This is a genomic window from Pseudomonas sp. SIMBA_068, assembly GCF_046534705.1.
GTDB lineage: Bacteria > Pseudomonadota > Gammaproteobacteria > Pseudomonadales > Pseudomonadaceae > Aquipseudomonas > Aquipseudomonas putida.
Genome location: NZ_JAWRYI010000002.1, coordinates 454090 through 569432, shown reverse-complemented (window position 1 = coordinate 569432; position 115343 = coordinate 454090). Strand labels below are relative to the sequence as shown.

General features: G+C 61.2%; 99 protein-coding genes, 8 pseudogenes and 1 riboswitch (2 of these 108 only partly in view). Of the genes and pseudogenes, 65 read left to right on the top strand and 42 right to left on the bottom strand.

Annotated elements, in window-relative coordinates:
* The 14 genes from SB756_RS08835 to SB756_RS08770 all read left to right on the top strand — a co-directional run.
* Positions 1 to 13, top strand: partial view of an ABC transporter permease gene (locus tag SB756_RS08835; protein ID WP_410910676.1) — the final stretch only. The gene continues 938 nt to the left of window position 1, outside the view; only the last 13 of its 951 coding nucleotides appear in the window; its start codon lies off the left edge, out of view; its stop codon occupies positions 11 to 13.
* A gap of 2 nt (positions 14 to 15) precedes the next feature.
* Positions 16 to 906: an ABC transporter permease gene (locus SB756_RS08830; RefSeq protein ID WP_341795665.1), complete on the top strand. Its 891-nt coding sequence runs from the start codon at positions 16 to 18 to the stop codon at positions 904 to 906.
* Positions 903 to 2525, top strand: coding sequence for a dipeptide ABC transporter ATP-binding protein (locus SB756_RS08825; protein ID WP_410910675.1), 1623 nt, complete (start codon positions 903 to 905; stop codon positions 2523 to 2525). The genes SB756_RS08830 and SB756_RS08825 overlap by 4 nt, the downstream gene beginning before the upstream one ends.
* An 88-nt stretch (positions 2526 to 2613) precedes the next feature.
* Positions 2614 to 3546, top strand: coding sequence for an RHS repeat-associated core domain-containing protein (locus SB756_RS08820; RefSeq protein ID WP_410910674.1), 933 nt, complete (start codon positions 2614 to 2616; stop codon positions 3544 to 3546).
* 332 nt (positions 3547 to 3878) lie between these two features.
* Positions 3879 to 5213: an LLM class flavin-dependent oxidoreductase gene (locus SB756_RS08815; protein WP_410910673.1), complete on the top strand. Its 1335-nt coding sequence runs from the start codon at positions 3879 to 3881 to the stop codon at positions 5211 to 5213.
* Positions 5214 to 5240: 27 nt separating this feature from the next.
* Positions 5241 to 6341 carry an LLM class flavin-dependent oxidoreductase gene (locus SB756_RS08810; protein WP_410910672.1) on the top strand — a complete coding sequence of 367 codons (1101 nt, stop codon included), beginning with the start codon at positions 5241 to 5243 and terminating at the stop codon, positions 6339 to 6341.
* Positions 6342 to 6488: 147 nt separating this feature from the next.
* The gene (locus SB756_RS08805; protein WP_410910671.1) at positions 6489 to 8963 is read left to right on the top strand and encodes a TonB-dependent receptor plug domain-containing protein; all 2475 of its coding nucleotides are present in this window, start codon (positions 6489 to 6491) and stop codon (positions 8961 to 8963) included.
* A gap of 167 nt (positions 8964 to 9130) precedes the next feature.
* A riboswitch (cobalamin riboswitch) is annotated at positions 9131 to 9355 on the top strand.
* 93 nt (positions 9356 to 9448) lie between these two features.
* Positions 9449 to 9637 carry a CbtB domain-containing protein gene (locus SB756_RS08800; RefSeq protein ID WP_016499882.1) on the top strand — a complete coding sequence of 63 codons (189 nt, stop codon included), beginning with the start codon at positions 9449 to 9451 and terminating at the stop codon, positions 9635 to 9637.
* A gap of 9 nt (positions 9638 to 9646) precedes the next feature.
* A complete protein-coding gene (locus SB756_RS08795; protein ID WP_410910670.1) occupies positions 9647 to 10333 on the top strand; it encodes a CbtA family protein in 687 nt (228 codons plus the stop codon).
* The gene (locus SB756_RS08790) at positions 10333 to 10722 is read left to right on the top strand and encodes a cobalamin biosynthesis protein (protein WP_341795672.1); all 390 of its coding nucleotides are present in this window, start codon (positions 10333 to 10335) and stop codon (positions 10720 to 10722) included. Before SB756_RS08795 ends, SB756_RS08790 begins: the two co-directional genes overlap by 1 nt.
* 33 nt (positions 10723 to 10755) lie before the next feature.
* Positions 10756 to 11508, top strand: coding sequence for a precorrin-4 C(11)-methyltransferase (gene cobM / locus SB756_RS08785; RefSeq protein ID WP_341795673.1), 753 nt, complete (start codon positions 10756 to 10758; stop codon positions 11506 to 11508).
* Positions 11509 to 11574: 66 nt separating this feature from the next.
* The gene (locus tag SB756_RS08780; RefSeq protein WP_341795674.1) at positions 11575 to 11817 is read left to right on the top strand and encodes a DUF1272 domain-containing protein; all 243 of its coding nucleotides are present in this window, start codon (positions 11575 to 11577) and stop codon (positions 11815 to 11817) included.
* Positions 11818 to 12039: 222 nt separating this feature from the next.
* Complete coding sequence (locus SB756_RS08775; RefSeq protein WP_016499887.1) at positions 12040 to 12654, top strand: response regulator transcription factor; 615 nt, start codon at positions 12040 to 12042, stop codon at positions 12652 to 12654.
* A gap of 13 nt (positions 12655 to 12667) precedes the next feature.
* Positions 12668 to 15937, top strand: coding sequence for a transporter substrate-binding domain-containing protein (locus SB756_RS08770; RefSeq protein WP_341795675.1), 3270 nt, complete (start codon positions 12668 to 12670; stop codon positions 15935 to 15937).
* Here SB756_RS08770 and SB756_RS08765 read toward each other — a convergent pair.
* From SB756_RS08765 to SB756_RS08755, 3 genes and pseudogenes are all read right to left on the bottom strand, one after another.
* Positions 15912 to 16343 (bottom strand): annotated as a pseudogene (locus SB756_RS08765) (methyl-accepting chemotaxis protein); the annotation flags it as partial. The gene SB756_RS08770 and the pseudogene SB756_RS08765 overlap by 26 nt on opposite strands.
* Positions 16344 to 16448: 105 nt before the next feature.
* Positions 16449 to 17231, bottom strand: a pseudogene (locus tag SB756_RS08760) (PAS domain-containing protein); the annotation flags it as partial.
* 129 nt (positions 17232 to 17360) lie between these two features.
* Entirely contained in the window at positions 17361 to 18380 is a 1020-nt protein-coding gene (locus SB756_RS08755) for a LacI family DNA-binding transcriptional regulator (protein ID WP_049274495.1), read from the bottom strand.
* Between the two features lie 207 nt (positions 18381 to 18587).
* On the opposite strand from SB756_RS08755, the gene SB756_RS08750 reads away from it, so the two are divergent.
* The 3 genes from SB756_RS08750 (at position 18588) to SB756_RS08740 (ending at position 20978) form a co-directional block, all read left to right on the top strand.
* Positions 18588 to 19127: a gluconokinase gene (locus SB756_RS08750; protein ID WP_016499891.1), complete on the top strand. Its 540-nt coding sequence runs from the start codon at positions 18588 to 18590 to the stop codon at positions 19125 to 19127.
* Positions 19128 to 19238: 111 nt separating this feature from the next.
* The gene (locus SB756_RS08745; protein ID WP_016499892.1) at positions 19239 to 20591 is read left to right on the top strand and encodes a GntP family permease; all 1353 of its coding nucleotides are present in this window, start codon (positions 19239 to 19241) and stop codon (positions 20589 to 20591) included.
* Positions 20592 to 20675: 84 nt separating this feature from the next.
* Entirely contained in the window at positions 20676 to 20978 is a 303-nt protein-coding gene (locus SB756_RS08740; protein ID WP_341795677.1) for a hypothetical protein, read from the top strand.
* A gap of 94 nt (positions 20979 to 21072) precedes the next feature.
* Here the strand turns inward: SB756_RS08740 and SB756_RS08735 are convergent, their stop codons facing one another.
* The 4 genes from SB756_RS08735 to SB756_RS08720 form a co-directional block, all read right to left on the bottom strand.
* Positions 21073 to 22500 (bottom strand): sigma-54-dependent transcriptional regulator, encoded by a 1428-nt coding sequence (locus tag SB756_RS08735; RefSeq protein ID WP_016499894.1) that lies wholly within the window; start codon positions 22498 to 22500, stop codon positions 21073 to 21075.
* Entirely contained in the window at positions 22469 to 23962 is a 1494-nt protein-coding gene (locus SB756_RS08730) for a sensor histidine kinase (RefSeq protein WP_410910669.1), read from the bottom strand. Before SB756_RS08730 ends, SB756_RS08735 begins: the two co-directional genes overlap by 32 nt.
* A gap of 298 nt (positions 23963 to 24260) precedes the next feature.
* Positions 24261 to 25721, bottom strand: coding sequence for a HAMP domain-containing sensor histidine kinase (locus SB756_RS08725; protein ID WP_341795680.1), 1461 nt, complete (start codon positions 25719 to 25721; stop codon positions 24261 to 24263).
* 119 nt (positions 25722 to 25840) lie between these two features.
* A complete protein-coding gene (locus tag SB756_RS08720; RefSeq protein WP_341795681.1) occupies positions 25841 to 26434 on the bottom strand; it encodes a lytic transglycosylase domain-containing protein in 594 nt (197 codons plus the stop codon).
* A gap of 185 nt (positions 26435 to 26619) precedes the next feature.
* On the opposite strand from SB756_RS08720, the gene gspG reads away from it, so the two are divergent.
* Positions 26620 to 27045, top strand: coding sequence for a type II secretion system major pseudopilin GspG (gene gspG, locus SB756_RS08715; RefSeq protein ID WP_410910711.1), 426 nt, complete (start codon positions 26620 to 26622; stop codon positions 27043 to 27045).
* 11 nt (positions 27046 to 27056) lie between these two features.
* Positions 27057 to 28247, top strand: coding sequence for a type II secretion system F family protein (locus SB756_RS08710; RefSeq protein ID WP_016499899.1), 1191 nt, complete (start codon positions 27057 to 27059; stop codon positions 28245 to 28247).
* Here the strand turns inward: SB756_RS08710 and SB756_RS08705 are convergent.
* Together SB756_RS08705 and SB756_RS08700 are read right to left on the bottom strand one after the other, a co-directional pair.
* On the bottom strand, positions 28241 to 29548 hold the full coding sequence (locus SB756_RS08705) for an LLM class flavin-dependent oxidoreductase (RefSeq protein ID WP_410910668.1): 1308 nt from the start codon (positions 29546 to 29548) through the stop codon (positions 28241 to 28243). The two genes, SB756_RS08710 and SB756_RS08705, sit on opposite strands and share 7 nt — an antisense overlap.
* 137 nt (positions 29549 to 29685) lie before the next feature.
* Positions 29686 to 30621, bottom strand: coding sequence for an ABC transporter substrate-binding protein (locus SB756_RS08700; RefSeq protein WP_341795684.1), 936 nt, complete (start codon positions 30619 to 30621; stop codon positions 29686 to 29688).
* 301 nt (positions 30622 to 30922) lie between these two features.
* On the opposite strand from SB756_RS08700, the gene SB756_RS08695 reads away from it, so the two are divergent.
* From SB756_RS08695 to SB756_RS08670, 6 genes and pseudogenes are all read left to right on the top strand, one after another.
* A complete protein-coding gene (locus SB756_RS08695; protein WP_410910667.1) occupies positions 30923 to 31531 on the top strand; it encodes a cysteine dioxygenase in 609 nt (202 codons plus the stop codon).
* Positions 31528 to 33114, top strand: a complete 1587-nt coding sequence (locus tag SB756_RS08690; protein ID WP_410910666.1) for a rhodanese-related sulfurtransferase — start codon at positions 31528 to 31530, stop codon at positions 33112 to 33114. The genes SB756_RS08695 and SB756_RS08690 overlap by 4 nt, the downstream gene beginning before the upstream one ends.
* A 158-nt stretch (positions 33115 to 33272) precedes the next feature.
* Positions 33273 to 34514: a multidrug efflux RND transporter periplasmic adaptor subunit MexE gene (gene mexE, locus SB756_RS08685; RefSeq protein WP_016499907.1), complete on the top strand. Its 1242-nt coding sequence runs from the start codon at positions 33273 to 33275 to the stop codon at positions 34512 to 34514.
* 12 nt (positions 34515 to 34526) lie between these two features.
* Positions 34527 to 37706, top strand: a complete 3180-nt coding sequence (locus SB756_RS08680; protein ID WP_410910665.1) for an efflux RND transporter permease subunit — start codon at positions 34527 to 34529, stop codon at positions 37704 to 37706.
* Positions 37703 to 39118, top strand: coding sequence for an efflux transporter outer membrane subunit (locus tag SB756_RS08675; RefSeq protein ID WP_410910664.1), 1416 nt, complete (start codon positions 37703 to 37705; stop codon positions 39116 to 39118). Before SB756_RS08680 ends, SB756_RS08675 begins: the two co-directional genes overlap by 4 nt.
* 257 nt (positions 39119 to 39375) lie before the next feature.
* A pseudogene (locus SB756_RS08670) lies at positions 39376 to 39800 on the top strand (hypothetical protein); the annotation flags it as partial.
* A 102-nt stretch (positions 39801 to 39902) separates the two neighbouring features.
* Here SB756_RS08670 and SB756_RS08665 read toward each other — a convergent pair.
* Positions 39903 to 41075 (bottom strand): multidrug effflux MFS transporter, encoded by a 1173-nt coding sequence (locus SB756_RS08665; RefSeq protein WP_410910663.1) that lies wholly within the window; start codon positions 41073 to 41075, stop codon positions 39903 to 39905.
* 145 nt (positions 41076 to 41220) lie between these two features.
* Between SB756_RS08665 and SB756_RS08660 the strand changes: the two genes are divergently transcribed.
* The 3 genes from SB756_RS08660 (at position 41221) to SB756_RS08650 (ending at position 45157) form a co-directional block, all read left to right on the top strand.
* Positions 41221 to 42090, top strand: coding sequence for a LysR family transcriptional regulator (locus tag SB756_RS08660; protein WP_341795690.1), 870 nt, complete (start codon positions 41221 to 41223; stop codon positions 42088 to 42090).
* A gap of 318 nt (positions 42091 to 42408) precedes the next feature.
* Complete coding sequence (locus tag SB756_RS08655) at positions 42409 to 43464, top strand: tetratricopeptide repeat protein (protein ID WP_049276408.1); 1056 nt, start codon at positions 42409 to 42411, stop codon at positions 43462 to 43464.
* A gap of 79 nt (positions 43465 to 43543) precedes the next feature.
* Positions 43544 to 45157: a response regulator gene (locus tag SB756_RS08650; protein WP_410910662.1), complete on the top strand. Its 1614-nt coding sequence runs from the start codon at positions 43544 to 43546 to the stop codon at positions 45155 to 45157.
* 3 nt (positions 45158 to 45160) lie between these two features.
* Here the strand turns inward: SB756_RS08650 and SB756_RS08645 are convergent, their stop codons facing one another.
* Positions 45161 to 47008, bottom strand: coding sequence for an ATP-binding protein (locus SB756_RS08645; RefSeq protein ID WP_410910661.1), 1848 nt, complete (start codon positions 47006 to 47008; stop codon positions 45161 to 45163).
* A 405-nt stretch (positions 47009 to 47413) separates the two neighbouring features.
* Between SB756_RS08645 and SB756_RS08640 the strand changes: the two genes are divergently transcribed.
* Together SB756_RS08640 and SB756_RS08635 are read left to right on the top strand one after the other, a co-directional pair.
* On the top strand, positions 47414 to 48100 hold the full coding sequence (locus SB756_RS08640) for a type 1 glutamine amidotransferase domain-containing protein (protein WP_410910660.1): 687 nt from the start codon (positions 47414 to 47416) through the stop codon (positions 48098 to 48100).
* A gap of 132 nt (positions 48101 to 48232) precedes the next feature.
* Positions 48233 to 49039 carry a CSS-motif domain-containing protein gene (locus SB756_RS08635; protein ID WP_341795694.1) on the top strand — a complete coding sequence of 269 codons (807 nt, stop codon included), beginning with the start codon at positions 48233 to 48235 and terminating at the stop codon, positions 49037 to 49039.
* Between the two features lie 22 nt (positions 49040 to 49061).
* Here SB756_RS08635 and hppD read toward each other — a convergent pair whose 3' ends face one another.
* Complete coding sequence (hppD, locus tag SB756_RS08630; protein ID WP_063423504.1) at positions 49062 to 50138, bottom strand: 4-hydroxyphenylpyruvate dioxygenase; 1077 nt, start codon at positions 50136 to 50138, stop codon at positions 49062 to 49064.
* A gap of 299 nt (positions 50139 to 50437) precedes the next feature.
* On the opposite strand from hppD, the gene SB756_RS08625 reads away from it, so the two are divergent.
* Both SB756_RS08625 and rarD read left to right on the top strand, forming a co-directional pair.
* On the top strand, positions 50438 to 52024 hold the full coding sequence (locus SB756_RS08625) for an EAL domain-containing protein (RefSeq protein ID WP_341795695.1): 1587 nt from the start codon (positions 50438 to 50440) through the stop codon (positions 52022 to 52024).
* A 32-nt stretch (positions 52025 to 52056) separates the two neighbouring features.
* Positions 52057 to 52944, top strand: coding sequence for an EamA family transporter RarD (gene rarD, locus SB756_RS08620; protein WP_024717647.1), 888 nt, complete (start codon positions 52057 to 52059; stop codon positions 52942 to 52944).
* Here rarD and SB756_RS08615 read toward each other — a convergent pair.
* Positions 52907 to 54478, bottom strand: coding sequence for a TerC family protein (locus SB756_RS08615; protein ID WP_341795696.1), 1572 nt, complete (start codon positions 54476 to 54478; stop codon positions 52907 to 52909). The genes rarD and SB756_RS08615 overlap by 38 nt on opposite strands.
* A gap of 269 nt (positions 54479 to 54747) precedes the next feature.
* Between SB756_RS08615 and SB756_RS08610 the strand changes: the two genes are divergently transcribed.
* Positions 54748 to 55329, top strand: a complete 582-nt coding sequence (locus SB756_RS08610; protein WP_063423508.1) for a LysE family translocator — start codon at positions 54748 to 54750, stop codon at positions 55327 to 55329.
* Here SB756_RS08610 and SB756_RS08605 read toward each other — a convergent pair.
* The 3 genes from SB756_RS08605 to SB756_RS08595 all read right to left on the bottom strand — a co-directional run bounded on the left by SB756_RS08605 (position 55322) and on the right by SB756_RS08595 (position 58500).
* Positions 55322 to 56110: an AraC family transcriptional regulator gene (locus tag SB756_RS08605; protein WP_410910659.1), complete on the bottom strand. Its 789-nt coding sequence runs from the start codon at positions 56108 to 56110 to the stop codon at positions 55322 to 55324. The genes SB756_RS08610 and SB756_RS08605 overlap by 8 nt on opposite strands.
* A 34-nt stretch (positions 56111 to 56144) precedes the next feature.
* The gene (locus tag SB756_RS08600) at positions 56145 to 57272 is read right to left on the bottom strand and encodes a glycosyltransferase 61 family protein (RefSeq protein WP_341795699.1); all 1128 of its coding nucleotides are present in this window, start codon (positions 57270 to 57272) and stop codon (positions 56145 to 56147) included.
* A 73-nt stretch (positions 57273 to 57345) separates the two neighbouring features.
* Positions 57346 to 58500, bottom strand: coding sequence for a hypothetical protein (locus SB756_RS08595; RefSeq protein WP_341795700.1), 1155 nt, complete (start codon positions 58498 to 58500; stop codon positions 57346 to 57348).
* Between the two features lie 482 nt (positions 58501 to 58982).
* Here SB756_RS08595 and SB756_RS08590 point away from each other — a divergent pair, with 482 nt between their 5' ends.
* From SB756_RS08590 to SB756_RS08580, 3 genes are all read left to right on the top strand, one after another.
* Positions 58983 to 60602 carry an NADP-dependent glyceraldehyde-3-phosphate dehydrogenase gene (locus SB756_RS08590; RefSeq protein ID WP_049276423.1) on the top strand — a complete coding sequence of 540 codons (1620 nt, stop codon included), beginning with the start codon at positions 58983 to 58985 and terminating at the stop codon, positions 60600 to 60602.
* Between the two features lie 110 nt (positions 60603 to 60712).
* On the top strand, positions 60713 to 61192 hold the full coding sequence (locus SB756_RS08585) for a VOC family protein (RefSeq protein ID WP_016499924.1): 480 nt from the start codon (positions 60713 to 60715) through the stop codon (positions 61190 to 61192).
* A 51-nt stretch (positions 61193 to 61243) separates the two neighbouring features.
* Entirely contained in the window at positions 61244 to 62443 is a 1200-nt protein-coding gene (locus SB756_RS08580; RefSeq protein WP_410910658.1) for a hypothetical protein, read from the top strand.
* 84 nt (positions 62444 to 62527) lie between these two features.
* Here the strand turns inward: SB756_RS08580 and SB756_RS08575 are convergent, their stop codons facing one another.
* Entirely contained in the window at positions 62528 to 62887 is a 360-nt protein-coding gene (locus tag SB756_RS08575; protein ID WP_410910657.1) for a hypothetical protein, read from the bottom strand.
* A 226-nt stretch (positions 62888 to 63113) separates the two neighbouring features.
* On the opposite strand from SB756_RS08575, the gene SB756_RS08570 reads away from it, so the two are divergent.
* The 3 genes from SB756_RS08570 (at position 63114) to SB756_RS08560 (ending at position 64105) form a co-directional block, all read left to right on the top strand.
* The gene (locus SB756_RS08570; protein ID WP_341795705.1) at positions 63114 to 63428 is read left to right on the top strand and encodes a hypothetical protein; all 315 of its coding nucleotides are present in this window, start codon (positions 63114 to 63116) and stop codon (positions 63426 to 63428) included.
* A gap of 115 nt (positions 63429 to 63543) precedes the next feature.
* Complete coding sequence (locus SB756_RS08565; RefSeq protein ID WP_341795706.1) at positions 63544 to 63744, top strand: hypothetical protein; 201 nt, start codon at positions 63544 to 63546, stop codon at positions 63742 to 63744.
* Between the two features lie 145 nt (positions 63745 to 63889).
* Positions 63890 to 64105 carry a hypothetical protein gene (locus SB756_RS08560; protein WP_258657163.1) on the top strand — a complete coding sequence of 72 codons (216 nt, stop codon included), beginning with the start codon at positions 63890 to 63892 and terminating at the stop codon, positions 64103 to 64105.
* Positions 64106 to 64154: 49 nt separating this feature from the next.
* Here the strand turns inward: SB756_RS08560 and SB756_RS08555 are convergent, their stop codons facing one another.
* From SB756_RS08555 to SB756_RS08545, 3 genes are all read right to left on the bottom strand, one after another.
* Positions 64155 to 64463, bottom strand: a complete 309-nt coding sequence (locus tag SB756_RS08555; protein ID WP_341798890.1) for a hypothetical protein — start codon at positions 64461 to 64463, stop codon at positions 64155 to 64157.
* A 219-nt stretch (positions 64464 to 64682) separates the two neighbouring features.
* Complete coding sequence (locus SB756_RS08550) at positions 64683 to 65051, bottom strand: hypothetical protein (RefSeq protein ID WP_410910656.1); 369 nt, start codon at positions 65049 to 65051, stop codon at positions 64683 to 64685.
* 611 nt (positions 65052 to 65662) lie between these two features.
* Positions 65663 to 66727 (bottom strand): SDR family oxidoreductase, encoded by a 1065-nt coding sequence (locus tag SB756_RS08545; RefSeq protein WP_410910655.1) that lies wholly within the window; start codon positions 66725 to 66727, stop codon positions 65663 to 65665.
* Between the two features lie 73 nt (positions 66728 to 66800).
* Between SB756_RS08545 and SB756_RS08540 the strand changes: the two genes are divergently transcribed.
* Positions 66801 to 67205: a MerR family transcriptional regulator gene (locus SB756_RS08540; protein ID WP_410910654.1), complete on the top strand. Its 405-nt coding sequence runs from the start codon at positions 66801 to 66803 to the stop codon at positions 67203 to 67205.
* Between the two features lie 50 nt (positions 67206 to 67255).
* Here SB756_RS08540 and SB756_RS08535 read toward each other — a convergent pair whose 3' ends face one another.
* From SB756_RS08535 to SB756_RS08525, 3 genes are all read right to left on the bottom strand, one after another.
* Positions 67256 to 68530 carry a Y-family DNA polymerase gene (locus SB756_RS08535; protein WP_410910653.1) on the bottom strand — a complete coding sequence of 425 codons (1275 nt, stop codon included), beginning with the start codon at positions 68528 to 68530 and terminating at the stop codon, positions 67256 to 67258.
* The gene (locus tag SB756_RS08530) at positions 68520 to 68948 is read right to left on the bottom strand and encodes a LexA family protein (protein WP_059396000.1); all 429 of its coding nucleotides are present in this window, start codon (positions 68946 to 68948) and stop codon (positions 68520 to 68522) included. Before SB756_RS08530 ends, SB756_RS08535 begins: the two co-directional genes overlap by 11 nt.
* A gap of 332 nt (positions 68949 to 69280) precedes the next feature.
* Positions 69281 to 69403 (bottom strand): hypothetical protein, encoded by a 123-nt coding sequence (locus SB756_RS08525; RefSeq protein ID WP_341795711.1) that lies wholly within the window; start codon positions 69401 to 69403, stop codon positions 69281 to 69283.
* Between the two features lie 515 nt (positions 69404 to 69918).
* On the opposite strand from SB756_RS08525, the gene SB756_RS08520 reads away from it, so the two are divergent.
* Positions 69919 to 70902: an LLM class oxidoreductase gene (locus tag SB756_RS08520; protein WP_043862986.1), complete on the top strand. Its 984-nt coding sequence runs from the start codon at positions 69919 to 69921 to the stop codon at positions 70900 to 70902.
* Between the two features lie 415 nt (positions 70903 to 71317).
* On the opposite strand, the gene SB756_RS08515 is transcribed toward SB756_RS08520, so the two are convergent.
* The 4 genes from SB756_RS08515 to SB756_RS08500 form a co-directional block, all read right to left on the bottom strand.
* Positions 71318 to 71620 carry a putative quinol monooxygenase gene (locus SB756_RS08515; RefSeq protein WP_023047152.1) on the bottom strand — a complete coding sequence of 101 codons (303 nt, stop codon included), beginning with the start codon at positions 71618 to 71620 and terminating at the stop codon, positions 71318 to 71320.
* A 228-nt stretch (positions 71621 to 71848) separates the two neighbouring features.
* A complete protein-coding gene (locus SB756_RS08510; RefSeq protein ID WP_064493025.1) occupies positions 71849 to 72949 on the bottom strand; it encodes a low temperature requirement protein A in 1101 nt (366 codons plus the stop codon).
* Positions 72950 to 73047: 98 nt separating this feature from the next.
* Positions 73048 to 73587: a DsbA family protein gene (locus tag SB756_RS08505; RefSeq protein WP_070086726.1), complete on the bottom strand. Its 540-nt coding sequence runs from the start codon at positions 73585 to 73587 to the stop codon at positions 73048 to 73050.
* Between the two features lie 11 nt (positions 73588 to 73598).
* On the bottom strand, positions 73599 to 74141 hold the full coding sequence (locus tag SB756_RS08500; protein ID WP_410910652.1) for a redoxin domain-containing protein: 543 nt from the start codon (positions 74139 to 74141) through the stop codon (positions 73599 to 73601).
* Between the two features lie 510 nt (positions 74142 to 74651).
* On the opposite strand from SB756_RS08500, the pseudogene SB756_RS08495 reads away from it, so the two are divergent.
* A pseudogene (locus SB756_RS08495) lies at positions 74652 to 74822 on the top strand (FAD-binding oxidoreductase); the annotation flags it as partial.
* 336 nt (positions 74823 to 75158) lie between these two features.
* On the opposite strand, the gene SB756_RS08490 reads toward SB756_RS08495, so the two are convergent.
* The 3 genes from SB756_RS08490 to SB756_RS08480 are packed head-to-tail and all read right to left on the bottom strand — an operon-like array spanning position 75159 to position 79368.
* Complete coding sequence (locus SB756_RS08490) at positions 75159 to 76562, bottom strand: ATP-binding protein (RefSeq protein ID WP_410910651.1); 1404 nt, start codon at positions 76560 to 76562, stop codon at positions 75159 to 75161.
* The gene (locus SB756_RS08485; protein WP_341795715.1) at positions 76559 to 78373 is read right to left on the bottom strand and encodes a DAHL domain-containing protein; all 1815 of its coding nucleotides are present in this window, start codon (positions 78371 to 78373) and stop codon (positions 76559 to 76561) included. Before SB756_RS08485 ends, SB756_RS08490 begins: the two co-directional genes overlap by 4 nt.
* Positions 78370 to 79368 carry a cytochrome-c peroxidase gene (locus SB756_RS08480; protein WP_410910650.1) on the bottom strand — a complete coding sequence of 333 codons (999 nt, stop codon included), beginning with the start codon at positions 79366 to 79368 and terminating at the stop codon, positions 78370 to 78372. Before SB756_RS08480 ends, SB756_RS08485 begins: the two co-directional genes overlap by 4 nt.
* Before the next feature lie 198 nt (positions 79369 to 79566).
* Between SB756_RS08480 and SB756_RS08475 the strand changes: the two genes are divergently transcribed.
* From SB756_RS08475 to SB756_RS08440, 8 genes and pseudogenes are all read left to right on the top strand, one after another.
* Positions 79567 to 80937: an HD domain-containing phosphohydrolase gene (locus SB756_RS08475; protein WP_341795717.1), complete on the top strand. Its 1371-nt coding sequence runs from the start codon at positions 79567 to 79569 to the stop codon at positions 80935 to 80937.
* A gap of 224 nt (positions 80938 to 81161) precedes the next feature.
* Positions 81162 to 81497, top strand: a pseudogene (locus SB756_RS08470) (hypothetical protein); the annotation flags it as partial.
* Positions 81421 to 81672 (top strand): annotated as a pseudogene (locus SB756_RS08465) (hypothetical protein); the annotation flags it as partial. The pseudogenes SB756_RS08470 and SB756_RS08465, both read left to right, overlap by 77 nt.
* Positions 81673 to 81704: 32 nt before the next feature.
* Positions 81705 to 81929, top strand: coding sequence for a hypothetical protein (locus tag SB756_RS08460; protein ID WP_341795718.1), 225 nt, complete (start codon positions 81705 to 81707; stop codon positions 81927 to 81929).
* Positions 81929 to 82465 (top strand): phage integrase central domain-containing protein, encoded by a 537-nt coding sequence (locus tag SB756_RS08455; protein ID WP_410910649.1) that lies wholly within the window; start codon positions 81929 to 81931, stop codon positions 82463 to 82465. The genes SB756_RS08460 and SB756_RS08455 overlap by 1 nt, the downstream gene beginning before the upstream one ends.
* Positions 82456 to 82983 carry a tyrosine-type recombinase/integrase gene (locus SB756_RS08450; protein WP_410910648.1) on the top strand — a complete coding sequence of 176 codons (528 nt, stop codon included), beginning with the start codon at positions 82456 to 82458 and terminating at the stop codon, positions 82981 to 82983. Before SB756_RS08455 ends, SB756_RS08450 begins: the two co-directional genes overlap by 10 nt.
* A 32-nt stretch (positions 82984 to 83015) precedes the next feature.
* On the top strand, positions 83016 to 84602 hold the full coding sequence (locus SB756_RS08445; RefSeq protein ID WP_012272468.1) for an ABC-F family ATPase: 1587 nt from the start codon (positions 83016 to 83018) through the stop codon (positions 84600 to 84602).
* Positions 84603 to 84714: 112 nt separating this feature from the next.
* Complete coding sequence (locus tag SB756_RS08440) at positions 84715 to 85977, top strand: MFS transporter (protein WP_410910710.1); 1263 nt, start codon at positions 84715 to 84717, stop codon at positions 85975 to 85977.
* On the opposite strand, the gene SB756_RS08435 is transcribed toward SB756_RS08440, so the two are convergent.
* Complete coding sequence (locus SB756_RS08435) at positions 85939 to 86985, bottom strand: alpha/beta hydrolase family protein (protein ID WP_410910647.1); 1047 nt, start codon at positions 86983 to 86985, stop codon at positions 85939 to 85941. The two genes, SB756_RS08440 and SB756_RS08435, sit on opposite strands and share 39 nt — an antisense overlap.
* Positions 86986 to 87185: 200 nt before the next feature.
* Between SB756_RS08435 and yghU the strand changes: the two genes are divergently transcribed.
* The 6 genes from yghU to SB756_RS08405 all read left to right on the top strand — a co-directional run bounded on the left by yghU (position 87186) and on the right by SB756_RS08405 (position 94129).
* Positions 87186 to 88025 (top strand): glutathione-dependent disulfide-bond oxidoreductase, encoded by an 840-nt coding sequence (gene yghU, locus SB756_RS08430; protein ID WP_174370745.1) that lies wholly within the window; start codon positions 87186 to 87188, stop codon positions 88023 to 88025.
* Positions 88026 to 88166: 141 nt separating this feature from the next.
* Complete coding sequence (locus SB756_RS08425) at positions 88167 to 89870, top strand: amidase (protein ID WP_341795723.1); 1704 nt, start codon at positions 88167 to 88169, stop codon at positions 89868 to 89870.
* Between the two features lie 107 nt (positions 89871 to 89977).
* Complete coding sequence (locus SB756_RS08420) at positions 89978 to 90652, top strand: transcriptional regulator (RefSeq protein ID WP_410910646.1); 675 nt, start codon at positions 89978 to 89980, stop codon at positions 90650 to 90652.
* The gene (locus SB756_RS08415) at positions 90649 to 91566 is read left to right on the top strand and encodes a pyridoxal-phosphate dependent enzyme (RefSeq protein ID WP_341795725.1); all 918 of its coding nucleotides are present in this window, start codon (positions 90649 to 90651) and stop codon (positions 91564 to 91566) included. Before SB756_RS08420 ends, SB756_RS08415 begins: the two co-directional genes overlap by 4 nt.
* A gap of 187 nt (positions 91567 to 91753) precedes the next feature.
* Entirely contained in the window at positions 91754 to 92851 is a 1098-nt protein-coding gene (gene nspC, locus SB756_RS08410) for a carboxynorspermidine decarboxylase (RefSeq protein ID WP_003248125.1), read from the top strand.
* Between the two features lie 33 nt (positions 92852 to 92884).
* The gene (locus SB756_RS08405) at positions 92885 to 94129 is read left to right on the top strand and encodes a saccharopine dehydrogenase family protein (RefSeq protein WP_003248123.1); all 1245 of its coding nucleotides are present in this window, start codon (positions 92885 to 92887) and stop codon (positions 94127 to 94129) included.
* 99 nt (positions 94130 to 94228) lie between these two features.
* Here SB756_RS08405 and SB756_RS08400 read toward each other — a convergent pair whose 3' ends face one another.
* Positions 94229 to 95275, bottom strand: coding sequence for a class I SAM-dependent methyltransferase (locus SB756_RS08400; RefSeq protein WP_341795727.1), 1047 nt, complete (start codon positions 95273 to 95275; stop codon positions 94229 to 94231).
* A 244-nt stretch (positions 95276 to 95519) separates the two neighbouring features.
* Here SB756_RS08400 and SB756_RS08395 point away from each other — a divergent pair, with 244 nt between their 5' ends.
* The 5 genes and pseudogenes from SB756_RS08395 (at position 95520) to SB756_RS08375 (ending at position 98548) form a co-directional block, all read left to right on the top strand.
* A complete protein-coding gene (locus tag SB756_RS08395; protein ID WP_341795728.1) occupies positions 95520 to 96857 on the top strand; it encodes a UDP-glucose dehydrogenase family protein in 1338 nt (445 codons plus the stop codon).
* Positions 96845 to 97819: an NAD-dependent epimerase/dehydratase family protein gene (locus SB756_RS08390; RefSeq protein WP_410910645.1), complete on the top strand. Its 975-nt coding sequence runs from the start codon at positions 96845 to 96847 to the stop codon at positions 97817 to 97819. The genes SB756_RS08395 and SB756_RS08390 overlap by 13 nt, the downstream gene beginning before the upstream one ends.
* A 33-nt stretch (positions 97820 to 97852) precedes the next feature.
* Positions 97853 to 97975, top strand: a pseudogene (locus tag SB756_RS08385) (dolichol-phosphate mannosyltransferase); the annotation flags it as partial.
* A gap of 63 nt (positions 97976 to 98038) precedes the next feature.
* Positions 98039 to 98347 (top strand): annotated as a pseudogene (locus SB756_RS08380) (ArnT family glycosyltransferase); the annotation flags it as partial.
* Between the two features lie 21 nt (positions 98348 to 98368).
* A complete protein-coding gene (locus tag SB756_RS08375; RefSeq protein ID WP_410910644.1) occupies positions 98369 to 98548 on the top strand; it encodes a hypothetical protein in 180 nt (59 codons plus the stop codon).
* Positions 98549 to 98567: 19 nt separating this feature from the next.
* Here SB756_RS08375 and mqo read toward each other — a convergent pair whose 3' ends face one another.
* Positions 98568 to 100145 (bottom strand): malate dehydrogenase (quinone), encoded by a 1578-nt coding sequence (gene mqo / locus SB756_RS08370; RefSeq protein WP_410910643.1) that lies wholly within the window; start codon positions 100143 to 100145, stop codon positions 98568 to 98570.
* 145 nt (positions 100146 to 100290) lie between these two features.
* Here mqo and SB756_RS08365 point away from each other — a divergent pair, with 145 nt between their 5' ends.
* Both SB756_RS08365 and SB756_RS08360 read left to right on the top strand, forming a co-directional pair.
* On the top strand, positions 100291 to 101511 hold the full coding sequence (locus SB756_RS08365) for a putative DNA modification/repair radical SAM protein (RefSeq protein ID WP_410910642.1): 1221 nt from the start codon (positions 100291 to 100293) through the stop codon (positions 101509 to 101511).
* Complete coding sequence (locus SB756_RS08360; protein ID WP_410910641.1) at positions 101502 to 102347, top strand: TIGR03915 family putative DNA repair protein; 846 nt, start codon at positions 101502 to 101504, stop codon at positions 102345 to 102347. Before SB756_RS08365 ends, SB756_RS08360 begins: the two co-directional genes overlap by 10 nt.
* Before the next feature lie 237 nt (positions 102348 to 102584).
* Here the strand turns inward: SB756_RS08360 and SB756_RS08355 are convergent, their stop codons facing one another.
* The 9 genes from SB756_RS08355 to SB756_RS08315 all read right to left on the bottom strand — a co-directional run bounded on the left by SB756_RS08355 (position 102585) and on the right by SB756_RS08315 (position 113673).
* A complete protein-coding gene (locus SB756_RS08355) occupies positions 102585 to 102839 on the bottom strand; it encodes a PAAR domain-containing protein (protein WP_341795734.1) in 255 nt (84 codons plus the stop codon).
* Complete coding sequence (locus SB756_RS08350; protein ID WP_410910640.1) at positions 102836 to 103654, bottom strand: DUF6708 domain-containing protein; 819 nt, start codon at positions 103652 to 103654, stop codon at positions 102836 to 102838. Before SB756_RS08350 ends, SB756_RS08355 begins: the two co-directional genes overlap by 4 nt.
* A gap of 156 nt (positions 103655 to 103810) precedes the next feature.
* Positions 103811 to 106864, bottom strand: coding sequence for a T6SS effector BTH_I2691 family protein (locus tag SB756_RS08345; RefSeq protein WP_410910639.1), 3054 nt, complete (start codon positions 106862 to 106864; stop codon positions 103811 to 103813).
* Entirely contained in the window at positions 106861 to 107784 is a 924-nt protein-coding gene (locus SB756_RS08340; protein WP_410910638.1) for a hypothetical protein, read from the bottom strand. The genes SB756_RS08345 and SB756_RS08340 overlap by 4 nt, the downstream gene beginning before the upstream one ends.
* Positions 107781 to 109856, bottom strand: coding sequence for a type VI secretion system Vgr family protein (locus SB756_RS08335; protein WP_341795738.1), 2076 nt, complete (start codon positions 109854 to 109856; stop codon positions 107781 to 107783). Before SB756_RS08335 ends, SB756_RS08340 begins: the two co-directional genes overlap by 4 nt.
* 13 nt (positions 109857 to 109869) lie before the next feature.
* A complete protein-coding gene (gene icmH, locus SB756_RS08330) occupies positions 109870 to 110751 on the bottom strand; it encodes a type IVB secretion system protein IcmH/DotU (RefSeq protein WP_410910637.1) in 882 nt (293 codons plus the stop codon).
* A 217-nt stretch (positions 110752 to 110968) separates the two neighbouring features.
* Positions 110969 to 111940, bottom strand: coding sequence for a biotin-dependent carboxyltransferase family protein (locus tag SB756_RS08325; RefSeq protein ID WP_410910636.1), 972 nt, complete (start codon positions 111938 to 111940; stop codon positions 110969 to 110971).
* Positions 111937 to 112824, bottom strand: a complete 888-nt coding sequence (locus tag SB756_RS08320; protein ID WP_410910635.1) for a 5-oxoprolinase subunit B family protein — start codon at positions 112822 to 112824, stop codon at positions 111937 to 111939. The genes SB756_RS08325 and SB756_RS08320 overlap by 4 nt, the downstream gene beginning before the upstream one ends.
* Positions 112825 to 112914: 90 nt before the next feature.
* The gene (locus tag SB756_RS08315) at positions 112915 to 113673 is read right to left on the bottom strand and encodes a 5-oxoprolinase subunit PxpA (protein WP_086979726.1); all 759 of its coding nucleotides are present in this window, start codon (positions 113671 to 113673) and stop codon (positions 112915 to 112917) included.
* A gap of 120 nt (positions 113674 to 113793) precedes the next feature.
* On the opposite strand from SB756_RS08315, the gene SB756_RS08310 reads away from it, so the two are divergent.
* Together SB756_RS08310 and treS are read left to right on the top strand one after the other, a co-directional pair.
* Positions 113794 to 114711, top strand: a complete 918-nt coding sequence (locus SB756_RS08310) for a LysR family transcriptional regulator (RefSeq protein WP_063423564.1) — start codon at positions 113794 to 113796, stop codon at positions 114709 to 114711.
* Between the two features lie 128 nt (positions 114712 to 114839).
* On the top strand, positions 114840 to 115343 hold the start of the coding sequence (gene treS / locus SB756_RS08305; RefSeq protein ID WP_410910634.1) for a maltose alpha-D-glucosyltransferase. Its footprint extends 1563 nt past the window's final position; 504 of the gene's 2067 nt are visible here — the first part of the coding sequence; the start codon lies at positions 114840 to 114842; its stop codon lies off the right edge, out of view.

The following is a 115343-nucleotide window of genomic DNA, read 5'->3' as shown; positions in this document are numbered from 1 at the left end:
GAAGGTGACCTGACCATGACCGCCGATACTCACCCCCTGCGTGCCGCCGCCCCGCCAGCCACCTGGAAGCGCCGCACACGCCTGCAGCGCCTGGGCCAGGCACTCGTCCCTTTGCTGGCCCGCCCGGGCTTCAGCCTGGCGCTGCTGGTGGTGCTGTTCGCCCTGCTGGCGGCACTGGCGCCGCACTGGCTGACCAGCTTCGACCCTTACTCCACGTCGCCTGCCGACAAGCTGCGGGCCCCTGGCGCCGCCCACTGGTTCGGCACCGACGAGCTGGGCCGCGACCTGTATACCCGCGTGGTTTATGGCGCCAGCCTGTCGGTGCAGGCCGCATTGCTGGCGGTTGGCATTGCCCTGGCCGGCGGGTTGAGCCTGGGCGTACTCGCCGGGTTTGCCGGCGGGCGCCTGGATGCCGCCCTCATGCGCCTGGTCGATGTGCTGCTGGCCCTGCCCGGCCTGCTGCTGGCCCTGGCCATTGTCACCGCCATCGGTTTTGGCACGGTGCCGGTGGCAATCGCCGTCGGCGTCGGCATCATCCCCGGCTTTGCCCGCACCACCCGCGGCGAAGTGCTGCGGGTCAAGACCCTGCCCTATGTCGAGGCCGCACGCCTGGGTGGCGCCAGCTGGCGCCGCACCTTGCTGCGGCATGTGCTGCCCAATGCCTGGGGGCCGGTGGCCGTGCTGGCCACGCTGGACTTCGGCGCCGCCATCCTGGCCACGGCCGGCCTGAGTTTCCTCGGTTTTGGCGCAGCACCACCAGCAGCCGAATGGGGCACCCTGATTGCCAACGGCCGGCATTTCCTGATTACCGCACCCTGGGTGTCGCTGCTGCCCGGCCTGTTCGTGGTCGCCGTGGTGTTCAGCCTCAACCACCTTGCCCGCACCTTCGAGGAGCACCCACGATGAACGACCAGCCATTGCTTGTGGTACGCGACCTCAGCATCAGCTATCACGCCTCCGGCCAGGCTACGCAGGCCGTCAAGCACCTTGCCTTCAGCCTGGCCCAGGGCGAGACCGTGGCCATTGTCGGCGAGTCAGGCTCGGGGAAGTCGACCTTGGCCAACGCCCTGCTCGGCCTGCTACCGGGCACGGCGCGCATCGACAGTGGCCAGCTGTGGGTCGACGGGCTGGATGTAGTGCGCGCCAGCGAACGGCAGAAACGCCAGCTGCGTGGGCGTACCGTCGGCCTGGTGCCACAAGACCCGATGGTCAGCCTCAACCCCACCCTGCGCATTGGCCAGCAGATCGGCGAGGCGCTAGTGCTGGCCCAAGGCGGCCGCTCGCGCAGCGTCGATGCCGATGTGCTGGAGTTACTAGCCCAGGTTGGCCTCGACAACCCGGCGGTGCGCGCCCGCCAGTACCCGCACGAGCTGTCTGGCGGCATGCGCCAGCGGGTGCTGATTGCCATCGCCCTGGCCGGCAACCCACGGCTGATCATCGCCGACGAACCCACCAGCGCGCTGGACGTGACCGTGCAACGCAAGATCCTCGATCACTTGCAGCGGCTGGTGGCCGAGCGTGGCATCTCGTTGCTGATCATCACCCACGACCTGGGCATGGCCACCGACCGCGCCGACCGCCTGCTGGTGATGAAGCAGGGCGAACTGGTGGAGCAAGGCCCACCCGCGCAGATCGTGCAGGCACCGCACCACCCGTACACCCGTGCCCTGCTCAATGCCGCACCGGCATTCAGCGCTCGTCGCCAGCCCCGCCAACTGGCGCCGGGCTCAAAGCCGATCCTCAGCCTGCAGGGGGTTGGCAAAACGTTCGAATTGCCCAAGGTAAAAGGCCAGGACAACCGCTTTGTCGCGTTGCAAGGCCTGGACTTGCAGGTTCACCCGGGGCAAACGCTGGCCATCGTCGGTGAATCCGGTTCGGGCAAGAGCACCGCCCTGCGCATTGCCCTGGGCCTGGAAACGCCCAGCCAAGGCCACGTGCTGTTCGACCAGCAGGATGTCACGGGCCACGGCTGGCGCCAGTTCCGCCCCTTGCGCCGACGCATGCAACTGGTGCAGCAAAACCCCTTCGCCGCCCTCGACCCGCGTTTCACGGTGTTCGACAGCATCGTCGAGCCGCTGGTGTCGTTTGGCCTGCTCAAAGGTGCGGCCCTGGAGCAACGCGCGCGCCAACTGATCGAACGCGTGCACCTGCCTCTGCATTACCTGGACCGCCTGCCCCGCGAACTGTCCGGCGGCCAGCGCCAGCGCGTGGCGATTGCCCGGGCGCTGGCGCTACAGCCAGAACTGTTGCTGCTCGACGAGCCGGTGAGTGCGCTGGATGTATCGGTACAGGCACAGATTCTGGCACTGCTGGATGAGCTGCAACGAGAGTTGGGCATGGCTTATGTGCTGGTATCGCATGACCTGGCGGTAGTGGCGAGCATGGCCGACCAGGTGCTGGTATTGCGCAAGGGTCAAGTGGTGGAACACGGGGCGGTCGAGCAGGTTTTCGAGCGGCCGGCGAGCGAGTATACGCGGGAGTTGATTGCTGCCATTCCTGGGCGCCCAGCCTCTGCTGCGGCTTGAGTTCTAGCGCCCCACAGCCTGATATTTTTGCCAGTTGCAAGGCTGTGGGCATCCCATCAAGCTAGATTGAAATCAGGAGGTTCTATTCATGTTTATATTTTATCAGTCTGGCAAACCCACTGCCTTGGTTCAACCTTCCAGAACTACTCGAATATTCAATCAAAACCGACAGACGCTCGCCATTCAATACATATCACAACCCTCTATTAGTATAATTGCCTCAGACAAAATGCAATCCTCCGTCACGGAGGCTCGCGGCCACGTCCTGCACTCACTGTCTTACACCCCTTTTGGCTTCAACCAAGCGACCGGGGAACTGCCTGTAGGCTTTAACGGCGAGCACTGCGACGCTGTGACAGGCATGTACGGTTTGGGCGCAGGATACCGTTGGCTTTCAACAAAATGTATGCGTTTTTCGAGCCCTGACAACCTCAGTCCTTTTGCTAAAGGGGGCATCAATGCGTACACCTATGTTCGCAACGACCCGGTTAATCTGCTCGATCTAGACGGTCACGCGCCGTCGGCTCCGATACTCCATGGAACCAAGATGCGTCGGTTCCAATACGGTTTAAGAAAAATTCATGCATTCGATAAAAATTATGGGGTCTATGAATCCAAACCTGGTCTTTTTAAAAAGCCCAAGCTATTGATATACACTCATGGCAGAGAGAATAAAATACTAATAGACGACGTCGCCATGGGCCCATTTAAATTCGCCACATGGCTAACGAGCAAAAATATAAATCCTCAGAAATACAGGAAAGTCATTTTTGCCACTTGCCTAGGAGGCTACGGCGAATCGTTTGGGCAAAAATTCTCAAATCAGAACAATGTCAAGGTGAGCGCTATTCCCGGCATCAGCGACGGAGCGATGGTAAACGGCGTAGAACCTGGCACCTTCAGTTTCGGGCTTTTATCCGAACCTTATGAAGGCATGGCGCAGACAACACCAGAACGCCCATGGGCTTACTCATTCGTAGATTTCACACCACAAGACGCTAAAAAATTTCGAAGCGCATGATTGAAGAGAGCATTAAGAACGCCCCCAATGAACGGGTTTATTCCATAGCATTTGACGCAACCTAAAATGCAGATTATGCATCATCACATGGATTTTAATACCATTAAATAATATTAGCATAGAACCACAAAGCCTTTCACAACCCCACCCCACACCCGCTAAGGTCACTCCAGACCGACCCCATTCCTGGCGGAGGCCGTCCACTTCGCCCCCGCCAGGAGCCTTGCGCGCATGCACCTCTCTTACCCACAACCCTGCTTCATCTTCGCCTATGGGCCAGGTGACGCATGGCTGTCCCCATTCCATTTGCAGCACAACCCACAGGTATTCCGATGAGCAAACGACAAATCCGCCTGGGCGCCATGATCCATGGCGTCGGCCACGGCTGGGGCGAATGGCGCCACCCTGATGCGCTGGCCGATGCCAGTGTCAATTTCGGCTTCTACAAACAGCAGGCAAAGCTGGCCGAGGCGGCAAAGTTCGACTTCGCCTTCATCGCCGACAGCCTGCACATTCACGCCCGCTCCAGCCCGCACTACCTCAACCGTTTCGAGCCGTTGACCATCCTTTCGGCGCTGGCGGCGGTGACCGAGCACATCGGCCTGGTAGCCACGGTCACGGTCAGCTACACCGAGCCGTTCCAGGTAGCACGCCAATTCGCTTCGCTGGACCTGATCAGCGGCGGGCGCGCAGGCTGGAACGTGGTGACCTCCTGGCTTTCCGGCACCGCTGACAACTTCGGCAAGGCTGAACACCCGCCACATGCCGTGCGTTACCGGATTGCCCGTGAGCACGTGGATGTGGTCAAGGGGCTGTGGGACTCGTGGGAAGACGACGCCTTTACCCGCGACAAGCAAAGCGGGCAGTTCTTCGACCCGGCCAAACTGCACACCCTCGGCCACCAGGGCGAGTACTTCAAGGTCAAGGGCCCGCTGAACATCCAGCGCTCACCCCAGGGCCAGCCGCTGATTTTCCAGGCTGGCGTGTCGGAAGACGGCCGCAACTTTGCGGCGCAGAACGCCGACGCCATCTTTGTCAGCCCGGAATCGTTCGAGGACGCTCACGCCTATTACCAGGACCTCAAGCAGCGTGCCACGCGCCATGGCCGCGACCCCGACGCACTATTTATCCTGCCCGGCATCCGCCCCATCATCGGTCGCAACGCCCAGGAGGTCGAGCAGCGCTACCAGCAGGCCGTCAACCTGGTGAGCATTGAGGATGCCCTGGTAGCCCTCGGTCGCCCCTTCAACGACTACGACTTCAGCCAGCATGACCTGGACGCGCCCTTCCCGGACCTGGGCACCTTGGGTAACGACAGCCACAAGGGCACCTCGGACCAGCTCAAGCAACTGGCCCGTGATGAAGGCCTGAGCCTGCGCGAACTGGCACTGCGCTTCTCGCGCCCACGCAGAGACTTCGTCGGCACCCCAGAGCAGGTTGCCGATGCCTTGCAGCACTGGTTCGAAAACGACGCTGCCGACGGTTTCATCATCAACTCATTGCTACCCGACGGCCTGCAGTACTTCACCGAACACGTGATACCGCTGTTGCAAGCACGTGGCCTGGTGCGCAGTGAGTACACCGGTAAAACCCTGCGCGGCAATTTCGGCCTCAGCGTGCCAGAAAACCGCAACACCCTGCGCCGCAGCCAGGCAGCGGTTGCCTGAGCCCACCCAGACAAGGAGTTTTGTTTCATGAGCCTCGAATTCATCGGCCTCATCGGCCCGCAGGAAAGCAGCGAATCCCAGGCGCCACGCGGCCCGCTGGTTGATCTGGAGTTCATCAAGGCCTTCTCCCAGGCCCAGGAATATGGCGGCTTCGACAAGGCATTGTTAGCAGTCAACACCAGTGCACCGGACTCGATGATCCTGGCCAGTTACGTGGCAGCGCTTACCGAGCGTATCGGCCTGCTGGTCGCCCACCGCCCGGGCTTCCAGGCGCCAACTTTCGCTGCCCGCCAGTTCGCCACCCTTGACCAGCTGAGCCGGGGGCGGGCCTCGATCAACGTCATCACCGGCGGCGACAGCGGCGACCTGCAGCGCGATGGCGACTTCCTCGAAAAGGATGCCCGTTATGCCCGCACCGATGAGTACCTGCAGGTACTGCGCAACACCTGGACCCGCCAGGAGCCGTTCGACCACCAGGGCACTCACTACCGCGTTGAAGACAACCTGACCTTGGTCAAACCGGTACAGCATCTGCCAATCTACTTCTCTGGCGCGTCAGACGCCGCAGTCGAGGTGGCCGCCAAGCACGCCGACGTCTACATGATGTGGGGCGAACCGCTGGATCAGGTACGCGAGCGCATCGCCAAGGTCCGCAAGGCCGCCGCCCGCTATGGGCGCGAGAAACACATCCGCTTCAGCCTGTCGTTGCGACCGATCCTGGGCGGCACCGAGGCCGAAGCCTGGGCCCGCGCCGAGCGTATTCTCGCCGATGCCCAGGAACGCATCGGCATCCGTCAGGGCAACCGCCGCGAGAAAAACTTCGGCAAGAGCAACACCGGCTCCGAACGCCTGGTGCAACTGGCCAGCCAGCGCAAAGTGCATGACACCCGGCTGTGGACCGAGATTGCGGCGCTGGGTGGCGGTGCAGGTAACTCCACCTCGCTGGTAGGCACTGCAGACCAGGTGGCCGAGGCCGCATTGGCCTACTACGAACTGGGGGTGACCACCTTCCTGTTCCGCGGCTTTGACCAGCTGCGCGATGCGGTGGAATACGGGCAGGACCTGATCCCGCGGATTCGTGCGCTGGTTGAACAGCGTGAGGCTGGGCGCAGCGCTCGCACGGCCTAGATCCCTACTCGCTGTACCGGCCTCGTCGAGGCGTCGAACCGCCGCAAAGAGGCCGGTGCAGGCAAACACTTCCCAAACACCCTACGCCAGCCCTGTCAGGGCCTGGCGCCTATTCGCCTGCGTGCTCCACCGTACTCCGAGGACATGATGTCTAGAACACCGCTTTTCGCCCTGCCCCTGGCCTGCCTGCTCACCCCGTTAGCCGATGCTGCTTCAACTACCGAAGACCAACGCCTGGAGACCGTCACGGTGATCTCCACCGGCCTGCGAGGCAACCAGCGCACCGTGGCCGACAGCCCGGCACCCATCGACGTGATCAGCAGCGAACAGCTGTTGCGCACCGGCCGCGCCGAGCTGTCCGAGGCGATTTCCAAACTGCTGCCCTCGTTCAACTTCGGCACCAACATCGCCGGCTTTCAGTCTGGCGTGCGGCCGCTGAGCAACCGCAGCTTGGGCCCGGCCTACACCCTGGTGCTGGTCAATGGCAAACGCCGCCACAACAGCGCCGTGCCGGGCAGCGGCTCGACCGACAACAGCGGTGCCAACGCCGTTGATATCGACATGATCCCGGTCAGCGCGGTGTCACACATCGAAGTCCTGAAAGACAGCGCCGCCGCCCAATACGGCTCGGATGCGGTGGCCGGGGTGATCAACATCATCCTCAAGAGCGCCAGCAGCGGCGGCCATTACGAAAGCAGCTACGGCCAGCTGTACAGTGGCCAGGGCGAAACCATCAAGCTGGCTGGCGACCAAGGCTTCAGCCTGGGTGACGGCGGTTTCCTGCACCTGTCGGGCGAGGCACGCAAGCGCGGCACCGCCAACTGGATCGACAAGGCCGCCCCCGATTACCGCGCCTACTTCGAAGACGACCGCCAGGCCGCCTGGGACCACCGGGCGGTGAAGAACGGCGACCCTGACCTGCGCGCCTTCAACCTCGGTTACAACGCCGAGCTGCCCATCAGCGACGATTTGAAGCTGTATTCGTTCGCCACTTATGCCGAGCGCAAGCTGGAGGCTTTCAACAACTACCGCCTGCCCAACAGCAACGCCTCGATCCCGGAGTTGTTCCCCGACGGGTATTTCCCGCTCAACAACATCAAGGACACCGACTACCAGTGGCTGCTCGGCGCCCGAGGCGCCGCCGGGGCCTGGGACTGGGACCTGTCCACCACCTATGGGCGCAACAAGAACCAGCAGGCCAGCGACCTGACCATCAACCCCACCTATGGCCCGGCCTCGCCAACCTCGTTCGATGACCTGGCGACCTTGCAGTTCGACCAGTGGGTGAACAACCTGGACATCACCCGCGCCTTCGATGGCCTGTTCGGCCTGGCGGTACCGACCCGCGTCTCGGCGGGCCTTGAGCACCGCTGGGAGCGCTTCCGGACCTTTGCCGGCGACCCCATCGCCTACAGCGTCGGGCCCTACACCTACCCGGTTACCCTGGCGGACGGGCGCCCCAACCCGCTCTATGCGCTGGCCAACGGCCAGACCGCAGTGGGCGCCCAGGCTGCGCTGACCATTCGCCCGGAAGACGAGGCCGATGTGAAGCGCAACAACTATGCCGCCTACATCGACCTCGGCCTGGACTTGAGCCCGCGCTGGTACCTTGGCGCCGCCGCGCGCGTCGAGCACTACGACGACGACTCGGGCAACACCGCCAGCTTCAAGCTCAATTCACGCTATGAACTGAGCGAAACCGTGGCGGTACGAGGCACCCTGGGCAGCGGTTTCCGCGCACCGTCGCTGACCCAGAGCGGCTATACCGTCAGCGACAACCGCACCGCGCTGGACGCCGACGGCAATGTGGTGCCGGCCTTGCGCCGCACCGTGGCGCCCGGCAGTGCCGCCGCGCTGGCATTCGGCGGCGGCAAGCTCGACCCGGAGAAATCGCGCAACGCCGGCCTTGGCCTGACCTGGCAACCGGCGCGCCGCACCAGCGTTACCCTGGACACCTACCTGATCGACATTGACGACCGCATCCTGCTCACCGAAAACCTCTACGACCGGCAGAACGGTGCCGGTGCCATTGGCGACATCCTCGAATCGCTGGGCCTGGCACGCACTACCTGGATCAACTACTACACCAACGCCTTCGACACCCGCACCCGCGGCCTCGACCTGGTGGGTGACCACACCAGCGAGTTCGGTGCCTGGGGCGATGTACGCTGGACCTTGGGCTTCAACTGGAACAAGACCACCGTACGCGGCACCCGCGGTACGCCCGCAGCGCTGGCCGCTGCCGGTATCGACGTGGTCGGCCATGGCCGCGAAGGCGACCTGGTGGCAGCCTCGCCGAGAACCAAATGGGTGCTGGGCAGCCAGTGGTTGCTGGGCAACTTCACCGGCACCTTGCAGACCACCCGCTACGGCAAGGTCGAAACCTGGCAGCAGAACCAGGCCCAGGACCGCACCTTCGGCGCCAAGTGGATCACCGACCTGGACCTGTCCTACCTGCTGTTCGACAGCCTGACCGTCAGTGTGGGTGGCACCAACATCTTCAATGTGCGGCCCGACAAGAACGGCGTGTACAACGCCAACGGCAACCAGGCGGCGTACGGCAACCCGCCGTTCCACCCAGGTGGCGGCTATTGGTACACCAAACTGGCCTATGACTTCTGACGCATCTGCACATTTGCTCCTGGCCTGTGGGAGCGGGTTCACCCGCGAAGAGTCCAACCCGGTGCATGGCACCGGCAAAGTCGGTGTTCGCGGGTAAACCCGCTCCCACAGGTGTGCGTTGCACCTTCGGTACTTGGCAATTGACGCAAACCCCGCCCCCATGCTCTCCTTGTGCCTCACGTTCAGGTGCCCCCACAGGGGGTGAAACGGGAAACCGGTGCGTCGCAGGCCCTCCAGCAGGGCCGGACAAGGCCGGTGCTGCCCCCGCAACGGTAAGCGAGTGAAGTGTCTGTACCACTGTGCCTTCTAGTCCGGCATGGGAAGGTGACGCTTTCCAGGAGCCCTGCTCCTCCTCGCAAGCCCGGAGACCGGCCTGACGTTCATGAACACCCCGCGGTGGGCGGGCGCTGTTGCATTCCCCTGGGCGGCCACGCATCGGGGATGCCGCGCTTGCCCGTTGCCCACAAAAAGCAGAGGAACGCGTCATGCCCGTCACCAGCACCAAACAACACAGCCTTGCCACACCCGTCACCCTCAGCCAGCGCGTCGTCATCGCCGTCGGCGCCAGCCTGCTGGGCCTGTGCCTGGTGTACTTCGCCGGTTTCTCGCACATCGAGGCCGTGCACAACGCCGCCCACGACACCCGCCACAGCGCCGCCTTCCCCTGCCACTGAGTACGCCTGATGATCACGCGCATTGCCCGTACCGCGGGCTTCAGCGGGCTGCTTGCGGCCCTGCTGCTGACCCTGCTGCAAAGCTTCTGGGTCGCCCCCCTGATTCTTGAGGCGGAAACCTACGAATCCTCGGCCCCGGCCGCACAGCACGAACATGGTGGCGAAGTGGCTGCCCATGAGCACAGCGCCGAAGCCTGGTCGCCGGAAGACGGTTGGCAGCGGGTGCTGTCCACCACCGGGGGCAACCTGGTGGTCGCAATCGGCTTCGCCCTTATTCTCGCCGCCCTGTACAGCCTGCGCGAACCGCAGCGTGCCGGCACCGGTGCGCTGTGGGGCCTGGCCGGTTTTGCCGTGTTCTGCCTGGCCCCGACGTTGGGGCTGCCACCGGAGCTACCCGGCACTGCCGCCGCCGACCTGGGACAACGCCAGGCCTGGTGGATTGGCACAGCCAGCGCCACCGCCGTTGGCCTGGCCTTGCTGGTGTTCGCCCGCCACTGGCTGCTGAAGGCGCTGGGCGCCGTGCTGCTGGTAATCCCCCATGTGATCGGCGCTCCACAGCCTGAAGTACATGAAAGCCTGGCCCCCGAAGCACTGGAAACACAGTTCAAGATGGCCTCCTGGCTGACCAACGCTGCCTTCTGGCTAGCCTTGGGCCTGCTCAGTGCGTGGCTGTTCCGCCGCTCCAGTAAGGCCTGATGCCGGCGTTCTACGCCGGCTTCGGCTGCCGCCGGGGCTGCCCGGCGGATACCCTGCATACCCTGCTGCTCCACGCCCTGGCTAGCCAGGGCCTTGCGCTTGCCGACCTGCACGGCATTGCCAGTATCAGCCTCAAGGCCGACGAAACCGGCTTGCAGCAACTGGCCGAACGCCTTGGCTTGCCGTTGGTGCTGTACCATAGCGCGCAACTGCAGGCCTTCGAGCCGCTGCTCAGCCACCGCTCTGCCACGGCCCATGCCCACAGCGGCTGCTGGGGGGTGGCCGAAAGCACGGCGCTGGCCCTGGCCAGCCAGCAGCCCGGGAGCACAGCCCGGTTGCTGCTGACCCGCCAGGTACTGGGCCCGGCGACCCTCGCCCTGGCCTGCTGACCATTTCGCTTCTCTTTCCTGCAAGGACTTTCCATGACGGTGTACTTCATCGGTGCCGGCCCCGGCGACCCGGAACTGATCACGGTCAAGGGCCAACGGCTGATTCGCCAGTGCCCGGTGATCATCTATGCCGGCTCGCTGGTACCCGCTGCCGTGCTCGAAGGCCACCAGGCCGAGACCGTGATCAACAGCGCCGAGTTGCACCTGGAGCAGATCATCGCCGCCATGCGCAGCGCGCACGAACAAGGCCAGGACGTGGCCCGGGTGCACAGCGGCGACCCCAGCCTGTACGGCGCCATCGGTGAGCAGATCCGCCACCTGCAGGCGCTGGGCATCGATTACCAGATCATACCCGGCGTCACGGCCACGGCGGCCAGCGCTGCTCTGCTTGGCTGCGAGCTGACCCTGCCACAGGTCGCGCAGACGGTGATCCTCACCCGCTATGGCGACAGTTCGCCAATGCCACCCGGCGAACAACTGAGCGACCTGGCGCACCATGGCAGCACCCTGGCGATTCACCTGGGGGTCAAGCACCTGTCGCGAATCGTCGAAGAACTGCTACCGCACTATGGCGCGCACTGCCCGGTGGCGGTGGTACATCGTGCCACATGGCCAGACCAGGACTGGGTGCGCGGCACCCTTGGCGATATCGTCGAACGGGTGGCAGCCAAGGACTTTCGCCGCACGGCGCTGATCCTGGTAGGCCACGTGCTCGGGGATACGCCATTCGCCGAGTCGGCCTTGTACCGTGCCGGGCACGCGCACCTGTACCGCCCTGGCGACTGAGCATTGCCAGCATTGCCACGGGCGTAGCAGACTCCGGGTTCCCGCCTGCGAACAGGAGTCACACCCATGCTGGAATTACGCCCCAACTGCGAGTGCTGCGATACCGACCTGCCGGGCGACAGCCCCGATGTGCTGATCTGCTCCTTCGAATGCACCTTCTGCCGCGCCTGCGCTGATATCCGCTTCAAGGGCCGCTGCCCCAACTGTGCCGGCCAGCTGGTGGCCCGCCCGACGCGGGTCGGCCAGGCGCTGGTCAATAACCCCGCTGCCACCCAACGCGTGAACAAAGCACACGCTGCTTGCGCCTGACTCCACACCTCAAACCAGGCATTGCCGCTTTGATAGGGTGATGCCTTTCCCATGACTTGTAGGATTTTTCAACAACAAGCGAACGGATTATCAACACTTCTATACTCGGCATTACCAAACCTCGGGATTGGTCGTATCTTGCAGCGCTTCCGATTAACCACCTTGCAGACGTATTCCTGAGTGTTCCAGGAAGCGGACCACATCTTGACAGGAGTTTTCCACATGACAACCGTGCTGATCGTCGACGACCACCCCATTGTCCGACTGTCTTTGCGCCTACTACTGGAGCGTGAACGTTTTCATGTCGTTGGTGAGGTGGGTAACGGCAGCGAAGTGGCGCAGGTAGCCCGCGACCTGCGCCCGGACGTGGTAGTGCTCGACATCGGCCTGCCCGGCCTGGACGGCATGGAAGTGATCAAACGCCTGCAGTGCCTGGAGCCAGTGCCCAAGATCATGGTGCTGACCGGCCAGGCCACCGATCTGTACGTGCGGCGCTGCCTGGATGCCGGCATCGGCGCTTTCGTCACCAAGGAAGAAGACCACGAAGCTCTGCTGTTTGCCCTCAAGGCCCTGGTCAAGGGCTATTCGACCTTCCCGCAAATGTCGGTCAACAGCAACTCGCTGGAGAGCGAACCGGTACGCCTGGCCAGCCTGTCGAACCGTGAAATGGAAGTGCTGCGGCGCCTTGCGCGCGGCGAAAACAACAAAAATATCGGCACCTGCATGAACCTGAGTGCCAAGACCATCAGCACCTACCGGGGCCGTATCATGGAAAAGCTCAAGACCGAATCGCTGGTTGAAATGGTCGACCTGGCCAAACGCAACAGCGTCTACTGAGCGCTCGGCCGCCATGAAGCGCCTGCTGGCGTGCATGCTCCTGGCCATCGGCCTGTCCGGCCCCGCCGCGCTGCTGGCCGACAGCGAACCTCGCCAACTGCTGGCGCGCTCGGTCAGCGCCGCTGCCCCGTTGCAACTGTCCAGGGAAGACCGGGATTGGCTGCAGCAACGCCAATACCTGGTGCTGGGCAGTTCGCGACCCGACTATCCGCCCTTCGAACTCAACGCCAGCCAGCAGGACTACGAAGGCATTAGCGCAGACTACGCCGGCATCATCGCCGAGCAGCTGGGCATAAACGTCGAAGTACGGCGGTTCGACAACCGCCACGAGGCCATCGCTGCGTTACGTGAGGGCAGTATCGACCTGCTGGGCAGCTCCAATGCCTTCGAGGCGGCAGATGCCCAGCTTGACCTGAGTACCCCGTATGCCGACGACATGCCCGTCATCGTCACCCGCGAAGGAACCAGCCTGAAGAACACACCCGACCTCGCCGGCCTGCGCCTGGCGATGGTCGATCACTACCTGCCGGCCAGCACCGTACGCAATCTGTACCCCAAGGCGCAGTTAAGCCTGTACCGCTCGACCCTGGCCGGGCTGGCCGCTGTCGATCTGGGCGAGGCCGACGCCTACCTGGGCGATGCCATCAGTACCGATTTCACGATTGGCAAGAGTTACCAGGGCGCGCTGAGAATCGACCACTTCTGCCCGGTCCCTGCTGGGGCATTTGCCTTTGCCCTGGCCAGCGACAACCCTCGCTTGCGTCGGTTGGTCGACATGGCGCTATCCCGCATCAAAGACAGCGAGCGGCTGAATATCCTGCGCCGCTGGAGCAGTGGCCACACCAGCCTGCTGCTGCAGCGCCACATCACCGCCTTGAGCAAGGAAGAGGAAGCCTGGATCGCGGCCCACCCCAACATCAATGTTTTGGTCAACACCTCGTTGGCGCCACTGACGTTCAACGACGCCGAACACCGCCCAACCGGCATCACCCTTGACCTGCTGAAACAGATTTCGCTGCGCACAGGGCTGCACTTCAGCGCGGTCGAAAGCGATTCGGCGCAGGCGATGGTCGAGCGCCTGGCCCGTGGCGATGCACAAATGATTGGCGCCTTGGGCTATGGTGCGGATCGCGCGAAACAACTGCGCTATACCCGTCCCTACCTGGTCAGCCCACGCGTTCTGGTTGCCCGTAGCGACAGTACTTTCCCGGTACAGGCCAAGGCGCTGGATGGCCAGCGCATCGCCGTGGTACGCGGCTCGCCGCAGCGGGCGCTGCTGCAACAACGCTACCCGCAGGCCCGGCTGGTGGAAGTGGACAACCCGCTCGGTCTCATGGAGGCCGTGGCCGGTGGGGCTGCCGACGTTGCCCTTAGCAGCCATATCAATGCCGCCTACTACATCAGCCATGTCTTCAAGGGCCGCTTGCGCATCGCCAGCGTGCTGGACGACGACCCGGCCATTGCCGCTTTCGCCGTGGCTGCCGACCAGCCGCAGCTACAGGCCATCCTCGACAAGGCACTGCTGAGCATTCCACCCGAAGAGCTCGACCAGCTGGCCAACCGCTGGCGCACCAGCACCTTGGTCAGCGACAGCCCCTGGCGCGACTACCGCACCCTGGCCTTGCAGGTACTGGTTCTGTCGGCCCTGCTGCTGGCGGGCGTGGTGTTCTGGAACAGCTACCTGCGCAAGCTGATCAACCAGCGCACCGAGGCCCAGCACGCGCTGCAGGCGCAGCTGGCCTTGAGCCGCGGCCTGCTCGAACAGCTGCGCCAGGCCAAGGACGACGCCGAACAGGCCAGCCAGACCAAAAGCACCTTCCTGGCCACCATGAGCCATGAAATCCGTACCCCGATGAATGCCGTGATCGGCCTGCTGGAGCTGGCCCTGGAAGACAGCCGCAAGGGTCGTTGCGACGCCCAGACCCTTCAGACTGCCCATGACTCGGCCATCGGCCTGCTTGAGCTGATTGGCGATATTCTCGACATTTCCCGCATCGAATCTGGGCACATTACCCTGCAACCGGTACCCACAAACCTGGTCGAGCTGGTACGCGCTACAGTACGGGTGTTCGAAGGCAACGCTCGGGCCAAAGGCTTGTATCTGCACGCAGCACTTCCTGCAGAGCCGGTCTGGGTGCTGGCAGACCCGCTGCGGCTCAAGCAGATCCTGTCCAACCTGATCAGCAACGCCATCAAGTTCACCGACCGCGGCGAGGTACAGGCCAGTTTGCTGATACCTCCAACTGGTGGGGACAGTAGCCAGTCAATCGACCTGTCTGTGCGTGACACCGGCATCGGCATCAGCACCGTTGATCAGGCCAGGCTGTTCAACACCTTCGTGCAGGCTGAGGGACCGCGGGCACGCCAAGGGGCAGGCTTGGGGCTGGTGATCAGCCGCACCTTTGCCGAACTCATGGGCGGTAACTTGAGCCTGCAAAGCGTCGAAGGTGTTGGGACAAAGGTGCAAGTCAGCCTGCAACTACCAGCCTGCCCGGCACCGCAACCTGTTCAGCAGCACAGCCCGGCAGCCGAAAGCAGCAGTGGCCCGCTGAATATCCTGGTGATCGACGACTACCCTGCCAACCTGCTGCTGCTGGAGCGACAACTGCACACCCTGGGCCATCACGTGACCCTGGCAGAAAATGGCCAGGTCGCGCTGGAGCGCTGGCAGGCAGCGCGTTTCGACCTGGTGATCACCGACTGCAGCATGCCGGTGATGGACGGCCACGAACTCACCCGCCGCATTCGCAGCCTTGAAGCCGAACGCGGCCTGCCGGCGTGCCAGATCCTCGGCGTGACTGCCAATGCCCAGGCCGAAGAGCGTGACCGATGCCTGGCCAGCGGCATGAACGAATGCCTGTTCAAACCGATCGGCCTGCGCACCCTCAAGGCTCACCTGCCCCAAGCCCGCAGCGCCCAAGAGCCGCCACTGCGCAGTAGCGGCTTCAACCTGGCTGAACTGCGCCACCTGACCCAGGACGACAGGCAACTGACGCGGCATCTGCTGGAACAGCTTTCAATAAGTGTCGGCGAAGATCTCGCCTCTTTGCGCGCGTTGGCACCCGAGGCCTCCGATGAGGCCGTCCGCACCCTGGCTCACCGCATCAAGGGCGGCGCGAAGATGATAAGGGTGCGCGGCGTGGTCAAGGATTGCGAGGCCATCGAAAACGCTCATGCGCGGGGCCTGCCAACGGTTGATCAACGTAAACAACTGCAAATCAGCCTGCAAGCCCTGCTGAACGAGCTGAGCGACGCACTCAATGCAGTTGAAGCGTCGAGCTGATCTGGCTGATGGCATCCACCACGTGCCGCGAACCCTGCTGGATTTCCATGATCACCGTACCGGCCTCATTGGCCAGTGCAACCCCATGACCGGTGCGGGTCAAACTCGACTGCATGCTGGCCACGGCCAGCAGTGACAGGTCGTGGTTCTGCCGCACGACATCGACGATTTCCAGGGTGGCCTTGCTGGTCCGCGCCGCCAGGTTGCGCACCTCGTCGGCCACCACGGCAAAACCGCGCCCGTGATCCCCGGCGCGGGCCGCCTCGATGGCCGCGTTAAGGGCCAGCAGGTTGGTCTGGTCGGCAATGCCCCGTATGGTCAGCACGATCTGGCCGATCACATCTGACTGCTTGCTCACGGCATCGATGCTGCGTGCAGCCTCGTTCAGCTCATGGGAAATCTGCTCGATCACCTGCACCGTCTGCTGCACCACCTCGGTGCCCTTGCGCGCACAGGCATCGGTCTGCATGGAACTGGCATGGGCGGCGTCGGCGGCGGTTTGCTGGGTGCTGACCTGACGGGTGATGTCACTGGCGAACTTCACCACTTTGTACAAGCGGCCCTTGCTGTCGAATATCGGGTTGTACGAGGCCTCCAGATAGACCATCTGGCCCTGCTTGTTGATGCGTTCGAAGCGGTGCGAATGGTACTCGCCGCGGTTGAGCGATGCCCAGAACTCACGGTACTCGGCCGATTCGCGCTCCTGCGGCAGGCAAAACAACCCGTGATGGCGGCCAACTACCTCGTCCAGGCGATAGCCCATGGTGTCGAGGAAGTTCTGGTTGGCCTTGATCACACGGCCTTGCGGGGTGAACTCGATCACTGCCATGGAGCGACCGATGGCCTTGAGCAGGCTCTCGCTCTCGTGCTCCTGCACTACCCGTTGACTGATGTCGGCTGCCACCTTGATCACGCTGGTTACCTGGCGCTGTTCGTCCAGCACCGGCATGTAGCTGGCCTCCAGCCAAACCTCGCGGCCGGCTTTGTCGAGGCGTTCGAACGTACCGCTGATGGCCTTGCCCTGGCCCAGTTCACGCCACAGCTGCTGGTACTCGGCAGTTTGCGCATAGCCCGGTTCGCAGAATAGCCGATGGTGTTTGCCCCGCAGTTCGTCTGCGCTGTAGCCCATGGCCTGGCAAAAACGCTCGTTGGCATCGAGGATGGTGCCATCAGGGGCGAACTCGATCATCGCCATCGAACGGCTGATCGCCGCCAATTTGGCTTGCGTGCCGCTCAAGGCCTGGCGAGTGCGCTGGATCTCAACCAAATCGGATTTGCGATGGAAATCGAACATGACGCCGGGCTCCTTTATGCGCGGTGTCCTGAGCATAGATCGCCGTTGGCGCCGTGCAAGCACAGTGCCATCACTTTAGGATTACTACATTGATATGAAAGAACGCGCCTGCACAGCCACGAGCTCTCGCTACGAACTCTCGCGCACCATCAGCTCAAAGCCCAGATCCTGTTGCGTATCCGCCACCCGCTTGCCATCGAGCAACGCCAGCAGCGCCTGCGCCGCGCCACGCCCAACGGCGGCCCGGGGCGTGCGAATCGAGGTCAGGCGCGGCACCATGTGTGCCGAAGCGGGCAAGTCGTTGAACCCCACCATGGCCACCTGACGTGGCACTTCCACCCCTTGGCGCAGTGCCTGCAGCACCGCCCCTTGGGCCAGGTCGTCGTTGCAGAAGAAGATACCGTCGACATCCGGCGACTGTTGCAGCAACTGGCTGAACAGCACACTGCCCAAGGCAATCGACGAAGGCTCCGGCGCCAGTACCTCCAGCTCGGCCGCCTGCAAACCGGCCTCGGCCAACGCCTGGCGGAAACCTTCGGCCCGCTGCATTACCCGTGGATCGAGCTGCGCGGCAATGAACGCCAGGCGTTTGCGACCACGCTCGATCAAGTGCCTGGCCGCAGCGCGCCCGGCCTGCTGCTGCGAAAAACCTACCGACAATGCCCCTGGCTCGCCATTGAGCTCCATCATGTGCACACACGGCACACCGCTGGCGGCCAGCATCTGCCGCGCCGCGTCGCTGCGCTCGAAACCGGTCAACAGCATGCCGCAGGGCTGGTAGGCCAAGTAATTGCGGATCAGGTTCTCTTCTTCGGCAAGGTCGTAGTGATAGTTGCCAATCAGCACTTCGAGGCCACGCGGGCGCATGACCTCGTGAATGGCTTCCAACGTGTCGATGAACAATTGGTTGGACAACGACGGGATCAACACCACCACCGACTGGCTGCGGGCCGAGGCCAGGGCGCGGGCCGCCGGGTTGGCCACGTAGCCCAGGCTCGCAGCTGCAGCGACGACCTTTTCGACCAGTTCAGGCGCAACCGTGCTGACCCCGCGCAGGGCGCGCGAGGCGGTAATCGGGGAAACCCCGGAAAGCCTGGCAACTTCGGCCAGGGTGGGACGACCTGTAGTACGGGAGCCGGTGCGGGACATGGATGTTGTAATTTTACTACTTGCAAGGATAGGGAACGGCCACTAAGGTAGCGCTGTCTCAGGACGCAGGCAATGTAATCTTTGGCAGCAGCCCGCACGCGCTCGCTACCAGGCGTCCATACTGCGTAAGGACAAGACCAATAACACCGGGGAGGTGGCTGTTCGTCGGCGACGAGACAGCGCTATCTCACCCCGCAGGAGGTACTGATGAATTCTCCCCTGTCCGCCATCGTGGTGATGGGCGTGGCCGGTTGCGGCAAAAGCTGCATCGGCGCTGCCATTGCTGCCAGAAGCGGCGGCCGCCTGATCGAAGGCGACGCTTTCCACCCTGCAGAAAACATCCGCAAGATGAGCGATGGCATCCCGCTGGACGACAGTGACCGCGCCGGCTGGCTGGTGCGCCTTGGCCAGGAGTTGCAGGCCACCACCCAGGCTGGGGAGCGCCCGATCCTGACCTGCTCGGCACTCAAGCGACGCTACCGCGACACCCTGCGCGATGCCATGCCAGGGCTGGTGTTCGTGTTCCTCGAACTGTCGCCCGCCGAGGCGGAAAAACGCGTACTGGCCCGGCCCGGGCACTTCATGCCGGCTAGCCTGATCGACAGCCAGTTTGCTGCCCTGGAATCGCCACGCGGCGAGCCACTGACGCTGGCGCTGGACGCTACCCAGCCCATAGAAGCACTCGCCGAAGCGGTGGACCGCTGGCTAAAGCGCTGTGGTGAGCAGGGGCTGGCGCAAACCGCCTGACTCCGGCGGCTTTCCCGGCTCACCAAAGACAGCGCTACCTTGACCCGTGAGTGCGGGCAAAGTTCCAAAACGCTACGCCAAAAACAACGATAAGATCGAGGCCTTCAAACCATGTTCGGACTGGCTACTGACACCTTCCTGCTGCTCGATGCGCTGGTTACCATCGTCGGGCTGATCCTGCTGATCACCCACTTCAAAGTGCACCCCTTCGTCGCCCTCACCCTTGCGGCCGGCTTCCTTGGCCTTACCTCCGGCATGCCGGTGGCCAAGGTAATGAAGTCGTTCCAGGATGGTTTTGGCGGTGTGCTCGGCTTCGTCGGCATCGTGCTCGCCCTGGGCACCATGCTGGGCAAGCTGATGGCCGACTCTGGGGGTGCCGACCAGATTGCACAAACCCTCATCCGCGCCTTCGGCAAAAAGAACGTGCATTGGGCGATGATGTTCGCCGCCTTCCTGGTGGGCATTCCGCTGTTCTTCGAAATCGGCTTCGTGCTGCTGATTCCGCTGGTGTTCATCGTGGCGCGGCGCTCCGGCGTATCGCTGGTCAAGATCGGCATTCCGCTGCTGGCCGGCCTGTCTGTGGTGCACGGCCTGGTGCCGCCACACCCGGGCCCATTGCTGGCGATCGGTATTTTCCACGCTGATATCGGCAAGACCATCTTCTACGGCCTGATCGTCGCACTGCCCACCGCGATCATCGCCGGGCCGCTGTTCGGCAACTTCATTTCCCGCTACATCCCGGGCAACCCGTCCCAGGAGCTGATGGACCAGATCGCCAAGGAGTCCGACCAGGGCAACCTGCCAAGCTTCAGCATCACCCTGATTACCGTGCTGCTACCCGTAGCGTTGATGTTGCTGAAAACCTTCGCCGACGTGGTACTGCCGGCCGAGCACATCGTGCGCCAGTGGATGGACCTGATCGGCCACCCCATTACCGCTCTGCTCGCGGCCCTGCTGCTGGCCTTCTACACCTTTGGTTCGGCCCGCGGCTTCAACCGTCAGCAGATCATGAAGATGCTTGACCAGAGCCTGGCCCCCACGGCCGCCATCGTGCTGATCGTGGGTGCTGGCGGTGGCTTCAAGCAGATGCTGGTGGACACCGGCGTGGGCAACGTGATCGGGCAGATGGCCGTGCAGGCAGAGATTTCGCCGATCATGCTGGCCTGGCTGGTGGCAGCGGTAATCCGCATCGCGACCGGCTCTGCCACGGTCGCTACCATTACCGGTGCAGGTATTGTGGCACCGGTAATCGAACTGGTACCGGGTGTGAACCGTGAGTTGCTGGTGCTCGCCACCGGTGCTGGCTCGTTGATCCTGTCGCACGTGAACGATGCCGGCTTCTGGCTGGTGAAGCAGTATTTCAACATGACGGTAGCGGAAACCTTCAAGACCTGGAGCATGATGGAAACCATCCTCTCGGTGGTTGGCATCATCTTCATCATGTTGTTGGCGCAGGTGGTGTAACCGTTTATCGGGGTAATGGCACCTTGATGCTTTGGGTAGGGCCAAAGGGAATTATGAGACCTACCCGAAGCAAAGGAGCCTGCCATGCCCCGCTCAAGCATTCTGCTGATTGCCCTGCTCGCCTCGCCACTGGCCCTGGCCGCCGGCACTGGCCCCACCTACCCTGACGACCCACACAACCCGGCACCACGGCCGGGCGTGGACAGCACCCTCAACCCCATCGAAAAGCCCATGCCGCGGAACACTGACCCGCGCATTCAAGGTAACGACCCAGAAAGCCCTCCGGCCAAGCAGAATGACAACCGCGATCTGCCGGGGCTGGGTGACAGTGGTTCGGAGGGTAGCGGACATCAAGGAAACAGCGGTACCAATACAGGCAACCCCTGAGTACGCTTCTCAGTGGTCCACCTTAAAAAATCGCAGGGGTTGGTTTATGCCCATGCCCGCGAAAAGGCCGGCATGGGCAGTAAAGATTGATGAATTACCACTGGCGCTTGTCTGGGCGTGTCAACCCCAGCTTCTCGATCCTGTAACGCAACATGTCCCGCGACAACCCGAGCATCCGCGCCGATTTGGTCACATTCCAGTCCGTACGGTCCAGGGTCTTGCACACCAGGTCGCGTTCCATGTCCGGCAGGCTGGTGCCTGGCTCCGGGTCGTGCCGTGGCATTTCGAACATCGCTGGGGCCGGTTGCTGCACCAATGGCTCGTCAATCAAGGTCATGCACAGGTTCAACTGGTGCGCCTGCACCACCTCGTTCGGCGCCAGCAGCACGGTCTGCTCCAGCATGTTGCGCAGTTCGCGCACGTTTCCAGGCCAGCTATAGCCCAGCATCAGGCTCTCGGCCTCGGCGGAAAACCGCAGGTTTGGCTTGCCATAACGCCGGCCATGGTGGGCCAGGAAATGCCTTGCCAGTAACAGGATGTCCTGGCCACGGGCATACAGGCGCGGCACCTTTATGGCGATTATGCGCAGGCGGAAGAACAGGTCGCGGCGGAACTTGCCCTGCTGCACCATCTGCTCCAGGTTGCAGTTGGTGGCACTGATCACTCGCAGGTCTACCTTGCGCTCCTTCACCGCACCAATCCGGCGGATACTGCGATCCTCCAGCAGCTTGAGCAGTTTGGCCTGCAGCACAAGGTCCATTTCGCCGATCTCGTCGAGGAACAAGGTACCGCCGTCGGCGGCCTCTACCAGGCCCAGCCGTCGCTCCTTGGCATCGGTGAATGCCCCCTTCTCGTGGCCAAACAGTTCGGCTTCCAGCAGGTTGGCAGGGATTGAGGCGCAGTTGAACTCGATGAACGGGCCTTTGGCGCGAGATCCATCAAAATGCAGGGCGCGCGCCACCAGCTCCTTACCAGTCCCGGTCTCACCTTCGACCAGCACCGGTGGCAAATCGTCGCTGGCCATACGCCGCTCGGCATCCAGCACCTGGCGCAGGGTGTGCTTGAGGGTGAGCATCACCGACGACTCGCCGATCAACGCCTGCAACCCGGACTTCTGCGCCTCGCGCTCCTGGTAGAACGACAGCGTGCGCTCCATGCGCTCGGCAGCCAGGGCCTTGTCCAGGGTCAATTTGAGCTCGGCAAGCACTACCGGCTTGGTCAGATAATGGAAGGCGCCCTCCTTCATCGCCTGCACGGCATCTTCGACATTACCGTAGCCGGTCATCATGATCACTTTCAGGCCCGGCACCTGCACCACCAGGCTGCGCAGCAGGTCGTGCCCGCTCATGCCTGGCAATGAGTTGTCGGTCAGCACCGCGTCGGGCTGGGCCCGCTTGACCTGCTCCAGCGCAAGCTCGGCGCTGTGGCACACGGTGACCTCGAAGCCCTTGAGGCTGAGGTAGGTGCGAATGTTGTCAGCGAGGATTTCATCATCCTCGACTACCAGGATGCTGTGCTCCATGGTCCCCTCCCGCTGCGATATTGAATGTAAGGCTGACGCGGGTTCCTTCCTCTTCGCGGCTGCGAAGGCTGACCGAGCCGCCAAAACGTTCCATGATGCGCTTGACCAGGGCCAGGCCTACACCGAGGCCGCCCTGCTTGGTCGTGAAGAACGGCTTGAACACCATCCGCTCCTGCTGTTGGCTCATGCCTTTACCGGTGTCGGTGAGCACAAACTCGGCACGCTGGCCGTCCTTAACATTGACCTGGGCGGTCAGCATGCCGCCTGCCGGCATGGCCTCCAGGGCATTGGAGAACAAGCTGTTGAGAATCTGCGTGAGCTGCAGCGGCTGGCTGGCCACCCACTGCTCATCAGGCCCTTCGAAATGAAAGCGCACCCCGTTGCGCTCGATCTGCTGGACGAACGCCAGGTGGGTGTCCTCGATGGCCGCCACCAGGTCCACCGCCTCGGCCTCGTCGCTGAGCGGGCGCAAGGACACCAGCAGGTCGCGTACCCAACGCGACATGCGGTCCACCTGGCTGATGATGTCGGTAATGCTCTTCTGCGCTGCGGGGTTGGCGATTTCCTGGGCCAGTTCGGCGCTGGAACGGATATTGGCCAGCGGGTTGCGCAGGCTGTGCGCCACTGCAGACGACATCTCGCCCAGTGCCACGTAGGTTTCACTGGCCACCAGCCGGTCCTGTTGCAGGTTCAGCATCTGCGCCGCCCGACGTACGATCCAGAACAGCCCGAAGTAGATCAACGCCCCGCCTACCAGGGTCGAAGCCCAGATCAGCACGTAGCCGCGCTGGATGCGCCGTATCAGGTCTTGCGGCTCCTTGTAGATCTCCACCATGGCCATTACCTGTTCGCCCTGGCTGTCGAAAAGCGGAATGTAGTTCTCGATGAACAGGTAGCGCGGTTGACGCAGAAACTTCTGCTCTTCGCGGTCATCCTCGGCCTTGTGGTAGCTGGCCGACACCGCCTTGCGCGAGCGGAAGGCGCGATCCAGATCGCCATCGGCTTCTATCCGCTTGCCGATCAGCTCGACGTTGGTGGACCACACGATGGTGCGGTCGCGGGCGTAGACATTGGCCAGCAAGGTATCAGGCAGGTGCTCGACATGGTCGAGAAATTCGACCCGGGTCGATTCGGCCAGCGCCGGGGTGAACTGCAAGTGCTGCTGGTCCAGGCGCGGGTCGAGCAGTTCACCCATGGTGGTGCCCGGTGGCAACTGCGAATGCCGTACCTCGGCCTGGGCCATGGCCTGAATGAACTGCGCGGTCAGCATCGCATCACGCTGCACGCTATCGCGGACCACAAAGCGCGTGGACACATAACCCAGCCCCCCCGCCACCGCCGTGATGATCAACAGGCTGATGACCGAAAACCAGCGCAACAGGTTGAATTCACGCAATGGCACAGCCAGACCGCTGGCAGTCGCACTGGCCTTGTCGCGAACGTCGTTTTCCAGCATCTGCATCGGGTGGTTCCCGCACAAGGCGTCCGTTCAGAAATGCATCAAGGCCAACCAACAGCAGCCAGCTGATAGCACCCCGCCTGGGCAGCCATAAGCTGCCATGTGTCACGTGTCGCGCTTCGCCTATCACGCTGCAAGAACTCGGCCAGCGCACGGTACAAAGTAAAAATGCATATCTTTCAGTACCTTAGTAGTCCCTTTTAAAAACTATCTAAAGATCAGGTCCCACATTTGGGTACTAATAACCCAAAAACAATTAATCGCTTTAAATCAATAGGTTGCGTTGGATTTTCAAAGCGCTTTAACAAGTCCTCGCCAAGCGGAAATTCAACGACACTCGCGTACCATGGCCTTCACTGCTGCTGAGCCTGACCGTGCCGCCGAAGCGTTCCATGATGCGTTTCACCAGCACCAGCCCCACCCCCAACCCACCCTGTTTGGTGGTAAAGAACGGCCGGAAGGCCATGCGCTGCTGCTGTTCGTTCATACCCTTGCCGTTGTCGGACAGGCGCAGGGTCAGGCTGCGCCGGTCATGGCGCACCACCTCGATACGCAGCCGTCCGCCCTGCTCCATCGATTCCAGCGCATTGGCGATCAGGCTGCTGAAAATCTGCCGCAGTAACGCCGGATGCCCCAATACCTGTACCGCCGGTAACGGTTGCAGGTCCAGGCTCACCCCGCCACGCGCCAACTGCACGGCGTAGCTCTGCAGGCTCTCCTGCAAGGCCAGCGGCAAGTCCACCGCCACCGCCTCATCGTTCAGTGGGCGCAGCGACTGCAGCATCTGGCGGATCCACTGCGACATGCGGTCAACCTGGCTGATGATGTCGTTGATATTGCGCTGTGCCGGCCCTTCGTCGAACGCCTGGGCCAGCTCGGCACTGGAGCGGATACTGGCCAGCGGGTTGCGCAGGCTGTGGGCCACCGCTGAGGACACCTCGCCCAGTGCCACATAGGTTTCGTTGTTGATCAGCCGCTTCTGCTGCACTGCCAGCAACCGCGCAGCGCGGTGCATGATGCCGTACAGGCCAACGTAGACCAGTGCGGCGCCCACGGTGATCGCCAGCCAGATCAGTATCAGGCCATGCTCGATGCGCACGATCAGGTCATGGGGCTCTTTATAGATCTCGACCATCGCCGTGACGTGCTCGCCATCAGCAGCGAACAGCGGAATGTAGTTTTCGATGAACAGCTGCTCGGGCGGGGTGACAAACTTCTGCTCGGCGCGAGCCTTTTCGAAGTTGTGGTAGCTGGCCGAGACTCGCATCTTGTACTCGAAAGCCCGCTCCAGGTCGTCGTCGCTGTCAATCAGCTTGCCAATCAGCGCCGGGTTGGTGGACCAGATCACCATACGGTCGGGGGCATAGATATTGGCCAGCAGCATGTCTGGCAGGTGGGCGATATGGTCAAGAAACTCGCCGCGGGCCTTGCGCCGGGCATCCGGGTCGACGTCCGGCAGGTTGCTGCGGTCGGTGCGCGGGTCCAGCAGCTCGCCCATTGTACGCACGTTGGGGATCGACACATGGCGCACTTCGGCGTCGGCGATGGAGGTGATGAATTGTGCCGTGAGCAAGGCATCGCGCTCAACGCTCTCATCGATGATGAATCGGCTGGAAATCAGCCCCAGGCCGACAGCCACCGAAAGGATGATGGCCAGGCTGACCCAGGCATACCAGCGCAACAGGTTGAACGGCTTGCGTGGGGCTGTCAGCTCGTTACCGGCAGGCACTTCGATGGCGTCGGAACGGGGGGCGATGTCCATGGCGGGCTCCACAGCTGGGCACCTTCAGAAGGTTATAGCCCAGACCTGGGGAAACCGTAGTGCTAAATTGATGGCAACCGCCGAAGGGTACAGGGACCGCGTAACCTCTGACAGGCAAATTACAGTGGCGAATCATTCGCCAACCCCTGCAGCTTGCGGTATTCGCGCAGCACCGTGGGCACATAGCGCCGGGTCTCGGCAAACGGCGGCACGGCGCCGCGCCGCATCACGGCGTCCGGCCCAGCGTTATAAGCTGCCACGGCCAGCGTTATGTCGTTGTCGAAGAGGGTAAGCATCTGCTTGAGGTATCGTGCCCCGCCCTTCACGTTGTCCTCAGGGTCCAGGCGGTCTTCCACGCCCATTTCGCGGGCGGTATCCGGCATCAGTTGCATCAACCCTACTGCCCCCGCCCGCGAACGGGCCTTCGGGTTGTAGCCGGACTCGGCCTTGATCAGCGCATGCAGCAGGGCCGGTGGCACGTTGTGGATGCGCGCTGCCGTGGCGACCACCTCGGCATAAGGGCGGCCGGTGATCATCTGCGCATTGGCCGGGCCAGCCTGGGCCACCTGTTCGCTGATCACCTTTTCATAGTGGCGCCCGGGTCGATGGACGTTGGTCAGTACGTAGCCGCCCTTGGCATCGATGGAGATGTACACATCGGCCTGGGCGGCACCTGCCGCCAGCCAGATCAAACCGAGGATGAGTCCACGCATGACGGTTGCCTCTTCGTCGTGGCCCCCGAAGTGGGGGAAATGCCCCGGAAAACCCGAGGTCGATGACCACGACGCAAGCACTGTGCCGCTTCCTGTACCGCATGGCGCAAGGCCCCGAGGCAGACGTGCACGGCTGTTGCATGGTGCCTGGCAACCCGTGTCCCCATGCAGTGGAGGGCTTCACCATGCAGTGCAGAACCAAACCGCAACGTGGCTTCACCCTGCTCGAACTCCTGGTGGTGCTGGTGGTGCTCGGCCTGTTGGCCGGCATCGTCGCGCCCAAGTACTTCAGCCAGCTCGGTCGCTCCGAAGCCAAGGTGGCGCGGGCGCAGATAGAAGGGCTGAGCAAGGCGCTGGATTTGTATCGCCTGGAGGTCGGCCACTACCCCAACAGCGAGCAAGGCCTGCAGGCCCTGGTAACCGCCCCCAGTGGCGAAGCACGCTGGACCGGCCCGTATCTGCAGAAGGCCGTGCCGCAGGACCCATGGGGCCGCCCTTACATCTACCGGCAACCTGGCGAAAACGGTGGTGAATACGACCTGCTGTCGATGGGCAAGGACGGCCAGCCCGGCGGTGATGGGGAAAACGCCGAAATTACCAGCTGGCAGTAAGGAGAGTGGCCATGCGCTACAGCCTCAAGGCCCTGGGCAGACAGGGCGTGGTGCAGTTGCAGATCGACGCCGAGGACGCCGACCAGGCCCGCCGCCAGGCCGAGGACCAAGGCTTGCGCGTGCTCAGCCTGCGCAGCAACGGCGGCGCCTTGCGCGGTATGGCCTGGCGACGCGAAGCAGCATTCGACCTGGTGCTGTTCAGCCAGGAACTGTCGACCCTGCTCAATGCCGGCCTGCCGCTGATCGACGCACTGGAGAGCCTGGCAGAAAAGGCCCCTGCATCCGCCACACGCAAGGTGCTGGCCGAGTTGGTACGCCAGCTGTACGAAGGCCGTTCGCTGTCCCAGGCCCTGGGCCAGCAACCGCGGATATTTCCGCCGCTGTACGTGGCGCTGGTGCAGTCCAGCGAACGCACCGGTGCGCTGGGCGACGCCCTCACGCGCTACATCAGTTATCGCCAGCGCCTGGACCTGGTACGGCAGAAGCTGGTGGGGGCCTCGGTCTACCCGTTGCTGCTGTTGCTGGTGGGTGGCGGCGTGGTGCTGTTCCTGCTCGGCTATGTGGTACCGCGTTTCAGCCAGGTGTTCGAGGGCATGGGTACCGAATTGCCCTGGCTGTCACGGGTGTTGATGCAGATCGGGCTATTTTTGCATGCCCAGCAACTGCCGCTGGCGCTGGGCACGGTCGTTGGGGGCACGGCGTTGTGGCTGCTACGCCGCCACCCACGGGTACGGCGCTGGGCATCCTGCCAGTTGCGCCGCCTGCCGGCGCTGCATCAACGCTTGATGATGTACGAGCTGGCGCGCTTCTATCGCTCGTTGGGCATCCTGCTGCAAGGCGGTATTCCCATCCTCACCGCCATGGGCATGGCCCGCGGCCTGCTCGGCAGCGCAGCAGCCCAGGGCTTGGGCCAGGCCAGCCAACGGGTGGGCGAAGGGCTGCCATTGTCCGATGCGCTGGAGGCCGGGCACCTGGTTACACCCGTGTCGCTGCGCCTGCTGCGGGCCGGAGAGCAATCCGGCAACCTGGGCGAGATGCTGGAACGCTGCGCCGACTTCCATGACCAGGAAATCGGCCGCTGGGTGGAATGGTTCGTGAAACTCTTCGAACCGCTGCTGATGACGTTCATTGGCCTGCTGATCGGCCTGATCGTGATCCTGATGTACATGCCGATCTTCGAACTGGCCTCAAGCATTCACTGAATGGCCAGGCCCAGGCTCTCGCGCAGAGTGCTGCCTTCGTAGGCCGTACGGTACACCCCGCGCTCTTGCAGCAACGGCACCACCTGCTGGGTAAACCGGCGGAACTGCCCGGGGTGGCCGATGTAAATGTTGAAGCCATCCAGCGCCCGCGCCTCGAACCACTCGGTCATTTTTGCCGCTACCGTTTCAGCCGAGCCAACGAAGGCCCCTGGGCGCAGCTTGCGCCCGAATTCCACCGCCTGGCGCAGGCTGAACCCCTGCTCCCGGGCTTGGTCGGCGATGCGCTTGGCGTTGGTGAAGAAACTGCTGCGTGCGTGCTCCAGGCTTTCCTGGGGGAACGGAGCATCAAGGTCATACTGGCTGAAGTCATGCCAGCCGAAATTGCGTCCGAACTCCTTGAGGGCCAGCTCGAAGCTATGGTCCTGCTGGTGGTAATGGCGTTCGATCTCGCGGGCGTGTTCGTCGGTGTCGCCCACATAGATCTCGGCACCAGGCAACACCAGCAGCTGCTCGGGGTCGCGCCCCAGCCGCATCGCGCGGCCTTTCACATCGCGGTAGAACGCCTGGCCCTGCTCGATGCTGGCGGCATGGGTAAAGATGACATCTGCCGTGGCTGCCCCAAGCTCGCGCCCTTGCTGCGAGTCCCCGGCCTGGAAAATCACCGGCTGGCCCTGGGGGGAACGCTGGATATTCAATGGTCCTACGACCGAGAAGTGCTCGCCCTTGTGGTGCAGCGCATGCATCCGGCTCGGATCGAGGAACTGCCCGGTGGCGCGGTTGCGTGGGAACGCGCCGTCTTCATAGGATTGCCAGAGGCCCTGCACCACCGCCACGTGCTCCTGGGCGCGGGCGTAACGGGTGTGGTAGTCGTAGTGCTCGTCACGGCCATAGTTGCCGGCAGTGCCAGCGTCGCCGCTGGTGACCACGTTCCAGCCAGCGCGGCCCTTGCTGATCAGGTCCAGCGAGGCCAGGCGGCGGGCGACGTTGAAGGGTTCGTTGTAGGAGGTGGTCAGGGTACCGACCAGACCGATGTTGCGGGTAGTCACTGCCAGTGCCGAGAGCAGGGTCAGCGGCTCCAGACGGTTGAGATAGTGCGACGGTGAGCCGGGGGTGATGTACTGGCTGTCGACGATGAACATGAGGTCGAACAACGCCGCTTCGGCCTGGCGGGCGATGTCGATGTACCAGTCGATGTTCACGCTGGCATCGGCGGGCAGCTCCGGGTCGAGCCACAGGTTATGCCGGCCAGGGCCGCCGCAGCCCATGGTCAGGGCGCCAAGCTTGATTTTGCGAGTAGTCATGGTCATTCCTCAAAAAGGTTCTGCCTGTAACGGCCCTATCGCCGGCAAGCCAGCTCCCACCGGAGCCCCTAAGGCCGAAGCCCAACGGTGTACCTTTGGGAGCTGGCTTGCCGGCGATAGGGCCATTACAGAAGTGCTTAGTGGTCGAGCGCTGCCGCGAACGAGGTATCGAACAGGCTCGACGCCGGGTAGTTCTTGATCAGCCCCAGCCCGGCAAAGAAGTCCACGGTCTTCTGCGCATCCACGATCACCTGCGGGTTCAGCGGCGCGACATCGGTACGGGCGCGGGCAAACCAGATGCGGGCAATGTCGCGGTCGGCACGGGTGCGTTTGGCCCAGGCATCGGCATAAGCCTCGGTATGGGCCGGGTCGCTCAGAGTCCAGTCACGGGCCTTTTTCAGGCGCTGCAGAAAATCACTGATCTGCGCCCGCTTGGCCTCCACCGCCTTGGCATTGGCCACCACGAAACTCTGCGCCGGTATCAATCCTTCGGCCGTGGCCAGTACCCGCGCCCCTTGGCGCTCCTGCTGGGTGACATAGGGCTCCCAGGTCGCGATCACATCCACCGAACCGCCATCCAGGGCATGCGAGGCATCCAGGGCGCTGAGGTAGCGCAGCTCCAGGGCATCACGCGGCACGGCGGCCTTGTCCAGCGCGCTGAACAGCAACTGCTGGCTCCAGGAGCCCTTCCAGATCGCCGCACGTTTGCCGCGCAGGTCTTCGAGGCTGTGAATGTTCGAGTCCTTGCGCGCCAGGATCGCCACGCCATCCAGGTTCTGCCGGCTGACCGCAATCACCTTGATCGGCGCGCCCAGGGCGCCCAGGAACAACGGCGGCGCATCGCCCAGCAGGCCGATGTCCAGGCTGCCCACGTTCAACGCCTCGGCTACCGGCGAGCCGGCCGTGAACTGCTTCCATTCCAGGGTATACGGCAGGTCGTCGAGCACGCCGGCCGCTTCCATCACCGCTCGAGCATTGAAGCTCTGGTCACCGACCACCAGGGTTTGCGCGGCAGCGGCCAGGCTGAGGGAGCTGGCCAGCACACCAGCGGCCAATTGTTTGAGGTATCGCACGTTCGTCTCCAGGTACCGTCGGGTACATCAGGCCGATCCGCGCGTGCGGTCTCGTGGGGGCATGGGGCTCGCATATTCAATTTAAATATAACCAGCGCATTGCTTATACATTATCGATTAAGCGCAGCGCCGTGAAATTCGTTTTGGGCATAACCTAATGCTTTGCTCACGTCCCCATTTCAAAACAGATCCGACAATCTGTAAATGCGTTATTTGCATATTAGCTTATTCATATTTTTACTTTTGAGAATATTCAGTGTGTTTGCTAGGGTTTACCCAAACCGTCAGCCGAGCCTGAACCATGAGCCAACCCCTGCGCCTTGAGCGCCTGCGCAATTTCATCGACGCGCTTGCGCAACTGGTGGACCAAGAAACCGACGAAGCCACCCTCCTCGACCACGGCCAGGGCCTGCTGCGCAGCCTGGTTGCCCATGACGACTGGTTGCCCGAGGCACTGGCGCAGCCAGACCCGGGCCGCTACCAGCAATATTTGCTGCATTGCGATTCGCGCCAGCGCTTTTCCATCGTCAGCTTCGTCTGGGGGCCAGGCCAGCAGACACCGATCCACGACCATCGGGTCTGGGGCTTGATCGGCATGCTACGCGGCGCCGAATACTCGCAAGGCTTTGCCCGTAGCGAAGATGGCGCCTTGCTGCCATCGGGCGAGCCTGTGCGCCTTGACCCCGGCCATGTAGAGGCCGTTTCGCCGCGCATCGGCGATGTCCATCAGGTCAGCAACGCGTTCGACGACCGGGTGTCGATCAGCATCCACGTGTATGGCGCCAACATCGGCGCCGTCAGCCGCGCGGTGTACCTGCCCGACGGCAGCGAAAAACCGTTCATTTCCGGCTATTCCAACAGCCTTCTGCCCAACATCTGGGACTTGTCCAAAGAGAACCCTGCCCCATGAGTACCGTTGCTACCCGGTCCTATCAAGACATTCGCCGGGCCTTGCTGGCCCATGAAGAACTGGCGCTGATCGATGTGCGCGAGGAAGACCCGTTCGCCCAGGCACACCCCCTGTTCACTGCCAACATCCCCTTGTCCAAACTGGAACTGGAGATTTTCGCCCGCGTGCCACGGCGCGACACCGCCATTACGGTGTATGACGACGGCGAAGGCCTGGCCCGTCAGGCCGCCGAACGCCTGCTGGCCTTGGGGTACAGCGATGTCGCATTGCTCGAAGGCGGGCTGGCCGGCTGGCGCGCTGCCGGTGGCGAGCTGTTCCGCGACGTAAACGTGCCGAGCAAGGCGTTTGGCGAGCTGGTTGAAAGCGTGCGCCACACTCCTTCGTTGGCGGCTGAACAGGTGCAAGCGCTACTGGAGGCCAAGGCCGATGTGGTGGTACTCGATGCTCGCCGTTTCGACGAATACCAGACCATGAGTATCCCGGGGGGTATCAGTGTGCCGGGTGCCGAGCTGGTACTGCGGGTTGCCGAGCTGGCGCCCAGCCCCGCCACCCAGGTCATTGTCAACTGCGCAGGGCGCACCCGCAGCATCATCGGCACCCAGTCGCTGGTCAACGCCGGCATCCCCAACCCCGTGGCCGCCCTGCGCAACGGCACCATCGGCTGGACCCTGGCCGGCCAAACGCTGGCGCACGGCCAAGAGCGCCGCTTCGCCGATGTCAGCGACAACACCCGCGCCGACGCCGCCCAACGCGCGCGCAATGTAGCCGACCGTGCCGGTGTGCTGCGCCTGGAGCAGCAAGCCCTGGCCGCCTGGCGGGCCGATACGCGCCGCACCACCTACCTGTTCGACGTACGTACGCCCGAGGAATATGCCCACGGCCACCTGCCGGGCAGCCGCAGTGTCCCGGGCGGGCAACTGGTGCAGGAAACCGACCACGTCGCCAGCGTGCGCGGGGCGCGCATCGTGCTGGTGGATGACGACGGCGTGCGGGCCAACATGAGTGCTTCATGGCTGGCGCAAATGGGCTGGGAGGTAGCCGTACTCGATGGGCTGTCGGCGCAAGATTTCAGCGAGACCGGCGATTGGCAGGCCCCCCAGCCTGCACTGCCTGCAGTCACCGAGATCGGCGTCGAGCAGCTGGACGACTGGCTGCAAACGCCAGGCACCGTGCTGCTGGACTTCACCAGCAGTGCCAACTACGTGAAACGCCACATTCCAGGTGCCCACTGGGCAATCCGCGCGCAGTTGCCGCAGGTACTGGAACAACTGCCGGTAGCCGAGCGCTATGTACTGACCTGCGGCAGCAGCCTGCTGGCGCGCTTTGCGGCGGTAGACTTGCAGGCGCTTACGCAAACCCCGGTGTACGTGCTGGACGGCGGTACAGCCCGCTGGATTGCGGCGGGCAAGCCGCTGGAAAGTGGCGAAACGCAGCTGGCGGTGGCGCGCACCGACCGTTACCGCCGGCCTTATGAAGGGACGGATAACCCACGTGAAGCCATGCAGGGGTATCTGGACTGGGAGTTCGGGCTGATTGCCCAGCTGGAGCGGGATGGGACCCATGGGTTCAACGTGTTGAGCTGAGGTTGCCGGGGCTGCCAGGCAGCCCCATCATGCCCGCCATCGATGAGTGATCCACACATATCATTCAGCGTGATATTAACCTTCGTCCCGTTCGATTCGTGCCTCACGCGCAACACACTCACACTCCGCCCACTACTAATACATTGGCGGAGTTCTCCATGGAACAATCTCTCAAACCCTTGCGCTTCCCCCTCGCTGCCTTGGCAGTGGTGGTGATCAGCGCTTGCGGTCGAACCCCAGACGCCGTGCAGGCTCCCGCCGCGCCGAAGGTCACTGTGGCCAAGGTGATCGAGCAACCGATCAACGAATGGGACGAATTCACCGGCCGCCTTGAAGCCCCGGAAACCGTTGAAGTTCGCCCGCGGGTAGCCGGCCAGATCGACCAGGTCGCCTTCACCGAAGGCGCCCAGGTGAAAAAAGGCGACCTGCTGTTCCAGATCGACCCACGCCCGTTCCAGGCTGAAGTCCGCCGCCTTGAAGCCCAACTGCAACAGGCCAAGGCCACCGCCATTCGCAGCGCCAACGAAGCGCGCCGTGGCGAACGCCTGCGCGACAGCAACGCCATCTCCGCCGAACTTGCAGAATCGCGTAGCAGCGCTGCCGCCGAAGCCCGCGCCGGGGTCGACGCGATCCAGGCACAGCTCGACCTGGCGCGCCTGAACCTCAGCTTCACCCGCGTCACCGCGCCCATCAGTGGCCGCGTCAGCCGTGCCCAGTTCACTGCCGGCAACATCGTCACGGCCGATGTCACCCCGCTGACCAGCGTGGTGTCCACCGACAAGGTCTACGCCTACTTCGACGCCGACGAGCGCGTGTACCTCAAGTACACCCAGCTGGCGCGCGAAGGCCAGCGTGGCCAGAGCACCCCGGTGTACCTGGGCCTCACCAATGAAACCGGCAACCCGCACCAGGGCCAGATGAACTTCGTCGACAACCAGGTCAACCCGCGCACGGGCACCATCCGTGGTCGTGCGGTGTTCGACAACCGCGACGGCCAGTTCACCCCGGGCCTGTACGCACGCCTGAAGCTGGTCGGGAGCGCCCAGTACGACGCCATGCTGATCAACGACGAGGCCGTCGGCACCGACCTTGGCAAGAAGTTCGTGCTGGTCATGGACAAGGACAACAAGGCCACTTACCGCGCCGTGGAACTGGGGCCGAAGCTGGAAGGCCTGCGCATCGTGCGTAGCGGCCTGGCCAAGGATGACCGCATCGTGGTCAAGGGCCTGCAGCGCGTGCGCCCAGGCTCGCCGGTCACCCCGGAAGAAACGCCGATGGCCAGCGAACAGACGCTCGCCGCCCTGGCCCAGCAGCGCCAAGCACTGGAGGCCAGCAACCCGGCGCCGAAGGTGGCGGGCAACAACGTGAAAGTCGCCAGCGCCCAGGCGCCACGCGGTTAAGGGAACATACCGATGAACTTCTCGAAATTCTTCATTACCCGGCCGATTTTCGCCGCGGTGCTGTCGCTGGTGCTGCTGATTGCGGGTTCGATCTCGCTGTTCCAGCTGCCGATCAGCGAATATCCCGAAGTGGTGCCGCCCACCGTGGTGGTGCGTGCCAACTTCCCCGGCGCCAACCCCAAGGTCATCGGCGAAACCGTCGCCGCGCCGCTGGAGCAGGCCATCACTGGTGTGGAGAACATGCTGTACATGTCTTCCCAGTCCACCGCTGACGGCAAGCTGACGCTGACCATCACGTTCGCCTTGGGCACCGACCTGGACAACGCCCAGGTGCAGGTGCAGAACCGCGTCACCCGTACCCAGCCCAAGCTGCCCGAGGAAGTGACGCGTATCGGTATCACCGTCGACAAGGCCTCGCCCGACCTGACCATGGTCGTGCACCTGACGTCGCCGGACAACCGCTACGACATGCTCTACCTGTCCAACTACGCCATCCTCAATATCAAGGACGAGCTGGCGCGTCTGGGCGGCGTAGGCGACGTGCAGCTGTTCGGGATGGGCGACTACTCGCTGCGCGTGTGGCTGGACCCGAACAAGACCGCTTCGCGCAACCTCACCGCCAGCGATGTGGTCGCGGCCATCCGCGAGCAGAACCGCCAGGTGGCCGCCGGCCAGCTGGGCGCACCGCCTGCCCCCGGTTCCACCAGCTTCCAGCTGTCGATCAACACCCAAGGCCGTCTGGTCAACGAGGAAGAGTTCGAGAACATCATCATCCGTGCCGGTGCCGATGGCGAAATCACGCGCCTGAAGGACATCGCCCGGGTCGAACTCGGCTCCAGCCAGTACGCCTTGCGCTCGCTGCTGAACAACCAGCCAGCAGTGGCACTCCCGATCTTCCAGCGCCCAGGCTCCAACGCCATCGAGATCTCCGACGAAGTGCGGGCGAAAATGGCCGAGCTGAAGAAAGACTTCCCTGAAGGGATGGACTACAGCATCGTCTATGACCCGACCATCTTCGTGCGCGGGTCCATCGAAGCAGTCGTGCACACCCTGTTCGAAGCACTGGTGCTGGTGGTACTGGTCGTCATCCTGTTCCTGCAGACCTGGCGCGCCTCGATCATCCCGCTGCTGGCCGTGCCGGTATCGTTGATCGGTACCTTTGCAGTGATGCACCTGTTCGGCTTCTCGCTCAACGCCTTGTCGCTGTTCGGCTTGGTGCTGGCCATCGGCATCGTGGTGGACGACGCCATCGTCGTGGTGGAAAACGTCGAGCGCAATATCGGGCTGGGGCTGAAACCGCTAGAAGCCACGCAAAAGGCCATGAGCGAAGTGACGGGGCCAATCATCGCCACCGCCCTGGTGCTGTGCGCCGTGTTCGTACCTGCGGCGTTCATTTCCGGCCTTACCGGGCAGTTCTACAAGCAGTTCGCCCTGACCATCGCCATTTCCACCGTGATCTCGGCGTTCAACTCGCTGACCCTGTCGCCGGCCCTGGCTGCCGTGCTGCTGAAGGAACACCATGCGCCCAAGGACCGTTTCTCGCGGTACCTCGACAAGCTGCTGGGCAGCTGGCTGTTCTCGCCGTTCAACCGTTTCTTTGACCGCGCCAGCCACCGCTACGTGGGTGGCGTGCGCCGTGTCATTCGCTCCAGCGGCATCGCCCTGTTCGTCTATGCCGGCTTGATGGGCCTGACCTACCTCGGCTTCTCCTCCACGCCGACCGGCTTCGTGCCGGCCCAGGACAAGCAGTACCTGGTGGCCTTCGCCCAACTGCCGGACGCGGCCAGCCTCGACCGTACCGAGGCGGTGATCAAAAGAATGAGCGAGGCGGCCCTCAAGCAACCCGGTGTTGCCGACTCCATCGCCTTCCCTGGCCTGTCGATCAACGGTTTCACCAACAGCCCGAACAGCGGCATTGTGTTCGTCTCGCTCAAGTCGTTCGATGAGCGCAAGGACCCTAGCCAGTCGGCGGCCGCTATTGCCGCCACGCTGAATGCCCAGTTCGCTGACATCCAGGAAGCCTACATCGCAATCTTCCCACCGCCGCCAGTACAGGGGCTGGGCACAATCGGCGGCTTCCGCCTGCAAATCGAAGACCGGGGCAATCTGGGTTACGAAGCGCTGTACAAAGAAACCCAGAACATCATCGCCAAGAGCCACAACGTGCCAGCGCTGGCAGGCCTGTTTACCAGCTACCAGGTCAATGTGCCGCAGGTCGATGCCGCCATCGACCGGGAAAAGGCCAAGACCCACGGCGTGGCGATCAACGATATCTTCGACACCTTGCAGGTTTACCTGGGCTCGCTGTACACCAACGACTTCAACCGCTTTGGCCGCACCTACCAGGTCAACGTCCAGGCTGAGCAGCAGTTCCGTCTCGATGCCGAGCAGATCGGCCAGTTGAAGGTGCGCAACAACCTGGGCGAGATGATCCCGCTGGCGACCTTTCTCAAGGTAAGCGACACCTCCGGGCCGGACCGCGTGATGCACTACAACGGCTTCATCACCGCAGAAATCAACGGTGCAGCAGCCCCGGGCTACAGCTCTGGCCAGGCCGAAGCGGCTATCGAGAAGCTGCTGAAAGAGGAACTGCCCAACGGCATGACCTTCGAGTGGACCGACCTGACCTACCAGCAGATCCTCTCGGGTAACACCGCGCTGCTGGTGTTCCCGCTGTGCGTGCTGCTGGCGTTCCTGGTGCTGGCCGCCCAGTACGAAAGCTGGAGCCTGCCGCTGGCGGTGATCCTGATCGTACCGATGACCCTGCTGTCGGCCATCACCGGTGTGATCGTGTCGGGTGGCGACAACAACATCTTCACCCAGATCGGCCTGATCGTACTGGTGGGCCTGGCGTGCAAGAACGCGATCCTGATCGTCGAGTTCGCCAAGGATGAACAGGCCAAAGGCCTGGATCCGCTGGCTGCGGTGCTGGAAGCCTGCCGCCTGCGCCTGCGGCCGATCCTGATGACTTCGATTGCCTTCATCATGGGTGTGGTTCCGCTGGTGTTCAGCTCTGGTGCAGGTTCGGAAATGCGCCATGCCATGGGTGTGGCGGTGTTCTCGGGCATGATCGGCGTAACGGTGTTCGGCCTGTTCCTCACCCCCGTGTTCTTCTTCCTGATCCGCCGTTTCGTCGAGCGTCGCCAAGCCCGCAAGGCCGAACACGCTCAAGTGCTGGAGAACCATGCATGAACCTGCTTAAACCCCTGACCCCAAGCCTGCTGGCACTGGCCCTGGCGGCCTGTGCGGTAGGCCCGGACTACCAGGCCCCGGCCACCGAACCTGCGCAGTTGAGCAGCGATGTGCAGGCCAAGGCCTACGACCGTAGCCGCTTCGAAAGCCTGTGGTGGAAGCAGTTCGACGACCCGGTGCTTAATCAGCTGGTGCTGGCTTCGCTGGACGGCAACCGTGATTTGCGCGTGGCCTTTGCCCGTCTGAAGTCCGCCCGTTCCATCCGCGAAGACGCCGAGAACGACCCGTTCCCGGTGGTCACCAGCCGCGCCAGCAGCGAGATCGGCAAGGGCCAGATCCCTGGCCAGACCACGCAGCGGGTGAACAGCGAGCGCTATGACCTGGGCCTGGACATGGCCTGGGAGCTTGACCTGTTCGGGCGCATCCAGCGCCAGATCGAGGCCAGCGAAGCCCAGGAAGCGGTAGCCGCCGCCGACCTGCAACAGTTGCAGGTCAGCCTGATCGCCGAACTGGTCGATGCCTATGGGCAACTGCGCGGTGCGCAACTGCGCGAGAAGATCGCCTTGGCCAACCTCAAGACCCAGCAGGAATCGCGGACCATTACCGAAACCCTGCGCGATGCCGGCGTGGGCAACGACCTCGACGTGGTACGTGCCGATGCACGCCTGGCCGGGGTTGAAGCCACCGTGCCGCAACTGCAGGCCGAACAGGCGCGGGCACGGCACCGCATCGGCACCCTGCTCGGCCAGCGCCCGGACGCGCTCAGCGTAGACCTGTCACCCAAGGACCTGCCGGCCATCGCCAAGGCGTTGCCGGTGGGTGACCCGGGTGAACTGCTGCGCCGTCGCCCGGACATCCGCAGTGCCGAGCGCCAGCTGGCTGCCGCCACCGCCAACGTCGGCGTGGCCACCGCAGACCTGTTCCCCCGTGTCAGCCTCAGCGGCTTCCTTGGCTTTACCGCCGCACGCGGCTCGCAGATCGGCTCCTCGGCAGCCAATGCGTGGGCGCTGGGCCCAAGCATTACCTGGGCAGCCTTCGACCTGGGCAGCGTGCGGGCCCGCCTGCGCGGCGCCAAGGCCGATGCCGAAGGGGCGCTGGCCAACTACGAGCAGCAGGTATTGCTGGCCCTGGAAGAATCGGCCAACGCCTTCAGCGATTACGACAAGACCCAGCAGCGGCTGCTGTCGCTGATGCGCCAGAGCGACGCCAGCCGCAAGGCAGCGGAGCTGGCCTCGATTCGATATCGCGAAGGTACGGTGGACTACCTGGTACTGCTCGACGCCGAGCGCGAGCGGCTGAGCGCTGAGGATGCGCAGGCCCAGGGTGAGGTCGATCTGTACCGCGGTATCGTCTCCATCTACAAGGCCCTGGGCGGCGGCTGGCAACCGGAGACCGTGGCCAGCGCACGCTGACACCCCCGTTTCAACGACTCCTTTGGTTGGCTCCTCCCCCAACCGTTTGCCCCGCTGGCCTTGGTCCGCGGGGCTTTTTTATTTCAGGATGACTCCAGCACCGCGCTTTGCTGGACTACGCCACAGCCGTATACAGCAGGTTTATCAACGACTTAGGCGAGTTCAACATATGCCGGTGCTTTCTGAAACTTGACCCGGCTTCCCTTCTGCTGACTCCTACGAGGCTCCTGGGAGTCGGGTCTTTCCGAGGAGTCATCATGGCAAAGATCAAGCTCACCAAGTCCGCAGTCGATGCGGCACAACCCCAAGCGCAAGCCATCGAGCTACGCGACACCCTCGTTCCCGGCTTCCTCTGCAAGATTACGCCGGCCGGTCGCAAGGTGTTCATGCTGCATCATCCCGCTGCTGGGTCGCAAGAAGGTTCACGATGTGAAGCTGGGGCTATCGGCCAGACGGCACCAATCCTTGCCGCCACGTCCCGAAGTTCCCTGCCGGCAAGTCCACCCACCTCATCAGCGACGAGGACGTGGGCAAGCTGTTCCGGCAGCTCGACAAGATCGAAGCCGCAGGGCTTGAGAACTACGTCATCCCGCTTGCGATTCGCCTGCAATTCGAGTTCGCTGCCCGCCGCTCCGAAACCGTCACGCTCGAATGGGAATGGGTCGATCTAGAGCATCGGCGTTGTGGCCGTACCAGCCGCTTTTCTTCAACAGGGGAACTTCACGATGACGATGCGCAAGCTGCGGCTGGGGACCGGGGATTCACGAGGCGTACCTGAAGGTACTCAGACCTCACTCGTTCGGCGGTTAGGACGCGGGAGACAGGTGGATAGCGCGATCAGGCCGAGCACCAGTACTGCGCCCCCAAGCACGCCCAGGCCGGTGCCGAACGCCGCACTAACACCCATTGCCACCAGCGCGGCGCTGCCAATCTGACAGAACCCTACCAGTCCCGACGCGGTGGCCGCATGCCCGTGCTCGCTGGCAATGGCTCCGGAGACGGCCAACGACAGTGATGAACCATTGGCGAGACTGACCAGGCACATCGGCAGCACCACTGTGACTGCGCCATGCAGCCCCAATGCCATCACGGCCAGAAACCCTACGCCACCAAGCACGAAGCACATGATGCCGACGGCGAGGATGCGATCGTAGGGCCAGCGATCCAGCAAGCGCTTGGCCAGCAGATTGGCACCGATGATGCCGGCCGTCAGCGGCAGATACAGCCAACCGCTTTGTTCCTCACTCAAGCCCAGGCGCGCGAACAGAAACGGCGATTGCGTCAAGTAGACAAACCAGGCGCAATAGATCGTGCAGACCACCAAGGTGTAGCGGCGAAAAGTTCGGTCGCGCAAGACCTGGCTGAAGCCGGCAAAGGGAGAGGTACGGGTGCGGGCAGCGATGGGGAGCGTTTCCGGTAGTAGCGTCACCACCATCAGCAGTGCCACGACACCGAATGCGGCGACGAACAGGAAGTCAGACCGCCAGCCGAAAGTCGCAGCCAAGTGCCCGCCTATGGCCGGCGCCAGGGCTGGCGACAGCGACACCAACGGGTAGATCACCGCATAGACTTTGGCAGAAGTGCGCTTGTCGCAGGTGTCGGCAATCAGTGCACGGCCAACGACAAGGCCCGCAGCCGCGCCAACGGCTTCCAGCATGCGCCACGCCAGGAACCCATTGTAGCTGGCGGAGATAGCGCAGCCCACCGAGCCGACGATGTAGAGGGCGATGCCAGCCAGCAGTACGGGCTTGCGGCCATTGCGATCCGATAGTGGCCCGTAGGCCAACTGGGCAATTGCCAGTGCCAGCAGGTAAAACGAGATCGTCTGCGGCATCTGCCAGTCGGCAACGCCGAACTCCGTGGCCATGTTTGGCATGGCGGGCAGATACACGTCCGAAGCAATCAGGCCGAAGGCACTCAGCATGGCGACGGTGAGAATGAAGGACAAGCGAGGCATGGCAGTTCCCGGCAGCCAGGCGTGCGGGCTGCGCGTTATAGGTTCAGAAGGGATGAGCCACATGCTACGGATATGCGTTCTATGTGAAAATGCACAAAACAGCTACATAGGGCTGCAAATTTGCAGCATGAACACTGAGGCAGTGATGAATTGGGACGACGTACGCATATTTCTGGCAGTCCAGCGCGCCGGTACCTTGCGCGGAGCGGCGCAGCAACTAGTCATTGACCAGACCACGGTGAGCCGGCGTCTGACCGGGTTAGAGCGGGCGCTGGGCAGTCGGCTGTTCCTGCGCACCACGGGCGGCTTGATGTTGACCGACACCGGCCTGGAAGTGCTACGCATGGCCGAGGATATGGAGCGCATGGCCGTCTCCTTCGAGCGCCGTGGCGAAGGTGCCGATGCGCGCGCGGCCGGTGAGGTTCGCGTGACCACCACCGACGCACTGGCGGTGGACTTCGTGGTTCCTGCCATTGAACAACTGCGCGCCATCCATCCTGAGGTGCGGGTGATCCTGAGCACTACGACGCGGCTGCTCGATCTTGCGCGGAGGGAGGCTGACATTGCTGTACGTACCTTGCGGCCAGAGCAGCCGGATTTGATCGTTCGCCAACTCGGCTGCTGGGAAGTCGGCCTGTATGCTACCCAAGGCTATCTGGCAAAACATGGCGAACCGCAGCCCGGACAAGGCCTTGCGAATCACGATATTGCGCTTTACCAGCAGGGTGTGACCGGGCGGCAGGACGACACGCTGGCGGGCGAATCCAGGGCACAGGGTCGCGTGGTTGCCGAACTGGATTCGAGCCTGATGCTCGCGACCTTCGTACGCGCCGGCCTGGCCATAGGCGAGTTACCCGAGTACCTGACCCGGCGCGATCCCGCGCTGGTGCGGCTATGGCCGGAGCGCCGTCGGGCCAAGCCCTACGAGGCGTGGTTGGTGCTGCATCAAGACTTGGCGCGCACGGCCAGAGTGCGTGTCGTCGTGGAGGCGATCACATCGGCTTTCGCCGATTGAATGTCGGGCTTGCCATGCCACGTAGTTGCTATGAGGAGCGACGGCCAAGAGACTACGATACTGAGACAAGTGTGCCATTTGCAGGCATTAGTCCCCGATGCAGTGCGACTAGGCCATTTTTTATGTCGTTGAATCTTCAGCGCCTGCGAGATCGAGCGCCGCCCGCGCGGCGCATCGCGAGCTGCGCTCGCTCCTACGTTTGTGTCGGGCCAATCGAACCTGCGAGATACGCGCGCGACCGCCTTGGTGCCTGCACTCGGTTGCATTTACCCCCCGGCTGGCCCAAGCTCTGCCCTTCCCGCCGCCACGGACCGTCCGATGCACAGACGCAACCGCTACCTGATCGCCCTGCTGCTGTTGATCCTGGTATCGGCCCTGTTCGGTTACCTGTGGCGCGATGAGCAGCCAGCCCCGCCCACCTTGCCTGCACACAGCTATGCCAAGGCGCTGCGCCAGGCCCATGACGGCCAACCCGGCGCTGCGCGCGTGCTGTACCAGCAATTGCAACGCGACGACCTGCCCCCTATCCGCCGAGCTGCACTTTATGCCGAGTTACCCAACTACCCCTCCCCCCAGGCATTGAAACTCGCCCGCCAGGACCTGGAGCATGCCGACCCGCTGGTGCGCCGTGCGGCCATTGCCGGTATCCGCCGCCTGCTGCCGGCGGCGCAGCGCAGCCTGGTGCTCGGCCCATTGCTGGACGACGACGAACAAAGCGTGCGCTTTGCTGCCGTGGATGCCCTACTGGGCCTCGATCCCGATGCCATCGGCCTGTATTTCGGCCCGTTGCAGGCAGCCCTGGAACAATACCAGCAGGCGCTCGAGCAACAACCCGAGGATGCCGACGCCCAGGTACACCTGGCGCGCCTGTACCTGCACGAAAACGACTACACCCAGGCAGCCACGGCCTTACAGCGAGCGCTGGAGGTTGCACCCGGCAACCTCGACGCCCTGGCCACCCAGGTGCGCCTGCTGGAGCGTCAGGGCCACCACGATGCCTCGCGCCAGGTCTTGGGCAAAGCCTTGGCGCTAAGCCCCGACTCAGCCTTCCTGCAGTACGAGCTGGGGCTCTGGCTGAACCGCCACGAGCAGCGCGAGTACGCCTTGCTGGCTTTGTCCCGCGCCGTCGAACTGGACCCGGACAACGCCGACTACCGCTATACGCTGGCAGTCACGCTGCACGAACTGGAACAACTCGACGCCGCGCAAAAGCAGCTGGAAACCGTGCTCAGCAGGCAACCGGCCAACCGCCGGGCGCGGGTGCTACTGATCCAGTACTCGAAAGAGACCGGGCAATTGCAGAACGTACAAGTGCTGCTGGCCGAGCTGGAGCGTCAGAACCCGGACGACCCCGTATTACAACAGGGCCTGTAGGCAACACCTGAATATTGTTGAACCCTGAGCGTGTGCCCAGGGTCCAGTGGGTATCAGGCTGCCCTACAGGAGAGTCGTTTTGGCCCATTCACTGGCGCTGGATGAACGTGCCTTGATTCTGGCACCTCCGCCATTAGCGGCGGATACCTCGCGCCTGCTCGCCTCCGCCGGCATCGATAGCCTGTGCGCCGTCGACCTGGCCAACCTGCACAGCTGCCTGGCTGAAGGCGCAGGCCTGGCAATCATTGCCGAGCAAGTGTTCAGCCAGGGCCCAAGCGCGTTGCTCCAAGCATTCCTCGACCAGCAACAAAGCTGGTCGGACCTGCCCATCGTGCTGCTGATCCAGGGTGCCTGGTCGGCCACGGGCGCGAGTAACCACCCGGTGGGCAATCTTCTGCTGATGGTCGCCCCGTTCGACAATGCCCAACTGCTGCACATGACCCAATCTGCCCTGCGTAACCGGCGCCGACAATACCTGACACGCGACCAGTTGCAGGACCTGCAGCAGCGTCTGAACACCCCGGTCGCATCGTCAGACCCGGAGCAGGAACGCAACGATTTCGCCCACTACCAGGCACGCAAGATGGAAGCCATTGGCCAACTGGCCGGAGGAGTTGCTCATGACTTCAACAACCTGCTCACCAGCATTGGCGGCAGCTTCGAGCTGATTGAACGGCGACTGCATCAAGGCCGCTGCGATGGCTTGGACAGCGTGCTGCGCATGGGCCGTGAGGCAGTTGCACGGGCTGCCCGCCTGACCCACCGGTTGCTGGCGTTCTCCTCCCGCCAATCGCTGCACAGCCAGCGCGTCGACCTGCACAGCCTGCTTGAGGTGAAACGCCTGAAGGCCTGCCTGAACCCTGCCGTAACCTTGCACGTGCACATCGCCAAAGGGCTGTGGCCCGTAGAAGCCGATAACAAGCAGTTGCAGGATGCCCTGGACAACCTGCTGCTCAATGCCAGCGAAGCCATGCCCAATGGCGGCCAGTTACGAATTGAGGCGAGCAACCAGCACATCGAGAACACACAATTCACCAGCGGAGCGCTGTGCGCCGGTGACTATCTGCGCCTGAGCATCATAGATGACGGCCAGGGCATGGCGCGAAGTACGATGGAGCACGCTTTCGAGCCTTTTTTCAGTACCAAGGCGATCGGCCAGGGCATCGGCCTGGGCCTGTCGATGGTGTATGGCTTCAGCAAGCAGTCCCGCGGGCATGTCACGCTGCACAGCCAGATCGGCCAAGGCACCCAGGTAGACCTGTACCTGCCGCGCCATATCGGCCAAGCCCGGGAACCGAGCAAGCCGATACCTGTGCAAGGTCCCCGAGGCCGTCATGTGCTAGTCGTCGAGGACGACCCCCATGTCCGTCAATTGTTGTGTCAGGCGCTGCGCGAGAGCGGCTTCCCCTGCCACAGCGCGTCCAACGCCACCCAAGGCCTTAAAGTGCTGCGCTCGGCACAACCCGTGGATCTACTGGTCAGCGACATCGGCTTGCCCGGCATGAATGGTCGGCAACTGGCCGAAATTGCACGCAGCCTGCATCCGCATTTGCCGGTGCTGTTCATCACCGGCTACGCGGAAACGGCCATGGCCCGCGAGGGGTTTCTTGACGCGGGCATGCACCTGATCTGCAAACCGTTCGAATTGAAAGAAATAAAGGCGCAGGTAGCGCGGATTCTCACGAAGTCCTGAACCCTATTGTTGGTCGAGCATGGTTAGCGCCTGATCGGCAAGGTCCGCCAGCAAAAACGGCTTGTTCATCAATGCCGTTCCCGGCTGATCGAGCAACTGCGCTTCAACAGAATGGTCAGCATAGCCGGTGATGAACAGTATCTTCTGAGCAGGGACCTGCATGCGCATGGCCTTGGCCACTTGGCGGCCACTGAAGCCGCCCGGTAAACCGATGTCGGTAATCACCAGGTCAAAGGGATCATCGAGGCGGAAGCGCTCCAGCGCAGTATTGGCGTCACTCGCATCAGTGACCACAAAACCGCGTTCGGTCAGGTATTCGCGCATCACGGTACGCAAGTTGAGCTCGTCATCCACCAGCAGTAAACGCTCGCCCTGGGCAATACGTTGGGAGCGCAGCCGGGGTTTGGGCTCTTCGGGTACTGGCTCATGGCATCTTGGGAAAAGCATTGAAACCTTGGTGCCTTGGGTCGGAGCCGATTCGATCCACGCATACCCCCCCGATTGACCGACAAAGCCATACACCATCGATAGCCCTAGCCCGGAACCACGTCCGATCGCCTTGGTGGTGAAAAATGGCTCAAAGGCCCTGGACATTTCCTCCGCCGACATGCCTCGGCCGTCATCCTCGACATGCAGGGCCACATAGTCGCCTGGCGGCAGGCCACCCTCATCGGGAAAACTGGCCGTTAACCGCTCGTTGACGCTCCGAACAGTGACATTGCCACGCTCCAGGCAAGCCTCCCGGGCATTGGCGCATAAGTTGACCAAGGCATTTTCAAGGTGGGGAATGTCCAGGCATACCGCCCACGGCGCGACATCCAGTTGCCAGTGCAAGCGCATCTCTGCGCCCAGCGCCTTGAGCAGCAGCGGCTCGCTTTGCCGTAACTGCCGATTGAAGTCCAGGGTCTTGGGTGCAAGTGGGTGATGCCGAGAGAATGCCAGCAGGCGATGAGTCAGCTCCATGGCGCGCAGCACGGAGTCGCGAGCGACCTCCACATAGGTTTCAATCCGCTCCATGCGCCCCTCCTGCAAGCGCCGCTGCAACAGTTCGAGGCTACCACCGATACCAGACAGCAGGTTGTTCATCTCGTGGCCCATGCCCCCGGCCAACTGCCCCACAACCTCCATGCGTTCACTGTTGCGCATCAGGGCTTCAGACTGACGCGCGGCCTCCTCGCGGTCTTCGGTGATATCCCGACCGACTGCCGTCAGCAGGCTGCCGTCGAACCGTGCACTCCAGCTAAACCAGTGATAATGGCCATCGCGGTGGCGCAAGCGAGTCTGCACCTGCTCGGCATCGATGTATTGCAGGAGCCCGGAGACCGCCACCTGGACCTCGGTGCGATCCGCCGGATGCACCAGCTCCAGTAACGGCACATCGTGAACCTGCTCCTGGGTCCAGCCCAGGATGCGGTACCAGGCCGGGTTGGCGGCATGCACCCTCAGCTCAGGGGTTATCGTCATCATTGCATCACGCGACAACTGCCAGATCTGCTCGCGCTCGGCCACATGCCTCTCTATCTGCCGTTCAAAGCCTTGGGCCTGCTCACGCCAATGATGATGCGCCTCAACGCTGGCCGTGGTCTCGATCACCGTGTGCAAAAAACCCGCCACGTTGCCAAGTTCATCGTGCAGTGGTGCATAACCGAACGCGCACCACAGCGGCTCGCTGCCTTCGCCGCAGACGATACGCTGGGGCGGGTCCTCGACAAAGTTTGAACGCCCTTCAAGCGCCTTGAACACCCAGGGCCCCATTGCCGGCCAGAGATCACGCCACAGCGCATCGAACCCGTTGCCTAGTGCATCCGGTCGGGCGACCCGCAGCGCCCGATAGCCATCGTTGTGCACCACGCAGAGGTCCGTCCCCCAGACCACTGCGCAGGGAAACGGTGACAAAACCATCATGTCAACGGCAATGCGCAACGATGCCGGCCATCGCGGCAACGGCCCAAGGGTTGTACGCCCCCAGTCAAATTGCGCAATTCTATCGCTCATCAGGTCGAGCGATGGCGATACGGGCGTTTTCAGGGGGAGCTGCCGCGCAGGTTTGCGCGGCGTACCGTGTACGGCCAATAGCGTTACTCCAGCAATGCAAAGATTCACCCCGAGTGCCGAGGCTACCCCCGAGGGTTTCGTTCAAATTAGCACAGCATAAGCTGCGCACTATGGCGTACGTGCGCCTGGCAGCTATGCTGATTAGGTTTTCTCCGGGCCAGGGAGCAACGGCCCATTCAGGTTGCCGACGGGAGCGTGGTCATGAGCAAGAAAATGCTGGTAGTGCTGACCAATACAGCCAAGTATCCGACCCTGAAACGGGCCACGGGGCTATGGCTGGGTGAAGCAGTGCACTTTGTCGAGAAAGTCGAAAAGGCCGGCTACACGGTCGATTATGTCAGCCCACAAGGTGGCTATGTCCCTATCGACCCACACAGCCTGCAGATGGCTCCCGATCTGGACTGGCAATGGTATGACGACAAATCCTTCATGACGCGACTGGGCACCAGCTTGAGCCCTGGCCAGGTAAAGGCCGACGAATACAGCGTCATCTATTACACCGGTGGGCATGGGGTGATGTACGACTTTGCCGATAACCACCCGCTGCAAGAGCTCGCACGCAAGATCTACGAAAAAGGCGGCATTGTTGCAGCGGTCTGCCACGGCGTAGTCGGCCTGCTCAACATCAAGCTCAGCGACAACAGCCTGCTGCTGAAAGGGCGGAAGGTGACCGGCTTTTCCAATATCGAGGAAAAGCTGGTTGAGCTGGATAACGTGGTTCCTTTCTTGACCGAAAACGAGCTAGGCGGCCGCGGCGGCGAGTACAGCAAACATGATGAGCCGTGGAAGCCATACGTCATAGAGGATGGTCGGTTGATCACCGGGCAGAACCCGGACTCCACTGCACTGCTCGCAGAGAAAGTACTGGCAAGACTCGAGGTTAGGTAAAGCCTTACATCAATCTTTTGGTTTTCCTCTCGCGCAGACTGCTCGCGGCCTACAGCCGGCCGGTCAATGAACGCTTAGGCTCGGGGCTCAGCTGTACCCCACGAACAGCTTAGGCCGGAGAGCGATTGCCCTATGTTGAAAATCATGCACGCCGGGCGCCGCCTGCGGGAGCTCCTGCTGCTCGCCACTGTAGGCTTGGTGCCTGTGATTTCCGGTTTGTTGGTGATGATTGTTCAACTGGAAATGAAGCTTGAGGAAAACGCGGCCATTTCCGTTCAGGAAGCGGTTTTCAGCATTGACCAGGCATTGAATCGACTGCAAGAGGCTGCCCAGCGCACCCTGCCACTGGCAGGCAAGCCCTGCGAAAGCGTTAACAGCGCTTTACAGGAGCAGGTCGTGAGCCGTTCCATGCTCAGGTCGTTGACCCTGGTAAAGGGCAATGAAGCCTACTGCAGCAGCACTTCAGACTCACTGGACTACTTATCTGCCTTCGCCTCATCGGGCCAACAGGTCGAACTGTCCTATGGGCAACCTGACAGGCGCCGCAAACTGCTGGTCAACTTTTACCTGCAAGGCAACGAAAGCGGCGTAATCGTGACCGCTTATGCCTCACAGCTGCGCAATGAACTGGATGGTTTTCAGGATGGCCTGACGCTGCTGGTGGAGTTTGGCGACCGCTGGATCTGGAGCGAAGGCGATAGCCGTGACGCACAGCGCCCTTCCCAGTCCGAGTTTCTCGCAACCGCGTTATCGGCCAAATATGGGTACAGGGTAAAAGGCGGCTACGCGCAAGGTTCCACCGCCCAGGAAATCCGCCAGTCCATGCTGCAGATCCTGCCCTCGTTGATGCTGGTGGGGACCGTGACCGGCCTGATCGTCTATCTGGGCCTGTTCAGGGGACGCTCCAGCAGCAGAGATAGAGCCGCCAATGCTACATGAAGGCGGCGCTACCCAGAGGGCATCAGTCGGTGCTCAGCACGCCGCGGCGTACCTGGTCACGTTCGATGGATTCGAACAGCGCCTTGAAGTTGCCTTCACCAAAGCCATCGTCACCTTTGCGCTGGATGAACTCGAAGAACACCGGGCCGAGCAGGGTTTCCGAGAAAATCTGCAACAACAGGCGTTTGTCTTCGGGCTGCGAGGCACCATCGAGGAGGATGCCGCGTGCTTGCAACTGGTCGACCGGCTCGCCGTGACCAGGCAGCCGCTCTTCAAGCATTTCGTAGTAGGTTTGCGGCGGCGCAGTCATGAAGCGCATGCCAAAGCCCTTCAGGGCATCCCAGGTCTTGAGCAGGTCGTCGGTCAGGAAGGCCACGTGCTGGATACCTTCGCCGTTGAACTGCATCAGGAACTCTTCGATCTGGCCTGCACCCTTGGACGACTCTTCGTTGAGCGGAATGCGGATCATGCCATCGGGAGCGGTCATGGCCTTGGACGTCAGGCCGGTGTACTCACCCTTGATATCGAAGTAGCGGATTTCGCGAAAGTTGAACAGCTTCTCGTAGAAGCCAGCCCAGTAGGCCATGCGCCCGCGATAAACGTTGTGGGTGAGGTGGTCGATGATTTTCAGGCCGGCACCCACCGGGTTGCGGTCAACACCTTCGATGAAGTTGAAGTCGATGTCGTAGATCGAGCTGCCTTCGTCGAAGCGGTCGATCAGGTACAGCGGCGCACCCCCGATGCCTTTGATTGCCGGCAGGCGCAGCTCCATCGGCCCGGTTTCGATTTCAACCGGCTGGGCGCCCAGTTCCAAGGCACGGGCATAGGCCTCATGAGCATTGCGCACACGGAACGCCATGCCGCACACCGACGGGCCGTGTTCGGCCGCGAAGTACGAGGCGATGCTCTTGGGTTCGTTGTTCAGGATCAGGTTGATGCCACCCTGGCGGTACAGGTGCACATCCTTGGAACGGTGGCTGGCCACCTTGGTGAAGCCCAGAATCTGGAAGACCGGCTCAAGTACGCCTGGGGTCGGCGAAGCCAGTTCGATGAATTCGAAGCCCATCAGGCCCATTGGATTGTCGAAGATATCAGCCATGTTCGTGTCCTCATCTGCAGCGAAATATTATTGATTGCGTAGGATGTGGGACAGGAACGGCGGGGCGCAGGGGATGCCTCGCACGCTGCGGGCGAGGAAGTCACCTATGATCAGCTTGAACCCATGGTATGTCATATGGACCCATTCTCGGCGGGCTTGATCCTTCGGTATTGAAGGACCTTATTGTTGTATTCGTAAATGGATTCTACATTGCGTAAAAACGTTTGTCGCGTTTTAGTTGGCCGCGTGTCCCGACAAGCGGCTATCCTCTCGTTACCCTTCACACAGATCATTCCCGCATGCCTCTTACCGCCAAACGCCGCGCCCACCTGAGCTGGCGCAACCTGCTGCCCTGGGTCGTCGGCGTGCTGCCGGTATTGTGCGGCCTTGCCGTGATGAACTGGCAAGTAGAGCGCGAGATGCAGGCCAGCAGCCAGGCCACCACCCGCCAGGCGGTGGAGCACGTCGAACGCATCCTCGACAACCTGTCCCGTGCTGCCAATGCGCTACTCCCCCTGACTGCCAGCCCTTGCGACCAGGTCCAGCTTACGCTGCGTGCCCAGGTGACCCGCAATGCCTTCGTGCGCTCGACCAACCTGTTCAGGCACAACAACCTTTATTGCACCTCGCTGTTCGGCGAATTCGACGAGCCGGTCAACGCCAGCGATTACACCGATGGCAAGCTGTGGCTGATGGACGGCAACTCGGTCACCCCGGGGCATCCGCTGTTGGTGTACCGCGCCAGCGACGGCGACAACGGCGCGATCACCACGGTGGATGGCGACCATTTGTTGACCGCATTGCGCCTGATCGGCCCGGATGAAGAGCTGCAAATACGCGTGGGCAACGCCTGGATGGGCAAGGACGGCGTTGTACACATAGGCGCACCACCTGTCGCAGCCAGTGCCAACGTGTTGCTGGGCTCGACGCGTTACCCGTTCAGCGTGCAGGGCGGCTACAGCGCCGACAAGCAAGGCCAGTTGCTGCGCAGCCACTACCCTGCCCTGCTCAGCCTGCTGCTGGTACTGGGGGCCGTGGCCGCGCTGGTCTGCCGCTGGCAGATTCGCCGCGCCACCTCGCCCCGCGCCGAGCTGGATCGGGCCCTGCAGGCTGACGAATTCCTGCCGTACTTCCAGCCGGTGGTGCGCAAGGGCGATTACCGCTGGGCCGGTGCTGAGGTGCTGATGCGCTGGAACCACCCGCGAGAAGGCCTGGTTCGCCCTGACCTGTTCATCCCCTATGCCGAGCACAGCGGGCAGATCGTCGCCATGACCCGGGCGCTGATGATGCACACTGCCCAGAGCCTCGCGCCCTACATTGGGCTGCTGGAGGATGGCTTTCACATCGGGGTCAACATCACCGCCGACCACTGCCGCGACTTGCGCCTGCTGGACGACTGCCGCACCTTCCTGCAGCACTTCCCGCCTGGCCGGGTGGTACTGACCCTGGAGCTGACCGAGCGCAAGCTGATCGAGCCCACCCCGGTGACCCTGGAACTGTTCGAGAAACTGCATGCCATGGGGGTGATGATTGCACTCGACGACTTCGGCACCGGGCAATCCAGCCTCAATTACCTGCGCCAGTTCAAGGTCGACTACCTGAAAATCGACCAGAGCTTCGTTGCCATGATCGGCGGCGATGCGCTGTCCGTGCACATCCTCGAAACCATCATCGAGCTATCTGCCAAATTGGGCCTTGGCATCGTTGCCGAGGGTGTCGAAACCGACACCCAGCGCGACTACCTGGCCCGCCATGGCGTGGACTTCCAGCAAGGCTACCTGTTCGCCAGGCCCATGCCCGCGGCGCAGTTCCTTGAGGCACTGGCCTCACATCCGGGCGCGTCACGGTTGCCGCAAGGCGCGCCCCCTGAGATCATGCGCGGCTGATCCAACCGCTCAACTCCCCATTCGAGGCATTTGTGTCAAAAGGCATTGTTTCATCGGTCATGGCGTCCTGTCTGTTCGCTGTGATGTACTTCTATACCTCACTGCTCACGCCACTCGATGGCGAAGAGATCTTTGGCTGGCGCACCCTGCTGACGCTGCCCTGCCTCACCTTGTTCATGCTTGTCTCGAAGGACTGGAAACGGGTAGGCGAGCTGCTGGCCCGGGTAAAACGCACGCCCGTGCTGTTGCTGGGCATGGTCGGTACGTCCTGGCTGATGGGCGTGCAGTTGTGGCTGTTCCTCTGGGCGCCCCTGCACGGGCGCAGCCTGGAAGTGTCGATGGGCTACTTTCTGCTACCGCTGGCCATGGTGCTGACCGGGCGGCTGGTGTATGGCGAGCGCCTGTCGCGCCTGCAGAAGGTAGCCGTGGCCTGCGCCGCGCTGGGCGTAGGCCACGAGCTGTACCAGAATGGCAGTTTTGCCTGGGAAACCCTGCTGGTGACGATCGGCTACCCGATCTACTTCGTACTGCGCCGGCGTTGCCGCACCGACCACCTGGGTGGCCTGTGGTGCGACATGTGCCTGCTGCTGCCGTGGGCGCTGTACTTCGTGATCCAGGGCCCGCTTTCGTCCGGCGACCTGCAGGCTCACCCGGGCCTGTATGCCCTGATCCCGGTCCTTGGGGCCATCAGCGCCTCGGCCCTGATCGCCTACGTGCTGGCCAGTCGCTTATTGCCATTCAGCCTGTTCGGCCTGCTCAGCTACGTCGAGCCCGTGCTGCTGGTGGGGGTGGCGCTGCTGCTGGGCGAAACCATCGGCCCGGATCAGTGGCTGACTTACCTGCCGATCTGGGCCGCGGTGCTGGTACTGGTGCTCGAAGGCTTCAAGCACCTGCTGCGTCAGCGTCGCCGTTCGGTATAAGCCGAACCTGGCGCACCCGCCGCTCTTCAACCGCCTCCACGGTCAGCGTCCAGCCATTCCAGGCCAGGCGGTCACCCACCATCGGCAGGCGGTCGAGCAGGCTCATTACCAGGCCTGCGAGGGTCTGGTAATCGTCGGTGGCACGGGCACTGAAGCCGGTACGTGCCTGCACCTGGCTCAGGTTCAGTGCACCGCTCACCACAAAGCCTTCACCCTCCTGGACGATACCGGGGCCTTCAACCTCGCTCGCGTCCGGTAGTTCACCGGCAATCGACTCAAGGATGTCGGTCATGGTCAGCAGGCCGGTGAAGTCACCGAACTCGTTGACCACGAAGGCGATGTGGGTCGACTGCCCACGCATCTGCTCCAGGGCATTGAGGATGCTGAAGCTCTCCAGCAGGTTCAACGGCGCCCGTACCATGCCTTCCAACTCCGGCTGGTGGCCCGACAACAACTCCTTGAGCAGCTCCTTCTTGTGCACGAAGCCCAGTGGTTCGTCGACACGGCCATTACGTATCAACGGCAGGCGCGAGTACGGCGAGTTGGCGAGGGCCTGGGTAATGGCTTCGGCCGGTTGCGCAAGGTCGATCACATCGACCTCGGCACGTGCGGTCATCACCGTACGGATCGGCCGCTCGGCCAGGTTCAGTACGCCACTGATCATTACCCGCTCACGGCGGTCGAACAGCACCTGTTCCTCGCCACCTTCGACCAGGTCGGCGATTTCCTCGCCCACCTCGTCAGCCTCGACCCGGCGACCGCCCAGCAGGCGCAGCACGGCATGTGCGGTGCGCTCGCGCAGCGGCCGGTGCTGCTGCAAGCTGCGCTTGCGGCGGGCACGGGCCAGCTGGTTGAACACCTCGATCAGGATCGAGAAGCCAATCGCTGCGTACAGGTAGCCTTTCGGGATATGGAAGCCCAGGCCCTCGGCGGTGAGGCTGAAGCCGATCATCATCAGGAAGCCCAGGCACAGCATGATCACCGTGGGGTGGGCGTTGACGAAGCGGGTCAGCGGCTTGCTGGCAACGATCATGATACCGATCGAGAAGATCACCGCGATCATCATCACCGACAGCTCATCGACCATGCCCACTGCCGTGATCACCGCATCCAACGAGAACACCGCGTCCAGCACCACGATCTGGGCGACGATAGGCCAGAATGCGGCATGGCGCAGCGTGCCACTGGCCTGGGTCACATGGCCTTCCAGGCGTTCGTGCAACTCCATGGTGGCCTTGAACAGCAAGAACACACCACCGAACAGCATGATCAGGTCACGGCCAGAGAAGCTCTTGCCGAACACATCGATCAAAGGTGCGGTGAGGGTGACCATCCACGAAATACTGGCCAACAGGCCCAGGCGCATGATCAATGCCAGGCTCAGGCCAATCACCCTCGCGCGGTCGCGCTGATGCGGTGGCAGCTTGTCTGCCAGGATGGCAATGAACACCAGGTTGTCGATACCCAGCACCAGCTCAAGGACGATAAGCGTCAACAGGCCTAGCCAGGCCGTGGGATCGGCTAGCCATTCCATTAGCGGGTACTCACGAAGGAAGCGTCACGAGGACAGAGGGGGGACGGCCTGAGAGGCCAGAGACTGGGGGGCTCCGCGAAGGTGCTCATATATACCTTGATAGAAAATTGGGAAAATAATCCTACAGGCACAGCAGTTTTCTCTGATAGCGCAAAACTATTACAAAACCTGTAACGCGTGTGGGTCCGCATTGGGGGTACTTTTATTCAATACTCTAGACAACCAACAGCTGAAACTCAGGGTTCCTTGCAACTACCCGGATCTCTCACATGAGCCTGTCCCTGTCCATGGCCGCCTTCGCACTGGCGGCGTCAATCTCCCCCGGCCCGGTCAACATCGTTGCCCTGAGCAGCGGCGCCAGCCATGGCTTACGTGCCAGCCTGGCGCATGTCGCCGGCGCCACTCTGGGCTTCTGTCTGTTGCTGGTGCTGGTCGGGCTGGGCCTGCACCAGCTGCTGCTGCGTTGGCCTGTGTTGAGCGTGCTGCTGCACTGGGGTGGGGTGATGTTTCTGCTGTACATGGCATGGAAACTGGCCCGCGACGATGGCCAGCTGACTGGCGCGCACTCAACACCCGCCCCCTCGGCCTGGCACGGCGCGGCCATGCAATGGCTGAACCCCAAGGCCTGGCTGGCGGCAGTGGCCGGGGTCGGCGCTTATACCGGCGGTGAGCAGCACTTGCTGTGGTTGTTCACCTGGATCTACGGGCCGATCTGTTTCATTTCGGTGGCCAGTTGGGCATGGGCCGGCAGCGTGATTCGTCAGTACCTGAGCAACCCACGGCACATGCGCCTGCTCAATCGAGGGTTGGCGGTTTTGCTGGCGGGCAGCGCTGTGTACCTGGTTATCTGACCCCGGTGGCATTGCGGTAATGACCCGGCGTCGCAGCCAAATGCTTTTTGAACGCCCGCTGCAAGTGCGCCTGGTCGGCAAACCCGGCCTCCTGCGCAACCTCGGCAATCGCCTGCCCCTGACGCAACTGCGCCCTGGCCAGCTGAACGCGCTGGTCGAGCAGATAGCCATGCGGTGTCAGCCCGTAATGTTGGCGAAAGGCACGAATCAGGTAGGCGCGCGACAGGCCGCACGCTGTGCAGATATCTGCCAGGCTCAGCGGATCGCTGCGATGAGCGCGTATGAACGCTGCTGCCGCGTCCAGCCGTGGGTGGCCTTCGTCACTGACACGGGCATTGGCGCCGAGAAAGCCCGGCAATGAGCCGAACAGCGCGGCCAGGCGGCCTTCCCGGTCAGGCACACCCGCATCGAACAGGTCTGCAAACGCCTGCAATAACCGTTGGTACAACGCAGGCGAGTCACTCCAGGTTTGCGTCGGCAATTCAAAGCCTTGCGCCTGTAACCAGGGGAGGTCGACGAACAGCATCAGGTAAGACCAGGGCTCACCGTCGATGGGATTGCAGGTATGCACAACGCCCGGGTTCATCAGCACGGTGGTACCGGCCCCTACCTGGATGCGAAGGTCACCGTTGAGGTAGGTGCTTCGCCCGCCGGTGATCACACCGATCGAAAAGCTCTCATGGGAGTGCGCGGCGTAGCACACCTGCCGCCCGTCCCCTACCCGCCGCGCTTCGACAAAGGGTAATGCAGGGTCACGCCAGAACCGCGAAACCTCGATCATCCCCTTGCCCACTCGCTGCTGACATGCACCGATACTACACGTTTACCTGTGGAAACAGGTCCAGCGTCCGCTCCACTTCACCGATATCAATCACGAAGCCATCACCCTCCGGTATGCCGACCACAAAGCCAAAATGCTGGTAGTCACGGTCGGTCAGGTACTTGTAGTAGCTGACAAAACGGTTCGGCGGCTGCAAGGTCAGCAGGCAGCCGCCAGGCTGAAGCACATTCACCCCGTGCACCAACTGGCTGCCCTCCACGCCGATGACCACTCTGGCCCCGGCACAGGCCGCAACAATACTCGGTACGTCGGACTTCAGCGGATTGACGACGCGAAAACCACGGGTCACACGCAGGTGCTCGGCAAGCTCCAGCTCGTTGCGCAACAGGCGCAGGTCACCGTCACCGCCGCGTAGCAGGAATACTCCTGGGTGTGGGGCATGCGCCACGTGCGACAGCAGTTTATCGCCCATGGCTCGGTAGCGGGCATGCCGGCTGCGGTTGTTGCCGTGATCATCGAACAGCACCAGCTCACGGAAAAACGCACTGCGCAGCCGCAGCGGCTGCATGCCCAGCCAGTCTTCATAGGCCGGCGCCTGGGTGAACAGCGGGTACCTGGCCGATGGCGCAGTGGTCACCGGTATGCCCTCGTTACAGGCCAGCGCATAGGTTGGGCAATCTTCCATCAGCCAGGTGCCGAACCACGAATTGCCGTTTTGCGTGCAGTAAATGGCGGCGCGGTCTATTTCGTTGTCCACGATGATTGTCGGGAAGGTATTGGGCTTCTGCGACAGCCAGTGGCTGGCCTTGCCCTTGTACAACGCGCCATCGACCAGCCATACATCCTTGATCAGATAGCCGCGGGTTGGCCCTTCCAGCGTGCTGATGCCGCCCTCCATGGTGCGAGCAGGATGCACGTAGGGGTAAAAACGCTTGCCCTCCCAGCCCGTTACCCGCTCCAACTGGCCAGGCAGGAAAATGGCCGGCGGCGACACCCTGGTTTCGCCCGGGGCAATGTCCCAACTCTTGGTGGCGATGCTCTTGAGGTCGAGGGCCGTGTTCTTGCCCAGCCGCTTGCGCGCCATGTAGCGGTAGGCGGCCAATGTCCACGTGTGCTGCTTGGTTTCGGGCGATGCACTGAACTGCGAGATGTCGCTTCCCATGAAGCGTCCTCCCCTGATGACGAAGTCTAAACCCTGGCGTCAAGCGCCAGATCAATGCATCCCTGGCAACCACTCAGTTGCATGTGACTCTTTCCATGGTGGGCGGCGACTGCAGGCTGGCGTACCGGCTGCGCAGGGTTTCCACGAACGGTTCACCCGCACTCCTGCCACCATAGAGATAAATCTTGTGCAGGCCGCCAAACACCATCTCGTGGTAACGGCTGGCAACCTCCTCATCGCTCGGGCCCTCCGGCAACCCCAGGTGCAGCGTGAGTTTGTCGCCCTCCACTGCAAACATAGGGGTATCCCACAAGAACTTCGCCGTACCGGTCTTGGGCAAGCGAACAAACAGGTAGGCATGGTTGCCCAAAGAGTCGATGTCCCCCCCGCGACGGCGCTTCCATTTCAGCAGGCCGTCGTCCGGGCGCGCCAGGCACAGGCCGATGTCGTAATAATCGAAGCCCTGCTCCAAGGCCCATTCAAGCGCCATGAAAGTGGTAATCGAATTGACCTCGCGCAACCTCTTGGCATCACTGAACACCGCCTCGCAATAGCCGAAACGCAACGTGCTCCAGTAGCGCTTCCCACCGCGCACCACTTCGCAACCCAAATGGCAGCCGATCACTTCGTCACCCAACGTGATCAGGTCGAGCCTGCCGACGCTTTTGGCAATGCGGAACACTTCTTCCGTGGGGAACTGCGCAGCATGGATACCCTGCCTGGCGGTGGCATAGGGGCGCAGCAGCTCACGGTCTGCCATGGCGATCTCGTCGTCCGAGAGGGCCTGGCGCATCCGGTACAGCGGGCGATTCTTGCGAATGCTGCGCCGCAGTTCGCTGTCGTAGCGCGCCGTGATGTCCTCCAGCGAGCGGCCCAGCGGCACTACGGCGCTCAGGTAATGGGGCACTGACAGCGCCCCCGACGAGGGCATTTCGCTGATGACCACGACATGGTTGGCAGCCGCCGTCGCACTTGCACTGTCCACGATAGAAGCGCTGCCCTGGCCCTTGCCACCGATCAACAGCTTGGCCATTTCCCGCTGTTGCTTGCGGCCGATGTAGAGAATTTCGTAAGGGCTTTCCTGCTGTAGCCGAAACCTGGCTACTTCCCAACGCCAGAAACAGGCACGCGCCGCCATTTCCCGAACTTTGCTGGCCAGCAGCCTCATTTCGTAGCGCATGGAGGGTGACAGGAGCTTTCGCGCCACAGCCGTCAAGGTCTCTTTCATTTCTTCTTCGACGTCCTTTGAAGTGTGCTCTATGGTCTATCTGAAAAAGAGAAAAAATCAGCAAAAACACTTAACGCCTTGATTTTTATAGTTTGCCCTGAAACTTGCCTATCACATTCAGTAACAATTTAAGATGCCTGCAAACGCTTTGGCAAGCGGCTTCTGGCTGACTTTAGATCAAGTTTGATGGCGTCAAATTTCCTGCGTGAAAACCCACGTCCATCGCAAGTTTGCTATAAGCGTGCCGACACACGCGCCATTTCATTACAACTTGGCTATTGATAATTAGCATTTGATATCTTGTTTGCATAAAAGAAACGTCAAATTGCCTGAACGCCTTACAGGGTGCCTGCTGGCCCATTTGGCAAGCACACACGGTCCGCTTGAGCCAGACTGGTGTTTTTCCGGCGGCCGGTGCATGCTCGCAGCTGAAGCGATTCACCCGGCTTGAAACCAGCCCCGCAATGTGAGGTGCAGTATCTATGGACCGTCTGCTCGATTCACTCTTCCCCAGCGCCGAGAACATCCCTGAAACCTGGCGCCTGGGAGCCCCTCTGGAACAACGAGATTACCTGGTGAACGGCGAGCTCAGGCGCTGGGACGGCCCCTTGGCCACGGTACGCAGTCCGGTATGGCTCAAGGAGGGTGCTGATGAACGCCAGGTGGTGCTGGGCAGCGCACCGCTGCTCGATGCCGACACCGCCCTCACCGCCCTCGACGCCGCCGTACAGGCCTACGACAAGGGCCGCGGTGCCTGGCCGAACATGCGTGTGGCCGAACGTATCCAGCATGTCGAAACCTTCCTGGCACGCATGCGCGAGCAGCGCCAGGCGGTGGTCAAGCTGCTGATGTGGGAGATCGGCAAGAACCTCAAGGATTCGGAAAAGGAATTCGACCGCACCTGCGACTACATCGTCGACACCATCAACGCCCTCAAGGATCTCGACCGCCGCTCCAGCCGCTTCGAGCTGGAACAGGGCACCCTCGGCCAGATCCGCCGCGCGCCCCTGGGCGTGGCATTGTGCATGGGGCCCTACAATTACCCACTGAACGAAACCTTCACCACGCTGATCCCGGCGCTGATCATGGGCAACACCGTAGTGTTCAAGCCGGCCAAGTTCGGTGTGCTGCTGATCCGACCGTTGCTCGAAGCCTTCCGTGACAGCTTCCCGCCGGGTGTGATCAACGTGATCTATGGCCGCGGCCGGGAAACGGTGAGCGCGCTGATGGCCAGCGGCAACGTCGATGTGTTCGCCTTCATCGGTACACACAAGGCTGCCAGCGACCTTAAAAAGCTGCACCCACGTCCCCACCGCCTGCGCGCCGCACTGGGCCTGGATGCCAAGAACCCGGGGATCGTGCTGCCCCAGGTCGACCTCGACAACGCCGTCGAAGAAGCGGTTACCGGCGCGCTGTCGTTCAACGGCCAGCGCTGCACGGCACTGAAGATCCTGTTCGTCCACGAGGACGTGGTCGACGCCTTCCTCGACAAGTTCCAGCGCAAACTGGCCGCGCTCAAGCCCGGCATGCCCTGGGAACCGGGCGTCGCGCTGACGCCATTGCCGGAGCCCGGCAAAGTCGACTACCTCGACGGCCTGGTCGCCGATGCCACAGCCAAGGGCGCGCGCGTGCTGAACGAAGGTGGCGGGCAAAGCCGCGGGTCGTTCTTCTACCCGGCCCTGTTGTACCCGGTGAACCACGAAATGCGCGTGTACCACGAGGAGCAGTTCGGCCCCCTGGTACCCGTAGTGCCATATCGCGACCTGCAAACTGTCATCGACTACGTGCTGGACTCCGACTACGGCCAGCAGCTGAGCCTGTTCGGCAACGACCCGGCGACCATCGGCAGCCTGGTCGACATCTTCGCCAACCAGGTGGGGCGCATTAATATCAATGCTCAATGCCAGCGCGGCCCGGACACCTACCCGTTCAACGGCCGCAAGAACAGCGCCGAAGGCACCCTGTCGGTGCATGACGCCTTGCGTGTCTTCTCTATCCGCACCTTGGTCGCCACCCGCTTCCAGGAGGCCAACAAGGCACTGATCAGCGAAATCATCCGTAACCGCCAATCGAGCTTCCTGACCACCGACTACATCTTCTGACGGCCGCACTTATAGAAAATCGATCTAGCGCCATTGTCGATTTTCCATCGGCGCAAACGACTCTAAGCAACAGGGCGCCCTCCGGCGCCCACCGCAAAGGAGAGTCGAACATGGCAGTCAAACCCATCCCGGAAGGCCAGCACAGCATCACCCCCTACCTGGCCATCAACGACGCCGCCAAAGCCATCGAGTTCTACAAGGAGGCCTTTGGTGCGGTCGAGATGTTCCGCCTCGATGCCCCTGGTGGGCGCGTGGGCCATGCCGAATTGAGGATCGGTGACTCGTCGCTGATGCTGGGCGACCCCTGCGACATGGAGGGCGGCCTTACCGCCAGCCAGAAGCTCAGTGGCGCAGGCGTGGGCCTGCACCTGTATGTCGAGGACTGCGACAAGGTATACGCCCAGGCCCTGGCGGCTGGCGGCACCCAGTTGCACCCCTTGACCGACCAGTTCTACGGCGACCGTAGCGGCACCCTGAAGGACCCGTTCGGCAATATCTGGTTCGTCTCCACCCATAAGGAGGACCTGAGCCCTGATGAAATTCGTGCCCGCGCCGCGAAGATGTTCGGCGGTAACCCAGCGGCAAGTTGAAAGCGGCGCGACTTTGCTTGAAGCTTGAGGCTCGTAGCCTGGAGCTGCTTCATGCGAATCATCGACAAAACCGCTGCGCAGGTGCGCAGCCTGACCTCCGCCGAAGAGGAGCTGCTGGTCGGCTTTGCTACCGGCAGCCTCGTCGGCCCACGCCTGCTGCAGGCCAACCAGCTACTGATGAAGGTGCGCAACGCCAACCAGTGGCTGGCCTGTGACTGCCGCAACGACGCCTTGCCGGTGCTCAATGTCACCCTTAACGGCAGCACCGGCACCTTGTTCCTCAAGAACAACCCAGGCACCGCCGAGCACGCGGCTGGCTGCCCGTTCACCAAGGACGAGCGGGAGGCTTCCGAGCGCGAAGACGACCCTGCGCCACCCGCCGCCTGGCTACCGCCCGACACGCCATTGCGCCTGATTGGTGACTTTCGCGCCAGTAACGCCAGTGCCACCAGTCCCATCAGTGCCACCAGTGATGGTAACGAGCGGCGCGAACAGCAGCGCCTGCTGTCGCTGTTACTGACCTGGATAGAAACCAGTGGCCTCAATCTCTACGCCACCCACTTGAAAAAAGACCTGACCACGCAGTTTGCCGAATTGCGCAGCGTGGCCAGCCGCTACCCGCTGCTGGAACGGGTACCTGCCAGCAACTACCTGGAAACCCGGCTGGACATGAAGCACATGATGATGCTCAAGTCCCGCCTGCGCGAAGCCACCGTGTTCGGCAACCATCGCCGCCATGGGTTGATGCTGGACTGCGTCGACCAGATCAAAGGGCGCAAGCTGTTCAACAACCGCAGTGAAGACGGCTTCGACTTCCAGGGGCACCACCTGTACTGGGGCGGTAGCCGCACCACCGGGCCCTTGCTGGCCCTGATGATCTACTCGCCGACCAGCGCCGGCAGCCATTTCTATGAGCTGATCCACGTGGCCAGCGTGCCGGTGCTGTCCCGTTCGCATCTGTTCCCGGTGTATCGCGATGAAGAGCGCGAACCGCTCAAGGCCCTGGTGTCGCTGATCGACTGGATGGCCAGCAAAGGCGTCAAGGTGCAGATGCGCCGGCCAGTGATCGGCGGCCAGGTGATGGATGAGCTGGTGCTGACCTCGGACCAGGACAGGGTGTTGTCAGTGTCGCTACTGGAACAGCCCATCGGGCCAGAGCCGGACACCGAAAACTTCAAGCGCTACGCCGACTTCAAGAGCCTGGAAACCTTCCGCAAGTTCGTCGCCGGTTTCTTCATGCGGGAGCGCTGAACGCCGGACAGTACATGCCCCGCTGCAGCAACGGTCTTGTGGCGCGACCGGGGCGCAAAGGGGCCCAGGCTCGCGGGTACCGATTCAGTCCAGGCATTCCTTGGCCGCCTGGCGCAATTTGTCGCCAGACAGGAAGCTGCCCTTGTAGAAGGTCGCGCGGCTGCCCTCGCGAGCGTCGACCACGTCCAGCACATCGTCACTTGCCACCGCACTGGATGCCGTCAGCCGGTAACCGTGGGCAATCGACTTCTGTGTGGCCTGGGGTGCCAAGGCCTGCCACTTGGGCAGGACACAGGCAGCATACTGCTGCGGTGTTTTTTTGGTCAGCTTGCTGGCAGTGGGTTTGCCGGGCGTTGCGCAGCCGACAAGAGTGGCAACTAACGCACAGGTGAGAAAGATACGAAAAGTAGGCATTTGCAATTGGCCGTCAGGGATACGCTGCATTCTAGCGAGGGTTGCGCCGAGTTTCTAATCAACCAAGGTCTTGCAGCTGAATTTTCGCGCAATTGACACAGCACCAACGCGCCAGCAACAACAAACACACATAGCAGCTTGTTTACTGGCGCCCGGTAGCAGCAATTAATTGTTGTGACCCAAGGAACGAATTCATTCTGCCCTGCTTCTGATTAACATCACGGCATCACCGGCCGGCTTTGCTCAGGAGAACCCCATGCTCTGGTGGCTGGACCTACTCGCCCAATATGCAACCTCCACCGGCCTCGCCGTGCTCTGTATTTTCGTGTTCTGGGCTTATGGCCTGGCATTCGGCAGGGCCTACATGAAGCTGCTTTCTGGCCTGCTGGCCGCCATGCTGCTCATGATCGCCGCATGCCCGCATGGTGTGGACTTTGCGCTAGGCAAACACCTGGCGCAGGGTGATAGCAGTGCTTTGCTGCTGTTTCTTGCAGATGCTACAGGCGTGATCACGGCGGTGGTGGTGGCCTCGTTTTTCTTCAGCCCAGGACGGTTGCCGGACGAAGCCTGAGCGGGTGGCATACAGAGCACCTGATATTTCTGCCAGTAGCATGGGCGGCTGAACGCTGAGAAAGTGAACCTGCCAATGGGGCATCACACCGCGACTCGGCCAGGAACTACACACCATGCAAAAGAACGCCAACAACACGCAATTCTTCTATCAGAATGGCAAGCTGGTCACACTTAAAACCGGTGAACAGGGCCGCAGCATCTTTCGCTCCTCGGACGTGCCACTTGCCGAGCAGCAATCAGACGGCACTCACACCAGCGGATTGCTGGTGACCGACGACAAGGGTTCGGTATTGCAGGTGCGGGAAAAAAGCTGAACCTCCGACGCCACTGCAGGGATCGCACAAGCTTTTCAGAGCTCGGTCCAGGAGGGGCCTTCCACAAATCTGTTGCGTTTCACCCGGCCCTGAGGCGATGCTCACGGGACCGATGAAGCAATAGACAAGGAAGGCCTTTAGCACCATGGAGACGCTTCACAGCATCAAGTCGGATCTGGTCCGAACAGCCGATCATCTGGAAAAACTCAGTCAGGCCATGAGTGGCCACGCCCGGTTCATGGAGGCGCGGGGCAGTTCGCAGCGCGAGATCGATGTCACAGCGCACATCAGGTCTATCGATGTGGTTGCGGACGAGCTGCGCTCTGTGGCTGCGAAAATCGACGACATCAAAGGCGCTTGATGATGAGCGAAGCAGGTGACTGCTTCGCATCAGGTGCCCGGGCAGCCAGTCAGCTGAACTTGAGCTTCGCCACTTTGCTCAGCGCCCAACCACTGAACACGTAGAACGCATCCAGGTAAAAGCGCCCCGCATAGTTGGGCAATGGCGCGTGATTCAACAGCACATCCGGGTCGGGCGCCGGTGGAAACAGGGCATAAAAGCCGTTGGGTAGCACCGCCAGGGCCAGCAACAACAGGTAAGTCGAGGCTTGCAGCAGGGTGCTACGACTGCTGAATCTGGCGGACCATTTCAGGCCGTAGTATGCAACCAGGCCGGCAACGGGCAACACCCAGAAATGCGTGGGGATCCCAATGAACATTTCGGCGACAACGCTTCTGGCTTCCACCCACTGTTCTCCATTCAAATGCGTGAATTATCGCGGTCAAGGCAGGCAAATGCAAAACAGGCACGGCTCCAGCCAGTTCTTGAAATTTGCCGGTGAACCTGCATACAGCGCGTTGGGCGGAAATCATGATGACGTCCCTACACAAAAAACCCGCTTTCGATAGCGGGCTTTTAGTGTAGAGGGGTCATTGCATCATGCTTTCGAACACATCAACGCGGCATCCAGCAACCGGCCATGGTCGTACCAGGCATCACGTTGATAGGCCGTGAACTGGTGCTGGCCTCCTGTGCTGCGCAGCTCCACAAGGCCACCTGCCTTGTTGGGGTCGGTGCTTTCGATGAACAGTCTGACCGAGTGATCGCCATCGACCTCGTAGGTTTTCACATTCCCTGGAAGTTCGCCCTTCACGCACCCCAGATACGCCGGTGGGCTTTTCGCGGTGGTGCCAGAGGTATAATCATGCCCATCACGCACGTCAGGGTTTTGTGCGCAACCTGCCATGAACACTGTGGCGAAGGTGGACACAAGCAATGCGCCTGCTACCGATCTTGAACGATTCACGCGTCACACTCCTGCTCCCCCATTGAGAACCTGGGAAAGTGTTGCCAAGTAGCACGCCCGTTTTTTAGCTTTAGTGAGCCCATGTTACTGCTCAATGACAACCGTGCCATAGGGTTATTTGCTATATGGGTTCAGGATGCATTTGAGTTATAGCCAGGCTTTTCTCCAGCGGCTTTTCTCGCAAGCATCAGGCCGGCCAGCCTGCCGCAAGGATTCCGGCGGGGCTCGGGCATGTCACAGTCGGATGGGCATAAGCGACGGCAAATGACCCCAACTCCGAGTATTACCGAGCCCACTTTCGGGGTCAGGCAATGGCCTTGAGAAACACCAGGGTTGCCACCAGATCCAGTACCAGCACAGCAGCCACAACGAAAACCATGTAATAGCGGTCATCCTGAGTCATTTCGGCGCTCTCCGCGAGGTCAATGTCTCAGGGTCACAGCAATTACCGTTCCAGCACCGAACCGCATCCAACCGCTACCATTGCGCTCATGCGTGGCGGCCTTCGTCACCGCTCTTTAGAGTATGGCGAGGTCTTGCTGATATAGGCCACGTGCCGAACGCGAGCTCCCTGTCACATGTATTGCTTGAGCCATTACCGCTGGCCTGCCTCAGTGGAGAAAGTGATCCTTGACGTATTGCACCGTCTTGTCCAACGTGCGCGCCATGTCGGGATGTTTTAACTGATACTTGCGCTCCCATTGCTCGCTATCACTCATGTCGAAGCGCTGCGTCTGGATAAAGTCCAATGACTCGGCACTGATCGCAAACCGTGCTTCCAGCCCGGGAATCGCCAAAAGCCACCTGAGCAACCTTATCGGTAAATGCCGGCGTGGCGCCTTGACCTCCAGCGTTTTTGCGATCTGCTCAAGCATCCCCTGCAGGCTCGATGTGTGTTCATGCAGCGCCAGCGCCTGGCGGTTGGCCATCCAGGGGTCGAACGCCACACAGGTCATCATCGCCACCAAGTAGTCAACGCTGACTAATGGCAGCCAGTGCCTGGGGGAGCCGGGGACCGCTTTGAACCGACCTTGTGCCAGATTTCGAACGAGTGCGACCAGAGGCTGCCCTTCCAGGATGTGACCACTCTCGCTGTGGCCGCACACCGTAGCAGGATGAACGATCGTGTAGTCCGCGCCCGCATCCTGCATATAACGGATGACTGCAAAATGTGACTCGATCTTGCTGCCTTCGTAGCCACCTACCCGGCCGTAGACTGTGGGCCAATTTGTGTTTTCAGGGCACTCTTTATCAACACCGACACGGGCAAGGTGATCAAGGTTCTGCAGCATGAAGCCGCCCACCATCAGCAATCGGATGCGCTGGCTCGCCGCAAGCTTGGCGACCCTCAGCGCCCCAAGCACATTGACAGCCTGGGCGCGCTCCATTGACAGCCCCCAGGAAAACTCCGCGGCGAGGTGGAAGATCACAGAGGCCGAAGACACGCACTGCTTGTCCGCTTCGCTGATCCCAAGCCCCTCTCTGCTGATATCGCCCTCAACGGCATGGATATACGCAGGATTACCGCCCAGTTGACCTACCTGTTTTCTGAGACGCTCAATATTGCCAGGGGTGCGCATAAGCACCCAGGCCTTGTACCCGGCAGCGGTAAGACGGGCCAGTAGATGTTGCCCTACAAATCCACTGCCGCCTGTGACGAAACATTCCACACTCATGCCTGATTCCTTGTCTGGATAATGGGTGCAGGCTAAGGTGTAGAGCACGCTCTATAGTCAAGGGGTTTTTAGTGTGAACATTGGAGAGTTAGAACGCCGCAGTGGCGTCGGTCGGCATACATTGCGCTATTACGAACAGCTCGGGCTTATCGTGGCACAACGACAGGCCAACAATTACCGCAGTTACAGCGATCAGACGGTTGTTGACCTGGCCTTTATACAGGGCGCCCAGAGTGGCGGTTTTTCCCTCGCTGAGATTGGAGAAATTCTTGCAGCCAAGCGGGGCAACAAGATCGATTGCGCGCAAGGCGCAGCCTTGGTCGCCAGCAAGATGACCGAAATTCAAGCGAAGATCGCCACGCTTCAAGCCGCTTATGCCTTTCTGAATGCAGAGCATGCGAAGCTTGAAGCCAGTGCCATTGCCAACGGTCTGATTACTCCCAGCTTAGCTGTCCATCTGCATGCCTCTACGCCATAGCCTCCGGCAAGGCCATTCGCTCAGCTCGTCCAGCCACGCCGATGGCAGGCTTAACATTTCACCGTCCAGAGCTGATCGATCCGCGTCGTATAGGATTGGCTCATCATCTCCCTCCTCATCCCCCAGTCCGGGGATGCCGGCACGCTGGCGGCTCGCATCGTCCCCCTCCCCCAACGCCCGTTGATGTCATCCATCACCTGCATCAGTCGATCACATGCCACTGACTGTTTGAGCGCAAACAAGTCCTCTGAAAAATCACCTGGTTGCCGCAGGTCCATCAGCAGCACTTCTGCCTTGCTGTAGCGAAACCCTGGCCTGAAGATTCGTCCGACCGCATCGGTGGCCAGTCGGGTCATCAGCAGCGTGTCACAGGTGGGGTATGGCAGCTCCACCAGCGCGCCCTGTGCGTGGTGCGCCTCATCCGGGTTGAACATGCCGGTGCGAATGCTCACACGCATGCGCTTGCACACTGAGCCTTGGGCGCGGAGTTTTTCCGTTGCTCGGCCGACGTAAGTGGCCACTGCCTGCTTGATGGGCGCCAGCTCTGTCAGCCGCTTGCCGAACATCCGGCTGCAGCAGATTTCCTGCTTCGGGGGGTCGGGGTCGTCCAGTTCCAGGCACGGCGTGCCTGCGAGCTCGCGGGCAGTCTTCTCCACCACCACACTGAATTTCTGCCGCAGCGTCCAGGCATCAGCCTTGGCCAGATCCATCGCCGTATGAATGCCCATCGCCTCGAGGTGGGCGGTCATCCGCCGCCCGATGCCCCATACCTCTTTCACTTCGGTGTTGCGCAGCACCCAATCGCGCTTGAACGGATCGGTAATGTCGACCACACCCCCGGTCTGCGCCTGCAGGCACTTCGCCGTATGATTGGCCAGCTTGGCAAGCGTCTTTGTGCCGGCGATACCGACACCCACGGGGATACCGGTGCACTGGAAGATCCTGGACCGCATCTTGCGTCCGAACTGGGTCAGGTTTTCCTGTACTCCGGACAGATCAGCGAAGCACTCGTCGATGCTGTAGATCTCAGTGGCCGGCACCATCGAGTCGATCAGGGTCATGACCCGCTCGCTCATGTCGCCGTACAACGCATAGTTGCTGCTGAAAGCCTTGATGCCGTGCCGGCGCAGCTTGTCCTTCACTTGAAAGTACGGCTCGCCCATCTTCACGAAGGGCTTCGCGTCGTATGACCTGGCGATCACGCAGCCGTCGTTGTTGCTCAACACGACGATCGGGGTTTTGGCCAGGTCGGGCCGAAACACGCGCTCGCAGCTCGCGTAGAACGAGTTGCAGTCGATCAGCGCGAATACCTGTTCACTGCGCATGGTCGCGAACGCTGTAACGCACAACGCCCCAGACAACGAGCTCGTCGCCTTCCATGATGTACCGTGCCGGGTAGGCGGGATTTTCAGATTTCAGGATTACCACGCCATCGCGACGATGCAGACGCTTGCAAACGGGCTCGCTGTTGACTGCAGCGATGACAATGTCCCCATGCTCCGCCTCACGACCGCGGTCGACGATGACGATGTCACCCGAGTAGATCCCCGCCCCTTGCATGCTGTCGCCCTCCACTTTCACCAGATACACATGAGGTGCGCGAAGGTCGAATAGCTCATCAAGGGAAATATGGCCTTCCAGATGGTCCGCGGCAGGCGAAGGGAAACCAGCCGGAACGTGAAACGAATACAGAGGTAGCAATTCGGTTCCGCCGGTGGGCGTACCCAAAAATGTGATGGTCATGGTGGAAGGCCTGATGAGAACTGTATGTATATACAGTAAATCTGGCATCAGGTGCCCGGTCAATCCTGACGGGTAAAAATTCTGACGGACGAGAGGTGAGGTATGTGCGGAAGGTACCTTTGAAATTCTGGAGCGCGACTCTGAAAAAATACAAAAGGAGCACCTCTAAGCCTGCAAGAGTGGCCAGCCCTACCAAATCGGCGTGCCGGTCTGGCACATGCATGAGTCGATCGAGCGCTTGCAGCGCCTGGCCAAGTGCTGGCGCATGGTCGCCCGGGGCAGTTCAGGCCAGTGGCGTACGCCGGGTCGGCGGCGTTATGGGAGGAAGTGAGTCAAGGCGTAAAGCCTTCGTCCTGGCTTTCATCAGGCGGAATGATGTTCCAGAGGTTCTCGCTGGCTGCCTGCGGGGCCTGCGCCTTCTTCTCTTCCTCGGACTCCCAGCATCCACTCAGCAACAGCGCTGATCCCCCTCCTCTCCCCCTCATTTCCCTATCAGTGGTATCAAAATTGGCATCACCTCGGAGCCGCGGTTGGCTGTCCACTTTCGACCCATAGCTGCCCTTCGCGAAAGGCAGCTACCGGCCAATAGCGGCCGTTCTGGAATGGCAGGAAACGACCGATAACTGCCTTCGATACGCGACTTTCGCCCGCCAGCGGCTCGATTGTAAGAATATGGCGGAGAGCTGCAAAACCGCCTACGCTTATAGAATGATTCCTCGAACGCCTTGCCCATCTGGTGGTATAGAGCCGAGAGATCTGACTTCCTTTGACCGTCCGCTTAACACCCACCCGGACCAACCCGCGCCTATCGCCAGCAACTGCCCCCTAAGTCCGGTCCACACGACCAGCAGTACGGCGCAACGGGTAAAAGCCAGACCCAGTCCCCCCACCTGCCGTTCAAAAGCGACCGATGCCGCAGCACCTCTGGAAACGGGGGCGCTGTTCACGTTCTGCCATGAGGTCAATCCGTATGTATCGGCCGAGCACGATTCCTTACCAGCAGCATCGAGGGTTCAGCCGAACCTTCACTCAGGGGCATTTGAGCCTTGGATTATTCTTTCCCATGGAGGCGTTCGACGGGGACACTCCGAGCATGCTCAACCAGGTCACACTGGCTAAACAAGCCGAGGCGCTGGGCTTCTGCGCGCTCTGGTTTCGCGACGTGCCGCTTCGCGACCCTGGCTTCGGCGATGTCGGCCAAGTCTTCGACCCCTGGGTTTACCTGGGTTATATGGCCGCCCATACCTCGGAGATTGCACTTGGCACCGCCTCCATCGCCATCCCGCTGCACCATCCCCTGCACACGGCCAAGGCGTCAGCCAGCGTAGATCAGTTGAGCACTGGTCGCTTGATTCTGGGGGTTGCTTCGGGAGATCGGCCAGTGGAGTTTTCGGCGTTTGGCGTCGATCCCGAAAGGCGTGGAGAGATCTTTCGAGAACACTACGAAGTGATTCGCCGCGCCCACAGCACCAGTTTTGAGCCCATCCACTGGAGCACTGGTGAAATGCAAGGCGCAGACCTGATTCCGAAACCGACCACCCAATTCATTCCAATGCTCGTGACCGGCAACAGTCGCCAGTCACTGGATTGGATCGCGCGTGAGAGCAACGGATGGATCAACTATCCACGCATTCCGAACATGCAGCGGCTGGTCGTGGAAGATTGGCGACTGGAGGTCACGAAACAATGTGGTTCTGTGTATAAGCCCTTTACTCAGTCGCTGTACATCGATCTCGATGAGAATCCGTCAACGCCACCCACACGTATCCATTTGGGGTTCAGACTTGGACGTTACCATCTACGTTTTTTGCTGGAGTCGCTTGAGGAAATCGGCGTGGACCACGTCATTCTCAATCTCAAATACGGCAAGCGCCCTGCGGTGGAAGTTATTGAGGAATTGGGTACGCACATCGTTGCGCAGTTCGGAGTGCAGCCGCGTCAGGCAGCTCATTGAACATCGGTCACTGCTACGCCGACGAATGCTCACTTGACGAAACCATAAGGTGTCACGGTGCGGATGACCTCCGGTTCTATATCAATGATGGAGATCTTCGCGCCATGAGCGACCGGTGCCCGGCAAACAATCTACCCTACCCAGCCTAAACCCGTGATGAGCACGTTGCCTTGCAGATTCTGTGCGGCTTCCACGCCGTCCCTGGACACGATTTGCGCGCGTATCCTTTCACTTATACCGAGCGCGCAAGCATGGCATGAATCCTGGACACGGCACTTTAGCCATGACATTTATCTTCAATAGAAGTGTTTTGATTGATCACCGCCCGGAACAGCAGCAGGCCCAGGCTATCCTGATTTTCACAAAATACATCGTGGGCCTCCCAGTACTGACTGGAGCTTCCTATTGGGTTTGCTTAGCCGGGTAGCTTGGCCGCAAGGACGTCAACCTTCTCGATTGATGGCGGTTCGGCAAATAGCTCGGCAGCGTTTGCCATAAGCGCCGCCGCGACCTTGCCCGAAAGATGAGCCTGCCGGCCCGCTTCATCCGGGAATGCGTCAAAGATGCCAAAGGTGGACGGCCCCAAGCGGATTCCAAACCAGGCTGTAGTGGCTGGCTCCTCCTCCACTAACGGAAGGCCACCCAAAAGAAAGCTCTCTACATCCTTTTCTTTCCCGGGTTTTGCTTCTAGGCGAACGAACAACGCTACTTTGACCATGATGTGGCTCCTGTTGTTACGATGCGGCTGGCGCTATCAGATCGCGATAGCTAAGAGGGGCATCCGAGACTCTTAACTATGGTCGACGATACCAGGATTACAAACCCAAATAGACCAAGGGTAGCGGCGAGTAGCGCACGAGCAGTGAGAACGACGTAGTGGGCAGCATGTAACCGCAAGTCAGCCACTTGCTCACTTGGTCCCACCCTCTGGTCTGATAATGATGATTCAACGATATCTGAAATTTAGAAAAACATAAGAGATCATGGTTGCTGTCAGGCCGACCAATATGTACTCGACGCGGGGTAAAAACACGACTAACCCGCCCAAAGAAAACACTATCAACGTGTTTTGTAGGATGTATTTCCTTATTCTACTCACGGCTATGAAATAGCCATATTGCTTACCTAGGAAAAACAAGGCCATGCCGGTGATCGACATAATCTGGAAATCGCGTATCGCAATGTCGTTCAGGATCGCATGCCTAATCAAATTTGCCAGCAGTGCCAGCCCCATAAAAAGAAAAAGGTGCGAGTAGATTAAGGCGTGCCCACTCATACTGCTTTGATGTTTGTTCAGCAAGTAAAAACTATCAAAATAGATCCACCAGATACTGCAAATCATGATAAATCCGGTGATGGCCGCCATCACATTATAATAACCCCATTGAATGTTAGATAAGCCTCCGGAAAGGCTAATAATTGACTCCCCCAATAAGATTAGGGTGAGTAGGCCTATGCGCTCAACCAAGTGCTCTGTGTGTGCTGGCAACGGTTTTAGTTTAGTCCAGAAAAATACAGGAAACAGAATATCAAGAACAATCCCAATATAAGCAACAAGGTAACGCAAGGGCGGGTCAAAAATAACGGATGAAAGGCTAATAACTGCGCTAACTAATAGGGCGAAGCCAAGCCTTGAGGAAAGTTCGCCGCGAGAATCGAGTTTACTAATGGATGAAATATACATAACACTGATGATTGCACGTATACCAAAATAGCAGGCAATAATGAGCGGGTAGTTCACTTCCAAGTCTTCCCCGATCCGTGCCGATAGCACAATGAGCAGGAGCATTATGAATAATGTTGCCAACCGGTGAAGATTGCTGTCTGTATCGAACCTGTTGGAGTAAATCGTGTGACTGGACCAGATCCACCACAACGGCACAAAAAGCAGTAAGAATGTCCATAATTGCTTATGTTCAAAGTGCCCATCATGAACATGCCCGAGAGTGTGCGTAACTTGGCCTATCGTAACAACGAAAGTCAGGTCAAAAAACAACTCCAACCATGTGGCGTGTCGATTTTCTTCATAATACTTCAAAGATTTCATTAGTTGCCGGCTCCGTGCCCACCTCTTTAATGTAAAAGGAAGCTGACGTTGGTTTTTCCTCGGCTCCGATGTGGGTGATGCCAAGCCGATTTGGCTCTCTAGCGATTTCGTCCACGCACTAACAAAAGCTCAATCATCTGACTCATCCCGATGAACTCTGGAACTCCGTCATAGCGAAGCCCGTCAATGTAAAACGCTGGGGTGCCATTCACGCCGCTGCGTACACCGCCATTGAAATCGGCTTGTATTTTGGGAATGTAAGTATCCTCTTGCATTGCAAGATCGAATTCCTCCCTGGAAAGGCCGTGTTTGAGAACGATGGCGCGATACAGCGGCAGGCCCAATCGATCCTGATTTTCGTACAATTCGTCGTGGGCCTCCCAGAAGAATCCTCGACTCCCGGCATACTCAGCGGTGACCGCTGCACCCAATGCATGGGGGTGAGCGGTGGTCAGAGGGAAGTTACGGAACACAAACAGCAAGTCATCGCGAAAATGCTGTTGCAGATTCTTGACCATCCAATAAGCTTCACCGCAATAGGGACATTCATAGTCGCCAAATTCGACCAAGGTGACCTTGGCATGCGCACTTCCCTGGCGATGGTCGTTGGCACTTACCGGGACTTTGAGAGTGGCCATCTAATCACCTGTTAATTTTTGGCTGGCGTGTTTTGTGGCGAATTCGCCAAAGCATCCAGCGCATCCAGAATACCGTCCGCACCAGGGTTGATTGCCATCGGGGAGACGTAGCTCCAGGCAACCACCCCGTCCTTGTCAATCACGAACAGCGCACGCTTACAAACCCCGAGCTGGGACTCGTACGCTCCATACTGTCGTGCCACAGCCCCTTTGGGCTCGAAATCGGCCAGCAGGCTGAAGTGAAAATTCCGATCTTTGGCAAAGGCCTGATGACACCAGGCGCTGTCAACCGAGATACCCAGTAGCGCCGCACCGTATTCTCTGAATGTGGGTAGCAACTGGTTGTACAAAGTCAGTTGGTCACCACACACCGAAGTCCAGTCAGCGGGATAAAACGCCAATATCACGGGATTTCCCTTTAGCTCACGCAGCGACAACTGTTGATCAGGGGTTGCGTGAAGAGTGAAGTCGGGCGCGACAGTGCCGGCCGGCAGCGGCCCCTGAACCAGGTCGCCATTGGTTTTTTGTACATCATCGAACTCTAAAGTATTCATAGCTTGAACCTTGATAGATGGGTGGTTGGGACGTGCTCAGTGGGATGCGACGTGCCCGGCGGGATAACTCCATCCACCATCAAGGGGTTCAAAAAAAGACAACGCTGCCTCGATCTCAGCCTGAGCCTGAGTGATTTCGGCAGCGAAACGTTCACGTTCCGCATCAAGGAACACAAGAAGATCCGCCGTGTAATCGCGGAATTGGATTAGGCCAGGTTGGCAGGGGAATGGTCAGATTCGCTCTGGCTCACCAATGACTATAGTCGTTGATGACGCTTACCGTAGTAGCTGAACGATTTTTCGCTACCCTCCAGTGCCAACAACACTCACGCGCTTATCTTGCTGCCATTTCAGGCGGCGTTTTAACACGATGATTTTGGCAGCTATTTCGCCACTTCAGACAAATTTACATCTGCTTTCTGGACGACAACTGCTGCCCCTTACGACAAGCAGAAATCGACCAGAGGCAGACACTGAAACCGCCTTCAGGTCTACAGAATGAAGGTTGATATGGGAAATGCTCTGGACAAACGAGTCGTTGTCATTAGTGCCGGCATCGTGAGCGCTTCGCTGGCGTAACACCTGGCTGATAAAGGCGCGAATATCACCTTGGTTGAGGCTGAAGGTATCGCGTCGGGAGTGTTTGGAGATTCACTCGCATGGAGCAACATCCTATACGGATAACGTGACCCCATTGCAGCACTGCGCGGAGCAGCAGTCAAAGATGCGGCTCGCGCAGCGATGGTGCTGTACCTAACGAATAGTCGAGATCGGTCTTCGGGAAGCTGAGCGGTAGACTTTGCGAATATCGTCACTGACCGCTTTTGGCCGTTAGCTGCCCTCCGCCAAGGGCAGCTATGGGTCGAAAGCGGCCATTCAGGACCGGCCGCTTTCGACCCATACCGGCCTTTAGCGAGGGGGCGTAATCGGCCAGAAGCGGACGGGTCTGCCTCTTAAAGAAAGGGTTTCACCTTAGGCTTGGAGGTCTCTACAAGGGGCAATTCAATCCACATTCGCTCACTGCCTTACCTGTTGGCTGATTGGCAGTTGTACACGAAACGTTGTCCCCACCCCGACCTGGCTCGAAACGGTTATCTCACCACCGTGTTTCTTTACAATACCGTAGGAGAGGGACAGACCTAGTCCGGTGCCTTGTCCTACAGGCTTCGTGGTGAAGAAAGGGTCAAAGATTTTCTGTACGTTTTCCGGTGCTATCCCAGCGCCTGTATCTGTAACCTCGATGCATACCCAGTTGTCGTGTTGGGCAGTGCACAACGTGATGGTTCCACGCTCCGGCCCCATAGCCTGGGCGGCGTTAATCACCAGGTTCAAAATCACCTGATTGATCTGCGACGGCAGGCATTCGATCTCGGGCAACGGCTGGTACCGCTTTACCACATCTGCCTTGAATTTAAGCTCGCTGGCAACGATGTTTAGTGTGGAATCGATGCCCTGCTGCACGTTGGCCCATTGCCACTGCTGGGTGCTGTCAGCACGCGAAAAGTCTTTTAGGTCCTTGACGATCTGCGCCACGCGACCGATTCCGTCCTTGGATTCCTCAATCAGGATGGGAATGTCTTCCCTGAGGAATTCCAGCTCAGTGTGCTCGCGCAGCCTTTGCAAGGCCATGGTGGTTTCGCTTTCGCCCAATAGCTGCTCTGCCTCGCGATAAGCGTCGAGCATCGTCGTTAGTTGCTGAAAGTACCCTTCTAGAGTGCCGAGGTTGGAGGATACATACCCGATCGGATTGTTAATCTCGTGTGCTACGCCAGCTGCCATCTGCCCCAGTGAGGCAAGCTTCTCCGACTGCACCAGCTGGCTTTCAAGTTGCTTACGCTCGTCGATTTCCTGCTGTAAAGCGTCGCTGGCCTGCTTCAGCTCATGGGTGCGCCGCTCAACCCGCTGTTCGAGCTGGTGCATTTGCAAAGAGGCGCGCTGAGTCATTTCCCACTTGGTCAGCAGGGTGTTGGCCATCTGCTGGACCTCAATGTTGTCAAACGGCTTTTTTAGGATTAGCAGGCGGTCGTGGGCCTGTAGCCGGTCGAGCAGTTCCTCCCAAGAATAGTCTGAGTATGCGGTGCACACCACCACTTGCAACTGCGGGTCCGCCTGCCATAGTTGCTCGATGGTCTTAGCTCCGTCCCAGCCATCCGGCATGCGCATGTCGACGAAAGCCAGCGCGTAAGGCTTCTGGGCATGAAGCGCCCGTTTCAACAGGTCAAGACCTTCCTCGCCGCCATAGGCCGAATCGAGTTCGACAACCGGCCGTTCCGGCTTGGGCTGATTACCGAACAGTAACGTCTCCATCTCGTCCAGCTCGGCGGTCTGCGGCCTGACTGGGCTCAGGACTTTGCGAAAGTCCTCATGGATCGATGGCATGTCGTCTATCAGCAGGACTCGGCGATTAGATAAGCTACTCATGCAGGCTCCCGCACCGCGGTTAGCGGGATCCTCAGCGTGAAGAGCGCCCCCAGACCAGGGCCGTCGCTGTGAGCGGTTAGTTGGCCATTCATCTCGATCGCGGCCAGGGCGCAACTGTGCAAGCCGAAGCCATGCCCATCCTTGCGGGTGGTGAAGCCGTGGGCAAATATCTTCTGCAGGTTTTCCGGGGCAATGCCTTCGCCTTCGTCCAGAACGCTCATTTCTAGGAACCCTCCCTCGATGATCCGCGTCCTTAAGGTCATGGTCCTGTGCTCGTTGCCTTGACCGGACATGGCGTACTTGGCGTTACTGATCAGGTTGATCAGTATCAGCAACATTCGATGCCGGTCACCCATCACTTGGGGTAGCTCATCGAAGTCGCGCACCACGTTAACTTGGTGCCGACTCAGCGCCCCGGCGTTCATGCGTAGCGCGTCTTCTATCAGATCGTTGACCGACAGCGGCTCGTGCACACTCTTGGCCCCCGCATAGGATTGCTGGGTGGCCACCACTTCCTTGATGTGGTCCACGCTCTTACTCATCCGGTCTAACTCGGCCACAATTTCGCGCTGCTCATGAGTGATGGCCTCGGTCAGCTGGTTGAGGTAGCCGGGAAGTAATTTGCCCTTGGGGTCTTCGGTAAGAAATTGGCCGAGCTCGCCTGAATGCTCATCGAACATTTGCATTGCCTTGCCCAAGCCTCGGGTCTTGCTGCTGCGCAAGGTTTGAGCAATGAGATTAGAGGAGGTGTTCACGCTGTTAAGCACGTTGCCTACATTGTGCAGCACGTTGGTGGCGATCTCTGCCATGCCAGCGTGGCGCGCGGCATTGAACAGTTCGCTTTGGGCATTCTTGAGCTCCCGAGTGCGATCCTCGACCCGTTGCTCTAGAACTTCATTGGAAGCCTGCAACGCGTTGTTGACCCGCCTCACCTCGGAAAAGCTCCGCACCAGCAGGGCAGCCAGACACACGACCGAGAGCATCAGCAGGCCGGAAAGCCACAACGTGAAGAGGTGATACTTACGATCGTTTTTCTCAACCTGCTGCTGGTCCCGATCCAGCAGGCTGGTGATGGTATCTAATCGTTCGGCGACAGGGATCGTCTCGATGTCCGCGAGCAGGCGGTTGACGATAGGTTGCTCGCGCAGGATCAATGCCACATGACTGCTCAACAGTTTGACCGGCGTCTGAAACTCGCTGGGCAGGTTCTGCACGTTGACAGCCAAATTGCCCAGCCCGAGCTCGATCTCTGCCGCCTTGTCCGCAGACGTAACCTGTGCGAACTCCAGGGCACTGAGCAACAGATCATAAGTGTCGGTGGCGAATGCATGGACCTCCTGCCGGCGCGGGTCGAGAACCTTGTTTAGCTGGGCTTGGATAGCGTCCTCGGCAGCAGGGAGAAACGCAAGGGAGTTTCGCAGTAGAGCATTGTGCGACTTGAATTGCTCGACAAGCCGAGCTTTTTCCCCAAGCGCACCGAGAAAGCCATCGTGGGCATCACGCCATTGTGTAGAGCTGTTGCGCCCTTGCTCAGCTTCTTGGCTGTCGAAGCGTGTCCAAAGTTGCCTCATCTCTTTGAGGGGCGTCACAAGTAGATCGTAGTCATGGGATATGGCTACCCGCGCCTTGAGCATTTCGTTTTCCCACACCGCATCTTGCTGCTTGAGCTGACGAATAAGATCCCGAGATTCATTGTAGGTTTGTGTCTGCTCTGAACCGGAGTTCAGGTAAAGGAACAGCAGCATTGACGATAGCGCCAGGACCAAACCACTGAGTGAAAACAGGCTTCCGCGTCGGGAGATTGCACTCATGGCTGCCCCACATTTTCAGAGGTGAGGGTTTTGAGAAACATCACAATCAGTTCACGGTCTTCGTCGCTGGGTATCCGTCCAAGCTGGTACTGAAACATCACGTCAACCGCGCGCTCCAGAGTAGGAGCCGAGGCATCATGGAAATAGGGCGCGGTCATCGCCACGTTTCGTAGACTCGGAACCTTGAAGACACCTCGATCCGCTTCGGCACCGGTCACGTTGAAACGTCCTAGGTCGGCGTGAGTCGGGTTTCCACGATCGATCGTATAGTCACCGAATACGCCGAATTTTTGGAACATGTTGCCACCGATGTTTACACCTTGATGGCAAGCGATACAGCCATAATCCTTGAAGCGCTGGTAACCGTATTTTTCCTGCAAGGTCAGCGCCTCGGTGTCGCCCTGCAGATAACGATCAAAGCGGGCGCCGGGTGTTAAAAGGGTCCTTTCGTAGGTAGCCAGCGCGTCGAGGATGTTGTCCTTGGTCACGGTATCCTGGTAGGCATCGGCGAAGGCCTGGCGGTAACGGTTTTCGCCGGAGATGCGCTGCACTATCACCTGCCAGTCCCCGCCCATCTCATGGGCACTGGTGATTACTGCATTACCTTGCTCTTCTAGCGACTCAACTCGGCCATCCCAGAACTGGCGGAAATTGAGACTGGCATTGAAGACCGTCGGAGTATTGAGTGACAGTTGCTGGCCATCTACTCCGATCGAAAAGGCATGGCCATCGGCCCCGTATTTATCGAGACGGTGGCAGCTCGCACAGGATAAAGAGCTATTGAGTGACAACTGTGGGTCGTTGAACAATTGGCGTCCCAGTTCAACGCGCGCAGGCGCCAGTATGGGAATCGGCGGCAGGGGTTTGAGCGGTTCGTCCAGAGGTTCGGCCCCTACGGCCGAGCACAGAGCCAACAGCCCCAGCAAGCGCAGGCAACTCCACAAGCGCCCCCTGTAACGCAGATGAGGATGAAGACAGGTATTAAGCTCGACCATCAGGGAGAGTCCTTTTCCCATGGCTGACGAATACGAGAATGCATTGCCATCAGGTTAGATGCCTTCGGCACTTTTTGCCTGTGGTCTGCCGATCTGTGTTCCGATGCGCATGGCAATAAAATGATCTAGCCTTTGCCCAAGCACGCTTCGCTCAGGAACTGACAACGTGCCGCCATCGACCTACGCGCGAGGCCCCACATGGAAGTGCAATCTACCCCGAAAACAGCCACTCGGCCGACTGTGATACTGGTTGATGACGAAGAGCCAATCCTCAACAGTCTGCGTCGACTATTAAGGGGTCAGCCCTATGACGTGGTGTTGGCCACCAGCGGTGAACAGGCGCTGGCGCTGATGACCGAACGGCCGGTAGATCTTGTGATGAGCGATGCGCGTATGCCGGGCATGGACGGTGCAACGTTGCTCGCGCAAGTCCACCAACGCTATCCCGCAGTCGTGAGGATCATGCTTACTGGCTATGCAGACCCTGGCGCGATCATCAAAGCTGTCAATGATGGTCGTATCCACCGTTACATCAGCAAGCCGTGGAACGACGACGAGATGCTACTGACCTTGCGCCAGGCCCTTGAGCATCAACATTCCGAGCGCGAGCGCCAGCGGCTGGAGGTACTCGCGCGAGTGCAGAACGCTCAATTAAAGCTTTTAAACATAAATTTGGAAAAGCGCGTGGCAGCCCGCACCGCCGAATTGCAGCAGACAGCCGACATGCTCGATCTGGCTTACGAAGAACTGAAACACAGCTATGTCACCGGAACTGAAGTATTCTCGATGCTGGCCAACCTGCGGCTGCCGCCGGCTAAGCAGACCAACCGTCAGATCATTGAGCTAGTTCGCTGTTACTGTACGGCGTACGCCTTGGACGAGGCGGCTAGTCGCGACCTGACTATGGCGGCGGCGTTGTACAACATCAGCAAGCTGAGTTGGCCAGACAGCATGATCGTCGCGCCTTCGGACTTGCTTATGCACAGTGACCGCGAGCGCTACCGCGATTATCCACGCCAAAGCGAATCGCTTCTGATGACCCTGGAGCCTATGAAGGATGCGGCGCGGCTGATCCTCCATCACCAAGAGCACTGGGACGGCAGCGGTTTCCCTGACCGCCTCAAAGGTGAAGCCATTCCGTTCGGCGCCCGCCTGCTTAAGCTGGCTGTGGACTTCGTCGAACTGCAGCGTGGACTGATCCTCGAAAGGCAGATGAACAGCGACGAGGCCCTGCTCTACCTTCGCAAGTACAGCGGCCGTCTTTATGAGCCGGCGCTACTTGACGATTTCGTCGACGTCTGCGCGACGTTCCTCAGTGATCTCACCTTGGCGGACCCTGAAGTACGTGTTTGCGCTACCCGCGATCTGGTCCCCGGAATGGTGCTAGCGCGCAATTTGAACGCTGACAACGGCATGTTGCTGCTCAATGCCGGAAAGGTTTTGAGCGCAGCACTGGTGGAAAAGCTAGTAGCTTTCGAATCCATGGAGGGGGGAAAATACTGCATTTTTGTCAGGGCCCCATTGGATGAAGATTTAACGCGTGGGGCGTCAGGCTCAGCTCTGTGCTGAACTGAAGTCGATACGAGGAGCAGCTACTCGCTCATCAGGGGCGCTTATGTTTTCCTGCGTACTTATATGACTGCAATTGGCGATACTGTCCTCGGTGAAGGGCTGCTCTGGGTCGAAAGCAGGAACGCCTGCAACTCCACGTGCAACAGCTACGGATGTTACTAGCTTCTGGTACTGCAGCAGTAGCGTGAGAATCAAGTCTCAGGCCGCGCCGAAAGCGGCCTGTGGGTCTTGCCTGTCTAATACAGGTCAGCCAGTTTCCGCGATTTTGGCCCAGTAAAACCGAGAAGCTCCAAGGCAGTTTTAGACAGCGTCAGCCCCCATCCAGGCGTTCTGCCTACGACGATCCTTCCTGGCTCGTCCCCATCCCATTTACTCGAAATTTCATAACTGAACAGGCCGATAAGGCTGCAGAGGCAGGCGGCTACTCGACGCTGATCATCGACAGCTACTCCCACGAGTGGGTCGGTTCGGGCGGCTGCCTTGAGATCAACGACACGATCGCCAAGCAGCGCTACAAGGGCAACACCTGGTCGGCCTGGAACGAGACGACGCCGCGCCACCGCAAGCTGGTCGACACCATCCTCACCAGCCCGCTGCACATCATCTGCACCATGCGCAATCCCCGACAGCCAGCTGCAGGCCGGCAACCAGCGCCAGCTCTCCCCGCACGAAACACAACCCGAACCTACACCCGCACTGGCGCCTGGGCGCTGGATTGGTGAGAGGTATCAGTACATGGCCTACCTGATCTACAGGGGCCCGCGATGGGCAAGAACTGCAACACCTGCAAATGGCTGGAGTGGGTCGACGGTGAAAGCGAGTCGGACACCGGCTTCACATGCAACAAGCGCCATCAGCAGATGTGGGCCGACGGCCGCGAGCAAGAGCTGCTCGACAACACTTGGAACGGTGAGCGTCGCGGTGAAACCCTCGCCCCCCCCCGACGGCGCAGGGGATCCGCGCAGCCAGCCGTGTACGTGATCAAGTAGTGAATCTGATCCGCCACGGCTTGCTGGACGACGAGAAGTATGCCGAGCTATTCCCCGGATCGGAGGTAGCTCGTCAGACGGCAGAGTCCATTCCTAGCCTGGGGGCTTACACCCAGATGTGGCTGGACAGCCGTGACATTGTCGAAGGCACCCGCAACAACTACAAGAGCGCTTTCAACCTCTACTGGATGCCGTACCTTGGCCTCCGTCGGATCGACATGATCACGCCGACAATGGTTCGCGGTGTTATCTCGCAGATCCAGTGGACATCAGTGGGGGTCAAGCGCAATGCGATTATCAAGCTGGCAAGCGTCTTCAAGACAGCGGTTTTCGACGGACTGATCACTAAAAACCCTACCGCATCGCTCGATAAACCTAGGGTAGTCAAAAAGGTCGTTGACCCATACAGCCGCTCTGAGGCGGAAGCAATAATCTCGCACCTGTATGCGACACTTCGGAAATATTCGCAGATTTATGCCGCATTCTTCGAGTTCTGCTTTTTACCGGGGTACGCCCAGGCGAGGCCATGGTTCTGAAGTGGGAAGATCTTGACCTTGAAGGGCGGTCCGTCACTATTCGACGAATCATCGTGAACCGAGCGCCGCAGGAACGCACCAAGACCAAGCATCACCGGGTAGTGTTGTTGAATGAGCGTGCGCTAAATGCCGTTACGCAGGCCCAGCGGATCGCGAATCTTCGACGCATGGCTTCCAAGTCAGCTAACTCCGAAAGCCCTTTCGTGTTTCAACCGAGCAAAGGTGGGCTGTGGATCAACGAACCAAGTGTTACAATCCGCCAATTCAAATCGGCGCTGAAGGCGCTGAACATCCGTGAACGCCGTCAGTACGACACCCGCCACACCTACGCAACCATGTGCCTGATGTCTGGGATGAACCCCGTGTTTATCGCGAGCCAGCTTGGCCACAGCGTCGAGATGTTGCTCTCTACCTACGCGAAATGGATCAGCTCCTCCTCGGACTGGAGGGAGCTGGAGAAGCTGCCGCCCCGAGTCGAATTGGCCCAAAATTGGCCCAAGACTGACGACAGGGCCTAAATACACCTCTGGAACCCCCGCAGGACAAGCACTTGATTTCTACCGCTAACATCACCATGCAGTTCGGCTCCAAGCCGCTGTTCGAAAACGTTTCCGTAAAATTCAACAACGGCAACCGTTACGGCCTGATCGGCGCTAACGGTTGCGGCAAGTCGACCTTCATGAAGATCCTCGGCGGCGACCTGGAGCCGTCCGGTGGCCAGGTCATGCTCGAGCCGAACACCCGCCTGGGCAAGCTGCGCCAGGACCAGTTCGCCTATGAAGAATTCACCGTGATCGACACCGTGATCATGGGCCACGGCCAGCTGTGGAAGGTCAAGGCCGAGCGCGACCGTATCTACTCGTTGCCGGAAATGACCGAGGAAGACGGCATGGCCGTCGCCGAGCTGGAAACCGAATTCGCCGAAATGGACGGCTACACCGCCGAATCCCGCGCCGGTGAACTGCTGCTCGGCCTGGGTATCCCCCTGGAGCAACACTTCGGCCCGATGAGCGAAGTGGCGCCAGGCTGGAAGCTGCGTGTGCTGCTGGCCCAGGCATTGTTCTCGGACCCGGACGTGCTGCTGCTCGACGAACCGACCAACCACCTGGATATCAACACCATCCGCTGGCTGGAAACGATCCTCACGGCGCGTAACAGCACCATGATCATCATTTCCCACGACCGCCACTTCCTCAACAGCGTCTGCACCCACATGGCCGACCTGGACTACGGCGAGCTGCGCCTGTTCCCGGGCAACTATGACGAGTACATGACTGCGGCTACCCAGTCGCGCGAGCAATTGCTGTCGGACAACGCCAAGAAAAAGGCACAGATCGCAGAGCTGCAGACCTTCGTCAGCCGCTTCTCGGCCAACGCCTCCAAGGCCAAGCAGGCGACTTCCCGCGCCAAGCAGATCGACAAGATCCAGTTGGCCGAGGTCAAGCCTTCCAGCCGTGTCAGCCCGTTCATCCGCTTCGAGCAGACTAAAAAGCTGCACCGCCAGGCGGTAGTCGTCGAGAAGATGGCGAAAGCCTTCGACGACAAGGTGCTGTTCAAGAACTTCGACATTACCGTCGAAGCGGGCGAGCGCGTAGCGATCATCGGCCCCAACGGTATTGGCAAGACTACCCTGCTGCGTACCCTGGTCGGCGAAATGACCCCGGATGCCGGTTCGGTGAAATGGACCGACAGCGCCGAAGTGGGCTACTACGCCCAGGACCACGCTCACGACTTTGAAGACGACCTGAGCCTGTTCGACTGGATGGGCCAGTGGACCTCCGGCGAGCAGGTGATTCGCGGCACCCTGGGGCGCATGCTGTTCTCCAACGACGAGATCCTCAAGTCGGTGAAGGTGATTTCCGGTGGTGAGCAAGGCCGCATGCTGTTCGGCAAGCTGATCCTGCAAAAGCCTAACGTGCTGGTGATGGACGAGCCTACCAACCACCTGGACATGGAATCGATCGAGGCGCTGAACCTGGCGCTGGAAAACTACCCGGGCACCCTGCTGTTCGTCAGCCACGACCGCGAGTTCGTGTCGTCGCTGGCCACCCGCATCATCGAGCTGTCGCCCGATGGCGTGGTGGACTTCAGCGGCACCTACGACGATTACCTGCGCAGCCAGGGCGTACTGGTCTGATTGATGGGTAAGGCCTGGCCATTGTGTATGGCTGGGCCTCTTCGCGGGCTTGCCCCCGAAGATCCCACCGCCAGCCCTACAGCTGACACAACCCGACGAATAATTCGTTAGCCTGCTTTCATTTCCTTCATGTAACAGCCATCATGGAACCACGCCCAACCGCCCGCCCGCGAAAGAGCCCATGACCGCGCAACAACCTGCCCCCGCCAGCAACACGCTGCACATCACTCAGCAGATCCTGTCGATCGTTTTCTACACCTTCATTGCCTTCCTCTGCATCGGCCTGCCGATTGCGGTGCTACCCAGCTACGTGCACGACCAACTGGGCTTTGGTGCAGTGATCGCCGGGGTAACCATTGGCCTGCAATACCTGGCCACCCTGCTCAGCCGCCCGTTTGCCGGGCGCGTTGCAGATACCCTCGGGGGCAAGCAAGCCATCCGTTTCGGCCTGATGGGAATTGCCGGCTGCGGGGTATTGACCCTGTTATCGGCCTGGACCCTGACGCTGCCCCTGCTGAGCCTGGCGCTGCTGCTTGTGGGCCGTTTGCTGCTCGGCATCGCCCAGGGGCTGATCGGTGTGGCCACCTTGAGCTGGGGCATCAGCCAGGTCGGCCCCGAACACACCGCCAGGGTGATCTCATGGAACGGCATCGCCTCCTACGGCGCGATTGCGATTGGCGCGCCCCTGGGAGTGTTGGCCGTGGATGGGCTGGATTTCAGCGTGCTGGGGCCAGCTTTGCTGGTGCTGGCAACCCTTGCCATGCTGGTGTTGCGCAAGCGTCCCGACGTGGTGGTGGTACGCGGCGAACGCCTGCCGTTCTGGTCGGCGTTTGCCCGGGTCGCGCCGTGCGGCCTTGGCCTGACTCTGGCCTCGATCGGCTATGGCACCCTGACCACCTTCGTCACCTTGTACTATCTGGAGCGCGGCTGGGGTGGCGCAGCCTGGTGTTTGAGTGCGTTTGGTGTGTGTTTCATCATTTCGCGGCTGCTGTTCGTCAACGCGGTCAACCGGTTTGGTGGTTATAACGTGGCGGTCGCCTGCATGGCCACTGAAGTGCTCGGCCTGAGCCTGCTGTGGCTCGCGCCTTCGCCGGCCTGGGCTCTGGTTGGCGCAGGGCTTACCGGTTTCGGGCTGTCGCTTGTGTACCCGGCGCTGGGCGTCGAGGCAATCCGGCAGGTCCCCAGCAGCAGCCGCGGCGCGGGGCTGGGGGCCTATGCGGTGTTCTTCGATATGGCCTTGGCTATCGCCGGCCCGGTGATGGGCGCAGTAGCCGTGCACCTGGGCTATTCCTCGATCTTCTGCGTGGCTGCCCTGCTCGCCCTGGCCGGGGTGGGCCTAACGCTGTTGCTGTCGCGGCACGCTCGCCGCAACTGACCGCTCGGCCAGTTGCGGCGTGCCCAGCGCCTGGCTGAAGAACGCCGCCGTTTCACGCTCTAGCGAATGATGGATATGGCGGCGGTCCACGCCCTCGGCATCTTTGCACAGCGCCGGCATCCGCGCGTACTGCTCGGCGTCGCAGTGGGCCATGAACACAAAGTGGCCGGCGCCGGCCAACAGGCGGTAATCGGGGGTGACCGGCAGCTTGCGGGCCAGAGCCTCGGCGTTGCGGTCCACCGCCACCAGTTGGTCGCTATCGCCGCTATAGATCAGGGCTGGCACCTGAACCCCGGCCAAGGCATGGCGCCCGAACAGCAGGCTCAGCGGCGCCATCAGCATCACCGCCCCTACCCGCGGGTCGGCCTGCGGCGCCAGTTCGCTGCGGTCGGCAATCAATATGCCGTGGGTCTTGCAGGCGTCGGCGTCGTTCGGGCGCTCCAGGCAGTACTGGCGCAGGCGGTCCAGGTCCGGGCGCGCACCGGAAAGGATCAACGCGGTTTCGCCACCAGCCGAATAACCGATCACGCCCACCTTGCCGTCGTCCAGATAAGGTCCGACCAATGCATCATCGCGGGCGGCGGTGATTGCGGCGCTGACTTGCAGCGGCCGACCATAAAGGTTGCTCAGGGTGCCCAGACGACTGTGGTCGCGGGCGTTGTCCCCCGGGTGCACTACCGCCACCACCACGAAGCCTCGCCGCGCCAACGCGGTTGCCAGGTAGTGCAGCGCCAATGGGCTGCCGGTATTGCCGTGGGACAGGACCAGTAACGGGAATAGGCCCGTGGCGACGGGTGCCTCTTCAGCCACCTCGACTGGATAGCCGTCTATACGGCTACTACGGGGTTTACCAATAGCCGGGTAGAACGCCAGTGCTTGCATCGGCCGGCTATCGACCGGGTCGGCCAAGGTCATAGGGTGCAGGCCGACAACCCGCGGCGCAGCCTCGGCATGGGCCAGCAGGCCGCCGAGCAGGACCAGCGCCAACAGGCTGCGGGGGATAGTCATCGGCCAGCGGTTCCTTGCAGGGCGAAGAGATAGCCCAGCATAGAGCCGGCCTGGCTTGCGCCGGATGAAAACTGGATGAAACCATCGTCATGCAAGTTGCGCGCGCACCCTATGCATTTGCGCATGGCGTCGAACCCGTGGCATAGATACAGGTCCACGTCTTTACGTGACCGTTTCGCGCCAATGAAGGAGATTCATGCATGAGCAAGCCCGCCTATGTACCCCCCAAGGTCTGGCGCAACGAGGCAGCCTCCGGCGGCCAGTTCGCCAGCATCAACCGCCCGGTTGCCGGCCCGACGCACGACAAGGACCTGCCGCTGGGCAAGCACCCGCTGCAGCTTTATTCCCTGGCAACACCCAATGGCGTCAAGGTCACCATTGCCCTTGAAGAGCTGCTTGCCTTGGGCCATACCGCAGCCGAGTACGATGCCTGGTTGATCCGCATTGGTGAGGGCGACCAGTTTTCCAGCGGCTTCGTCCAGGTCAACCCCAATTCCAAGATCCCTGCCCTGCTCGACCGCAGCGTCGAACCAGCTGTGCGGGTATTCGAATCGGGTTCGATCCTGCTGTACCTGGCCGACAAGTTCGGCGCACTGCTGCCAAAATCGCCCGCTACACGCACCGAGAGCCTGAATTGGCTGTTCTGGCAGATGGGCGCGGCGCCTTACCTGGGCGGTGGCTTCGGTCACTTCTACGTGTACGCCCCGGAAAAATTCGAATACGCGATCAACCGCTTCACCATGGAGGCCAAGCGTCAACTGGACGTGCTCGACCGCCGCCTGGCCGAGAGCCGCTACCTGGGCGGTGATGAGTACAGCATTGCCGATATTGCCGTGTGGCCGTGGTATGGCCAGCTGGTGCGCGGCAACCTGTATGACGCGGCAGAATTCCTGGCGGTGGATGAGTATCCCAACGTACAGCGCTGGGCCGAGGAAATTGCCCTGCGCCCGGCGGTGCAGCGCGGAACTCGGGTAAACCGGACGTGGGGGGATGAGGCCAGCCAGGTGCCCGAGCGGCATACGGCGCAGGACCTGGACTGAGGGTTGGCCGGGGTCGCTGGGCGACCCCGACAATGCCCGCTTGCATAAAACCATTTGCCCCCGCGCAAACCTGCGTCCGCCAAGCCCTTCTTGTACACTCCTCGCACTAGCCCCCACCTGCACAATTTTTTTGGTGAACGCATGATCGAGGTAACCGAGGTTTCCATTGCCGAGCTGCGCGACGCACTCGAGTCGGGCCGCACGACGGCGGTCGAGCTGGTCAAGGCCTACCTGGCGCGCATCGACGCCTACGATGGCGCCGACACCGCCACCGCCCTGAACGCGGTAGTGGTACGCAACCCCGAGGCGCTCAAAGAAGCCGAGGCCTCCGACGCCCGCCGCGCCCAAGGCCAGGTTCTGAGCCCGCTGGATGGCATCCCCTACACCGCCAAGGACAGCTACCTGGTCAAAGGCCTGACCGCCGCTTCCGGCAGCCCTGCCTTCAAGGACCTGGTCGCCCAGCGCGACGCTTTCACCATCGAGCGCCTGCGCGCCGCGGGTGCCGTGTGCCTTGGCAAGACCAACATGCCGCCCATGGCCAACGGTGGCATGCAGCGCGGCGTGTATGGCCGCGCCGAAAGCCCATACAACGCCGATTTCCTGACTGCGCCCTTCGCCTCGGGCTCGTCCAACGGTGCCGGCACCGCCACCGCCGCCAGTTTCAGTGCCTTCGGCCTGGCCGAGGAAACCTGGTCCAGCGGCCGTGGCCCGGCGTCCAACAATGGCTTGTGCGCCTACACCCCATCGCGCGGCGTGATTTCGGTGCGCGGCAACTGGCCGCTGACCCCGACCATGGACGTGGTGGTGCCTTACGCCCGCACCATGGCCGACCTGCTGGAAATCCTCGACGTGGTGGTCGCCGATGACGCTGACAAGCGCGGCGACCTGTGGCGCCTGCAGCCCTGGGTGCCGATCCCGGCGGCATCGACTGTGCGCCCTGCCTGTTACCTGGACCTGGCAGTGGATGCCAGCGCACTCAAGGGCAAACGCTTTGGCGTACCGCGCATGTACATCAATGCCGATGCCGAAGCAGGCACCTCCGAAAAACCAGGCATCGGTGGCCCGACCGGCCAACGCATCAACACCCGCGCTACTGTAATCGACTTGTGGCAACAGGCACGCCAGGCCCTGGAAGCGGCCGGTGCCGAAGTGCTGGAAGTGGATTTTCCGCTGGTGTCCAACTGCGAGGGCGACCGCCCGGGCGCGCCGACAGTTTACAACCGCGGCATCGTCAGCAAGGAGTTCCTGCATGATGAGCTGTGGGAGCTGTCGGGCTGGGCGTTTGACGACTTCCTGCAAGCCAACGGCGACCCCAAGCTCAACCGCTTGGCCGATGTCGATGGCCCACAGATCTTCCCGCACGACCCGGGCACCCTGCCCAACCGTGAGGACGACCTGGCCGCCGGCATGGATGAGTACGTCAACATGGCCAAGCGCGGCCTGAAGACCTGGGACCAGATCGAGACTGTGCCTGACGGCCTGCGCGGCCTGGAGCACACCCGCAAACTGGACCTGGAAGACTGGATGGACAACCTGGGCCTGGACGCGGTGCTGTTCCCGACAGTGGCCGATGTGGGCCCGGCCGATGCCGACGTCAACCCGGCATCGGCGGACATCGCCTGGAGCAACGGTATCTGGGTGGCCAACGGCAACCTGGCGATCCGACACCTGGGTGTACCGACCGTCACCGTGCCAATGGGCGTGATGGCCGACATCGGCATGCCGGTGGGGCTGACCTTTGCCGGGCGTGCCTATAGCGACAATGCGCTGTTGAGCTTTGGTGCCGCCTTTGAGGCGACCGGCTCGCGCCGGATGATTCCGCCGCGCACCCCGGCGCTGGGCTGAGTTTGTGGGAGCTGGCTTGCCGGCGATAGGGCCAGCAGAACCACCGCAGATCGCTTAATTCAACTTAATGTGTAAAACTACACAAAATGTTGATTTTGCGATCTGCCATGCCTATCACCCCCAGCGAAGAACGCCACCTCACCCTCACGGTGCTCAAGGCCACCATCCAGGCCTTGGGCAGCGTTGCCGCACGCAACATGGAAATCCTTCTGCACGACCTGGACCACACGGAGCATTCCGTGGTGGCGATCGTCAACGGTCACCTCTCCGGCCGCAGCGTCGGCAGCCCGATCCTCGCCGCCCCAGAGCAGGACCAAGGCTTCAAGGCACTGATGCAGGCCTCAGCCGACCAGCACGGCAGCGAGCCGGTGGTACTGCCCGACTACCCCACCACGCTCAAGGGCCGCACCCTGCGCAGCGCCACCGCGATCTTTCGCGACAGCACCGGCCATCCCTTCGCCAGCCTCTGCGTCAACACCGACGTCACCGGCCTGGACGCCGCCATGAACTTTCTCCAGCAGTTCCAACCGCTGGGGGCCACGCCTGCCGTCAACGAACCCGCCGACATGGAACTGCTGATGAGCGAGATCATCCAGGCTTCCCTGCAACGCAGCGGCCAAGGGCGGATGAACAAACAGGCCAAGGTTGAAGCCGTGCGGGTCATGCAGGAGCGCGGCCTGTTCATCGTCAAGGGCGGCGTGGAAAAGGCCGCCAGTGCCCTCGGCGTAACCCGCTACACCATTTACAACTACCTTGAACAACTACGCGGAACCAGCCAATGACCTTGCATGTCCACACCCCCCTGATTGAATCCCGCTCCATGTCGTTGGCCGCGGGCCGAAACATCTGGCTCAAGCTCGATGCCCTGCAACCTTGCGGCTCGTTCAAACTGCGCGGGGTGGGCCACGCCTGCGAAGTGCATCAGGCCCGTGGCGCCCGGCAGTTCATCTCATCGTCGGGCGGCAACGCCGGCCTGGCGGTTGCCTATGCAGGGCGCAAACTGGGTGTACCGGTGACCGTGGTAGTCCCCGAGACCACCACCGAGCGGGCCAAGGAGTTGCTGCGCCTGGAAGACGCCAACGTGGTGGTGCATGGCAGCTCCTGGCAAGAGGCCAACGCCCTGGCGCAGACCTTGGTGGGGCCGAATGATGCGTTCATCCACCCGTTCGACGACCCGCTGCTGTGGGCCGGGCATGCCAGCCTGATCGATGAAGTCGCCGAAGCAGGCGTGAAACCGGACGCCGTGGTGCTGTCGGTGGGCGGTGGCGGCTTGCTCAGCGGCGTGGTCCAGGGGCTGCAGCGCAATGGCTGGGGTGATGTCCCGGTGCTGGCGGTGGAAACCCACGGCGCCGCGTCGCTGCATGCGGCCATGCAGGCGGGGCATTCGGTCGAGCTAGAGCGCATCGCCTCGGTGGCGACCTCGCTGGGGGCAAAGCGGGTAGCCGATCAGGCGCTGGCCTGCGCGCAGCAACACCCGGTGCACAGCCACCTGGTCAGCGATCGTGCAGCGCTGGAAGCCTGTGAGCGGTTCCTGCTGGACCATCGCGTGCTGGTCGAGCCAGCGTGTGGAGCGGCGCTGGCATTGGCGTATGCGCCGGGCGCCTTGGCGCAATACCAGAACGTGCTGGTGGTGGTTTGTGGTGGCGCTACGGCAACGCTTGAGCAAATTCGGGCGTGGCTGCAGCAAGCCGATTGAGGCTGCCACTTGTCGGTGGTGATTACGTTAGTCACATGCGCCTGTTCTACTGAGCCCGCCGCAACCGGAAAAATGCCCTCGCAACGGCGTCAACCCTGACGAAATGCGTATCGCACCCTTTCGGTCTGCGGCAAGTGAAGGCACAATGCGTGTCCTTTTTTTGGCCGGCCTGGCCGGGGGCCTTTAAATGATCAAGACGCCGTATTACCTCATCGATAAAACCAAGCTGCTCAGCAACATGGAGAAGATCGCCTACGTGCGTGAACACTCCGGTGCCAAGGCGCTGCTTGCCCTCAAGTGCTTCGCCACCTGGTCGGTCTTCGACTTGATGCAGCAGTACATGGACGGCACCACCTCGTCCTCACTCTTCGAGCTCAAGCTCGGCCGCCAGAAGTTCGCCGGCGAGACCCACGCCTACAGCGTGGCCTGGGCCGACGACGAGGTCGAGGAAATGCTCGAGAACTGCGACAAGATCATCTTCAACTCGATCGGCCAGCTGCAGCGCTTTGCCGAACAGTCCGAAGGCAAGGTGCGCGGCCTGCGCGTCAACCCGCAGGTCAGCAGCTCTGACTACCTGCTGGCCGACCCGGCACGTCCGTTCAGCCGCCTGGGCGAATGGGACCCTGCGAAGATCGAGCAGGTGATCGAACAGATCTCCGGCTTCATGTTCCACAACAACTGCGAGAACGGCGACTTCGGCCTGTTCGACAAGATGCTCACGCACATCGAAGAGCGCTTCGGTCACCTGCTGCACAAGGTCGAGTGGGTCAGCCTCGGTGGCGGCATCCACTTCACCGGTGAAGACTATGCGGTAGACGCCTTCTGCGCGCGCCTCAAAGCCTTCTCGGAGAAGTACGGCGTGCAGGTGTACCTGGAGCCGGGCGAAGCGGCCATCACCAACAGCGCCTCGCTGGAAGTGACCGTGCTCGACACCCTGTACAACGGCAAGCACCTGGCCGTGGTCGACAGCTCGATCGAAGCGCACCTGCTCGACCTGCTGATCTACCGCCTCAACGCCAAGATGGCCCCCAACGACGGCGAGCACACCTATATGGTCTGCGGCAAGTCGTGCCTGGCCGGTGACATTTTCGGCGAGTACCAATTCGATCGCCCGTTGGCCATTGGCGATCGCCTGTCGTTCATCGACACGGCGGGTTACACCATGGTCAAGAAAAACTGGTTCAACGGTCTGAAGATGCCATCCATCGTGGTCAAGCAACTTGACGGCAGCGTTGAAGTCGTCCGCGAGTTCGGTTTCGAAGACTACGTTTCCAGCCTGTCGTAAGGCCGGCTTTCCAAGTAAGGAGCAAAAGGTAAATTGAAGAAGAACGTTCTTATCATTGGTGCAGGAGGTGTCGCCAAGGTGGTGGCCCACAAGTGCGCGCAGCATAACGACGAACTGGGTCGTATCGCTATCGCGTCACGGAACATCTCCAAATGCCAGGCCATCATCGACAGCGTCAAGGCCAAGGGTAGCCTCAAGGTACCCGCCGACATCCAGGCCTTCTCGCTCAATGCCCTCGATGTCGAGGCAACCAAGGCGCTGATCCGTGAGACCGAATCGCAGATCGTGATCAACGTGGGTTCCGCCTTCCTCAACATGTCGGTGCTGCGTGCCTGCATCGATACGGGTGTCGCCTATCTGGACACCGCCATCCACGAAGAGCCGGGCAAGATTTGCGAGACCCCGCCGTGGTACGGCAACTACGAGTGGAAACACCTCGAAGAGTGCCAGGCAAAGAACATTACAGCCATTCTCGGCGTCGGTTTCGACCCGGGTGTGGTAAACAGCTACGCCAAACTGGCGCAGCAGCAGTATTTCGACAGCATTGATTCGATCGACATTCTCGACGTCAATGCCGGTTCGCATGGCAAGTACTTTGCCACCAACTTCGACCCGGAAATCAACTTCCGCGAGTTCACCGGGCAAGTGTGGAGCTGGCAGAACAGCCAGTGGACCAGCAACACCATGTTCGAGGTCAAGCGTACCGACGACCTGCCTGTGGTAGGTTCGCAAAACCTGTACCTGACCGGCCACGACGAAGTTCACTCGATTTCGAAGAACCTCAACGTACCGAACGTGCGTTTCTGGATGAGCTTCGGCGAACACTACATCAATGTGTTCACCGTGCTGAAAAACCTGGGCCTGCTCAGCGAGCAACCGGTCAAAACCGCCGAAGGCCTGGAAGTGGTACCGCTGAAAGTGGTCAAGGCCGTGCTGCCAGACCCAGCGTCGCTGGCCCCTGGCTACACCGGCAAGACCTGCATCGGTGACCTGGTCAAGGGCACCAAGGATGGCCAGCCGCGCGAAGTGTTCATCTATAACGTGGCTGACCACGAAGAAGCCTACGCCGAGACCGACAGCCAGGGCATTTCCTACACCGCCGGTGTACCGCCAGTGGCTGCCGCCCTGCTGGTTGCCCGTGGCGAATGGGATGCCAAGCGCATGGTCAACGTCGAGGAGCTGCCAGCCGAGCCGTTCCTCAAGGCGCTGGACGTGATGGGCCTGCCAACCCGCGTCAAGGATGAAAAAGGCGATCGTCCTTGGGACGCTGAAGCCTAAGTAACAAACAGAAGGGGCGCCACATGGCGCCCCTTCTGCGTTTCCAGGCGTGGCCTCTTCGCGGGCAGGCCCGCGAAGAGGCCCGTGCAGGACTACACATTACTTGCGCGCCTCAAGAATGAGGTTGAACGGCGTCTGCGTCGCACGCCGGAACCGGCTGAACCCCGCCTCCTCGAACACCGCCCGCAAGCGCGCCTCGCCGGCTTGCGCGCCCAGCCCCAGGCCCACCTCCTGTGACAGCGAATTCGGCGTGCAGATGAAGGTAGACGCGGCATAGAACAAGCGCCCTACCGGCGTCAGGTTGCCGTCCAGCGAATCCTCGGCAAAAGGCTCTACCAGCATGACCGTGCCGTCAGCCTTCAACGCCCGATAGGCATGCTTGGCCGCCCCCACCGGGTCGCCCATGTCGTGCAGGCAATCGAAGAAGCACACCAGGTCATGGTCATGCCCCGGGTAATCCTTCGCACTGGCCTGCTGAAAACTCACCCGCTCTGCTAGCCCCGCCTCACGCGCGCGATCGTTGGCGGTGGTGATGGAAGGCCCGTGGTAGTCGTAGCCGACGAAGGTAGACGCTGGAAACGCCTGGGCCATGACCAGCGTCGAGGCGCCATGCCCGCAGCCTACATCCGCGACCTTGGCGCCCGCCTGTAGCTTGGCCACCACACCCTCGAGCGCTGGCAACCACTCAGCGACCAGAAACGCACGGTACCCCGGCCGGAAAAACCGCTCGGTACCGCTGAACATGCACGGGTGGTGGTCCCCCCAGGCCAGCCCGCCATCGCCACGCATGGCCGCGACCAGCTTGTCCTTGTCATGGAACAGCGCAGCGATCACTGCAGCCCCACCGGCCATGTAAGCCGGGGAGTCCTCCAGCGCCAGGGCCATGGCCTGCTCTTCGGGCAGCACAAAAGAGCCCTTGTCGTGTGCCATGTAACCCGAAGCGGCCTGGGCGTTCAGCCATTCGCGCACCAGCCGCGGATGGCAGCCGGTTTTTTCCGCCAGCGCTTCGGGGGTAGTTGGCTGGCTATCGGCCATCGCTCGATACAACCCCAGTTCGTCGCCCAGGATGACATTGGCCAGGGTCGCCGCTGCACCCATGTCGCCCACCAGCTTGCCCATGAAATCGTGAAGCCTTGCCTCGTCCATGACCTGCCCTCCTCTGCAAGAAGGCCATCGCCAGCGAGGAAACTCCGATCCGGGGAGGCGGTGGTCGGTTCAAGGGTTGGTGCTCGCCCTACAGCGCGTTATAGCGAGCACTCGGTAAGTCTAGATCTTCTGCACATACGCGACGAGATCCCGTCCACATAGCGGCGGAATTCCTCATTCAGGTAACAATTCCTAAACAAGACTGTGACATTTTTTTTCAGCTTTCTCATCAAGGAGCGGAAAGATGAAAGTCACGGTTTTCGGTACCGGCTATGTCGGCCTCACCCAGGCAGTGTGCCTGGCCCAGGTGGGGCACTCGGTGTTGTGCATGGATGTCGACGCCGAGCGGGTTGCCACCCTCAATGAAGGCCATTGCCCGATCTTCGAGCCCGGCCTTGCGCCGATGCTGGAGAAAAACCTGGCCTGTGGCCGCCTGCGCTTCACCACCGACGCCAAGGCAGCAGCCAACTACGCCAGGCTGCAGTTCATTGCAGTCGGCACACCGCCGCAAGCCGATGGCAGCGCTGACCTGAAGCAGGTTTTTGCCGTGGTCGACAGCATTCTCGAACATGCTGACGGCGCCAGGGTGATCGTCAACAAGTCCACCGCGCCGGTCGGCACGGCGCACCGCATCAAGTCGCGCATAGCCCAGGCCGTCGCCGACCCCGCTCGCTTCCAGGTAATCAGCAACCCGGAGTTTCTCAAGGAAGGCTCGGCCGTGGACGACTGCATGCGTCCGGACCGCATCATCATCGGCGGCGCCGAACCGGCCGAAGTGGAGTTGCTGCGCGAGCTGTACCTGCCGTTCAGCCGCAACCGCGAAAAACTCATGGTCATGGATGCACGCAGCGCCGAGCTGACCAAGTACGCGGCCAACTGCATGCTGGCGACCAAGATTTCCTTCATCAACGAAATCGCCAACCTGGCCGAGCACCTGGGGGCCGATATCGAAATGGTGCGCCGTGGCATCGGTTCCGACCCACGCATCGGCTATGACTTCATCTACGCCGGGTGCGGCTTTGGCGGCTCATGCTTCCCCAAGGACCTGCAAGCCCTGCGCCGCAGCGCCGAAGCTGAAGGCTTCGAGCCGCAGTTGCTGCGTGCGGTGGAGTCGGTCAACGAACATCAGAAGGGTCGGCTGTTCGGCAAGATCCAGCGGCATTATCCCAATGGCCTGCGCGGCAAGGTATTCGCCCTGTGGGGGTTGTCGTTCAAGCCCAACACCAATGACATCCGCGAAGCCTCCAGCCGAATCTTGCTGGAAGCGCTGTGGGCTGCTGGCGCGCGAGTACAGGCCCACGACCCGCAGGCGATGGACGAAATCCTGCGGCATTACGGCCCGCGCGCCGATTTGCAACTGGTGCCGTGCAAGGACGATGCGCTGGAGGGTGCCGATGCGCTGGTCATCGTCACAGAGTGGCAGGACTACCGTGTGCTGAATCTGGACAAGGTGCCGGATCAGTTGGCCGATCGAGTGGTGTTCGACGGCCGCAACCTGTTCGAACCCGAGCACATGGCCGCTGCCGGCCTGACTTACTACGGTATCGGCCGCGGCCAGGTGCAGCCAGCATGCCCGTACTGATTACCGGCGTGGCCGGCTTTATCGGCTTCCACGTCGCGCGCCGCCTGTGCGAGGCTGGCACCGAGGTGCTCGGCATCGACAACCTCAATGGCTACTACAGCGTCGAGCTGAAACGGGCGCGCCTGCAACAGCTGTCCGGCTTCGCCAATTTCCGCTTCCAGCCCCTGGACATCGCCAACAGCGTCGACCTGCAACAGCTGTTCACCGGGCAGGCGTTCAGTGAAGTGATCCACCTGGCGGCCCAGGCCGGGGTGCGCTATTCGCTGGACAACCCCGGGGCCTATGGCCAGGCCAACCTAATCGGCTTCCTCAATTTGCTCGAAGCCTGCCGCCAGCAGCCGCCGCGTCACTTGATCTACGCCTCCAGCAGCTCGGTGTACGGCGCCAACGCCAAGCTGCCGTTCAGCGTCGACGACCCGGTCGAGCAGCCGGTGTCGCTCTATGCCGCCAGCAAGCGCGCCAATGAACTGATGGCGTACAGCTATGCGCACCTGTATCGCTTACCGACCACGGGCTTGCGCTTTTTCACCGTCTACGGTCCTTGGGGCCGCCCCGACATGGCGCTGTTCAAGTTCACCCGCGCCATGCTCGAAGGTCGCCCGATCGAGATTTACAACAACGGCCTGATGGGGCGCGACTTCACCTACATCGACGACATCGTCGAAAGCATCCTGCGCCTGCGCCTGAAGCCACCACAGCCTGCCCACGGGCAACCGCCCTGCCAGCTGTTCAACATCGGCCGCGGCCAGCCGGTGCGGCTGCTGCATTTCGTCGAGTGCCTGGAGGACGCCTTGGGCATCAAGGCCCAGCGCGACTACCTGCCACTGCAAGCGGGAGACGTGCTGGAGACCTGGGCCGATGTGGGCTCGCTGGCGCGCTGGATCGACTTCACCCCGGACACATCGCTGGAACACGGCGTTAACGCTTTCGTTGGCTGGTACCGGGATTTTTACCGGGTTTGAGCCGCGCACTCACAATAGACCACAGGTAGCCTCATGACAGATCCACTTGACCTCTCGGTACTGATCCCCGCCAGGAACGAGGTCGAAAACCTGCCATCACTGTTGATGGAAATACGCGCCGCACTGGCCGCCGAAGAGCCAGAGCACCTCACTGTGGCATGCCGCGCAGGCGGCCTCCGGCAGTGGCTGGCCAGACGGCCAGAACGACCAGCCCTGGAAATGCTGCAAAGCGGCAAGTGGTTCATCCCCCACCGGGCAGCGGAAATCTACGGCGACAAGCCGCCGCTGTTCATGTGGACCGTGGCCCTGTTCAGCCAACTGACCGGCTCGCCCAAGGTTGCCCTCTACCTGCCCGGGTTGATGTCGGCGGCAACCATCACCCGGGTGCTGCACGACCTGGGGCGGCGCCTGTAGAACCGCCGCATCGACGTGATCGCCGCCTTGCTGTTCCTGGCCACCTACCAGAGCTACAGCATCCTGCGCACCGGGCAGATCGACAGCTTCCTGTGCCTATGGGTGGCGCTGGGTTTCTGATGCGCGGTGTGGCTTGTGCCCCTGCTGGTGTCGATCGCCCAGGGCGGTGGCGCAGCGGAGCTGGCCTACCTCAACGAAATTTCGCGGGCCGAGTGGTATGTGGTGGGTGCCGATGCCGACAACGGCCATTGCCAAACCGCTGCCACGGGTCACGTCTACCGCTTTGCCTGGGCAGACGCGCCCGTCGCTCGTTAAAACCTGCGCCCCCGTCGTGCTACGGCGCAGCGGTGCCGGCTGGCGGATCGAGTTGCAGCACCTCGTTGGTGTACGCCCACTCCTTCAATACCTGGTCGGGGTGGTCGTTGAGGCGCGTTCCGTAGGACGGGATGATCTGTTTGATCTTACCCTGCCATTCCGGCGTTGCTACCTTGTCCTTGAACACCTTGTTGAGCACATCAAGCATGATCGGTGGAGCGGTAGAGGCACCCGGCGAGGCACCCAGCAACCCGGCGATGCTACCGTCCCTGGACATCACCACCTCAGTACCGAGCTTGAGCACGCCACCCAATGCCTCGTCCTTCTTGATGATCTGTACCCGCTGGCCCGCCTGCCACAGCCGCCAGTCTTCCTTCTTCGCCTCGGGGAAGTAGGTGCGCAGCGCTTCGAAGCGGTCATTGTCGGATTGCAGCACCTGGCCGATCAGGTACTGGACCAGGTCAAACTCGCGTACCCCGACCCGCACCATCGGCCAGGCGTTGTGCACGCTGGTACTGGCAAGCAGGTCGAGCAGCGAGCCTTGCTTGAGGAACTTGGTCGAGAAGGTGGCGAACGGCCCGAAGAGGATCATGCGCTTGCCATCGAGTACCCGGGTGTCCAGGTGCGGCACCGACATGGGCGGCGCACCGGTGGCGGCAATGCCATAGGCCTTGGCCATGTGACGCTGCGCGATAGCCGGGTTGTCGGTAACCAGGAACGAACCGCCGACCGGGAAACCGGCATAGTCCTTGGCTTCGTCGATGCCCGACTTCTGCAGCAGGGGTAACGCCGCGCCGCCGGCACCAATGAACAGGAACTTGGCGTCGGTGGCCGCCTTGCTGCCATCTTTGAGGTTCTTGTACTCGACATGCCACGAGCCGTCGTCGTTACGGGTGATGTCTTGTACTTCGGTGGACAACTTGAGGTCGAAGTTAGGCCGGGTCTGCAGATAGCCCACGTACTGCCGGGTAATCTCGCCAAAGTTGACGTCGGTGCCAATCGGCGTCCAGGTTACCGCCAGTTTCTGGTTGGGGTCGCGCCCCTCCATCATCAACGGTACCCACTTGCGAATCTGCTCATGGTCCTCGGAGTACTGCATGGGCTTGAACAACGGGCTGGCCTGCAGCGCCTCATAACGCTTTTTCAGGAAGCGGATGTTGTCGTCACCCCAGACGAAGCTCATGTGAGGGGTGGTGTTGATAAACGAATGCGGGTTCTTCAACACCCCCTGCTTCACCTGCCAGGCCAGGAACTGGCGGGTGACCTGGAACGACTCGTTGATCTCCACCGCCTTGCTGATGTCGATCTTGCCGTCTTTTTCCGGGGTGTAGTTGAGTTCGGCGAGGGCCGAGTGGCCGGTGCCGGCGTTGTTCCAGCCGTTGGAGCTTTCTTCGGCGACCTTGTCCAGGCGCTCGACCATTTCCATCGACCAGCCCGGCTCCAGTTCGTTGAGCCAGACCGCCAGCGTAGAACTCATGATGCCGCCGCCTACCAGCATCACATCGACCTTCCTGGCTTCTGCGGCCTGGGCATTGAGCATGCCAAAGGCCAAGGCCAGCCCGGCCAGCGCCAGCTCCGGCTTCAGGGTAATTTTCATAACCTTTTCCGCGCCTCGTTGCTATCCGTAAGTCCAGCCACAAGCTTAGCTGACGGATTTAGTCGGGCATGGCTGGCGCACAACCACTTGCAATCAGACACATCTCAAAATACTGTATGAATATTCAGTACAGTGAGACAGCCCCATGCAACTCATCGCCAAACTCGGCATCCTTGCCGACGCCGCCAAGTACGATGCCTCTTGCGCCAGCAGCGGTGCACCCAAGCGCAATTCGCGCGGCGGCGACGGCCTGGGCGCCACCAATGGCATGGGTATTTGTCACAGCTACACCCCCGACGGCCGTTGCGTGTCGCTGCTCAAGGTACTGTTGACCAACTTCTGCCTGTATGACTGCCAGTACTGCGTGAACCGCCGTTCCAGCAACGTCCCCCGCGCGCGCTTCAGCCCTGAGGAAGTGGTGCGCCTGACCCTGGATTTCTATCGACGCAATTGCATCAGTGGCCTGTTCCTCAGCTCCGGCATCATCCGTTCGGCGGACTACACCATGGAGCAACTGATCCGGGTTGCCCGGCTGTTGCGCGAAGAGCATAACTTCCGTGGCTACATTCACCTCAAGACCATCCCCGATGCCGACCCGCTACTGATCGAAGAGGCCGGCCGCCTGGCCGACCGCCTCAGCGTCAATATCGAACTGCCCACCGACGCCAGCCTCAAGCGCCTGGCGCCGGAAAAACAGGCGCACACCATCCGCCAGGCCATGGGGGTCATTTACCAGGGCCAGCAAGCCGTGGCCAACGAACCCAAGGCCCCGCGCTTCACCCCTGCCGGGCAAAGCACCCAGGTCATCGTCGGCGCCGACAGCACCGACGACAGCACCCTGCTGCGCAATGCCGAGTCGCTGTACCAGGGTTACGGCCTCAAGCGCGTGTACTATTCCGCCTTCAGCCCGATCCCCGACAGCCCGGGCAGCGTGCCCCTGGCTGCACCGCCGCTGCTGCGCGAGCACCGCCTGTATCAGGCCGACTTCCTGCTGCGTGGCTACGGCTACAAGGCAGGTGAACTACTGGGCCAGAGCGGCAACCTGGCGCTGGACGTCGACCCCAAACTGGCCTGGGCGCTGGCCAACCGCGACATTTTTCCGCTGGATGTAAACCGCGCCGAGCCTGCGCTGCTCGCGCGTATTCCCGGTATCGGCCTGCGCAGCGTACAGCGCCTGGTCGCGCTGCGCCGGGAACGGCGCATCCGCTATGACGACCTGATCCAGCTGCGCTGCGTGCTGGACAAGGCTCGGCCGTTCATCGTCACCAGCGATTACCGCCCAGCCCAGTCCGAGCTGCGCAGCGGCTTGCTGCGGGCGCGTTTGCGTGAGCCGCAAGCACCAGTGCAGATGGGGCTGTGGGGATGATTGCGCTCGACTGCGATGACCGGTTCGCCACCTGGCGGGATCAGGCCCGCGTGTTGCTGGGGCATGGCATCGACCCGTCGCAAGTCACCTGGTCACAAGGCCCGATGGCAGACCTGCTGGCAGTGCCTGCGTCGCCCCCCGAAGGCCCTGGCCCTTTTCGCGCCAAGGTGCCTGCCGCGCTGCTGAACCAGTTGGAACAGGCTGCCCGTTACTGCGGCGAGCAACGCTGGAACCTGCTGTACGAAGTGCTCTGGCGAGTGGCACATGGTGACCGCACGGCCATGCTGGCGGGCGACCGATTGGGCAGTGAACTGCAACGGCGCATCAAGCAAGTCAGCCGAGAGGCGCATCACCTGCATGCGTTTGTGCGCTTCGTACCGTTGCCAGAGGCGTTGGCAGAACGCCTGCAACTTGATCTGGTCGCGTACCACGAACCGGCACATGACATTCTGGAAAGTGCCAGCCCACATTTTGCTGACCGCCTGGGGCGTTTGCGCTGGTTAATCGCCACACCACAGGATGGCATTCGGTTCGACGGCCAGGTGTTCGATTACCAACGCCGATGCCCCGAGCGCTGGCAACAATGGGCGCGCAACGCTGAAGACCCAGGCGCTGAACTATGGCGCACCTACTACCGCCACACCTTCAACCCCGCCCGCCTCAACCCCGATGCCCTGCGCCTGCACATGCCCGGGCGGTTCTGGCGGCATTTGCCGGAAGGCATGCTGATACCGCAACTCGAAGGCCTGGCCCGCCAAGGCAAACAGCGGGACGGCCAAGCACTTGAAGTTGCCGCGAAACCCGGCAAAAAGATCAACGCGCCAGCAGATAGCTGAAAAATAACTCTCTCACGCTGTCTTACATGGCGCTTAAAGCTTGCACGATCACTGTGGGAGCGGGCGCTCCCGCGAACACGGGCGAAGCCCGTGCCATCCACCGCGTTGCCTGCTTCGCGCGCATGCCCGCTCCCACAGATAGAGCGTGAGTCCTGATCAGACCCGCTTTCTGTGGGAGCGGCTTTAGCCGCGAACACCGGCGTAGCCGGTGCCATCCACTTCAATGTTTGATTAAAGTTATAGCAGCCACCCAGCATCCCCTTCCTCAAGCACACCACCGTGATCCGTCCGGTCGCCTTTGCGGGCCACCGCCCCACCTTCGATCAGGAAATGCCCTGCCCCACTCTCTATCACCGCGCCACAGGTGGTCCGGTCACCTACCCTGGCGACCGGCCTGCCGTTAAACGTATACGTAGCGCTGCCGCTTTCTACCTGGTTTACCCCATGCAGCGGGCAGTTGTGTTGGTGGCCTACAAGTACAACCGGGTTCATTGGAATTCTCCCTCGGAGGGTGCAGTACGGGATTCGCGATCTATGGCCTCCGGCCAATGAACCTTCGGCGCCAGGCAATGCATGTGGCTCAAGCCATCGTCATCGTTCCAGTCGCGGGGTGGGTGCACGAAATTTGGCAGGGCTTCGGGGCCTTGCTGCATGAACAGCCGGCCGATGGCCCAGTAGGCTTCACCCTTGTATAGGTTGGAGGCGAACTCCACGCGATCGATGACTTCGTTGGTTTCCGGGTTGCGGACAGACAGCTTGACGTTTTCGATAAGGCCGCCGTGGCCGGGAGCGTAGACGCGGTAAACTTCGGCGGTTACGTCGTCCCAATTGTAGGCGACAGGTTTTACACCCCAGTGCTTACGGCTGAACAAGTAAACGTAGTGGTATCGGAATTGATAGAAATAGACCTTCCTTCGCAGACGATTAAAGCGAATGGGCTCGTCTCTTGGAAGCACTAAATCTAGCTTAGCAAATGGCACAATAGCCCAAATCGAAACAATGGGAACCAAAAATCCAAGAGCGTTTGTCAACCAATCATCCACCCAACCTTCACTAAACAAACCCCAATATATCCATGCCATCAAACCAACCTGAAACATTAGGATCGGAATGCTGATCAAAGCTATAACACCACGCAAGATGATGCTGGACCGAGGCAGCTCCAGATACACATCATCGATATGGTTTGGTGAAGGCTTGATGTCCCCTAAAGTGAAGCGGGGTGTTGGCATCTCATCAACCTGCGGAAGGTCGCGACTCCAGCCTAAAGCTCGCTTCCGCAATCCCTTTGGTTCATGCTGAATCATTCAGCCTCCGACTACACACCTCGACATATGCGCTATCAATATTTCGATCAGGCCAATACATTAGCAGCAATGTAGCCGCAACAACGGAGTGACTCCCTATCGTTGGCATAAGGCCCACAACACCAGACACCTCCAAACTAGCTGCTTCATACGCGCCTATTGCAGCGACATGCATTTTTTGTCAAAACCAGAACCGACTTTATAGTCAGGCAAACGCGGCTTCGCGAACCCTGAAAAGTTAACAAATTTGGTTAAAGGGTCGACAGATGAAGCTTGAAACTCGTCAGCAAGAATGAGTTCTCCGCCCGTAAAATCAGGAAAATCGCCATCTCCATAGCGATGCACAATCAAATTCCAACGATAAGCTGAAGCCTCTTCTCTATATCTCGGCAAAGTTATTTGAAATTTCAGTTTTTGCTCCCTTTCCAGCGCGATCAGCCCCCCTATCCGTGGCGCCGCAGGATCGGTTATGAGGCTCGATTCGAAATGCAGCACCGCCTTTACACCCAAAGTGGCTGCATTGAGCTCTGCAAACGCAATGTCTGCATATTCAGGAGTTCCCCAGTGCACAGGTGGTATTTCATCAGCCTTTCCAAAGCAGCATCGCTTTGCCCAACGTTCTAGCGAGGAAGATTCGTTTACTTCTGCATGCTTGCTAAGCGCATATGCTGTTAGCATCAGTATTACAGCCAGACCTAAAGGCCCAAGCAAAGACGTCTTAAAAACTGCTACCGCAAACGCTATAGAGCCAGAACCATAAAGCGCTGCAGCCTGCATATGCTGCTTTTGTGCCGCACTATCTCCAACCGCCTTAGCACGTTGACTAGCAGCGACTGCTTGAGCCATGTCGAAGATACCAGCAACAGAGCTTATAACTGCACCAAGTTTTATGATGATCTCTCCGGCAGCTACGACACCTCTAGTCCCCGATATGCTTTCGTGGTTAACACCAGATCTCATGATTAGCCCAATCAACTCGATTTGCCCCCCAAGCACTCCCAGCGTTGAGCCTTGCAACGCCAACTGCGCTTCATGGGCCTTCGGACCAATCTCGGCTTCCGTCTTCTCTTGGTTTCTGCTCAGGCTGTCGTATTGCAAGTACAGCCCTCCAATCGCCAGCAGTACTTCCCAGCTTCCTGCCACTCCACGCAAGCCGCGAAAGCCAGTCCGCACCAACTCCGCCGCCTGCTGCGAAGAGATCTTCATCCTCTGGAACACTTTTCGCGCATCCGGCTCTAGCGTCCCCGCCGCCACCGAGATATCCACCAACGCCCGCTGCGCCAAGCTGCTCGCCTGGGTCACCTTCATGCTGGCTTCCTCAAACAATCGACCTTGCACATCCGCCGCGGTACCCTCGACCCATACCGACACACTGATCATGGTGTTGGTAAACCGCGGGTCGAGCACTGCCAGGCTCATCAGCCCGTGCTGAATGATCGGCCGCACCTTGTTCCATGCCTTGGTTGAATGGATGTTGATGTCATCGATGTTGCGATGCATCCGGTCCCTGGCCTCGGCAATCGAGGCATTGGCCTTGTGCTGCAATTCGCGTAGATGAGCACTCTGCAAGGCGTAGTACTCGCCCAGTTTCATCTCCACTTCCAGCTCGATCAGGTGCACGCCGTTGTAAAGGAACTGGGTTGCACTGTTCAGGTGCCGCACGGCGGTCTGAATGCCAGGTGGCAAATTGGGCGACAAGCGTTGGCTGGCGGCGTTGAGCGCGCCTTGGGTTTCGGCAATGGCTTGCTTGAGGGTGTTGCGCATGCGCAAGCCGGCATCGTCGCTGGCGATGATCTTGCTCAGCATCGAGTAAAGCTTGTCGCTGTCATTCCAGTTGATGGTTTCGGCAGCTGAAAAGCTGGGAAGCAGGCCGGCCAACAACATACGGTCGCGCATCAGTAATGCGCGGTAGGGTGGGCTGTCTGGATCCTCTAGCCATTTCAGCCAGAGGGTTTCGCTGGTGCCGGCCGCAGCAGCCGCGCCAGGCACAATCGCCTCGGTAATGCCGCCACCCAGGCACAGCGCCATGGTCTTGGCATACGCCACGCCAGACTCACGATGATCGCCGTCGTAGTCGTACTGCTCGGCCACCTTGAACATGGGCGTGTCGAACAGCACGGCGTAAGCACGGGCGTCCTTGTCGATGTAGCGCTGAAACTCGGCTTCCTGCTGGTCATACCCGGCCTGGAACGCCGCCCGTTGCGGTTCGTGGTAGCGCTGTTCGAGTTTATCGTCGCTGTCCTTCATCGCTTGCTCGACCATACGCGGCCGCTCTACCGTCGGATCAATCGGTACAAACGGCCCTCTACCCGCCATCGGCTCCAGTGAAGGCACCTTCTGCGCTGCCCACTCCCGGTGCGTGGCGCGAATGGCCTGGAGGATCTGCGAAGTCTGCAATTGGTAGGCACGCATGGGGTCTTCACGCCAGACCTGGCGCTTCACCACCCAGCTCAGGCGCTGGTGGTTGAATTCCTGAATCAGGCCAACGGTATCGTCGAGCACCACCGCCAGCACGCCGTTCTCCAGCTTGTGCCGGTTCATCGCGTTGACCAGATAGCCGCGCATCGCAAACCGGCGCAGCCAGCGGCTGTGAAAACCGTGTGCACTGTCGAACGGTGCGCAGCCGCGCTGGGTATACTCAAATACTTTCTTGTCGACCTGCAGGTTGTCCGGCGTCATGGCGATGCCCAGCAACTCAGGATTCTTGCGGGCTTGCGTGAGGTCGACCCCCTCGAAGCGGTGCGCAGGCGCCTGGCCTTTCTTGTAGGCATTCAGCACGCTGACCGGCCAGGCATCGCTGGAGAAGGCCAGCCAGGCTGTGCCATACCGGTCGGTGTCAATGTTCAGGAAGGCGGAAGGGATATCGTGGTTTTCATTCACGCACTTTTCGGGCAGCGACGCGGGTAGGCCGTCTGAAGGTTCGTAGGGATTGAAGCGGCGCAGGTGGCCCTGTTCGCTGACTTCGTAGGCCTGCCAGACCTGCTGGTCCAGCAGCACATACAGGTAACCCATGCGCAAGGTGCGCAGGCCCATCTTGGCTGTAACGTGCAGGCTACCGGCGACGGTGGTGACGCAACCTGGGCGCGCATCCGGCACCAGGGCGCGACGTAGCGGCAGGATCGGCAGGCCCTGGCGTTCGCAAGACATGCACTGGTCAGAAGGGAGCCCGGCTTCGGCTGCCGCAATGGCGATACGTTGGCTGATGGTCATAAGCGCCTCTCGTTTACTGGGAGGGGATCGATCACGCGACGCCATTGCGCCTCGGAATAACGAGCGAGCATTGGGGCAAGAGGACGGCGATCGTTGACGGCTGCCTCAACCAGGCTGCGCACTGCAGCAACGGTATTCAGCTTGGGATGGATGCACAGGTGATGAAGAGCGAAAACCGTGATGTCCTCCTCTGCGCTCAGGCCCAACGCTCGTGCGTCGTCAATATGGTTGGATACACGCACGGCGGCTAATGGCGGTATCTGGCACTGGCTCGCGTCCTCCGAGCCCGCACGCAGCACTCTCCAGACAGCCAGCACGCGCTCGACCAACGCCACATCCTCCTGAATCCGCCGGGCAGGCTCCGGCAAAGAGTGCCGCGGTCCGCCCTGCCCTTTGAGGTGGGCCAACCTTCCACCGCTACTCAGGAACAACCAGCTGTTGATCGGCCACCACGGGCCATGCTCGACCTGCTTGAACGTTGCCGCGAGCAGCTCCAGGCGAACGGGTTCATAGACTGGGTAAAAGTTGAAGTGGCGCTTGGCATCGGGTATTTGGCACATGGCCGTGAGGTGGGCGGCTACCGTGGCCGGTGTTGCCTCGCTGAACAGCCAGCCACTCAAGTAGCGTCGGTGCTGGTGCAGCCCTCTGTACGCTGCTCGAGCCGTCAGCTCGAGCAAGTCACTGCGGGGAAAAAATCCGGGCGAGGCCAGGCAGGCCAATACCGGGTGCAGGTGAGGCGCATGGGCCAGATCGGCCCTGTGCACACGCGTCAACGCTGCTTCGCCCAACGTTTCGCGCAGTCGAGCAAGCAAGTTATGGTCGCTTCTAGCCGCAACCGCTAGTGGGTCTATCAGTACATGGCAATGCAAATGCGCCGCATGGTGCCCTTCAATGCTGCGGGCCAGGTTCTCGATATTCATGCCTTGACCTCGCACTTGTTACTGCCATCAGCCGTGAACTCAAGTGACTGGCTATTGCCATCCCCCTTCGCTACCGCCTTGGTCTGCCCCTGCAGATCGAGTGTCAAGCCGTTGATGGTAATGCCCTGTGCATCCAGCACGATGCTGCCGCCAGGGCTTCTGAACTCGATGCGTTCACTGGCCAGCAACTGGTAGACCGTCGTGCGTGTTTGCACCCCCTGCCCGACGCTGATCGATTGAGCCCCTTTGATCACAAGCTCGCTGTTGTTGCCGATGACAACCCGCTGGTTGGCGCCCGTTGACTCGCTGCGGTTGTTGCCCACTTGTTCGTTCAGGTCATGCTTGATGTTCACACGGCTGTTTTGCCCGATGACCTGGGTATGGTCGCGGGCCGTGTCCTGACGGAAGTTGTTGCCGATGGTCAGTTGCTCATCCTGGCCAACTTGCCCCACTCGATTGCGCCCAATAGTCGTGGTTTCGTCATTGCCCACCACATTGACCTGGTTCCTTTGGGCATGGATGAACACTTCCTCCTTGCCCAGTTCATCCTCGAAACGCAGTTCGTTAAAGCCATCGCCCTTATGGGTCTGGCTCTTGATGGTCATCCGCGTCTTGTGCTTGGGCAGGTCATATGGCGGCAGCTGATTGCCACAGTAGGTGCGCCCGGTGATCATCGGCTGGTCCGGGTCGGCGTCGACGTACTGGATGATCACGTCCTGGCCAATGCGCGGAATGGCCATCGAACCCCAGCTGCCGCCGGCCCAGCCTTGCGACACGCGTACCCAGCAGGAACTGAACTCGTTGTCCTGGCTTTCCCGGTCCCAGGGGAAGCTGACCTTCACCCGGCCCCATTGGTCGCAGTAGATCTCCTCGCCCTTGGGCCCTACCACCGTCGCCATCTGCGGGCCGTCGATGCGCGGCTTGGGCAACGGCGCCGGGCGCCATTCGGTTCTGCCGGGCACCAGCACGGCTGCCTGCGTGTAGCGGGTGCCTTGCTGGGCACCCGCAGCCTCTTCCTGCAGGCTGGTGAACTGGGTGCCTTCATGGTGCATACGGGTTACCCGCCAATGCATGTTCAGGTCTTCGCGCGGGTGCCCGATCAGGGTGAAGCTCAGCCCCGGCTGCAGGCGCACGTCGTCGCCTTCCACCTCGGCCATGCGGGCGTCATGGCGCAAAGCTGTGATGCGGGTGGCGGTGAAGGGGGCGCCGACGGCCCCGCGCTTGTAGCGGCCGGGGTAGTCGAAGCGCTCGTACGTGGTGGACTGGTGCTTGAGGTCGCTGCCCTCGGCACGCTGCTCCTGGCGGTAGGCCGGGTGGGTGAAGGTGTAGTCGCGCTGCACCTGGCGCGCGGTACGTACCTGCTCGCTGTAACGCAGGCGGCGCAGGCAAGGCCTGGCCTGGTCGCCGCCGCTGTTGGCGTGGTACAGCACCTGGTTGGGGTCGGTGTCGTCGTCAAAGAAACCTTCGTCCTCGTCATCGCCCTTGATGGCGCCCTGGCTGATCTGCCCCAGCCCCAGCAGCCGGTCGGTGATCAGCAGCTTGTGCAGTTTTGGCGTGTGCTCGAAGCGGTAGACAAAACCCTCTTCGGCGGCCAGGCGGGCGATGAAGTCGAGGTCGGTTTCACCGGCCTGCACGCAGAACTCGCGCACCTCATGCTTGTCGATGCTTCTCAGCTCGTAGCCGGTGATGCCCTGGCGCTTGAGCATGATCTCGAGAATCTGTGGCACGGTTTTCTGCTGGAAGATGCGCCAGTTCGAGCGCAGCCCGGCGCGGGCCAGCACGGGTTCGACCAGGGCGCGGTAACGGGTGCGATGGAAGCCTGTTTCACCCTGACTGAAGGTGCTGACCAGGCCGTGCACGTAACGCAGCGGGCGCTCGCCGCGCCAGATCGTGAACAGCACCGGCTTGTCGAGCAACTGGCCAAAGTCGACATCGTCTTCGAAACTGACCAGTTCCAGCTTCAGCTGGAACGGCGTGCTGATGGCTTCGTCCAGTTCGAACGACACCACTTCGAATTCACTCCGGCCAGCCAGCGGCTGGAAGGTAAAGCGCAAATCGGATTGGCTTGGCATATGGCGGCCCCTGCTACTGCTGCAAAATCGCGTTGAGCGATTCCAGGACTTCGGCGGTGAGCAGGTCGAGGCGGTAGCTGTAGTAGCTGTAAGCGCAGACCATGGCGACGCCGGAGATCACCAGCGGGCTCCACCAGGGCCACTCCCAGCGTCGCGGGCGGTGGGGGCAATGAACGACGTTGCTGTAGGGGTCGCACACCTCTTGCGGCGTGGGGCCACGCAGTTCGCGGATGACCGTGTGCATGCGCGAGATCAAGGCGTTGATGATGTCTTCGCACTTGGGGTCCAGCGCATGCTTGCCCCTGAGGCCCAAGCAGAAGCAGAAGTACAGGAACTCCAGTACATCCTGGAACTCCCTGGGCGCCTGCATGACCCGTTCGAGCAGCACGAAGATCTTCTCGCCGCCCTGGGTTTCGTCGTGGAAGATGCTGAGCAGCGGCTCGTGGCTCCAGCACGAATTGTTGCCCCACGGGCGGCTCATCACGGCCTCGTCCAGATACAGGCACAGGGCATAGGAATAGACTTCCTGGTGCACGATGGGGTACCCGTGCTGCTGGATTTCTTCGCGAATGTTGCTGACCTGGTTTTGCACGGTCTTGTGCACGTCGGCGAGGTTGGGCAGGTCATCCAGGGTACGCAGGCGAATGACCAGTCCGAACAGCGGGCTTGCCGCATCGAGCATCAGGTTTTCGAAGCCGCCACGCAGCTGGAAGTGCGGGTCGGCGGGGTAACCTTCGAAATCAGGGTCTCCTGCCCGCTGCCCCTGGTCAGCCGGATAGGGTGAATCAGTACCCTCCGGCACTTCAAGCATCGCGTAGACGCTGCTTTCTGATAGGTCATGGGCATCGATAGCGCCCCCGGATTTTACCGGAGGTAGATCGGATGGGCCGGGCATGAAGTGGTCCTTGTCTTCCAGCAAACTGAAGACATGAACACTATCGGGGAATCAATTCTCCAAGGAGTCTGGGGCTTCCCAAATGCTTGTAGGATCCTTCTCTGAATCAAGTTTCCAAACGTTTCCCTGGCAACATCCTGCTAGAGAATAGCGCCCTGAAAGAGCGGGTTTTCCGCTCCTGCAGGGATCGCACAACCCTTCCACAAGCGCGTCGCACTCAGCCAAAGAGCCTGGCCAGGCAGGCCAGTTTCTTCTTGTATGATCGCCGCGCCTCCAGCGCCTGCTCCAGGCTCACCGCCAGGAACCTTGCCTGCTGGTTGGGCTGCATCTGGCCGATCAGGTCGAGGTCGGCGCTGATCACCGTGCCGATCATGGCGTAGCCGCCACCCGACACCGCATCACGGTGCAGGATGATCGGCTCCAGCCCCGCTGGCACCTGGATCGAACCGATCGGATAGCAGCTATCGACGATGTTCGACGGGTCCGAGCCGGCACCGAACGGTTGCTCCCGCGGCTGGAAGCTCAAGGCGCTGCCGCCTTTGTAGCGATAGCCGATACGGTCCGCTTCGGATCCGACTGTCCAGGCCTGGGTGAAGAAGCTTTGCGCTGCGGCCTCGGTCAGGCGATGGAAGTACAGCCCCGGCACCACCCGCACCACCACCTCGCCGCCCAGGGCCTGGCGCAGGGCCATGGGCAGGCTCGCACCGGCGCGCGTCTTGCCGCTGGGCACACCGACCGGCAGCACGTCGCCTGCCATCAGCTTGCGCCCCTGGAACCCGCCCAACGCCCCCAGCGCGTAGGTTGAACGGCTGCCGAGCACCTCAGGTACATCAACGCCACCGGCAACGGCCAGGTAGGCACGGGCGCCCGCCGTGGGGAAACCGAAGCGCAACACCTGCCCTGCGCGCACGGTAAATGCCGTATCGGGGCGCTGCTCGCGGCCATCCAGCAAAGCGGGCATCTGTGCACCGCAGACCGCCACCAGCGCATCCTGCTGGAACTCCAGCTCCGGCCCCACCAGCGCACACTCAAGGGCTGCTGCGCCCGCCGGGTTGCCCACCAGGTGGTTGGCCGCGCGCAGGGCGTACTGGTCGAGTGCACCGGACGGCGGAATGCCCAGGTGGTAGTAGCCTTCACGGCCCAGGTCCTGCACCGAGGTGGCCAGGCCGGGTTTGAGTACCTTGATCATGCCAGTACCTCCTGCAGCGACTTGGGGTAACCGACCGGGTCGGCAAGGAAGGCATCCAGGGAGAACTCGACCGGGCGAATACGCAAGTCGAAACGGCCCTCTTCCACATCTGCCACTGCCTGGTCGTAGGCCCGGCGATCAATGGGCTTGAACTGCACGATGTCACCCGGGCGGAAAAACACCATGTGCGCCTTCAGGTAGTTGAGTGTTTGCCGAGGGTCGTAGATCGGTGCCGGGGTGACGCCGAACATCTGGTAGCCCCCCGCACCGCGCACGGAGTAGATGCAACCGAAGCAACCACCATGGCCCAGGGTGAGTTTGGGCGTGTCGGTACGCGGGCGCAGGTATTTAGGCACCTGCAACTGCCGCTCGCGCTCGACCATCTGGAACATGAACGGCAGGCCGGCGACGAAACCGACCATCGATACGAACCAGGGCGCGCCACTGTGGGCGGCAATGAAGGCGTCGACATCGGCCAGCCCATTGATGCGCGCCGCGTATTCCAGGTCGGTGCTGGCCGGGTCCTGGTGGCGGTCTCGGAAACGCATCAGGGTTTCATGGGTCCAGGGGTCGTTGTACAGCACCGGGATCTCGATGATCCGCGTCTGCAACGAGCGATCGGCCACAGCCTCGGCCTCGGCACCTTGCACCGCTTCAAGCAGCGCCTGCGGCGCGATGCGGTCGGGGTCGAAGCGGATCTGGAACGAGGCATTTGCCAGGCACACGTCCAGCACGCCATCCAGAGCCAGCCGTTCAACGGCGCGGGTGACGGCCATGCCCTTGAAAAAGGCTTCCAGCGACATGCTGTCGCTGACTTCGGCAAACAGGTGCTCGTCTGCGCCGAAGCTGTAGCGGATCGGGGTTGTAGCAAGCGGTTCGGCCATGACTGTTCCTTTTCTTGGAATCTTTATAGAAAGGCAGGCGAAAATAAAATAAACGGGCTCCGGCTTGTGCCAGACGGATGCCTCACGGACTCAGCGTGGCGCGCGCACCACAATACCGGCCGCGTCCAGCGCCCTGCGCGTGGCCTCGACCAGGTCGAGAGCGCCGGGGGTGTCACTGTGCAGGCAGATGGAATCGAATTCGATGGCCAGGTCCTGCCCCTCGACCGTGCGCACCAGGCCCTGCTGGCACGCCCGCAACACGCGCTCGGCAACCGCGTTGGGCTCATGGCCCCGCACATTGCGGGTGAACACGATCGAGCCGCTCAGGTCGTACTCACGGTCGGCGTAGAACTCGCGAACCACCGGCTGGCCAAGCGCCTGGGCAATACGGCAGATCACCGAACCCGGCATGCAGTACAACAGCAGCTCCGGCTCTATCACCCGCAGGTTTTCCACCAGCAGGCGGGCAGCTTCCTCGTCACGCGCCAGGTGCATGTACAGGGCACCGTGCGGCTTGATGTGCTGCAGGCGTACCCCTTGGGCACGGGCAATTTCGCGCAGTGCACCCAGCTGGTAGAGCATGTCGTCGACCAGTTCCTGGGCTGGCGCGTTGATATGCCGGCGGCCAAAACCGACAAGGTCACGAAAGCCCGGGTGCGCACCCACCGCCACGCCCAGGGCCTTGGCCCGCTCGACGGTGCGGCGCATGGTGCCGGGGTCGCCGGCATGAAAACCCGTGGCGATGTTGGCCGTGCTTATGTAGCCCATCAGCTCATTGTCGACGCCGTCGCCAATGGTCCACGGACCAAATCCCTCACCCATGTCCGAGTTGAAATCCACCACCTGCATGACTGTCTCTCCTGGTGCTTGTGACTGCATGCAAGCCACGTTAGATTCTCCTTACCCCCTTGGGAAGATCTATAAACAGATAGGGTGTCTTCGGAAAATCAGATACCTCAGGAGCCAAACGTGTCACTGACCCTGCGCCAGGTCCGCTACTTCGTTGCCACCGCCGAGATCGGCCAGATTTCCCAGGCAGCCATCCACCTGAACATCTCCCAGTCGGCGGTGACCACGGCAATCAAGGAACTGGAAGCCATGCTTGGCGTGCTGCTGTTCCAGCGCTCGGCCCAAGGCATGAGCCTGACCGAGGCCGGCCGGCACTTCCTGAACCGCGCCTACGTGATTCTGCGCAGTGTTGATGACGCACTGAACAGCCCGCTGCCGAACGTGCGCGCCAGCGGCCTGCTGCGCCTGGCGGCAAGCTACACAGTGATCGGCTACTTCCTCCCACACCACCTGCAGCGCCTGGAACACTGGCACCCGGATGTGACCCTGGAGCTGTACGAGCAGGAGCGCAGCGCCATCGAGCAAGGTTTGCTGGAGGGGCGTTTCGACATGGCGGTTGTGCTCACGGCCAACCTCACCCACCCCGACATCGTCTCCGAAACCCTGTTCAACTCCGAGCGCCGGCTGTGGCTGCCCGGCCACCACCCGCTGTGCGAGCGCTCGGCTGTAAGCCTGGCCGATGTGGCCTGCGAACCGTTCATCCTGCTGACCGTAGACGAGGCCGAGCAAAGCGCCATGCGTTATTGGGAACTGGCCGGGCAGCGCCCGAGCGTGCGGGTGCGGACCAGTTCGGTGGAAGCCGTGCGCAGCATGGTTGCCAATGGCAGTGGTGTGGCGATCTTGTCAGATCTGGTGCACAGGCCTTGGTCGCTGGAGGGCAAGCGCATCGAGACGGTGACCATCAGCGACCCGGTCACACCCATGAGTGTAGGGCTGGCCTGGCACCGTGAGCGGGCATTCAGCCCGGCGATGCAGGCCGTGCGTAATTACTTCCATGATGCGTTCCTGGCGCCCCAGCAGTTGTCCGCCCGGCGCTGAGGGGTACTGGCAGGGCCGGCCTCTTCGCGGGTAAACCCGCGACGAGGCCATCACAGGTTTCAGCCGAACGATCAGGCCACAATGCCGTCATAACCTGAGCCGGTGCCGACACGCAAAGAGGACGCGAAATGACCCAGCCCGACCCGTCATACGTCAAATGGCTCGAAGACCGCGCCATGCTCAAGGCTTCCCAAGAGCGGGCCAGCCTGTATTCAGGGCAGTCACGCCTGTGGCAACAGCCCTACGCCGAAGCCCAGCCCCGCCGCGCCACTGAAATCGCCTCGGTCTGGTTGACCGTCTACCCCGACGCCATTATCGCGCCGCAAGACTGCTCCGTGCTTGGCGCGCTGGCCCACGAAGCGCTGTGGAAGCGCCTGTCGGAGATCGGCATTCAAGGCCTGCACACTGGCCCGATCAAGTTGTCCGGCGGCCTCCGTGGCCGCGAACTCACCCCCAGCGTGGACGGTAACTTCGACCGCATCAGCTTCGATATCGACCCGCTGTACGGCAGCGAGCAGGAACTGGTGCAGATGAGCCGCATGGCCGCCGCGCACAATGCCGTGACCATCGACGACCTGATTCCCTCGCACACCGGCAAAGGTGCCGACTTCCGCTTGGCCGAGATGGCCCAC

Bases quoted from the DNA above. Each gene is read 5' to 3' on its own strand.
- SB756_RS08340 (WP_410910638.1), bottom strand. From the start codon at position 107,784: ATGAATATCGAGAACCTGGCCCGCAGCATTGAAGGGCACCATGCGGCG.
- SB756_RS08745 (WP_016499892.1), top strand. From the start codon at position 19,239: ATGTTCGGACTGGCTACTGACACCTTCCTGCTGCTCGATGCGCTGGTT.
- mqo (WP_410910643.1), bottom strand. From the start codon at position 100,145: ATGAAAATTACCCTGAAGCCGGAGCTGGCGCTGGCCGGGCTGGCCTTG.
- SB756_RS08655 (WP_049276408.1), top strand. From the start codon at position 42,409: ATGCACAGACGCAACCGCTACCTGATCGCCCTGCTGCTGTTGATCCTG.
- SB756_RS08535 (WP_410910653.1), bottom strand. From the start codon at position 68,530: ATGCGCAGTGAACAGGTATTCGCGCTGATCGACTGCAACTCGTTCTAC.
- SB756_RS08490 (WP_410910651.1), bottom strand. From the start codon at position 76,562: ATGAGTAGCTTATCTAATCGCCGAGTCCTGCTGATAGACGACATGCCA.
- SB756_RS08635 (WP_341795694.1), top strand. From the start codon at position 48,233: ATGTTGAAAATCATGCACGCCGGGCGCCGCCTGCGGGAGCTCCTGCTG.
- icmH (WP_410910637.1), bottom strand. From the start codon at position 110,751: ATGCCCGGCCCATCCGATCTACCTCCGGTAAAATCCGGGGGCGCTATC.
- SB756_RS08515 (WP_023047152.1), bottom strand. From the start codon at position 71,620: ATGGTCAAAGTAGCGTTGTTCGTTCGCCTAGAAGCAAAACCCGGGAAA.
- SB756_RS08355 (WP_341795734.1), bottom strand. From the start codon at position 102,839: ATGAACCCGGTTGTACTTGTAGGCCACCAACACAACTGCCCGCTGCAT.
- SB756_RS08640 (WP_410910660.1), top strand. From the start codon at position 47,414: ATGAGCAAGAAAATGCTGGTAGTGCTGACCAATACAGCCAAGTATCCG.
- SB756_RS08795 (WP_410910670.1), top strand. From the start codon at position 9,647: ATGATCACGCGCATTGCCCGTACCGCGGGCTTCAGCGGGCTGCTTGCG.
- SB756_RS08365 (WP_410910642.1), top strand. From the start codon at position 100,291: ATGCAACTCATCGCCAAACTCGGCATCCTTGCCGACGCCGCCAAGTAC.
- SB756_RS08590 (WP_049276423.1), top strand. From the start codon at position 58,983: ATGGACCGTCTGCTCGATTCACTCTTCCCCAGCGCCGAGAACATCCCT.
- SB756_RS08460 (WP_341795718.1), top strand. From the start codon at position 81,705: ATGGGCAAGAACTGCAACACCTGCAAATGGCTGGAGTGGGTCGACGGT.
- SB756_RS08800 (WP_016499882.1), top strand. From the start codon at position 9,449: ATGCCCGTCACCAGCACCAAACAACACAGCCTTGCCACACCCGTCACC.
- SB756_RS08605 (WP_410910659.1), bottom strand. From the start codon at position 56,110: ATGATCGAGGTTTCGCGGTTCTGGCGTGACCCTGCATTACCCTTTGTC.
- SB756_RS08610 (WP_063423508.1), top strand. From the start codon at position 54,748: ATGAGCCTGTCCCTGTCCATGGCCGCCTTCGCACTGGCGGCGTCAATC.
- SB756_RS08780 (WP_341795674.1), top strand. From the start codon at position 11,575: ATGCTGGAATTACGCCCCAACTGCGAGTGCTGCGATACCGACCTGCCG.
- SB756_RS08520 (WP_043862986.1), top strand. From the start codon at position 69,919: ATGTATCGGCCGAGCACGATTCCTTACCAGCAGCATCGAGGGTTCAGC.
- SB756_RS08615 (WP_341795696.1), bottom strand. From the start codon at position 54,478: ATGGAATGGCTAGCCGATCCCACGGCCTGGCTAGGCCTGTTGACGCTT.
- SB756_RS08435 (WP_410910647.1), bottom strand. From the start codon at position 86,985: ATGACTATCCCCCGCAGCCTGTTGGCGCTGGTCCTGCTCGGCGGCCTG.
- SB756_RS08335 (WP_341795738.1), bottom strand. From the start codon at position 109,856: ATGCCAAGCCAATCCGATTTGCGCTTTACCTTCCAGCCGCTGGCTGGC.
- SB756_RS08705 (WP_410910668.1), bottom strand. From the start codon at position 29,548: ATGACTACTCGCAAAATCAAGCTTGGCGCCCTGACCATGGGCTGCGGC.
- SB756_RS08690 (WP_410910666.1), top strand. From the start codon at position 31,528: ATGAGTACCGTTGCTACCCGGTCCTATCAAGACATTCGCCGGGCCTTG.
- SB756_RS08825 (WP_410910675.1), top strand. From the start codon at position 903: ATGAACGACCAGCCATTGCTTGTGGTACGCGACCTCAGCATCAGCTAT.
- SB756_RS08320 (WP_410910635.1), bottom strand. From the start codon at position 112,824: ATGGCCGAACCGCTTGCTACAACCCCGATCCGCTACAGCTTCGGCGCA.
- SB756_RS08730 (WP_410910669.1), bottom strand. From the start codon at position 23,962: ATGCAGATGCTGGAAAACGACGTTCGCGACAAGGCCAGTGCGACTGCC.
- SB756_RS08390 (WP_410910645.1), top strand. From the start codon at position 96,845: ATGCCCGTACTGATTACCGGCGTGGCCGGCTTTATCGGCTTCCACGTC.
- SB756_RS08675 (WP_410910664.1), top strand. From the start codon at position 37,703: ATGAACCTGCTTAAACCCCTGACCCCAAGCCTGCTGGCACTGGCCCTG.
- SB756_RS08575 (WP_410910657.1), bottom strand. From the start codon at position 62,887: ATGCAGCGTATCCCTGACGGCCAATTGCAAATGCCTACTTTTCGTATC.
- SB756_RS08770 (WP_341795675.1), top strand. From the start codon at position 12,668: ATGAAGCGCCTGCTGGCGTGCATGCTCCTGGCCATCGGCCTGTCCGGC.
- SB756_RS08485 (WP_341795715.1), bottom strand. From the start codon at position 78,373: ATGAGTGCAATCTCCCGACGCGGAAGCCTGTTTTCACTCAGTGGTTTG.
- hppD (WP_063423504.1), bottom strand. From the start codon at position 50,138: ATGGCTGATATCTTCGACAATCCAATGGGCCTGATGGGCTTCGAATTC.
- SB756_RS08755 (WP_049274495.1), bottom strand. From the start codon at position 18,380: ATGTCCCGCACCGGCTCCCGTACTACAGGTCGTCCCACCCTGGCCGAA.
- SB756_RS08545 (WP_410910655.1), bottom strand. From the start codon at position 66,727: ATGAGTGTGGAATGTTTCGTCACAGGCGGCAGTGGATTTGTAGGGCAA.
- SB756_RS08775 (WP_016499887.1), top strand. From the start codon at position 12,040: ATGACAACCGTGCTGATCGTCGACGACCACCCCATTGTCCGACTGTCT.
- SB756_RS08395 (WP_341795728.1), top strand. From the start codon at position 95,520: ATGAAAGTCACGGTTTTCGGTACCGGCTATGTCGGCCTCACCCAGGCA.
- SB756_RS08735 (WP_016499894.1), bottom strand. From the start codon at position 22,500: ATGGAGCACAGCATCCTGGTAGTCGAGGATGATGAAATCCTCGCTGAC.
- SB756_RS08680 (WP_410910665.1), top strand. From the start codon at position 34,527: ATGAACTTCTCGAAATTCTTCATTACCCGGCCGATTTTCGCCGCGGTG.
- SB756_RS08725 (WP_341795680.1), bottom strand. From the start codon at position 25,721: ATGGACATCGCCCCCCGTTCCGACGCCATCGAAGTGCCTGCCGGTAAC.
- SB756_RS08420 (WP_410910646.1), top strand. From the start codon at position 89,978: ATGCCTATCACCCCCAGCGAAGAACGCCACCTCACCCTCACGGTGCTC.
- SB756_RS08710 (WP_016499899.1), top strand. From the start codon at position 27,057: ATGCGCTACAGCCTCAAGGCCCTGGGCAGACAGGGCGTGGTGCAGTTG.
- SB756_RS08505 (WP_070086726.1), bottom strand. From the start codon at position 73,587: ATGGCCACTCTCAAAGTCCCGGTAAGTGCCAACGACCATCGCCAGGGA.
- SB756_RS08555 (WP_341798890.1), bottom strand. From the start codon at position 64,463: ATGTTCATTGGGATCCCCACGCATTTCTGGGTGTTGCCCGTTGCCGGC.
- SB756_RS08625 (WP_341795695.1), top strand. From the start codon at position 50,438: ATGCCTCTTACCGCCAAACGCCGCGCCCACCTGAGCTGGCGCAACCTG.
- SB756_RS08345 (WP_410910639.1), bottom strand. From the start codon at position 106,864: ATGACCATCAGCCAACGTATCGCCATTGCGGCAGCCGAAGCCGGGCTC.
- SB756_RS08570 (WP_341795705.1), top strand. From the start codon at position 63,114: ATGCTCTGGTGGCTGGACCTACTCGCCCAATATGCAACCTCCACCGGC.
- SB756_RS08530 (WP_059396000.1), bottom strand. From the start codon at position 68,948: ATGACCATCACATTTTTGGGTACGCCCACCGGCGGAACCGAATTGCTA.
- SB756_RS08810 (WP_410910672.1), top strand. From the start codon at position 5,241: ATGAGCCTCGAATTCATCGGCCTCATCGGCCCGCAGGAAAGCAGCGAA.
- SB756_RS08660 (WP_341795690.1), top strand. From the start codon at position 41,221: ATGAATTGGGACGACGTACGCATATTTCTGGCAGTCCAGCGCGCCGGT.
- SB756_RS08805 (WP_410910671.1), top strand. From the start codon at position 6,489: ATGTCTAGAACACCGCTTTTCGCCCTGCCCCTGGCCTGCCTGCTCACC.
- mexE (WP_016499907.1), top strand. From the start codon at position 33,273: ATGGAACAATCTCTCAAACCCTTGCGCTTCCCCCTCGCTGCCTTGGCA.
- yghU (WP_174370745.1), top strand. From the start codon at position 87,186: ATGAGCAAGCCCGCCTATGTACCCCCCAAGGTCTGGCGCAACGAGGCA.
- SB756_RS08500 (WP_410910652.1), bottom strand. From the start codon at position 74,141: ATGAATACTTTAGAGTTCGATGATGTACAAAAAACCAATGGCGACCTG.
- SB756_RS08695 (WP_410910667.1), top strand. From the start codon at position 30,923: ATGAGCCAACCCCTGCGCCTTGAGCGCCTGCGCAATTTCATCGACGCG.
- SB756_RS08400 (WP_341795727.1), bottom strand. From the start codon at position 95,275: ATGGACGAGGCAAGGCTTCACGATTTCATGGGCAAGCTGGTGGGCGAC.
- SB756_RS08580 (WP_410910658.1), top strand. From the start codon at position 61,244: ATGCGAATCATCGACAAAACCGCTGCGCAGGTGCGCAGCCTGACCTCC.
- SB756_RS08585 (WP_016499924.1), top strand. From the start codon at position 60,713: ATGGCAGTCAAACCCATCCCGGAAGGCCAGCACAGCATCACCCCCTAC.
- SB756_RS08510 (WP_064493025.1), bottom strand. From the start codon at position 72,949: ATGAAATCTTTGAAGTATTATGAAGAAAATCGACACGCCACATGGTTG.
- cobM (WP_341795673.1), top strand. From the start codon at position 10,756: ATGACGGTGTACTTCATCGGTGCCGGCCCCGGCGACCCGGAACTGATC.
- SB756_RS08565 (WP_341795706.1), top strand. From the start codon at position 63,544: ATGCAAAAGAACGCCAACAACACGCAATTCTTCTATCAGAATGGCAAG.
- SB756_RS08665 (WP_410910663.1), bottom strand. From the start codon at position 41,075: ATGCCTCGCTTGTCCTTCATTCTCACCGTCGCCATGCTGAGTGCCTTC.
- SB756_RS08820 (WP_410910674.1), top strand. From the start codon at position 2,614: ATGTTTATATTTTATCAGTCTGGCAAACCCACTGCCTTGGTTCAACCT.
- gspG (WP_410910711.1), top strand. From the start codon at position 26,620: ATGCAGTGCAGAACCAAACCGCAACGTGGCTTCACCCTGCTCGAACTC.
- SB756_RS08450 (WP_410910648.1), top strand. From the start codon at position 82,456: ATGGTTCTGAAGTGGGAAGATCTTGACCTTGAAGGGCGGTCCGTCACT.
- SB756_RS08790 (WP_341795672.1), top strand. From the start codon at position 10,333: ATGCCGGCGTTCTACGCCGGCTTCGGCTGCCGCCGGGGCTGCCCGGCG.
- SB756_RS08740 (WP_341795677.1), top strand. From the start codon at position 20,676: ATGCCCCGCTCAAGCATTCTGCTGATTGCCCTGCTCGCCTCGCCACTG.
- SB756_RS08560 (WP_258657163.1), top strand. From the start codon at position 63,890: ATGGAGACGCTTCACAGCATCAAGTCGGATCTGGTCCGAACAGCCGAT.
- SB756_RS08425 (WP_341795723.1), top strand. From the start codon at position 88,167: ATGATCGAGGTAACCGAGGTTTCCATTGCCGAGCTGCGCGACGCACTC.
- SB756_RS08325 (WP_410910636.1), bottom strand. From the start codon at position 111,940: ATGATCAAGGTACTCAAACCCGGCCTGGCCACCTCGGTGCAGGACCTG.
- SB756_RS08415 (WP_341795725.1), top strand. From the start codon at position 90,649: ATGACCTTGCATGTCCACACCCCCCTGATTGAATCCCGCTCCATGTCG.
- SB756_RS08815 (WP_410910673.1), top strand. From the start codon at position 3,879: ATGAGCAAACGACAAATCCGCCTGGGCGCCATGATCCATGGCGTCGGC.
- SB756_RS08480 (WP_410910650.1), bottom strand. From the start codon at position 79,368: ATGGTCGAGCTTAATACCTGTCTTCATCCTCATCTGCGTTACAGGGGG.
- SB756_RS08600 (WP_341795699.1), bottom strand. From the start codon at position 57,272: ATGGGAAGCGACATCTCGCAGTTCAGTGCATCGCCCGAAACCAAGCAG.
- SB756_RS08350 (WP_410910640.1), bottom strand. From the start codon at position 103,654: ATGATTCAGCATGAACCAAAGGGATTGCGGAAGCGAGCTTTAGGCTGG.
- SB756_RS08595 (WP_341795700.1), bottom strand. From the start codon at position 58,500: ATGAAAGAGACCTTGACGGCTGTGGCGCGAAAGCTCCTGTCACCCTCC.
- SB756_RS08315 (WP_086979726.1), bottom strand. From the start codon at position 113,673: ATGCAGGTGGTGGATTTCAACTCGGACATGGGTGAGGGATTTGGTCCG.
- nspC (WP_003248125.1), top strand. From the start codon at position 91,754: ATGATCAAGACGCCGTATTACCTCATCGATAAAACCAAGCTGCTCAGC.
- SB756_RS08830 (WP_341795665.1), top strand. From the start codon at position 16: ATGACCGCCGATACTCACCCCCTGCGTGCCGCCGCCCCGCCAGCCACC.
- SB756_RS08720 (WP_341795681.1), bottom strand. From the start codon at position 26,434: ATGCGTGGACTCATCCTCGGTTTGATCTGGCTGGCGGCAGGTGCCGCC.
- SB756_RS08750 (WP_016499891.1), top strand. From the start codon at position 18,588: ATGAATTCTCCCCTGTCCGCCATCGTGGTGATGGGCGTGGCCGGTTGC.
- SB756_RS08475 (WP_341795717.1), top strand. From the start codon at position 79,567: ATGGAAGTGCAATCTACCCCGAAAACAGCCACTCGGCCGACTGTGATA.